Here is a 112,352-nt window from a genome sequence, read left to right as displayed (position 1 = left end):
CGTTGGTCAACAGCTGAATCAGCACGAAGTTGTTAAAGTTAAAGGCGAAGCTGGCAATCATCAGCGGCGTCAGCGGCTTAATAAGCAGCGGCAGCGTAATTTTAAAGAAGTTCTGGAACGGACCCGCGCCGTCCATCGCCGAGGCTTCATACAGATCGTCCGGAATCGCCTTCAGCAGCCCCATGCACAGGATCATCATGTACGGATAGCCCAGCCAGGTGTTGACGATGATAATCATCGAGCGGGCGGTGGTCGGGTCGCTGAACCAGGCCGGTTTGATACCGAACAGCGCGCTCAGCATCATGTTGATTTCACCGAAGCTCTGGTTAAACAGCCCTTTGAAAATCAGAATCGAGATAAACGACGGCACGGCGTAAGGCAGAATCAGCAGCACGCGGTAAATCGCTTTGCCTTTCAGGGACTCCCACTGCACGAGGCAGGCCAGTACCATGCCTACGGCAACGGTCAGGATCACCGTCAGCACCGAGAAGACCACCGTCCAGACGAAGATGGCGAAGAACGGTTTCTGGATACCTTCGTCGGTAAACACGCGGGTAAAGTTGTCCCAGCCGATGGTGACGGTATAGCCAGGGCTGAGCTTGTCATCACCCCATTTGCCATCGGCATTTACAGACTGATAAAAACCAATGTCGTTATTCGGACGGTACTTCACGCCGCTCTGGTTGTTGGTCAGCGTGCCGTCGTCCGCCAGGGTATATAGCGGCTGCGTGCCGGAAAACTGGCGCAGCGAGCTCATGGACACTTTGCTGTCATCGGGCAGCACGGCGGTGAGCTGGGTCAGCGCCTGGCGATTCTGGGTAATGATACGCAGGTTCGCACGTTCACCCTCCGGCAGGGCCGCGGCCTCTTTTAAGACCAGCTTCTGCTCGCCGCCAAATTTGAACGCGTCGGAAAGATAGTTTTTGCCGCTCTCACCGTCAGTGAGCGCTAACTTCCACTCGTTACCTGCAGGATACAGGCCGAAGTTGAAGGTTTTACCCGCCTGATAAGAGCGATCCAGAAGCACCTGAGTGGCGCGTTCCTGCGCGAGCTGGTTGGTGCTGCTGTAGTTGGTGAACGCAATGGCGATGGTGCAGATCAGCGGGAACAGGACAAACAGCCCCATCCCGGCCACGCCCGGGTAGACATAGCGCCAGGCATAGGCTTTACGGTTGGCGAAAATATACAGGCCAGCAGAGCTTAAGATCAGCGTCATGATGGCGAACAGATATTCCCCTTGTACGTACATTAAAACAACAAGGTAACCCACCAGCAGACACAGCAGACCGATCGCTGACCACTTCAGCGCGTCGCTTTGCCACCAGTGCTTCTTTTTAATGACATCCATGGGGTTCTTCCTCTACAACGGTGGAAACTTTTCGTCAGGTGGCGCTGCGCTTACCTGACCTACGGATCGTGCCGTAGTCGTAGGGCGGGTAAGCGCACGCGCCACCCGCCGTTTTTCTTCTTACTTAGTAATACGACCCTGAGCATCCTTCAGCGCGGCATCGACAGTCTGGCGACCGCTTGCAGCGTTGATGACGGCGGTACGGGTGGCGTACCAGAACGCGGCCATCTGTGGGATGTTCGGCATGATTTCGCCTTTCTGAGCGTTATCCATGGTTGCCGCGATGCGTGGATCTTTTGCCAGCTGATCCTGGAAGGATTTCAGCGCCACGGCGCCCAGCGGTTTGTCCTTGTTCACTTCACCCAGACCCTGATCGGTCAGCAGGTAGTTTTCCAGGAACTCTTTCGCCAGCTCTTTGTTCGGGCTGGCGGCGTTGATGCCCGCGCTCAGCACGCCCACGAACGGTTTAGACGGCTTGCCGTTGAAGGTTGGCAGCAGGGTCACGCCGTAGTTGATTTTGCTCTTGTCGATATTGGTCCAGGCCCACGGACCGTTGATGGTCATCGCGGTTTCGCCTTTGTTGAACGCCGCTTCCGCGATGGAGTAGTCGGTATCCGCGTTCATGTGTTTGTTCTTAATCAGGTCAACCAGGAAGGTCAGGCCTTTTTTCGCGCCCGCGTTGTCCACGCCCACGTCTTTCACGTCATATTTGCCGTTTTCAAACTTGAACGCGTAGCCGCCGTCAGCAGCAATCAGCGGCCAGGTGAAGTACGGCTCTTGCAGGTTGAACATCAGGGCGGATTTACCTTTCGCCTTCAGCTCTTTATCCAGTTTCGGGATCTCTTCCCAGGTTTTTGGTGGGTTTGGCACCAGGTCTTTGTTGTAAATCAGTGACAGGGCTTCAACCGCGATTGGGTAGGCGATCAGCTTGCCGTTATAGCGAACGGCGTCCCAGGTGAACGGGAACAGTTTGTCCTGGAAAGCTTTGTCTGGCGTGACTTCAGCCAGCAGGCCAGACTGCGCGTAACCGCCGAAACGGTCGTGTGCCCAGAAGATGATGTCAGGGCCGTCGCCGGTTGCTGCAACCTGCGGGAATTTCTCTTCCAGTTTGTCCGGGTGCTCTACGGTGACTTTGATACCGGTGTCTTTCTCGAATTTTTTGCCCACTTCGGCCAGGCCGTTATAGCCCTTGTCGCCGTTAATCCAGATAACCAGCTTGCCTTCTTCAATTTTGGCGAGCGCTGGGGCGGAAACCATCATTGCTGCAAGGGCGGACAATGCGAAAACGCGTGCGCCAGTCTTGATATTCATATCTGCCATCCTTTTTGGTGATGTGCTCGTGGATACATAAGGTGGTTCAACGTGACTCAGTCTCCTTATTTGACATCCTCTTTCCATCCTCCCAACCCCTACGCCCCACCCCCCGTTTGTGTGATCTCCGTTGCATAAATTTAAGTTATGAGTGCTGGCGCACATAAAAACCCACCGAATTTTGCAGGCGGCTTCACGAATTTCGCCTCAGCCCCCCGGCTGCGGTCGCAGAGCCTGTTCTCTCATCCTCCCGCCTCCTCCCCCATAAAAAAGGCGGGGGGTGGAGGATTCACGAAAGTAATGGATACCCCATAGTGAACTTATCTTGAATGTTTCTGTCGGTGACAGGTTGTAACGAAGGGAGAAGGGCATGGCGAGCGTACAGCTGCGTAATGTAACGAAAGCCTGGGGCGACGTAGTGGTGTCGAAAGACATCAATCTGGACATCACTGAAGGCGAGTTTGTGGTGTTTGTCGGCCCATCAGGCTGTGGTAAATCAACTCTGCTGCGTATGATTGCCGGTCTTGAAACTATCACCAGCGGCGACCTGTTGATCGGTGATACCCGAATGAATGACGTCCCGCCAGCCGAACGCGGCGTAGGCATGGTGTTCCAGTCTTATGCGCTTTATCCCCATCTTTCCGTTGCCGAGAACATGTCCTTTGGCCTGAAGCTGGCCGGGGCGAAAAAAGAGGTCATTAACCAGCGCGTCACGCAGGTGGCTGAAGTGTTGCAGCTGGCGCACCTGCTGGAGCGTAAACCGAAAGCGCTTTCCGGCGGTCAGCGTCAGCGTGTGGCGATTGGCCGTACGCTGGTGGCCGAGCCGCGCGTGTTCCTGCTTGATGAACCTCTCTCTAACCTGGATGCCGCCCTGCGCGTCCAGATGCGTATTGAAATCTCCCGTCTGCATAAGCGCCTTGGCCGCACGATGATTTACGTCACCCACGATCAGGTCGAAGCGATGACCCTCGCCGACAAAATCGTGGTGCTGGACGCCGGTCGCGTGGCGCAGGTGGGCAAACCGCTGGAGCTGTATCACTACCCGGCAGACCGCTTTGTTGCGGGCTTCATTGGCTCGCCAAAGATGAACTTCCTGCCCGTCAAAGTGACGGCGACAGCCATTGAACAGGTACAGGTGGAGCTGCCAAACCGCCAGCAGGTCTGGCTGCCGGTCGACAGCGCCAACGTACAGGTTGGGGCAAATATGTCCCTCGGTATCCGTCCTGAGCATCTACTGCCAAGCCACATTGCGGATGTGACGCTGGAAGGTGAAGTTCAGGTCGTCGAACAGCTTGGTCACGAAACACAGATTCATATCCAGATCCCCGCCATCCGTCAGAACCTGGTCTACCGCCAGAATGACGTGGTGTTGGTAGAAGAGGGTGCCACATTCGCTATCGGCTTGCCGCCAGAGCGTTGCCATCTGTTCCGTGAGGATGGCACCGCATGTCGTCGGCTGCACAAAGAGCCAGGCGTTTAAGCAATCCCAAAAGAAGACACGAAACCGACAGGTGAAGTGTTCAAAGAAAAGCAATGATCTCAGGAGATAGAATGATGATTACTCTGCGCAAACTTCCTCTGGCAGTTGCCGTCGCAGCGGGCGTAATGTCTGCTCAGGCGCTGGCCGTGGATTTCCATGGTTATGCTCGTTCCGGTATCGGCTGGACGGGTAGTGGCGGCGAACAACAGTGCTTCCAGGCAACCGGTGCCCAAAGTAAATACCGTCTTGGTAACGAATGTGAAACCTATGCGGAACTGAAGCTGGGCCAGGAAGTTTGGAAAGAAGGCGACAAGAGCTTCTACTTCGACACCAACGTAGCGTACTCCGTGGCGCAGCAGAATGACTGGGAAGGTACTGACCCGGCGTTCCGCGAAGCTAACGTGCAGGGTAAAAACCTGATTGAATGGCTGCCAGGCTCTACCATCTGGGCCGGTAAGCGCTTCTATCAACGCCATGACGTACACATGATCGACTTCTACTACTGGGATATCTCTGGTCCTGGTGCGGGTCTGGAAAACATCGATGTCGGTTTTGGTAAGCTCTCTCTGGCAGCAACCCGTTCTTCCGAAGCAGGCGGTTCATCCTCTTTCGCCAGCAATAGTATTTATGATTACACCACTCGTACAGCGAACGATGTCTTTGACGTGCGCCTGGCACAGATGGAAATCAACCCAGGTGGCACTCTGGAACTGGGTGTTGATTACGGTCGTGCTAACCCGCGTGATGATTATCGCCTGGTTGATGGTGCTTCAAAAGATGGTTGGATGTTCACCGCTGAGCACACCCAGAGCATGCTGAAGGGCTATAACAAGTTTGTGGTTCAGTATGCCACTGACTCAATGACGTCTCAGGGTAAAGGCTTGTCTCAAGGTTCTGGTGTAGGCATCGATTCTAACTCGGGTTATGCCTACGACATTAACAACAACGGTAGCCTGTTGCGTATTCTCGACCACGGTGCAATCTCTCTGGGCGATCGCTGGGACCTGATGTATGTCGGTATGTACCAGGACATCGACTGGGATAACAACAACGGGACCAAGTGGTGGACCGTGGGTGTACGTCCGATGTTCAAATGGACGCCTATCATGAGCACCTTACTGGAAGTGGGTTACGACAACGTGAAATCACAAAGCGCTGACGAAACCAACAACCAGTACAAAATCACCCTGGCACAACAGTGGCAGGCAGGCGACAGCATTTGGTCTCGCCCGGCAATCCGTGTATTCGCAACCTACGCCAAGTGGGATGAGAAGTGGGGTTATGACTACAACGGTAACCCATCTAACAACGCTAACTACGGTAAAGCGTTCAAAGATGGTTTCAATGGAAGCTCCTTCGGTCGTGGCGACAACGACGAGTGGTCCTTCGGCGCCCAGATGGAAATCTGGTGGTAATCCCGTCTTAATCTGACGTAATGACCAAACTGAGGGGCGCAAGCCCCTCAATCCTTGGGACGGCGCGCTATTGCCTGGCTACCGCTGAACCTGTGCATTTTGAGGTGATAACAATGAAAATGAACAAAACTCTCCTTGCCCTTTGTTTATCCGCAGGGCTGCTGGCAAGCGCGCCTGCCGTGACGCTCGCTAACGTCAATTTCGTTCCGCAAAACACAACATCTGCACCAGCTATTCCGACAGCGGCACTGCAACAGCTTGTCTGGACGCCTGTCGATCAGTCTAAAACCCAGACCACCCAGCTCTCAACGGGCGGCCAGTCGCTTAATGTTCCGGGTATTACCGGCCCGGTCGCTGCGTATAGCGTACCCGCCAATATCGGTGAACTGGCCATTACCCTGACCAGTGAAGTCAACAAGCAGACGAGCGTATTTGCGCCTAACGTGCTGATTCTCGATCAGAACATGACGCCATCAGCCTTTTTCCCAAGCGAATACTTTACCTACCAGGAGCCTGGCGTGATGAGCGCCGATCGTCTGGAAGGCGTCATGCGCCTGACCCCTGCGCTGGGCCAGCAAAAACTCTACGTGCTGGTCTTTACCACCGAGCAGGATCTCCAGAAGACCACCACGCTGCTCGATCCGGCTAAAGCCTACGCAAAAGGCACCGGTAACGCGATTCCTGATATTCCGGACCCTATTGCTCGTCACGTCACCGACGGAACGTTAAAGCTGAAGGTGAAAACGAACAGCGGTTCCAGCGTGCTGGTCGGCCCGCTGTTTGGCTCCTCCGGTAACGGCCCTGTGACCGTGGGCAATACCGCAGCACCTGCTTACACCGCGCCTGCTGCCACGGCAGCCGCACCGGTCGCCGCAGCAGCGCCAGCCCCGGCGAAGAAAGCCGAGCCCGTACTGAACGACACCGAAGAGTACTTCAACAACGCCATTAAGCAGGCGGTGAAGCGCGGCGATGTCGATAAAGCGCTGAAACTGCTTGATGAAGCCGAACGTTTAGGTTCAACCACTGCCCGTTCCACCTTTATCAGCAGTGTAAAAGGCAAGGGGTAACTGTTCCCCACAGTGCTGATTTGTTAGTAGTTTAGTGCGCCTGAGTGGGCGCACTTTTTTTCGTATTCGCCAGGCTGTTGCGCCCATGTTGCGATAGTGATCGTTAAATAACGTTTGGCCCCCCCTCATTGCCCGTTTCTGCGATACAATGCCATTACGTTATGTATCGGAGAGTCTGGCATGTCACACCCCGCGCTAACGCAACTGCGTGCGCTGCGCTATTTCGACCAAATACCTGCGCTTGATCCGCAGCAGCTGGACTGGTTGCTGCTGGAAGATTCCATGACAAAACGTTTTGAGCAACAGGGTAAAACGGTCACGGTAACCCTGATACAGGAAGGGTTTGTCTCCGGCGATGAGATCGCCAGCGAGCTGCCGCTGTTGCCGCAAGAGGAACGCTACTGGCTGCGTGAAATTTTACTCTGTGCCGATGGCGAACCCTGGCTTGCCGGGCGGACGGTGGTGCCCGAATCTACCCTATCCGGGCCTGAGCTGGCGCTGCAGCGGCTGGGGAAAACGCCGCTGGGACGTTATCTTTTCACCTCATCTGAGCTGACCAGGGATTTCATTGAAATTGGGCGTGATGCCGAACTGTGGGGGCGCCGTTCCCGCCTTCGCCTGAGCGGTAAGCCGTTAATCCTGACGGAGCTATTTTTACCGGCATCACCGTTGTACTAAGAGGAAGAAAAAATGGAGTGGACCCTGACGCAGAATAAGCTGTTGGCGTATCACCGCTTAATGCGTACCGATAAACCCATTGGCGCGTTGCTGCTGCTGTGGCCGACCTTATGGGCGCTGTGGGTGGCCACGCCGGGCATGCCGCCACTGTGGATCCTGGGCGTATTCGTTGCCGGCGTCTGGCTGATGCGCGCGGCGGGCTGCGTGGTGAATGACTATGCCGATCGTAAATTTGACGGCCACGTAAAGCGCACTGCCAACCGCCCGCTACCCAGCGGCCAGGTGACCGGGAAAGAAGCGCGCGTACTGTTCATCGTTCTGGTGCTGCTCTCTTTCCTGCTGGTATTAACCCTTAACACCATGACGATTCTGCTGTCCGTCGCGGCGCTCGCACTGGCCTGGGTTTATCCCTTTATGAAGCGCTACACCCATCTGCCTCAGGTGGTGCTGGGGGCGGCGTTTGGCTGGTCGATTCCGATGGCGTTTGCGGCAGTTAGTGAGTCCTTACCGCTTAGCTGCTGGCTGATGTTCCTGGCGAACATTCTCTGGGCCGTGGCGTATGACACGCAATATGCGATGGTTGACCGCGACGATGACCTGAAAATTGGCATTAAATCCACCGCCATTCTCTTTGGACGCCAGGACAAACTTATCATTGGCATTCTGCAGGTTGCGGTACTGGCGCTGATGGTCGCGATTGCGCGCCTGAACGGGCTGAACTGGGAATTTTACTGGTCGATACTGGTGGCAGGGCTGCTGTTTGCCTACCAGCAAAAGCTGATTGCAAAACGCGAACGTGAAGCCTGCTTTAAAGCGTTTATGAACAATAACTATGTCGGTCTGGTGCTGTTTTTAGGTCTGGTCATGAGCTATTTTTCCTGATTGATGCGCGGTCATGCCCCGCCGGGTATGACCGCGTCGTTACCCGGCATTACCGCCCTCACAAATTTAAACCATCGTTTCATAAATTCGCGCTTTTGTGAGGCGCTTCACCTACGCTTCTCCCGGGCTAGTCTATTTTCTAAGCGTAAAAAAATAAAACACTGTTTTAACGCTGACATCGCTACCCTGGAGCTGACTCAATGAAAACGACCCTCAAGCCGTTACTGGCTGCGCTGTGCCTGTCTGCTTTTGCCTGCACCGTTTCTGCCCAAACCATCAAAGCCGCCGATGTGCATCCTGAAGGCTACCCGAACGTGGTCGCGGTTCAGCAGATGGGTGAAAAACTCAAACAACAAACCGACGGCAAGCTGGAGATTAAGGTCTTCCCCGGCGGCGTGCTGGGGGATGAAAAGCAGATGATTGAGCAGGCGCAGATGGGGGCGATTGACATGATCCGCGTCTCCATGGCGCCGGTTGCCGCCATCCTGCCGGATATCGAAGTCTTCACCCTGCCGTACGTTTTCCGCGATGAGGATCATATGCATAAAGTGATCGACGGGGATATCGGCAAGCAGATCGGCGACAAGCTGACCGCGAACCCGAAATCCCGCCTGGTGTTCCTCGGCTGGATGGATTCCGGCACCCGCAACCTGATCACCAAAGAGCCGATCGTCAAACCTGAAGATCTGAAAGGGAAGAAAATCCGCGTGCAGGGCAGCCCGGTGGCACTCGCCACGCTGAAGGACATGGGGGCGAACTCGGTGGCGATGGGCGTAAGCGAGGTATACAGCGGCATGCAGACCGGCGTGATCGACGGCGCGGAGAATAACCCGCCCACCTTTATCGCCCACAACTACATGCCAGTTGCTAAAAACTACACCCTCAGCGGCCACTTTATCACTCCGGAAATGCTGCTCTATTCAAAAGTGAAATGGGACAAGCTGAGCGCTGATGAACAGCAAAAAATCCTGACCCTGGCCCGTGAAGCGCAGTTCGAACAGCGCAAGCTGTGGAATGCGTATAACGACCAGGCGCTGGCGAAAATGAAGGCGGGCGGCGTGCAGTTCCACGATATCGATAAGACGGTATTCATCAAGGCCACAGAGCCGGTGCGCGCCCAGTATGGCGACAAGCATCAGGATCTGATGAAAGCCATCGCTGACGTCCAGTAATACGGAGCACGTATGTCCGAACTCTACCTGAAGTGGATGGACCGTCTGTACCTGCTCGCCATGGCGGTGGCGGGTGTCTCGCTGCTGGTGATGACGATTGTCATCCCCATCGGCATCTTTTCACGCTACGTGCTCAACCGCGGCGAATCCTGGCCGGAGCCCGTCGCCATTATCTGCATGGTGACGTTCACCTTCATCGGCGCGGCGGTGAGCTACCGCGCCGGGTCGCACATTGCGGTCAATATGCTCACCGACCGTCTGCCCGCGTCGCTGCAAAAGCTGTGTGTACGTGTGGTTGATCTGCTGATGCTGCTGATTTCCGGTCTGATGTGCTGGTACAGCTACTGGCTGTGCGTCGAGCTGTGGGAGCAGCCGGTGGCGGAGTTCCCGATCCTGACTTCCGGCGAAAGCTACCTGCCGCTGCCGATCGGGTCGGCGATTTTGATTCTGTTCGTGCTTGAACGCCTGCTGTTTGGCGCGCAGGAAAACCGTCCGGTCGTGCTGATCGGCAATCACAGTTAAGGGGTGAACAATGGATGCTTTTGTTTTGTTATTCACCCTCGCCATTTTGCTGGCGCTGGGGATGCCGGTGGCCTTCGCCGTGGGGCTGAGCGCCGTGGCAGGTGCGCTGTGGATTGATTTACCGCTGGAGGCGCTGATGATCCAGATCACCAGTGGGGTGAACAAATTTACCCTTCTGGCGATCCCGTTCTTCATCCTCGCCGGAGCGATCATGGCGGAAGGGGGCATTGCCCGACGGCTGGTTAACTTCGCGTACGTATTTGTCGGCTTTATCCGCGGCGGGCTGTCGCTGGTGAACATCGTCGCCTCGACGTTCTTCGGCGCGATTTCTGGCTCGTCGGTGGCGGATACAGCGTCCATCGGCAGCGTGATGATCCCGGAGATGGAGAAGAAGGGCTATCCGCGCGAATACGCGGCGGCGGTCACGGCGAGCGGGTCGGTGCAGGCGATTCTGATCCCGCCCAGCCACAACTCGGTGATTTATTCCCTGGCGGCGGGGGGAACGGTCTCCATCGCCACGCTGTTTATCGCGGGCGTATTGCCGGGCCTGCTGCTGGGCGCGAGCCTGATGGTGCTCTGCCTGTGCTTCGCCCGCAAACGCGGCTACCCGAAGGGGGATAAAATCCCGTTCAGACAGGCGCTGAAAATCATGCTCGATGCCCTGTGGGGGCTGATGACGGTGGTGATTATCCTCGGCGGGATCTTGTCCGGGATTTTTACCGCCACCGAATCTGCCGCCGTGGCCTGCCTGTGGGCGTTTTTCGTCACCATGTTTATCTACCGCGACTACAAATGGAGCGAACTGCCGAAGCTGATGTGCCGCACGGTGAAAACCGTCACCATCGTGATGATTTTAATCGGCTTTGCCGCGGCGTTTGGCGCGGTGATGACCTACATGCAGCTGCCGATGCGCATCACCGAGTTCTTCACGTCGCTCTCTGAAAATAAGTACGTGATCCTGATGTATCTCAACATCATGCTGCTGCTGATCGGCACGCTGATGGACATGGCGCCGATCATCCTGATCCTGACGCCGGTGCTGCTGCCGGTGACCAACGCGCTGGGGATCGACCCGGTGCACTTCGGGATGATCATGATGGTTAACCTGGGGATCGGGCTGATCACCCCGCCGGTCGGATCGGTGCTGTTTGTGGCGAGCGCGGTGAGTAAGCAGAAGATTGAAACCGTGGTGCGGGCGATGCTGCCATTTTACGGCATCCTGCTGGTAGTGCTGGGAATGGTGACGTATATCCCGGCGATATCATTGTGGCTGCCGAGGATGTTAGGGATGCAGTAACGCCGTTTTTTGCCGGGTGGCGGCTGCGCCTTACCCGGCCTACGGTTCAGAGTTGTTATCGGCCCGGTAAGGCGCAGCCGCTACCGGGCGTTTTTATTTCCGCCGTAATAATCTCAACGCGTTCGCCGTGACCAGCACTGTCGCCCCGGTGTCCGCCAGCACCGCCAGCCACAGTCCGGTCATGCCGAGCAGCGTGGTGACGAGAAATATCCCCTTCAGCCCCAGCGCAATGCCGATGTTCTGGCGAATATTGGCGCGCGTCGCCCGCGCAAGATCTATCATCTGCGCCAGCCCGGTCAGACGGTTATGCGTCAGCGCCGCATCCGCCGTCTCCAGCGCTACGTCGGTGCCGCTGCCCATCGCAATACCAAGGGTGGCGGCCTTCATCGCCGGGGCATCGTTAATTCCGTCACCGACCATCGCCAGCGGCGCGCGCCTGTTCAGTTCGGTTACCGCGCTGACCTTGTCCGCAGGCAGTAATCCGGCCTTAAACGCCAGCCCAAGCTCGCCTGCAATCGCGGCCGCCGCGCGCGGGTTATCGCCGGTGAGGATCACGCCCTGTACGCCCAACTGATGCAGCGCCGCCACGGCGTCTTTGGCGTCATCGCGCAGAGTGTCGCGTAGTGCCAGCATGCCCTTCGACACGCCGTCCTGCATCACGGCAACGACCGTCTGCCCGGCCTGCTCTAACGCCTCAACCTGTGGATGAGAGAACGCGCCCGCCGCAACAATCAGCACTTTTTTGCCGTCGACGACGGCCTCAATCCCTGACCCGACCAGCGCCCGTTGGGCGGTTGCCGAAGGGATAGCCAGCCCGCGTCTCTGCGCTTCACGCACTATCGCCTGCGCCAGCGGGTGAGTGGAGCCCTGCTCAACGGCGGCGGCTATTATCAGCAGTTCGTCTTCACTGATGCCCTGCGGATAGATGCCGGTGACCTGCGGCTTGCCAACCGTCAGCGTGCCGGTTTTATCGAAGGCGATGTGCTGAACCTGGCTCAGCTGTTCCAGCGCCGCGCCGCCCTTAATCAGCGCCCCGCGGCGTGCCGCCGCCGCCAGCCCCGAGGTAATCGCCGCGGGCGTAGAGATCACCAGCGCGCACGGGCAGCCGATCAGCAGCAGGGTCAGCCCTTTATAAATCCAGCCCTCCCACGGCGCGCCGAAGACCAGCGGTGGAACGACGGTGACTAGCAGCGCCACCAGCATGATGGCGGGTGTGTAAATCCGGCTGAAGCGGTCAATAAAGCGTTCGACCGGCGCGCGGCGCTCCTCGGCCTCTTCAATCAGCTTCAGGATACGGTCGATGGCGCTGTCGCCCGGCTCGGACAGGACTTTGAGCTGCACCAGGCGGTCGACGCTGGTGGCACCGGCAGGGACTTTTTCTCCTGCCGCACGCTCCACCGGAATGGATTCCCCGGTCAGGGCGCTTTCGTCAAAACTCGCGGTGGCGGTAACGAGAGCCCCATCGGCAGGCAGACGCCCACCCGCGGCGACTTCAATCACGTCGCCCGGGCGCAGCGTGTTGATGGCGACCGTTTCACGTTTGCCTTCATTAACCCGCGTGGCGGTTTCTGGCTTCAGCGCCATCAGCGCGCTCACCCCTTTGCGCGCCCGGCTCGCTGCCCAGCCTTCAAGGCGTTCGCCGATCAGGAACAGCAGCAGCACCATCGCCGCTTCCGCCGTCGCGCCAATGAACAGCGCGCCAATGGCCGCCACGCTCATCAACGTTTCAATGGCAAACCAGCTGCCGCTTCTCATCAGGCGCAGTGCCTGACGGGCAATCGGGAACAGCCCGACCAGGGTAGTGGCAATAAACGCCAGATTACCGAACGGGTGGTTAACCTGTTCCAGCCCCCAGCTCAGGGCCATCATGATGATGAGGGTAATGAGCGGCAGGTTTTCTTTTAGCGGAGACGTTTTTTCAGCGGAGACTGCTTCGCTGCGCAGAGCGTAGCCCGCCTTGCTGACGGCGGCTTCAACCTGCTTGCTGACGTCTTTTTCGGCGCTGACCAGCAGCTTTTCGGTGGCGAACAGGACCTGAACGTGGTTCACGCCCGGTACCTGCCTCACCGCGTTTTCCACTTTGCGGGCGCAGGCCGCGCAGTCCATACCGTTGACGACCCAGCTGTAGCGGTTGCCGCTTTCAGGAAGCGTTTGGATTGGTGTTTCGCACGTCCCTTCGCAGCAGCAGTCGTCTTTTGCCGGAACCGGGCTGAGCTTAAGTGCCGAGAACTGTGGAACTTTTTTAGGTGTTTCTGGAGTCGACATGGCAGTCTCCGGTAATGATAATTTTCTCATTAACCGCAGCATACACTCTGGAGTCGACTCCAGAGTCAAGCGTTATTTAGATATACAATGAACGCACGATCAGGAAGTGCCCGGCAAAGTAGCAGGCGGACGAAATCGCGTTATCCGCGCGGAAGCGGCGGCGATAGTGGCTGCCCAGCCAGACGATATTGCCGATTAACAGCAGCGCCGCGCCGAAGAACGCGGACATCGCCTGAGATGTCGGACGGAAGAACCACAGTTCACCGGCCAGCCACACCATCACCAGCGTCATGGCGATAAACGTGCATACCGGCAGACGCATCTCTTCCAGACGCGACCAGATCACCGCAATCAGCAGGGCGCCAATCACCAGCAGCACCAGCGGCAGCGGCCAGAAGAAGGAGAGCGTCATCTGGCTGGCAAAGTAGATGGTATACAGCAGATGGGAGAGGAAAAATGCCCCCACGGCATACAGCAGGCGCTGACGCGGCAGCAGGGTTAAGGCATCACCAATCAGGGAGGCACACAGCCCGGCGAGGACCAGATAGCTGATGGCGTTAAACATCGGAGCCTGCCAGGCGAGCAGCAGAAGCAACAGCAGCGTGACGGGTTTAAACAACCAGCGCTGCCAGGCTGGACCGCGATAGGACGCATCGACATAAAGCCATGCGGAAAAACAGACAGCGATAAATGACCAAAGCATATTAACTCCCTGTAACTGTTGAGGCTGAATAATCAGTTTCTGATCCAGTGTAGTGACGCGAGCGGGCGTTTGGCAATGCCGGGGCAGGCGAGGTATCCTGAATTCCGCATAATCTGATGGGATTTTTCAATGAGCAAGATGCCGCTATTTTTCATCATCGTGGTGGCGATCATCGTCATTGCCGCCTCGTTTCGCTTCGTGCAGCAGCGCCGCGAAAAGGCGGACAACGACGCCGCGCCGCTGATGCAAAAGCGCGTAGTGGTGGCGAACAAACGCGAGAAACCGCTTAACGACCGCCGCTCTCGCCAGCAGCAGGTGACGCCTGCGGGCACCGGCATGCGCTATGAAGCCAGCTTTAAGCCGGAAACCGGCGGTCTGGAGATGACCTTCCGCCTGGAGGCGCAGCAATACCATCAGCTGACGGTGGGAGAGAAAGGCACGCTGAGCTATAAAGGGTCGCGTTTTGTAGGTTTTAGGGCTGAATAATGCGCGATCGGTCCCCTCTCCCGTGGGAGAGGGTTAGGGTGAGGGCATCACACCGCACCTTACTTCTTCACCTGCGCCTTAAACTTCTTCATCCACACCAGCAGTTCAAACACGCCGAAAATAAACACCCGCAGCTGCTGCCAGCCGGTCATCGGCGGGCCATCTTTCGGCAGGCCGTTTTTCAGCATCACCATCTGCAGGGCGTGCATGAACGAGGTGAAAATCAGCGCCACGTTAACAAAGATGTTCAACGGGCGCGGGAACGGGTGCACCAGATTCAAAATCAAAAATGCCCAGACGCCCAGCATCAGCAAGCGTCCCAGGTTAATCAGTACCGGCATCGGATCCTCCTTGTGCCTGACGGTGATACAAACGATAAGCCACCTGGCCTGCGACCTTTTCGCGGTGCAGATCCCAGTGAACGGGAACGGGTGGCAGGCCGTTTTCCACTTCGCTTTCTACATAAATCAGCGCGTCATCCGCCAGCCAGCCATTGTGCTCCAGCAGGGATAACGTCTCTTCCAGCAACCCCTTGCGGAACGGCGGGTCGACAAAGACCACGTTATGCGGCGTACCCTGCTGCGCGAGGAAGCTCAGCGTATTGGTGTTGACCACTTTCGCGTTCGTCGCCTTCAGCGTCGCCAGATTTTGCTGCAGCGTCTGCGCAACGCCGCGCTCCATCTCCAGCAGCGTGGCGCTGGCGGCGTAGCGCGACAGCGCCTCCAGCCCTAAGGCACCGCTTCCGGCGAAGCAGTCCAGGCAGTGGGCGTCTACCATTGATGGGGCAAGCCAGTTAAACAGCGTCTCGCGAACGCGGTCGGTTGTAGGACGTAAACCGGGGCTGTCCGGCACCGGTAATTTCCGGCCTCGCCACTGACCGCCGATAATGCGAATTTGACCGGCCGGGGCGCGGGTGGGTTTCTTCATCTCTGGAAAGCTCTGTTAACCATAGCCCTGCGATTGCGGGCGGTGATGTCAATTAAGTAAAGTGTTAGACTATTTCATCATTTTTTTAGCTTCCCTGTATATAGCGCCGCGAGGAGTGTAGTCGCAGATGGCAAAACAAAAAAAACGTGGCTTCTTTTCCTGGTTGGGTTTCGGTGAAAAAGAGCAAGAAACAGAACAGAAAACCGAAGAGCAACAGGTTGTAGAAGAGCAGTCACAGCCTGAAACGCCTGTCGAAACCGCTGCGGTTGTCGAAGCGGAAGAACCAGCGCACAGCAAAGAAGAGATTGAATCCTTTGCTGAAGAGGTGGTTGAGGTCACTGAGCAGGTTCAGGAGAGCGAGAAGCCAGAGCCGGTTATCGTAGAAACCCTTACCGAAGCGCCGCAGGCCGCTATCGAACACGAAGCGCTGCCGCTGCCCGAAGAGGTTAAAGCTGAAGAGGTTTCTGCCGAAGAGTGGCAGGCTGAAGCGGAAACCGTTGAAATCGTTGAGGCGGTGGAAGAAGAGGCGGCACTTGAGCCAGAGCTGACCGACGAAGAGCTGGAAGCTCAGGCGCTGGCGGCGGAAGCGGCTGAAGAAGCGGTAATCGTCGTGCCGGTGGAAGAGCAGGCCGAAGAAGAGATCGTTCAGGAGCAGGAAAAACCGACCAAAGAAGGTTTCTTCGCGCGCCTGAAGCGCAGCCTGCTCAAAACCAAAGAAAACTTAGGTTCCGGATTTATCAGTCTTTTCCGCGGCAAGAAGATCGACGACGATCTGTTTGAAGAGCTGGAAGAGCAACTGCTGATTGCGGACGTGGGCGTGGAAACTACCCGTAAGATCATCGCCAACCTGACCGAAGGGGCGAGCCGCAAACAGCTGCGCGACGCCGAGGCGCTGTACGGCCTGCTGAAAGACGAGATGGGTGAAATTCTCGCAAAAGTTGACGAACCGCTTAATATTGAAGGCAAAACGCCATTTGTTATTCTGATGGTTGGCGTTAACGGCGTGGGTAAAACCACCACCATCGGCAAGCTGGCGCGCCAGTTTGAGCAGCAGGGCAAATCGGTGATGCTGGCGGCTGGCGATACCTTCCGTGCGGCAGCGGTTGAGCAGCTCCAGGTGTGGGGCCAGCGCAACAACATTCCGGTGATTGCCCAGCACACCGGCGCGGATTCCGCATCCGTGATTTTCGACGCCATCCAGGCGGCGAAGTCGCGCAACGTGGACGTGCTGATTGCCGACACCGCAGGGCGTTTGCAAAACAAATCGCACCTGATGGAAGAGCTGAAGAAAATCGTTCGCGTCATGAAGAAGCTGGACGAAGATGCACCGCATGAAATTATGCTGACTATCGACGCCAGCACCGGGCAGAACGCCATTAGCCAGGCGAAGCTGTTCCATGAAGCGGTAGGGCTGACGGGGATCACGCTGACCAAACTGGACGGCACCGCGAAAGGCGGGGTGATCTTCTCCGTGGCCGACCAGTTCGGCATTCCTATCCGCTACATCGGTGTGGGCGAGCGTATTGAGGATTTGCGTCCGTTTAAGGCGGACGACTTTATTGAGGCATTATTTGCTCGAGAGGACTAACAATGATTCGCTTTGAACACGTCAGCAAGGCCTATCTCGGTGGGAGACAAGCGCTGCAGGGGGTGACGTTCCACCTGCAGCCAGGCGAGATGGCATTCCTGACCGGCCATTCCGGCGCGGGGAAAAGTACCCTGCTCAAGCTTATCTGTGGGATCGAACGGCCAAGCGCCGGGAAAATCTGGTTCAGCGGCCACGAAATTAGCCGTCTGAAAAACCGTGAAGTGCCGTTTCTGCGTCGTCAGATCGGCATGATTTTCCAGGATCACCACCTGCTGATGGATCGCACCGTTTTCGATAACGTGGCGATCCCGCTGATTATTGCCGGCGCCAGCTATGACGATATCCGCCGTCGCGTCTCTGCGGCGCTGGACAAGGTCGGGCTGCTGGACAAAGCGAAGAACTTCCCGATCCAGCTTTCCGGCGGTGAACAGCAGCGCGTGGGCATCGCCCGCGCGGTGGTGAACAAGCCTGCCGTACTGCTGGCGGATGAACCGACCGGTAACCTGGACGATGCCCTGTCCGAAGGGATTTTGCGTCTGTTTGAGGAATTCAACCGCGTAGGGGTAACGGTACTGATGGCGACGCACGACATGGGGCTGATTTCCCGTCGTTCGTACCGCATGCTGACCCTGAGCGACGGGCATTTGCACGGAGGCCACGGTGAACAAGCGTGATGCAATGAACCAGATTCGGCAGTTCGGGAACCGGTTCGACCGTTTCCGTAAGCCGCAGGGCGGCGGTGACGGCAATCGTAATGCGCCTAAGCGCCAGAAAGCGGCGCCGAAACCGGCCTCCCGCAAGACCAACGTGTTTAACGAACAGGTGCGCTACGCCTTCCACGGCGCGCTGCAGGACCTGAAAAGCAAACCGCTGGCGACGTTCCTGACGGTGATGGTGATCGCCATCTCCCTGACGCTGCCAAGCGTCTGCTACATGGTCTATAAGAACGTCAACCAGGCGGCGTCGCAGTATTACCCGTCACCGCAGATCACCGTTTATCTGGATAAAGCGCTCGACGATAACGCGGCGGCGCAGGTGGTCGGGCAAATCCAGGCCGAGCAGGGCGTGGAGAAGGTGAATTATCTCTCCCGTGAAGAAGCGTTGGGCGAGTTCCGTAACTGGTCAGGCTTTGGCGGCGCGCTGGACATGCTGGAAGAGAACCCGCTGCCCGCCGTGGCGGTAGTGATCCCGAAGCTGGATTTCCAGGGTACCGATTCGCTGAATACCCTGCGCGACCGCATCACACGCATCAACGGGATTGATGAAGTGCGCATGGACGACAGCTGGTTTGCCCGTCTTGCGGCGCTGACCGGGCTGGTGGGGCGCGTGTCGGCGATGATCGGCGTGCTGATGGTGGCGGCGGTGTTCCTCGTCATCGGTAACAGCGTGCGTCTGAGCATCTTTGCGCGTCGCGATACCATCAACGTGCAAAAACTGATTGGCGCAACGGATGGTTTCATCCTGCGTCCGTTCCTCTACGGTGGCGCACTGCTCGGTTTCTCCGGCGCATTTCTTTCACTGATATTGTCAGAAATTTTGGTGATGCGGCTTTCGTCTGCCGTCACAGAAGTGGCGCAGGTTTTCGGAACTAAGTTTGATATCAGTGGCTTAGGCTTCGATGAATGCCTTCTGTTGCTGCTGGTGTGCTCCATGATCGGCTGGATTGCCGCATGGCTGGCAACGGTTCAACATTTACGCCACTTTACTCCCGACTAATAAAAGCGTGATATAATCTTTCCCTGCACCGAGATGTTCGCTCTGCAGGGAAAGCGTCCCTGTTGTCTCTTCCCCTGTTATCATCTCCATGTCACATTTTGTGCGTAATTTATTCACTGTTGCACCTGGAACTTGTGGATAAAATCACTGTCTGATAAAAGAGTGAATGCTAATCTCGTTGCTCAAACGCTTTGGCATGGTTGTTGCCTGACGGGGACAGCCTGGACCAGAAGAAACATTGAGAGGAATGAATGACCAAAGAAATGCAAACTTTAGCTTTAGCCCCTGTTGGTAACCTGGAATCTTACATCCGGGCTGCGAACACCTGGCCGATGTTAACGGCCGAGGAAGAAAAGGAGCTTGCTGAAAAGCTGCATTACCAGGGCGATCTGGAAGCAGCGAAAAAGCTGATCCTGTCTCACCTGCGCTTTGTTGTTCACATTGCTCGTAACTATGCGGGCTATGGCCTGCCGCAGGCGGACTTGATTCAGGAAGGTAACATCGGCCTGATGAAGGCTGTACGTCGCTTTAACCCGGAAGTGGGCGTGCGACTGGTCTCCTTCGCCGTACACTGGATCAAAGCAGAAATTCATGAATACGTGCTGCGCAACTGGCGTATCGTGAAAGTCGCCACGACAAAAGCGCAACGTAAGCTGTTCTTCAACCTGCGTAAAACCAAGCAGCGTTTGGGCTGGTTCAATCAGGATGAAGTGGAAATGGTGGCGCGCGAGCTGGGTGTATCCAGCAAAGACGTCCGTGAGATGGAATCCCGTATGGCCGCGCAGGACATGACCTTTGATATGTCCTCCGACGACGACGCATCTGACAGCCAGCCGATGGCACCGGTTCTGTATCTGCAGGATAAAACCTCTAACTTTGCCGACGGCATTGAAGAGGACAACTGGGAAGATCAGGCCGCGAACAAGCTGACCCATGCGATGGAAGGCCTCGACGAGCGTAGCCAGGACATTATCCGCGCCCGCTGGCTGGACGAAGACAACAAGTCCACGCTGCAGGAGCTGGCCGACCGCTACGGCGTTTCTGCTGAACGTGTCCGTCAGCTTGAAAAGAACGCCATGAAAAAACTTCGCGCTGCTATCGAAGCGTAATTACCGCGAAGTACACCTTTAGCCGAAATAGTTCAGGCTGCGGGAAGGCGGCAAACGAGTGAATCCCGATGAGCTTACATCAGTAAGTGATTCGGGTGAACGAGAGCAGCCAACGCACCTGCGGCTTGAAATATGAAGGATAAAAACCCTCGAATGCAAATTCGGGGGTTCTGTTTTTTTAGCGTCCGCTCTGGCGAATTTCTCCCCCCTGGCAAACACTTACTGATGCGCTAAGCAGGCGATTTTCTCAGGGGGTCAGGGTGAAAAATAACGAACTGAACGACCGGCGTTTACAGGCAACGCCGCGCGGCATCAGCGTGATGTGTAACTTCTATGCTGATAAAGCCGAAAACGCCACGGTGTGGGACGTGGAAGGCAATGAGTACATCGATTTCGCCGCCGGGATCGCGGTGCTGAATACTGGCCATCGCCATCCCAAAGTTATCTCCGCTATCGAAAAACAACTCCACGCTTTTACCCACACGGCCTACCAGATTGTGCCGTATGAGGGCTATGTGGCGCTTGCCGAGCGCATCAACCAGCGCGTGCCGATTGACGGCCCGGCCAAAACCGCCTTCTTCTCGACGGGTGCTGAAGCGGTCGAAAACGCGGTCAAAATTGCCCGCGCGTATACCAGACGCCCAGGCCTTATCACCTTCGGCGGCGCGTTCCACGGGCGCACCTTTATGACCATGGCGCTGACCGGTAAGGTCGCGCCGTACAAGCTGGGTTTCGGCCCGTTCCCCGGTTCGGTATACCACGCTCAATTCCCTGACGGTCTGCACGGCATCAGCACGGCGGAAGCATTAAAAAGCCTGGAGCGCATCTTTAAGGCCGATATCGGCCCAGACCAGGTGGCGGCCATTATTCTCGAACCGGTTCAGGGGGAGGGCGGGTTCAACATTGCGCCCGCTGATTTTATGCAGGCGCTGCGCGCCCTGTGCGATACCCACGGGATTTTGCTGATTGCCGACGAGGTGCAAAGCGGCTTCGCCCGCACCGGCAAGCTGTTCTCGATGGAACACCACTGCGTGAAGCCGGACCTGATCACCATGGCAAAAAGCCTCGCGGGCGGGATGCCGCTCTCAGCAGTATCGGGCCGCGCCGAGGTGATGGACGCGCCTGCACCTGGCGGACTGGGCGGTACCTACGCAGGTAACCCGCTGGCGATTGCCGCGGCCCACGCGGTGCTGGACGTGATTGATGAGGAAGATCTCTGCACGCGCTCGGCGCATCTCGGCCATCATCTGGTAGAAGTGCTCAACAAAGCGAAGGAAAACTGCCCGTTCATCGCCGACATCCGTGCCCAGGGCTCGATGGTCGCGGTAGAGTTTAACGATCCGCAATCCGGGCAACCGTCGCCGGAATTTACCCGTCAGGTGCAGGAGCGCGCGTTGAACGAAGGGCTGCTGCTCCTGAGCTGCGGCGTTTACGGCAACGTGATCCGCTTCCTTTATCCGCTTACCATCCCAGAAGCGCAGTTCCGTAAAGCGCTGGACATTATCTTCGCGTCGCTGACACGTTAAAGCCACCAGCCCGGCGGTAAATCCTGTCGGGCTTATCATATATTCATTTCAAATTAGCTATTCCAAAATCATAAAAATGGGGTATGTTTTAGCAGAGTATGCTGAAAAATCGCGAACAGCACACCAATAACTGAAATAAAGCGCTGCACAACAACATCACAACAATCGTAATAACCATAATAATGGGGAATCTCAGGATGAACATGAAGGGTAAAGCGTTACTGGCAGGATGTATCGCGTTGGCATTCAGCACCATGGCGCAGGCAGATATTAAAGTGGCCGTGGTGGGCGCAATGTCCGGTCCGGTAGCACAGTACGGCGACCAGGAATTTACGGGCGCAGAACAGGCAGTTGCAGACATTAATGCTAAGGGCGGCATCAAGGGCGAAAAACTGCAGATCGTAAAATACGACGATGCCTGTGACCCGAAGCAAGCGGTCGCGGTGGCGAACAAAGTGGTCAACGACGGCATCAAATACGTTATCGGTCACCTGTGCTCCTCTTCTACTCAGCCCGCGTCTGACATCTACGAAGACGAAGGTATTCTGATGATCACCCCGGCTGCGACCGCACCGGAGCTGACCGCGCGCGGCTACAAGCTGACCCTGCGTACCACCGGTCTGGACTCCGATCAGGGCCCAACGGCGGCTAAGTACATTCTGGAAAAAGTGAAGCCGCAGCGTATCGCGATTGTTCATGACAAACAGCAGTATGGTGAAGGTCTGGCCCGTGCGGTGCAGGACGGTCTGAAAAAAGGCAATGCCAACGTGGTCTTCTTTGATGGGATCACCGCTGGCGAGAAAGACTTCTCCACCCTGGTGGCGCGTCTGAAGAAAGAGAATATCGACTTCGTTTACTACGGCGGCTACCACCCGGAAATGGGCCAGATCCTGCGCCAGGCGCGCGCGGCGGGTCTGAAAACCCAGTTCATGGGCCCGGAAGGCGTGGCGAACGTTTCCCTGTCTAACATCGCGGGTGAATCTGCCGAAGGTCTGCTGGTGACCAAGCCGAAGAACTACGACCAGGTGCCAGCGAACAAACCTATCGTAGATGCCATCAAGGCGAAGAAGCAGGATCCAAGCGGCGCGTTCGTCTGGACCACCTATGCAGCGCTGCAGTCTCTGCAGGCAGGTCTGAATCAGTCAGCCGATCCGGCTGAGATTGCCACCTGGCTGAAAGCCAACACGGTGGAAACCGTGATGGGGCCGCTCTCCTGGGACGCGAAGGGCGATCTGAAAGGCTTCGAGTTCGGCGTGTTTGACTGGCATGCTAACGGAACGGCGACAGACGCCAAATAAAAGCAAAAAGGCAACTTAAGTTGCCTTTTTTAATGTTTTCTCCCTCTCCCCGTGGGAGAGGGCCGGGGTGAGGGCATCATGCCGCACCGCACAATTCATCCCAAACGCTTCTCCCACCCGCTCTCCTGCGCCGTAAACCCTAACGCCTGCATAAACGCTGCCATCACGCCGCGGTCTTCCACGCCCACGTCGGCCATCCACCATGAGTTTACGTTCGGGTTTTCGCGGATCACTTCTTCAATTAAATACTGTCCCACACCGCGACGACGGGTCACGTCACGCACGCGCAGCGAGTCCAGCGCTCCCTCCGTGCCGCTCAGGGTCACGCGAACCGCGGCCAGCAGGCGCTCGTTGAAGCGCGCGGCATAAATGCGATGGTTCTCGTCGACATGCAGCGACGAAGGGGAATATTCCGGCCAGATCTTGCCCAGGTCGATATGATCCTGGTCGCTAAAGGTCACCAGACGCACGATAGTCAGTTTCATTAGCAGCTTGTCCAAATCAAATTGAGTAGAGGCAGTGTACTCAATTTATTCACTCAGCGGCTTCCTCTTTTTATTCTCATTAACCAGGTGATTAGTTTTTTAGCAATGCAATGGGCAGTGTGAAAACACATGGATCGAAAAATAAGCAGAATTTTAACCTGAATGGCAGTGATTTATTCGGCGCTTTGTACCGTTATTTTATGCTGCAAACTGCACTTTTATTTGTTTATCTCTGCCTGATTTCAGAATATTATCTTTCCTTAATCGCCTGAAAAATAGAGATTTTAGTCTGGTTTTTGACAAAAAACTGCGCTAAACCATTAAAGGCACTGGTAAAAATAGCGTTGTTCATTAAAAGTACAGAATGCTTTTTAACCATAATAAAACAAAATATAAACACGACATCACGAATGGGGATTCTGAGATGAAAAGGAACGCGAAGACATTTATCGCGGGAATGGTTGCACTGGCGATCTCGCATGCGGCCATGGCGGAAGAGATTAAAGTTGCGGTAGTCGGTGCGATGTCCGGCCCTGTTGCCCAGTGGGGTGACATGGAGTTTAACGGCGCGCGTCAGGCCATCAAAGACATCAACGCCAAAGGCGGCATCAAGGGCGACAAGCTGGTAGGCGTGGAGTATGACGACGCCTGCGATCCGAAACAGGCCGTTGCGGTCGCCAACAAAATCGTCAACGACGGGATTCAGTACGTCATCGGCCACCTGTGCTCATCCTCCACCCAGCCCGCGTCCGATATTTACGAAGACGAAGGTATTTTGATGATCACTCCGGGCGCCACCAACCCGGAGCTGACCCAGCGCGGTTACCAGCACATCATGCGTACCGCCGGGCTGGACTCCTCCCAGGGGCCAACCGCGGCCAAATACATCCTCGAGACCGTTAAGCCACAGCGTATCGCCATCATTCATGACAAGCAGCAGTACGGCGAAGGCCTGGCGCGCTCCGTGCAGGACGGCCTGAAAAAAGGCGGCGCGAACATCGTCTTCTTTGACGGCATTACCGCAGGCGAAAAAGACTTCTCCGCGCTGATCGCCCGTCTGCAAAAAGAGAACATCGACTTCGTCTACTACGGCGGCTACTACCCGGAAATGGGCCAGATGCTGCGCCAGGCGCGCGCCACCGGTCTGAAAACCCAGTTTATGGGGCCAGAGGGCGTGGGCAACGCCTCCCTGTCAAACATCGCAGGGGATTCTGCCGAAGGCATGCTGGTGACGATGCCAAAACGCTATGACCAGGATCCGGTCAACAAGGCTATCGTGGATGCGCTCAAGGCGCAGAAGAAAGATCCGAGTGGTCCATACGTCTGGATCACCTACGCTGCCGTGCAGTCTCTGGCAACCGCATTGGAGCGTACCGGCAGCAAAGAGCCGCTGGATCTGGTGAAAGATTTAAAAGCACACGGGGCGAACACCGTGATTGGGCCGCTGAACTGGGATGAGAAAGGCGATCTGAAGGGATTTGAGTTTGGTGTCTTTAAGTGGCACGCCGACGGTTCGTCCTCGGTCGCCAAATAATTATCCCACCGCCCGGCTCACCGGGCGGGTATAAAAAGGTTTGCATATGTCCGAGCAGTTTCTCTACTTTTTGCAGCAGATGTTTAACGGCGTCACGCTGGGAAGCACCTACGCGCTGATCGCCATCGGCTATACGATGGTTTACGGCATTATCGGCATGATCAACTTCGCCCATGGCGAGGTGTACATGATCGGTAGCTACGTCTCCTTTATGATTATCGCCGCGCTGATGATGATGGGCATCGACAGCAGCTGGCTGCTGGTCGCCGCCGGGTTTGTTGGCGCGATCGTGATCGCCAGCGCCTACGGCTGGAGCATCGAACGCGTGGCCTACCGGCCGGTGCGCAGCTCCAAGCGTCTTATTGCGCTGATTTCCGCGATCGGGATGTCGATCTTCCTGCAAAACTACGTCAGCCTGACCGAAGGCTCGCGCGACGTGGCGTTGCCAAGCCTGTTTAACGGCCAGTGGATTGTGGGGGCCAGCGAAAACTTCTCTGCCTCTATTACCACGATGCAGCTGGTGATCTGGGTCGTGACCTTTGTCGCCATGCTCGCCCTGACCCTGTTCATCCGCTACTCCCGCATGGGACGCGCCTGCCGCGCGTGCGCGGAAGACCTGAAGATGGCGAGCCTGCTCGGCATCAACACCGACCGCGTAATCGCCCTGACCTTCGTGATTGGCGCGGCGATGGCGGCGGTAGCTGGCGTGCTGCTCGGCCAGTTCTACGGCGTAATTAACCCGTACATCGGCTTTATGGCCGGGATGAAAGCCTTCACCGCGGCGGTACTGGGCGGCATCGGCAGCATTCCGGGCGCGATGATCGGCGGCCTGATCCTGGGCGTGGCGGAAGCGCTCTCCTCGGCGTACCTGAGCACCGAATATAAAGACGTGGTGTCGTTTGCCCTGCTGATTCTGGTTCTGCTGGTGATGCCTACCGGTATTCTGGGCCGTCCGGAGGTAGAGAAAGTATGAAACCGATGCATTTTGCAATGGCGCTGCTCTCTGCCGCCATGTTCTTCGTGCTGGCCAGCGTCTTTATGGGCGTCCAGCTTGAGCTGAATGGCACCAAACTCGTTGTCGATACTGCAGCTGATATTCGCTGGCAGTGGGTCTTTATCGGCACCGCCGTGGTGTTCCTGTTCCAGCTGCTGCGCCCGCTGTTCCAGAAAACGCTGAAAAATGTCTCTGGACCGAAATTCGTCCTGCCGGCTATCGACGGTACAACGGTCAAACAGAAGCTGTTCCTCGTGGCGCTGCTGGTGGCTGCCGTGGCGTGGCCGTTTATGGTGTCGCGCGGCACGGTGGACATCGCCACCCTGACCATGATTTACGTGATCCTCGGCCTCGGTCTGAACGTGGTGGTCGGTCTCTCTGGCCTGCTGGTGCTGGGCTACGGCGGGTTCTACGCCATCGGCGCGTACACCTTTGCGCTGCTGAACCACTATTACGGCCTGGGCTTCTGGACCTGCCTGCCGCTGGCGGGGCTGGTCTCTGCCGCCGCAGGCTTCCTGCTCGGCTTCCCGGTGCTGCGCCTGCGCGGTGACTACCTGGCGATTGTGACCTTAGGCTTCGGTGAAATCGTCCGTATCCTGCTGCTCAACAACACCGAAGTGACCGGCGGCCCGAACGGCATCAGCCAGATCCCGAAGCCGACCTTCTTCGGCCTGGAGTTCAGCCGTACCGCCCGCGAAGGCGGCTGGGATACCTTCAGCAACTTCTTCGGCATCAAATATGATCCCTCTGACCGTGTGATCTGGCTCTACCTGGTGGCGCTGCTGCTGGTGGTCATCACCCTGTTCGTGATCAACCGCCTGCTGCGCATGCCGCTGGGCCGAGCGTGGGAAGCGCTGCGCGAAGATGAGATCGCCTGCCGCTCCCTGGGCCTGAACCCGACCCGCATCAAGCTGACCGCGTTCACCATCAGCGCCGCGTTTGCCGGTTTCGCCGGCACGCTGTTCGCCGCGCGTCAGGGCTTCGTCAGCCCCGAGTCGTTCACCTTTGCCGAATCGGCCTTTGTGCTGGCGATTGTGGTACTCGGCGGGATGGGCTCGCAGTTCGCCGTTATCCTCGCGGCCATCCTGCTGGTGGTCTCCCGCGAGCTGATGCGCGACTTTAACGAATACAGCATGCTGATGCTGGGTGGTTTGATGGTGCTGATGATGATCTGGCGTCCGCAGGGTCTGCTGCCGATGACGCGTCCACAGCTGAAGCTTAAGAATGTGGAAGCGAAAGGAGAGCAGGCATGAGTCAGCCATTATTATCCGTAAACGGTCTGATGATGCGTTTTGGCGGCCTGCTGGCGGTCAACAACGTGAACCTGGACCTGCATAAAAAAGAGATCGTCTCCCTGATTGGCCCGAACGGCGCGGGGAAAACCACGGTCTTTAACTGCCTGACCGGTTTCTACAAGCCGACGGGCGGCACCATCATGCTGCGCGACCAGCACCTGGAAGGGCTGCCGGGCCAGCAGATTGCCCGCATGGGCGTGGTGCGTACCTTCCAGCACGTGCGCCTGTTCCGCGAGATGACGGTGATTGAGAACCTGCTGGTGGCACAGCATCAGCAGCTGAAAACCGGCCTGTTCTCCGGCCTGCTGAAAACCCCGGCCTTCCGCCGCGCGCAGGAGGAGGCGCTCGATCGTGCCGCCACCTGGCTCGACCGCATCGGCCTGCTCCAGCACGCCAACCGTCAGGCGAGCAACCTTGCCTATGGCGACCAGCGTCGACTGGAGATCGTGCGCTGCATGGTGACGCAGCCGGAGATCCTGATGCTCGACGAACCGGCGGCGGGCCTCAACCCGAAAGAGACCAAAGAGCTGGACGAGCTGATTGCCGAGCTGCGCGATCATCACGACACCACTATCCTGCTGATTGAGCACGACATGAAGCTGGTGATGGGCATTTCGGACCGTATCTACGTGGTAAACCAGGGCACGCCGCTGGCAAACGGCACGCCGGAAGAGATCCGCAACAACCCGGACGTGATCCGCGCATACCTTGGTGAGGCATAAGATGGAAAAAGCGATGTTAACGTTCGACAAGGTCAATGCGCACTACGGCAAGATCCAGGCGCTGCACGACGTCAGCCTGCACATCAATCAGGGTGAAATCGTCACCCTGATTGGCGCCAACGGCGCGGGCAAAACCACGCTGCTCGGCACCCTGTGCGGCGACCCGCGCGCCACCAGCGGGCGGATTGTGTTCGATGGTAAAGACATTACCGACTGGCAGACCGCCAGAATCATGCGTGAGGCGGTGGCTATTGTCCCGGAAGGGCGCCGCGTCTTCTCCCGCATGACGGTGGAAGAGAACCTGGCGATGGGCGGGTTCTTCGCTCACCGCGATGAATACCAGACCCGCATCAAGTGGGTGTACGAACTCTTCCCGCGTCTGTGGGAGCGCCGCATTCAGCGTGCGGGCACCATGTCCGGCGGTGAACAGCAGATGCTGGCGATTGGCCGCGCGCTGATGAGCCAGCCGCGCCTGCTGCTTCTGGACGAGCCGTCGCTCGGTCTGGCACCGATCATCATCCAGCAGATCTTCGACACCATTGAGCAACTGCGTAAAGAGGGGATGACCATCTTCCTCGTCGAGCAGAACGCCAACCAGGCGCTGAAGCTCGCTGACCGTGGCTACGTGCTGGAGAACGGCCGCGTGGTGCTTGAGGATACCGGAGACGCGCTGCTGGCGAACGAAGCGGTGCGGAGCGCGTATCTGGGCGGCTGAGCCGTCTGTATCGCCCGGTGGCGCTGCGCTTACCGGGCCTACAGGGATCGAGTAGGCCGGGTAAGGCGTAGCCGCCACCCGGCTTTTTTAACCACTACACCCCTTCACACAACCATCATCCCCCTGACCCTTTGCTGTCACTTATCTGTAAACAAACAGTTATTTTTCTGTCATTCGAGCATGTCATGTTACCTCGCGAGCATAAAACGCGTGATATCGCGCATCCGGCACAATAAGAGAGATGACAATGACATCGTTACGACACACAGCTTTGGGTCTGGCACTGGGTCTGGCTTTTGCGACGAACGCAATGGCTGTGACCACCATTCCGTTCTGGCATTCCATGGAAGGGGAGTTGGGTAAAGAGGTTGACTCCCTGGCGCAGCGTTTCAACGACACCCACCCGGATTACAAAATTGTGCCGGTGTACAAAGGTAACTACGAGCAGAGCCTGAGCGCGGGCATTGCCGCCTTCCGTACCGGCAACGCGCCTGCACTGTTACAGGTTTATGAAGTGGGCACCGCGACCATGATGGCCTCGAAAGCCATCAAGCCGGTCTACGAAGTGTTCAAAGAGGCGGGTATCAACTTCGATGAATCCCAGTTCGTGCCGACCGTAGCGGGTTACTACACCGATTCTAAAACCGGTCACCTGCTGTCCCAGCCGTTTAACAGCTCCACGCCGGTGCTGTACTACAACAAAGACGCCTTCAAAAAAGCCGTTTTAGATCCGGAGCAGCCGCCAAAAACCTGGCAGGACCTGGCCGAATACACCGCGAAGCTGAAAGCAGCGGGGATGAAGTGCGGCTACGCCAGCGGCTGGCAGGGCTGGATCCAGATTGAAAACTTCAGCGCCTGGCACGGCCTGCCGGTGGCGACCAAAAATAACGGCTTCGACGGCACTGACGCGGTACTCGAGTTCAACAAGCCGGAGCAGGTGAAGCACATTGCGCTGCTTGCCGATCTGAACAAGAAGGGCGACTTCAGCTACTTCGGGCGTAAAGACGAATCCACCGAGAAGTTCTACAACGGCGACTGCGCCATTACCACCGCCTCGTCCGGCTCGCTGGCGGATATTCGTCACTACGCCAAATTTAACTACGGCGTGGGCATGATGCCGTACGACGCTGACGTGAAGGGTGCGCCGCAGAACGCCATCATCGGCGGGGCGAGCCTGTGGGTGATGCAGGGTAAAGATAAGGGCACCTATAAAGGCGTCGCCGAATTCCTCGACTTCCTGGCGAAGCCGGAAAATGCCGCCGAGTGGCACCAGAAGACCGGCTACCTGCCGATCACCAAAGCCGCGTACGATCTGACCCGCGAGCAGGGCTTCTACAGCAAAAACCCGGGCGCGGACATCGCGACGCGCCAGATGCTGAACAAGCCGCCGTTGCCGTTCACCAAAGGCCTGCGTCTGGGCAACATGCCGCAGATCCGCACCATCGTGGATGAAGAGCTGGAAAGCGTGTGGACCGGGAAGAAGACCCCGCAGCAGGCGCTGGATTCCGCAGTAGAGCGCGGGAATCAGCTGCTGCGCCGCTTTGAGCAGTCGACGAAATCGTAATTTGTGATTCGCCCGGTGGCGCTGCGCTTACCGGGCCTACGACGTGCCCCATCCAGGCCGGGTAAGGCGCAGCCGCCACCCGGCATTGTTCAGGAACCCAATCTCCATGTCTTCATCCCGTCCGGTGTTTCGCTCCCGCTGGCTGCCGTACCTGTTGGTCGCGCCTCAGCTGGTCATCACCGTTATCTTCTTTATCTGGCCTGCGGGCGAAGCGCTGTGGTACTCGGTACAAAGCGTCGATCCGTTCGGGCTCTCCAGCCAGTTCGTCGGGCTGGACAACTTTACCGCGCTATTCCATGACAGCTACTACCTGGACTCCTTCTGGACGACGATGAAATTCAGCGCGCTGGTGACCGTGAGCGGTCTTGTTGCCTCGCTGTTTTTCGCCGCGCTGGTGGATTACGTGGTGCGCGGCAGCCGCCTGTATCAGACCCTGATGCTGCTGCCTTACGCCGTGGCCCCCGCCGTTGCCGCTGTGCTGTGGATCTTCCTTTTTAACCCCGGACGCGGGCTGATTACTCACTTCCTGGCAGAGTTCGGCTACGACTGGAACCACGCCCAGAACAGCGGTCAGGCAATGTTCCTGGTGGTGTTCGCCTCGGTGTGGAAGCAGATCAGCTATAACTTCCTGTTTTTCTTTGCCGCGCTGCAGTCCATTCCGCGCTCGCTGGTGGAGGCCGCGGCAATTGACGGCGCAGGCCCGATCCGCCGCTTCTTCAGGCTGTCCCTGCCGCTGATTGCCCCGGTGAGCTTCTTCCTGCTGGTGGTTAACCTCGTGTACGCCTTCTTCGACACCTTCCCGGTGATCGACGCGGCCACCGCAGGCGGCCCGGTGCAGGCGACAACGACGCTTATTTATAAGATCTACCGCGAAGGTTTTGCGGGGCTGGATCTCTCTGCTTCTGCCGCCCAGTCCGTCGTGCTGATGTTCCTCGTCATCATCCTCACGGTGGTGCAGTTCCGCTATGTTGAAAGTAAGGTGCGCTACCAATGATTGAGAACCGTCGCGGGCTGACGATTTTCAGCCATACCATGCTGATTTTAGGGATTATCGTCATCCTGTTCCCGCTGTACGTGGCCTTTGTCGCCGCCACGCTGGACACCAAAGCGGTGTTCGACACGCCGATGACGCTGATCCCGGGCGGGCATCTTTTCGAGAACATGAAAACCATCTGGACCCAGGGCGTGGGCGCCAACAGCGCGCCGTTCTGGCTGATGATGCTCAACAGCTTCATCATGGCGTTCGGCATTACGGTGGGCAAAATCACGGTGTCGATGCTGTCGGCCTTCGCCATCGTCTGGTTTCGCTTTCCGCTGCGTAACCTCTTCTTCTGGATGATTTTCATCACCCTGATGCTGCCGGTGGAGGTGCGTATCTTCCCGACGGTGGAGGTGATCGCCAACCTGAAGATGCTGGACAGCTACGCGGGCTTAACCCTGCCGCTGATGGCCTCGGCGACCGCCACCTTCCTGTTCCGCCAGTTCTTTATGACCCTGCCGGACGAGCTGATTGAGGCCGCGCGCATCGACGGCGCCTCGCCGATGCGCTTCTTCCGCGACATCGTGCTGCCGCTGTCGAAAACCAACCTTGCGGCGCTGTTTGTAATCACCTTTATCTACGGCTGGAACCAGTACCTGTGGCCGCTGCTGATTATTCAGGACGTCAACCTCGGCACCGCCGTGGCGGGCATCAAAGGCATGATTGCCACCGGCGAAGGCACCACCCTCTGGAACCAGGTGATGGCGGCGATGCTGTTCACCCTAATCCCACCCGTAGTCATTGTTTTAGCCATGCAGCGCGCGTTTGTCCGCGGCCTGGTCGATAGCGAGAAATAAGATGGCAGGTTTAAAACTTCAGGCAGTTACCAAAAGCTGGGACGGTAAAACCCAGGTCATTCAGCCGCTGACGCTCGACGTGGCGGACGGCGAATTTATCGTGATGGTCGGCCCGTCCGGCTGCGGGAAGTCCACGCTGCTGCGCATGGTGGCGGGGCTGGAGCGCGTCACGTCCGGGGATATCTGGATTGACCGCCAGCGCGTCACCGAGATGGAGCCGAAAGACAGGGGCATCGCGATGGTGTTCCAGAACTACGCCCTCTATCCGCACATGAGCGTGGAAGAGAACATGGCCTGGGGGCTGAAAATTCGCGGCATGGGCAAAGGCCATATCGAGGAGCGCGTGAAAGAGGCCGCCCGCATTCTTGAGCTGGATGGCCTGCTGAAGCGCCGTCCGCGCGAGCTCTCCGGCGGCCAGCGCCAGCGCGTGGCAATGGGGCGCGCTATCGTGCGTGACCCGGCGGTATTCCTGTTCGACGAGCCGCTGTCTAACCTCGACGCCAAGCTGCGCGTACAGATGCGCCTTGAGCTGCAGCAGCTGCACCGTCGTCTGAAAACCACGTCACTGTACGTGACCCACGATCAGGTCGAAGCGATGACCCTCGCCCAGCGCGTAATGGTGATGAACAAAGGCGTTGCCGAGCAGATTGGCACCCCGGTGGAAGTGTACGAAAAACCGGCCACCCGCTTTGTGGCGAGCTTTATAGGCAGCCCGGCGATGAACCTGCTGGAAGGGCGCATCAGCAGCGCGGGTACCCACTTTGAACTGGAAAGCGGGATGGCGCTGCCGATCAACTGGTACTATCGTGGCTACGCCGGGCGTAAGATGACGCTCGGTATCCGCCCCGAGCATATTGGTTTAACCTCACAGGCGGACGGCGGCGTGCCGCTGGTGATGGACACGCTTGAGATGTTGGGTGCAGATAACCTGGCGCACGGGCGCTGGGGCGAGCAAAAAATGGTGGTGCGCCTGGCGCATCAGGAGCGCCCGAAAGCGGGCAGCACGCTGTGGCTCCACCTGCCGGAAAACCATCTGCACCTTTTTGACGGTGAAACAGGACAACGAGTATGAGCAACTGGCCTTATCCCCACGTCGTCGCCCACCGCGGCGGCGGTAAGCTGGCCCCGGAAAATACGCTGGCGGCGATCGATGTCGGCGCGCGCTACGGCCACACGATGATCGAGTTCGACGCCAAGCTGTCGAAGGACGGCGAAATTTTCCTGCTGCATGACGACAACCTTGAACGCACCAGCAACGGCTGGGGCGTGGCGGGTGAACTGCCGTGGCGCGATCTGCTGAAGGTGGACGCCGGAAGCTGGTATAGCGGCGAATTCAAAGGCGAACCGCTGCCCCTGCTGGCGGAAGTGGCCGATCGCTGTCGGCAGCACGGCATGATGGCGAACATCGAAATCAAACCGACCACCGGCACCGGGCCGCTGACGGGCAAAGTGATTGCCCTTGCCGCGCGCGAGCTGTGGGAAGGCATGACCGCGCCGCTGCTGTCGTCGTTTGACACCGACGCGCTGGAGGCCGCACAGGCAGCTGTACCTGAGCTGCCGCGCGGGCTGCTGATGGACGAGTGGCGTGAGGACTGGCGTGAACTGACGGGCCGCTTAGGCTGCGTCTCTATCCATCTGAACCACAAGCTGCTGGATGAGGCGCGGGTGAAAATGCTGAAAGACGCGGGTCTGCATATTCTGGTCTACACCGTTAACAAACCCCAGCGCGCAGCCGAGCTGCTGCGCTGGGGCGTGGACAGTATCTGTACCGATGCGATTGACCAGATCGGCCCGAAATTTATTTATTGAGCATACTGCCGTTCTGCTGGGTCGGCAGCATATGCTGCTGACCGCTGCTTTGCGACATCCCGCCCCCTAACATCCCGCCGTTTTTATTTGGCAGCGGCTGCTCGCGCACCTGTCCCTGCTGCACGCGCTGGGTGTTGGCGTTCATCTGGTTTTGCAGGCTCTGCTGCTGCATCTGGGTCTGCGTTCTCAGCTGCTGATTGAGCATCCCTTTCTGCTGCTGTTGCTGGCTCATCATCTCGGTCTGCATGCGCTGCTGGCTCGGGATAACGTAACCCTGCTGGTTTGGGTTGTTTAGGGTGTTGAGTGGCTGTGCGAGCGCGGCAAACGGGATCAGCGCCGCAATAATCATCAAGCGTTTCATTGTCATTTCCTCCTCTTGAGGCCTCTCTTAAGTTTACCCTGATTTCACCATGACGATGATTTTTTAGGAGTTGTGAACCAGGCTTAAGCGGGGAATATGGATCCCTTCACCTGGAGAACAATAATGATGAAACCAACCTTCTTGCGCTGGGTCGCCATCGCCGCGCTGATGGCAGGCGGCACATTTACCGTGGCGGCCAACCCGCCCGCCGCTCCTCCCGTCTCTTATGGCGTGGAGGAGGATGTTTTTCACCCCGTGCGGGCCACGCACGGCATGGTGGCCTCGGTTGACGCGCTGGCGACCCAAGTGGGCGTCGATATTCTTAAGCAGGGCGGTAACGCGGTGGATGCGGCGGTCGCGGTCGGGTACGCGCTGGCGGTAACGCATCCGCAGGCGGGGAATCTGGGCGGCGGCGGCTTTATGATGCTGCGCACCAAAGACGGCAAAACCACGGCCATCGACTTCCGCGAAATGGCGCCTTCTCAGGCGTCCCGCGATATGTTCCTCGACGACCAGGGCAACCCGGACAGCAAAAAATCCCTGACCTCGCACCTCGCCTCCGGCACGCCGGGCACCGTTGCGGGCTTCTCGCTGGCGCTGGAAAAATACGGCACGATGCCGCTGAACAAGGTGGTGCAGCCTGCCATCAGGCTGGCGCGGGAGGGTTTTGTGGTCAATGACGCCCTGGCGGACGACCTCAAGACCTACGGCAGTGAAGTCATTCCCAATCACGAAAACAGCAAGGCTATCTTCTGGAAGGACGGCGAGCCGCTGAAGAAGGGCGATAAGCTGGTGCAGAAGAATCTCGCCAAAAGCCTGGAGCTGATTGCGGAGCACGGCCCGGACGCGTTCTACAAAGGGGCGATTGCCGACCAGATTGCGGAAGAGATGCAGAAGAACGGCGGGCTTATCACCAAAGCTGACCTGGCGGAATACAAGGCGGTGGAGCGCGAGCCGATTAGCGGCACCTACCGCGGCTACGAGGTCTTCTCCATGCCGCCGCCGTCCTCCGGGGGCATTCACATCGTGCAGATCCTCAATATTCTTGAAAACTTTGATATGCACAAGTTCGGCTTCGGCAGCGCGGATGCCATGCAGGTGATGGCGGAGGCGGAAAAACGCGCCTACGCCGACCGCTCGGAATATCTCGGCGATCCGGACTTCGTGAAGGTGCCGTGGCAGGCGCTGACCAACAAGGCGTACGCCAAATCCATTGCCGATCAGATCGACATCAACAAGGCTAAGCCATCGAGCGAGATCCGCCCCGGCAAGCTGGCGCCGTATGAAAGCAACCAGACGACGCACTTCTCGGTGGTGGATAAAGATGGCAATGCGGTGGCGGTAACCTATACGCTCAACACCACCTTTGGCACCGGGATCGTAGCGGGCAACAGCGGCATTCTGCTGAACAATGAGATGGATGACTTCTCCGCCAAGCCGGGCGTGCCAAACGTCTACGGGCTGGTCGGCGGCGATGCGAATGCGGTGGGGCCGAAGAAGCGTCCGCTGTCGTCCATGTCGCCAACCATCGTGGTGAAAGACGGGAAAACCTGGCTGGTGACCGGCAGCCCTGGCGGGAGCCGCATCATAACTACCGTGCTACAGATGGTGGTGAACAGCATCGACTTTGGCATGAACGTCGCCGAGGCGACCAATGCGCCGCGTTTCCATCATCAGTGGCTGCCGGATGAACTGCGCGTGGAGAAGGGCTTTAGCCCGGACACCATCAAGCTTCTGGAGCAGCGCGGACAGAAGGTTGCGGTGAAAGAGGCGATGGGCAGCACCCAGAGCATTATGGTGGGGCCAGACGGCGCGCTGTTTGGCGCGTCGGATCCGCGTTCGGTGGATGATTTGACGGCGGGGTATTGATACGTTGCCCGGTGGCGCTGCGCTTACCGGGCCTACAACTGCACGAACGTAGGCCGGGTAAGGCGAAGCCGCCACCCGGCAAATAACTACTTCATCCGCGCCATATAATACGCATCCACATATTCGCCGTTGCGCAGGGCAAATTTCCTGCCGGTCCCTTCGATTTCAAAACCAAATTTCCGGTACAGCGCCAGTGCAGCAGGGTTATCGGCAAACACCGTCAATTCAATCCGTTCAACGCGCATCCAGTTATCGCACAGGTTGATCATCTCGCGCATCAGCGCACTGCCCACACCGCGTCCCTGTGCATGCGCTGCCACGCTAATACCGAACGTTGCCACGTGGCTGCGTCGCGGGCTGGGTTCCACATGGAACGCAAGGTCACCGACAATGTTCTCGTCAATGCAGGCAACCAGCCGTTTTAGGCCGGGTTTAGGCGTAAGCCGTTCCTGCCACATTTCAAGGGATGGATGAGGTAGCTGTAGCGTGTCGTGATACACCCCCGGATGCATATAGTTCTGGCGTAAGGCTTCAGCATCTTTCGGTTCAGCGTGGCGTATCACTATCTCACTCATTCCTTGTTCCTCAGTCGGTTAAAAGACCCCTCCAACATCAATGACTTTAAAATTTGAGTCAACCGCTATTTTTTGCAAAAAGTATTGGACAAGTGCGAATGAGAATGATTATTATTGCTTTGCATTCAGGAGGACCCCTACGGGAACCTGAAAGCACGACATTGCTCACATTGCTTCCAGTATTACTTTAGCCAGCTTCTCGCTGGCTTTTTTTTTGTTATGGTTAGATTCAGTAACCTTCCAAAAGGACTGAGCCATGACACTACATTGCGCATTTATTGGATTTGGCAAAAGCACCACGAGTTACCACCTTCCGTATGTCCTCCACCGTAAAGACACCTGGCATGTGGCCCATATCTACCGCCGCCGCGCGAAGCCGGAAGAGCAATCCCCGCAGTACTCCCACATTCACTTCACCAGAGATCTCGATGAAGTATTGAATGACCCGCAGGTAAAGCTGGTGGTTGTCTGCACCCATGCCGACAGCCATTTTGACTATGCGAAACGCGCGCTCGAAGCGGGCAAGAACGTGCTGGTGGAAAAGCCGTTCACCCCGACCATTGCCGAAGCAAAAGCGCTGTTTACGCTGGCGAAGAGCAAAGGGCTGACCGTCACACCGTATCAGAACCGTCGCTTTGACAGCTGTTTTCTGACGGCGAAAAAGGCGATTGAGAGCGGCAAGCTTGGCGACATTGTGGAAATCGAAAGCCACTTCGATTACTACCGCCCGGTGGCGGAAACCCAGCCCGGCCTGCCGCAGGACGGCTCGTTCTATGGTCTGGGCGTACACACCATGGACCAGATCATCTCCCTGTTTGGCCGCCCGGACCACGTGGCTTACGACATTCGCAGCCTGCGCAATAAAGCCAACCCGGACGATACCTTCGAGGCGCAGCTGTTCTACGGCGACCTTAAGGCTATCGTTAAAACCAGTCACCTGGTGAAAATCGACTACCCGAAATTTATCGTTCACGGTACCAAAGGTTCGTTCATTAAGTACGGCATTGACCAGCAGGAGACCAGCCTGAAGGCCAACATCATGCCAGGCGAACCGGGCTTTGCGGCGGACGATTCCGTGGGCGTGCTGGAGTATGTGAACGATGAGGGCGTAACGGTCAAAGAAGAGCTGAAACCGGAAACCGGCGACTATGGCCGCGTCTACGATGCACTGTATGAAACCCTCACCAGCGGCGCGCCGAATTACGTCAAGGAATCTGACGTTCTGACCAACCTTGAAATCCTTGAACGGGCCTTCGAGCAGGCTTCTCCTGCCACGGTAACCCTCGCGAAATAAGCAAAAATGGCTCCTCTGGGCTTGTTCATAATTTTTGAACAGAGGAGTCAATTTTCACCCTCTATGATCCCCGACCGTTTGAGTCCACACTTACTCCATCGAAACGAACTGAGGGTGAAAACAATGATCTACTTACGCAAAGCAAACGAACGCGGTCACGCAAATCATGGCTGGCTGGACTCATGGCATTCATTCTCGTTTGCCGACTACTACGACCCGAACTTCATGGGCTTCTCCGCGCTGCGCGTGATTAACGACGACGTGATTGATGCAGGCCAGGGCTTCGGTACCCACCCGCACAAAGACATGGAAATCCTGACCTACGTGCTGGAAGGGGCGGTTGAGCACCAGGACAGCATGGGCAACAAAGAGCAGGTGCCGGCGGGCGAGTTTCAGATTATGAGCGCGGGTACCGGGGTGCGTCACTCTGAGTACAACCCGAGCAAAACGGAAAAACTGCACCTGTATCAAATCTGGATCATTCCAGAAGAGACCGGCATCACGCCACGCTACGAGCAGCGCCGCTTCGACGCGAAACAGGGCAAACAGCTGGTGCTGTCCCCGGACGCGCGTGAAGGTTCCCTGAAAGTGCATCAGGATATGGAGTTGTACCGCTGGGCGTTGGCGAAAGACGAACAGTCCGTGCACCAGATTGCCGCCAACCGCCGCGTCTGGATCCAGGTGGTGAAAGGGGAAGTGTCTATCAACGGCACCAAAGCCACCACCGCCGATGGTCTGGCCGTCTGGGATGAGCAGGCGCTCTCCGTGCACGCCGACAGCGAAAGCGAAATCCTGCTGTTTGACCTGCCTCCGGTCTAAATAATTTCTCAACCTTCCCTTTAAACGGGGAAGGTTGAGCTTTGTCCGTGATAAACTGAGCAAATCTCTCACTTCAAGATTTCTCAGGACGATGAAAAAGAAACGCCCCGTACTTCAGGATGTCGCCGATCGCGTCGGTGTGACCAAAATGACGGTCAGCCGTTTTTTACGTAACCCGGAACAGGTTTCCGTGGCGTTGCGTGGCAAGATTGCCGCCGCCCTTGATGAACTGGGTTATATTCCCAACCGCGCACCCGATATTCTCTCCAATGCGACCAGCCGTGCGGTGGGCGTTCTGCTTCCTTCCCTGACCAACCAGGTTTTCGCTGAAGTTCTGCGCGGCATTGAAAGCGTTACCGATGCGTTTGGTTACCAGACCATGCTTGCTCACTATGGGTACAAGCCGGAACTGGAAGAGGAACGTCTTGAATCAATGCTTTCCTGGAACATTGACGGCCTGATTTTAACCGAACGTACCCACACGCCGCGCACGCTCAAAATGATTGAAGTCGCCGGTATTCCGGTGGTGGAGCTCATGGACAGCCAGTCGCCATGCCTCGACATCGCCGTTGGGTTCGATAACTTTGAAGCGGCTCGTCAGATGACAGCGGCGATCATCGCCCGCGGTCATCGTCATATTGCCTATCTGGGTGCGCGTCTTGATGAACGTACTATCATCAAACAGAAGGGATACGAGCAGGCGATGCTCGACGCAAATTTAACCCCGTACAGCATGATGGTGGAGCAGTCCTCATCTTACACCTCGGGTATTGAGCTGATGCGTCAGGCACGACGCGAGTATCCGCAACTGGACGGTATTTTCTGTACCAACGATGACCTTGCGGTCGGTGCAGCGTTCGAATGCCAGCGTCTGGGGTTGAAGATCCCTGAGGATATGGCGATTGCCGGCTTCCACGGCCACGATATTGGTCAGGTGATGGAGCCGCGTCTGGCGAGCGTTCTGACACCGCGTGAACGCATGGGTCGCATTGGTGCAGAACGCCTGCTGGCGCGCATTCGTGGAGAGACGGTTACCCCTAAAATGTTAGATTTAGGTTTCACCTTGTCACCGGGTGGATCTATTTGAACTGACAAATTTGAAGTAGCTCACACTTATTCACTTCGCGCACGTTTGGATATTGCTTCTCTTTTGCCCCAGCAGGACAATGTTACCGATAACTGTTACCCGTAACAATTGACTGAGGGACACCCTTTGAGCACGACTAATCACGATCACCACGTTTACGTCCTGATGGGCGTGTCCGGTAGCGGTAAATCTGCCGTGGCGAGCGAAGTGGCGCATCAACTTCAGGCTGCGTTTCTTGATGGTGACTTCCTCCATCCGCGCAGCAACATCATGAAAATGGCCTCCGGCGAACCGCTGAACGATGACGACCGCAAACCGTGGTTGCAGGCGCTGAATGACGCCGCGTTCGCGATGCAGCGCACCAACAAAGTTTCCCTGATCGTCTGCTCCGCGCTGAAAAAAACCTACCGCGACCTGCTGCGCGACGGCAATCCGAACCTCTCGTTCATCTACCTCAAAGGCGATTTCGGGGTGATTGAAAGCCGTCTGAAAGCGCGTAAAGGCCACTTCTTTAAAACCCAGATGCTGGTGACGCAGTTCGAAGCGCTTCAGGAGCCGGGTGAAGATGAAAAAGACGTCTTAGTGGTTGATATCGATCAGCCGCTGGAAGGTGTTGTAGCCAGCACCATCGAGGTCATTAACAAAAGGCAGTAAGTTTTGAGTACATTAACGCTAGTTTTGACAGCAGTGGGTTCGGTATTGCTGCTGCTGTTTTTAGTGATGAAGGCGCGTATGCACGCCTTCGTTGCTTTGATGGTGGTTTCTATTGGTGCAGGTCTCTTTTCCGGTATGCCGCTCGACAAGATCGCCGCGACGATGGAAAAAGGGATGGGAGGCACGCTGGGCTTCCTGGCGATTGTGGTCGCGCTGGGCGCGATGTTTGGCAAGATTCTGCATGAGACGGGCGCGGTCGACCAGATTGCCGTCAAAATGCTCAAATCCTTCGGGCACAGCCGCGCGCACTACGCGATTGGCCTGGCCGGTCTGATTTGCGCACTGCCGCTGTTCTTCGAAGTGGCGGTGGTGCTGCTCATCAGCGTCGCCTTCTCCATGGCGCGCCATACCGGCACTAACCTCGTGAAGCTGGTCATTCCGCTGTTTGCGGGCGTGGCGGCGGCTGCGGCGTTTCTGCTGCCAGGGCCGGCGCCGATGCTGCTGGCCTCCCAGATGCACGCCGATTTTGGCTGGATGATCCTGATTGGCCTGTGTGCGGCCATCCCGGGGATGATTATTGCCGGGCCGCTGTGGGGCAACTTCATCAGCCGCTACGTCGAGTTGCACATCCCGGACGACATCTCCGAGCCGCACCTGGGCGAAGGCAAAATGCCGTCCTTCGGCTTTAGTCTTTCTTTGATCCTGCTCCCGCTGGTGCTGGTGGGCCTGAAAACCATCGCCGCGCGCTTTGTGCCGGTCGGTTCTACCGCGTACGAATGGTTTGAGTTCATCGGTCACCCGTTCACGGCGATTCTGGTGGCGTGTCTGGTGGCGATTTACGGCCTGGCGATGCGCCAGGGAATGCCTAAAGACCGCGTGATGGAGATCTGCGGTGCGGCGCTGCAGCCTGCGGGGATTATCCTGCTGGTTATCGGTGCAGGCGGCGTGTTCAAGCAGGTGCTGGTGGATTCCGGCGTGGGCCCGGCTCTGGGTGAAGCCCTGACCGGGATGGGTCTGCCGATTGCGGTCACCTGCTTTGTGCTGGCTGCGGCGGTACGTATCATCCAGGGTTCCGCTACCGTGGCGTGTTTAACCACCGTGGGTCTGGTGATGCCGGTGATTGAACAGCTGAACTACTCCGGTGCGCAGATGGCCGCGCTGTCTATCTGCATCGCGGGCGGGTCAATTGTGGTCTCGCACGTTAACGACGCTGGCTTCTGGCTGTTCGGCAAGTTTACTGGCGCCACCGAAGCGCAAACGCTGAAAACCTGGACGCTGATGGAAACCATCCTCGGCACCACCGGGGCCATTGTCGGGATGATTGCCTTTACGCTGCTGAGCTGAATGCGGTGATTTAACAAGGCTCAAAACTAAGGCCCGGTAGCGTTAGCGCTTACCGGGCCTTTTTTATTATCCAGGGCGTCAGGCCGGGCCATAACCCGGCATTGTGTTACTCGCCCTGCGTCGCGCTCTCAATCGTCAAGCGCACATCCGACGTAATCAGTTCAGCCAGCATCTGGTAAACCTTCAGCGTCTCTTCCGGCTCGGCATCGCCCGTATCGCTGATGAAGCCTTCGTCACGCAGCGTCAGCACCAGCGAGCTGAATACCGCCTTGTCGAAGAATTCCGGGGCGTTAATGCCGTGCAGAACGGACAGGCGCTGCGCCAGCGTCCGGCTCTCTTTCTCCAGCGTGCCGCGGTTGATCGACGGGTTCGCGCTCAGCAGCCAGAACGTAATGGCGTAGCGCTGCAGCGTTTCGCGCGCACCGGCCGCCAGCAGTTGCAGGGTACGGGAGCGTGACGGATTGATGTGCAGCTCGTCGTTCGCAACGGTGATCAGCCCCTGACGGCGCAGCTCTTCCGTCAGTTTATCCAGCTCAACGGCCAGCTCTTCCTTGCTCCAGCGCAGGAATAGCTCCGCTTTAAGCATCGGGTAGAGCGTCTCAACGTGGCGCAACAGCTCCTGACGTGAAATACGGCGATGCTGGGTGATAATGGCCGCCATGAGCGACGGCAGCATTAGCATATGAGCGATGTTGTTGCGGTAGTACGTCATCAGTACGGCCTGCTCGCGCGGCAGAATGATGATATCGCCGATCGTATCTTTCTCGACTTCGAACTTATTCATCTGCAGCGCGTGATCGATAAGCTCGCTGGCGGTAGCAGAAGGAGCTGTCGAATCAACCGAGTATGGCACGTTGCGCATCATGTCCAGATAGCAGTCCAGCTGCTCCGTGAGCTGTTCACGGGTCAGGGAACGCTGACGTGAAGCAAGCAGCGCCGTACAGCACAGGTTCATCGCATTGGCCGCACCGGCGTTGTTAATGCGCACCATCAGCTCGGACGCGATACCGTTCACCGTTGGCGTCAGCCAGGCCGGACGCACCGCTTCGATAGGATCGATAGACTCGCGCCAATCCGGAACATGATGGTTCAGATACGTCATCAGCGGCATCGGCTCGCCAAAGTTTACGTAGCCCTGACCCAGGTTGCGTAACTTGCTCAGGCCGCGCAGCATCTGCGGCAGGCTCTCTTTCTCTTTGGTCGCACCGCGCAGTTCTTTGGCGTACGTGCCCACTTCCATCACGTGCTCATAGCCAATGTAAATTGGCACAAGCGTGATTGGACGCGTACCGCCGCGCAGCATCGCCTGAATGGTCATCGACAGCGTGCCGGTCTTCGGATCGAGCAGACGACCGGTACGGGAGCGCCCGCCCTCCACGAAGTACTCTACGGAGTAGCCGCGGCTGAACAGCTCGCCGAGATACTCGCGGAACACGGTGGAGTAGAGCTTGTTGCCCTTGAAGGTACGACGAATAAAGAACGCACCCAGGCGGCGGAAAATCGGGCCTGCTGGCCAGAAGTTCAGGTTAATACCGGCGGCAATGTGCGGCGGTACCAGTCCCTGGTGATAGAGCACGTAGGAGAGAAGCAGGTAGTCCATGTGGCTGCGGTGGCAGGGGACATAGACAATCTCATGACCATCGTGCGCCAGCTGACGTACACGCTCAGCGTTATGCACGTTGATGCCCTGATACAGGCGGTTCCAGGTAAAGCCGAGAATACGATCGGACAGGCGAATCATCTCGTAGGAGAAGTTCGCGGCAATCTCTTCCATCAGCGCAATGGCATTCTGCTGGGCTTTCTCATGGGAAATTTTCTTGCTGCGCGCTTCGTCTTCAACGGCGCGGGCGATCGCTTTGGAGGCCAGCAGCTTGTTGAACAGGTCCTGACGCGCCGGAAGACGTGGCCCTACGGCCGCCAGGCGCTGACGGGCGAAGTGCATACGCGCCACGCGCGCCAGCTTTTGCGCAATGATTTTGTCAGTGCCGTGTTCATCCGCCATGCGGCGCAGAGAAACGGAAGGTGAGAAGCGGACAAAGCTGTCGCGTCCCAGCCAGGAGACGGCGAAGAACTTCTGAATGCCGTTGAGCATACGCAGCGGCGGGTTCTCTTCCCCTTTTTCGCGCCCCGGACGGCGACCAAACATCACCGATACCGGCACCATCTGCACATCCAGGTCAGGATTGCTGCGGTGCAGGTCGAGGTAATCATGGAACAGCTTAATGGACTCTTCTTTCGGCGTGTAATAGGTGAACACGCGCGGCCCGCCATGGATGAACACGTAGCGCGGCAGCAGCGTACCGTCGACTTCAAGCGGTTCAAGCGGGTCAGGTAAATCGTGCGCCAGGCATTGAGCGCGAAGCGTCAGCAGGTCTGCCTTCGAGTTATAAGGCAAAACGTACATAATAGGGCGCGACGTATCGAGCCCTAATTCCAGCGCAGGTTCTGCTGGGATAGACTTACTTTTTACCAGTACGCTTAATGGTAAATTAAGTAATTTGTAGTAAATTCGTGGCCAGCCGGACATAAACGATGTAAAGCCTCTGGTTAATAATGCAATTGCGGCGCAAGGATAACAGAAAGCGCGCAAAATTTCTGTTGTTACCCGTCATACTTCAGGCGGCAGCGAAACGCGCTGCAGCTCCTGTTACTGACGCTCTTTTTTAAAAAAGGTTCTTTTAATGGCCAATAATACCACTGGGTTGACGCGTATCATCAAAGCCGCCGGCTATTCATGGAAAGGTTTCCGTGCCGCGTGGGTTAATGAAGCTGCTTTTCGCCAGGAAGGTGTCGCCGCTATCGTCGCGGTTATCATCGCCTGTTTCCTTGATGTAGATGCCATTACCCGCGTGCTTCTCATCGGTTCCGTACTTCTGGTGATGATAGTGGAAATTCTCAATAGCGCTATTGAGGCCGTGGTCGACAGGATCGGCTCTGATTTTCACGAGCTCTCTGGCCGCGCGAAAGATATGGGCTCCGCCGCTGTCCTGCTGGCGATTATCACCGCAGCCATTACCTGGGTCACGCTGCTTTGGTCACATTTCCGATGATGCTCGAGGAATAATTAAGTCCCTGGTTTTTTGTGCAGTTTTTGGTTCCAAAATCGCCTTTGACTGTATATACTCACAGCATAACTGTATATACACCCAGGGGGCGGAATGAAAGCATTAACGACCAGGCAGCAAGAGGTGTTTGATCTCATTCGGGATCATATCGGCCAGACGGGTATGCCACCCACGCGTGCGGAAATCGCGCAGCGTCTGGGTTTCCGTTCTCCGAATGCTGCCGAGGAACACCTGAAAGCGCTGGCGCGTAAGGGTGTGATTGAGATTGTGTCAGGCGCGTCGCGTGGTATCCGCCTGCTGGTGGAAGAAGAGACGGGCATTCCGCTGATAGGCCGCGTTGCTGCAGGCGAACCGCTGCTGGCACAACAGCATATTGAAGGTCACTACCAGGTCGATCCTGGTATGTTCAAGCCGAGCGCTGATTTTCTGCTGCGCGTTAGCGGGATGTCGATGAAAGACATCGGCATTCTTGATGGCGACCTTCTGGCCGTTCACAAAACGCAGGATGTGCGAAACGGCCAGGTGGTGGTTGCGCGCATTGATGACGAAGTGACCGTTAAGCGCCTGAAAAAACAGGGTAACACCGTTCAGCTGTTGCCCGAAAACAACGAGTTCACCCCGATTGTGGTCGACCTCCGCGAACAGAGCTTCTCTATTGAAGGTCTGGCTGTTGGCGTGATTCGTAACGGCGAATGGCTGTAATCTCTTCCTGACAGGCTACGCTTCCGCTGTAGCCTGCTTCATTTACCCTTCCCGGTATCTCTCATGTCACTGCTGACGGCATCTGATAAGGCATTGTGGCGTCTTGCCCTGCCGATGATTTTCTCCAATATCACCGTGCCCTTGCTGGGTCTGGTCGATACGGCCGTTATTGGTCATCTCGATTCCCCTGTTTATCTTGGCGGCGTGGCGATTGGCGCGACGGCAACCAGCTTCCTGTTTATGCTGCTGCTCTTTTTGCGTATGAGTACTACCGGGCTCACGGCACAGGCGTATGGTGCGAAAGATCCGTTACGTCTGGCGCGTGCGCTGGTGCAGCCGCTGATCCTGGCGCTTGGCGCGGGGGTGCTCATTGTTTTACTGCGCACGCCCCTGATAGACCTTGCGCTCCATGTTGTTGGCGGCAGCGAGGCGGTACTGGAGCAGGCGCGTCGCTTCCTGGAAATCCGCTGGCTCAGCGCGCCCGCTTCGCTGGCAAACCTGGTTCTGCTGGGTTGGTTACTAGGTGTGCAATACGCCCGTGCGCCAGTGATTTTGCTGGTTGTGGGAAACCTTCTCAACATTGTGCTCGATCTCTGGCTGGTGATGGGCCTGCATATGGACGTGCGCGGGGCGGCACTGGCAACGGCGATTGCCGAATACGGAACCTTACTCATTGGGCTGTGGATGGTCTGGCGCGTGCTGGCCCTGCGCGGGATATCCCTTGTAATGCTGAAAACCGCATGGCGCGGCAATATCCGTAAACTGCTGGCGCTCAACCGTGACATCATGCTGCGCTCGCTTCTGCTACAACTCTGTTTTGGCGCATTGACGGTTTTTGGTGCCCGTCTTGGGCCTGAGATCGTCGCGGTGAATGCGGTCCTGATGACATTGCTGACGTTTACCGCCTACGCGCTGGACGGCTTCGCCTACGCCGTTGAGGCGTATTCCGGGCAGGCGTACGGCGCGCGGGAAAGTGGCCAGCTTAGGGATGTCTGGCGGGCAGCCTGTCGACAAGCGGGACTGGTCGCGCTGACGTTTGCACTGATCTATGCCTGTTTTGGCCGTAACATTTTTGCATTACTCACTTCGATCCCGGCTTTACGCGAACTGGCGGACCACTACATCGTCTGGCAGGTGATCTTGCCGGTGGTGGGAGTGTGGTGTTATCTGCTGGACGGCATGTTTATCGGTGCGACGCGCGGAGCGGAAATGCGCAACAGTATGGCGGTTGCGGCGGCGGGGTTTGGTTTGACGCTGCTGACGCTTCCGTGGCTGGGTAATCACGGTTTGTGGCTGGCGCTTGCGGTCTTTCTCTCCCTGCGCGGCCTCTCGCTTGCCTTTATCTGGCATCGCCACTGGCAAAATAATACCTGGCTTCCTTCCCGTCACGATATATCGTGACGGTTAAAGATTCCGAATATGAAATCAACCGCCGAATCCTTAGCTACAATTATTATCACGTCCAGCAGAAAAGAACGTAACGGACGTTACGACCCGACGCTTAACTAAGAGGACACGATGATGAATAAAGACGAAATCGGCGGCAACTGGAAGCAGTTCAAAGGTAAAGCGAAAGAACAGTGGGGTAAGCTGACTGATGACGATATGACCGTCATTGAAGGCAAGCGCGATCAGCTTGTCGGTAAAATTCAGGAACGTTACGGCTACGCGAAAGACCAGGCGGAAAATGAAGTCAAAGACTGGGAAACGCGTAACGATTACCGCTGGTAACGCTGAATAACCCACAGAGGCGGCTTAAGAGCCGCCTTTATTTTGCTGCTAACGCGGCTTTTTCTTTATCAGAATTGAGTGGTCGTGCTGACACGCATCCTGATGCCGACAGGCTTCCACCTCAACGCATGCAGAACACAGCCCGTGCGCTTCAATCACGTTATGACGCAGGGCAAAACCCATTTTTGCCGCCAGCGTGTGCATAATGTCCTCTACGCCTTCCGCTCCCTCTTCTTTCACTACGCCGCAACGATCGCAGATAAACATGGCCGATGTATGCGTTGGCTGATCGAAAAGATGGCACAGGACATAGCTGTTTGTGGATTCGACTTTATGCACAAACCCTTGTTCCAGCAGGAAATCCAGCGCGCGATATACCGTGGGCGGTTTAGCCTGCGGCTCGCTTTCGCGGAGCAGGTCGAGCAGATCGTAGGCGCTGATCGCCCCCTGTTGCAGGCTCATCAGGCGCAAGACTTCAAGGCGCTGCGGGGTCAGGCGCACATTGCGTTGCGCGCACAGCTTTTCGGCCTGCGCTAACAGCTCTTTTGTGGACTTATCCATTTAGCACCTCGGATGTTCTGGGAGATAAAACCCTCACTTTATCATGTTCTGGCAAAAACACCGATATCCGCCAGGCTGTGCTATACCTGACGCATCGCAAACCGGGAATGTAACAATGAAAAAACCAGACTGTATCAAGCACTGGCGCGACGTAGAAGGGCCAGATGACGCCACCTACCCCGACAGTAACGAGCTTTTTTCCATCGGATCGCCGCTGGCGCGCAGCCTGGGCCTCAGGCGTATAGGCATTCATCATGAACGTTTACCACCGGGACGTCGGACGTCCTATCCCCATGCGGAAAGTGACGAAGAAGAGTTTATCTACGTGCTTGAGGGCTATCCTGAAGCCTGGATTAATGGCTATTTGTGGAAACTCGAACCCGGAGACAGCGTGGGCTTTCCTGCCGGAACGGGGGTGTGCCACACCTTTATCAACAACACGGAAGAAGAGGTGCGGTTGCTGGTGGTGGGAGAGGCCAACAAGAAGCACAACCGCATCTACTATCCGCTTAATCCGGTTTATGCCGCCACGCGGGAAGATCGCTGGGTAGACCATCCTCCACAGTTTTTTGGGCCGCACGATGGAAAACCTGGGAAAAAATAATTTCCTCTTCTATAAATATTGAGGGCCGTCACAAATTACAACAGGCCGTAAGGAAGTTTTACTTAGGGAATGAATTAGTGGGTCTTTTTATCTTTATTCACAGCAATAGTTCGCGCCTGTTTGGGGGATAACAGACAGGGGTTATTTCATAACAGACTATAAGACGGGCATACTGTGAAAAAACATTTTAAATTTTCGGTGGTTAGCATCGCTGTCTCCTTGTTTATGGCAAATCAGGCGGGAGCAGCCAATACCTGGACAGAATCACGTAGCGACGCGATGGGGGGCACCGGCGTTGCTTCGGGCAACTATGGTAGCGGGGCGTTAATTAACCCCGCATTGCTGGCAAAGGCAAAACCTGACGATGACGTGACGGTCATTTTGCCGTCCGTTGGGGTGCAGGTAACGGATGAGGACAATCTTCAAGATGAGATTGATACCATCAACGACAAAATCAATCACTATAAGGATGTGGTTGATAACCTTACTCCAATCGAGGTTATTACTAATCCGTTAGGCTCCATCAACCAGTTCCAGGGCGCGGCCAAAGATCTGGCCGATGAGCTGGACTATCTCAAGGGCAAAACCGCTCGCGCGACGGCAGGAGCAGGCCTTGCCGTGAGTATCCCTAACGATGTGCTTTCCGTGGCCTTTATGGCGAAAGGGTACGCCCATGGCCGGGTAAGCTCGTCTATCGACCAGCAGGATATTGATTATCTGCGCGGTATTCAAAGAAGCAATCTGGTGGCTGCCGGCGTTGCCCTGGACGCTGCGCTGAACGGCACGGACCAGATCACTAAAAACCTCAACTCAACGGCGTCCGGTCGGGCGGCGATTATCTCCGACTACGGTATTGCCGTTGCCCGCCAGTTTGACCTTGGCGGCGTTCCGGTTTCCGTGGGCGTGACGCCAAAACTGCAAAAAAGCTGGATCTATAACTACACCACCTCGATCTACGATTACGACAGTAATAAGTGGAACGATAGCCGCTACCGTACAGACGATACCGGCTTTAACGTCGATGCTGGTATTGCCGCTGATTTTGGCGAAAACTGGACGGTCGGCGTGAGCGGGCAAAACCTGATGTCGCGCGATATCGACACCAAAGATATCCGCATCCGCAACGGGCGTACGGGGGAAGTGGTGAGCTATAAAGACACCTACCAGATCCGTCCGCTGGTGACCGCGGGCGCTGCCTGGCACAACGATCTAGTGACCCTGACCGCCGATGGCGATCTGACCGAAACCAAAGGCTTTAAGAGCGAAGATACGTCGCAGTATGTTGGGGTCGGTGCTGAAGTGACTCCGCTGAGCTGGCTGGCGGTGCGTGCCGGTTATCGTGCGGATATGAAAGGGAACGACAGCAATGTCTTTACCGGCGGTGTCGGTTTCGCGCCGTTCAATACCGTTCATGTTGACCTGATGGGCCTGTATGGCGAGGACGAAACCTGGGGCGCAGGGGCTCAGCTGAGCATGACGTTCTAAAGTACACCGGAGGCGCTGCGCCTCCGGCTTTTCTTTGTGCTATAGTAGCGCCCCTTTTCCACCAGATGCTTAAAACTTCGCCATGTCGTCAGAACACCAGACCGCTTTTCCTGCACACCGTTTCTCTATTGCGCCGATGCTCGACTGGACGGACAGACACTGCCGCTATTTCCTGCGCCAGCTCTCCCGCCATACGCTGCTGTACACCGAAATGGTGACCACGGGCGCAATTATTCACGGTAAGGGCGACTACCTGGCATACAGTGAAGAAGAGCATCCGGTTGCGCTGCAGTTGGGGGGCAGCGATCCGGTCGCGCTGGCCCAGTGTGCAAAGCTGGCGGAAGAACGCGGCTACGACGAGATCAACCTGAACGTCGGCTGCCCTTCCGACCGCGTGCAAAACGGCATGTTCGGCGCCTGTCTGATGGGCAACGCACAGCTGGTGGCGGACTGCATCAAAGCGATGCGCGATGTGGTCTCCATTCCGGTGACGGTCAAAACCCGTATCGGCATCGACGACCAGGACAGCTACGAATTCCTGTGTGATTTCATCAATACGGTGTCAGGGAAAGGCGAGTGTGAGATGTTTATCATTCACGCCCGCAAAGCCTGGCTTTCAGGCCTTAGCCCGAAAGAGAACCGTGAGATCCCGCCGCTGGACTACCCGCGCGTGTACCAGCTGAAACGTGATTTCCCGCACCTGACGATGTCAATCAACGGCGGTATTACGTCGCTGGAAGAGGCGAAAGCGCACCTTGAGCATATGGATGGCGTGATGGTCGGGCGCGAGGCGTATCAAAATCCGGGCATTCTGGCGACCGTCGACCGCGAAATCTTTGACGTTGCAGGCGCAGACACCGATCCGGTTACCGTCGTGCGTGCCATGTACCCTTACATTGAGCGCGAGTTGAGCAATGGCACCTATCTTGGCCACATCACCCGCCATATGCTTGGCCTGTTCCAGGGTATTCCGGGCGCGCGCCAGTGGCGTCGCTACCTCAGTGAGAACGCGCATAAAGCCGGTGCCAATATTGAGGTGCTGGAACATGCGCTGCGGCTGGTGGCGGATAAGCGATAATTTCGCTAAAAGATCGTCAAATTCACCACGCCCTGCGGATCCTCGCGGGGCGTTTTGCTTTAAGAACAATAGGTTAGCTTTGGCATGATTCTTGTAATGATTGCAGCATCATTCGGGAACTCGTGGGAGAGCACCATGCTTGAACTACTTTTTGTGATTGGCTTTTTTGTCATGCTGATGGTCACGGGCGTGTCGCTGCTCGGCATTCTGGCCGCGCTCGTTGTGGCTACGGTAGTTATGTTTATCGGCGGATTATTTGCCCTGACGATCAAACTGCTGCCGTGGCTGCTGCTGGCTATCGCCGTGGTGTGGGTAATACGGGCGATTAAAGCGCCAAAACTGCCGACTTATCAGCGCAATAACCGCTTCCGTTACTAAGGTATTGAGGGGTTCGTCACATACTTGTAACTTTTCCGGCAGCATGGCTTAGAACAGAATAGGATTTACTTATCGAATCTGTCACTATGACTGCCGTTAAAGAATTCATCGCGCTGTACCCTACATACAGCCGAACTAAAAAAAGAAAGGGCTTCCCACGGGAAGCCCAATTTCTTTTTGGGGCTCATGGAATCAACAAACTCGACCCCTGCGTTGCCCGGCTCTCCAGCACCTCATGCGCACGCTGCGCATCGGCTAGCGGGTATTTCTGCGCTTCTGCCACATCCACCTTAATGACGCCGCTGGCGATCAGCGAGAACAGCTCGTTGCTGGCTTCCTCAAGTTCTTCCCGGTTGGTGATGTAACCCTGCAGGGAAGGGCGCGTGACGTACAGCGAGCCTTTCTGGTTCAGGATGCCGAGATTCACGCCGGTGACAGCACCTGAGGCGTTTCCGAAGCTCACCATCAGCCCACGACGCTGCAGGCAGTCCAGCGATGCCTCCCAGGTGTCTTTCCCAACCGAGTCATACACGACACGCACTTTTTTGCCGCCGGTAATCTCTTTTAGCCGCTCGACGATGCTCTCTTCCCGGTAGTTGATCACCTGCCACGCGCCCGCGTCCAGCGCACGCTGGGCTTTTTGCGCACTGCCTGTGGTGCCGATCAGCTTCGCGCCTAAGGCTTTCGCCCACTGGCAGGCAATCAGCCCCACGCCACCGGCGGCAGCATGGAACAGGAACTGCTCATCGGGCTTAATTTCGTAGGTTTTACGCAGCAGGTAGTAAACGGTTAAGCCTTTCAGGAAGGAGGCCGCCGCCTGCTCAAAGGAGATGGCATTAGGCAGCAGGGCGGCTTTATCCGCCGGGACGTTGTGGACGGAGCTGTAAGCGCCCAGCGCAGATTGCGCATACACCACGCGGTCGCCCTCTTTAAGATGCTTAACCGCGCTGCCCACTTTGATGACGACACCGGCTGCCTCGGTGCCCAGTCCGCTTGGCATCGACGGAGGCGGGTAGAGACCGCCGCGAATATAGGTATCAATGTAGTTAATGCCGATAGCTCTGTTTTCCACCTGAATTTCGTTCTCGCCAGGCGCAGCGGGGGTAAACTCCACTGCTTTCAGCACTTCAGGACCGCCGTGTTTCTGGAACTCAATGCGCGTTGCCATGCTCCCTCCGTAAGAAAAATATGGTAATCTTTCGACCCACTCTTTATCTCGGTAACTCCATTCACTATGGCAGGAAACAAACCCTTCAACAAACAGACTGAACCTCGCGAGCGTGATTTCCAGGTCGCAGGGTTAAAAGTCCCGCCGCACTCGATTGAAGCGGAACAGTCGGTGTTGGGCGGTTTAATGCTGGATAACGAACGCTGGGACGACGTCGCCGAGCGCGTAGTGTCTGAAGATTTCTACACCCGTCCGCACCGCCATATCTTTACCGAAATGGCGCGCCTGCAGGAGTCCGGCAGCCCGATTGACCTGATCACGCTCGCGGAATCGCTGGAGCGTCAGGGGCAGCTGGACAGCGTCGGCGGCTTTGCCTACCTGGCAGAACTGTCAAAAAACACGCCAAGTGCGGCTAACATCAGCGCTTACGCCGACATCGTGCGCGAACGTGCCGTCGTCCGCGAGATGATCTCGGTAGCGAACGAGATCGCCGAAGCCGGTTTTGATCCGCAGGGTCGCACCAGTGAAGACCTGCTCGACCTTGCCGAGTCCCGCGTCTTCAAAATCGCCGAAAGCCGCGCCAACAAAGACGAAGGCCCGAAAAACATCGCCGACGTGCTCGACGCCACCGTTGCGCGTATAGAGCAGCTTTTCCAGCAGCCGCACGACGGTGTGACCGGGGTGAACACAGGCTATGACGATCTGAACAAAAAAACTGCCGGTTTACAGCCGTCGGATTTAATTATCGTCGCGGCGCGTCCGTCGATGGGTAAAACGACATTTGCGATGAACCTCGTCGAAAACGCGGCGATGTTGCAGGATAAGCCGGTGCTTATTTTCAGTCTCGAGATGCCCTCCGAGCAGATCATGATGCGTTCTCTGGCATCCCTGTCGCGCGTGGATCAGACCCGCATCCGTACCGGCCAGCTCGACGACGAGGACTGGGCGCGCATCTCCGGCACCATGGGCATTCTGCTGGAAAAACGGAACATCTACATCGATGACTCCTCCGGCCTGACGCCGACGGAAGTGCGCTCCCGCGCGCGCCGCATCGCCCGTGAACACGGCGGCATCGGCCTTATCATGATCGACTACCTTCAGCTGATGCGCGTCCCGTCGCTCTCCGACAACCGTACGCTGGAAATTGCAGAGATTTCCCGCTCGCTCAAGGCGTTAGCCAAAGAGCTGCACGTGCCGGTGGTGGCGCTGTCGCAGCTTAACCGCTCTCTGGAACAGCGTGCAGACAAACGCCCGGTCAACTCCGACCTGCGTGAATCCGGCTCCATTGAGCAGGATGCCGACTTAATCATGTTCATCTACCGTGATGAGGTCTATCACGAGAACAGCGACCTGAAAGGGATCGCCGAAATTATTATTGGTAAGCAACGTAACGGCCCCATCGGTACGGTACGTCTGACCTTTAACGGCCAGTGGTCGCGTTTCGACAACTATGCCGGTCCTCAATATGATGATGAGTAATTTCTAAGGAATTCAAATGCAAGCGGCAACTGTTGTTATTAACCGCCGCGCTCTGCGACACAACCTGCAACGTCTGCGTGAACTGGCGCCTGCCAGCAGGCTCGTTGCAGTCGTGAAAGCGAACGCTTACGGACACGGTCTTCTTGAGACCGCGCGAACGCTCCCCGATGCCGACGCCTTTGGCGTCGCCCGTCTCGAAGAAGCTCTCCGCCTGCGCGCAGGCGGCATTACGCAACCGATTCTGCTCCTTGAAGGCTTTTTTGAAGCCTCGGATCTGCCGACCATTGCAGAGCAGCAGCTGCACACGGCGGTACACAACGAAGAACAACTGGCCGCGCTGGAAACGGCTGAACTGAGCGAGCCGGTCACCGTCTGGATGAAGCTCGATACGGGCATGCACAGGCTGGGCGTGCGTCCGGAAAACGCGGAGGCGTTTTATCAGCGTTTGTGCCAGTGCAAAAATGTGCGTCAGCCGGTCAATATCGTCAGCCACTTTGCCCGTGCCGATGAGCCCGAATGCGGCGCAACCGAGCAGCAGCTTGATATCTTCAACACCTTCTGCGAAGGCAAGCCGGGAATGCGCTCCATTGCGGCATCCGGCGGCATTCTGCTGTGGCCGCAGTCCCACTTCGACTGGGCGCGTCCGGGGATTATCCTGTATGGTGTTTCCCCGCTTGAGAATAAACCCTGGGGGCCGGACTTAGGCTTTAAGCCGGTGATGTCGCTGGTATCAAAGCTGATTGCCGTGCGGGAGCACAAAGCGGGCGAGCCGGTGGGTTACGGCGGTACCTGGACCAGCGAGCGCGACACGCGGCTTGGCGTGGTGGCTATGGGCTACGGCGACGGCTATCCGCGCGCGGCACCAACGGGCACGCCGGTGCTGGTCAATGGTCGTGAAGTGAACATTGTCGGCCGCGTGGCGATGGACATGATTTGCGTGGATCTTGGGCCCGGCGCGCAGGATAAAGCGGGCGACGATGCGGTGATGTGGGGTGAAGGTATGCCCGTTGAACGCATTGCTGAGATTACAAAAGTGAGTGCTTACGAACTTATTACGCGTCTGACGTCGCGGGTGGCGATGAAATACATCGACTGAGCTTTAACGGGATGCGATGCATCCCGCTTCTGTTAACATCCCCTCGATCTTATTCCGCTTCCGGTTTATTGTTGAAAACCCTGCCTCATAATAATCCGGAGAACATCGCGTGTTTCAGAAAGTAGACGCCTACGCCGGCGACCCTATTCTCTCCTTGATGGAGCGTTTCAAAGAAGATCCTCGCAGCGATAAAGTGAACCTCAGCATTGGTCTTTATTACAACGAGGACGGCATCATTCCTCAACTGAAAGCCGTTGCCGAAGCCGAAGCGCGTCTTAACGCAACCCCGCACGGTGCTTCGCTTTATTTGCCGATGGAAGGGTTAAACACCTACCGTAATACGATTGCGCCGCTGCTGTTTGGTGCGGACCACGCGGTGCTCGCGCAAAAGCGCGTGGCGACTATCCAGACGCTGGGCGGCTCGGGTGCGCTGAAGGTAGGCGCAGATTTCCTGAAAAAATATTTCCCGGATTCCGGCGTGTGGGTCAGCGACCCGACGTGGGAAAACCACGTGGCCATCTTTGAAGGCGCGGGCTTTAAGGTCGAGACCTATCCGTGGTTCGACAGCGAAACCAACGGCGTGCGCGTCGAAGCGCTGCTGGAAAAACTGAACACCCTGCCGGCGCGCAGCATCGTGCTGCTGCACCCATGCTGCCATAACCCGACCGGGGCGGACCTCACCAATGCCCAGTGGGATGCGGTGATCGAGGTGCTGAAGGCACGTAACCTGATCCCGTTCCTCGACATCGCCTATCAGGGCTTTGGCGCGGGCATGGAAGAAGATGCTTACGCCATCCGCGCCGTTGCCAGCGCCGGGCTGCCAGCGCTGGTCAGCAACTCCTTCTCAAAAATCTTCTCTCTCTACGGCGAGCGCGTTGGCGGTCTGTCCGTGGTGTGTGAAGACGCCGAAGCCGCGGGGCGCGTTCTCGGCCAACTGAAAGCGACGGTCCGCCGTATTTACTCCAGCCCGCCGAACTTTGGTGCGCAGGTGGTGGCGACCGTTCTGGGAGACGAACAGCTGAAAGCCACCTGGCTTGCGGAAGTGGAAGCGATGCGCAAGCGCATTCTGTCGATGCGTCAGGAACTTGTTAACGTGCTGAAAGAGGCGGTGCCGGGGCATAACTTCGACTATCTGCTCAAGCAGCGCGGGATGTTCAGCTATACCGGACTGAGCGCGGCACAGGTCGATCGCCTGCGTGACGAGTTCGGCGTCTACCTGATCGCCAGCGGCCGTATGTGCGTGGCGGGCCTGAATGCCGGCAACGTCCAGCGCGTGGCGCAGGCGTTTGCTGCTGTAATGTAAATGCTCACTAACCCAGCCCTCTCCCCGTGGGAGAGGGCTGGGGTGAGGGCATCAGACCGCATAAACACGTCCCCCGGCACTTTGTGATCGTCTTCTTTTTATTCATCTTTATAAGTAAAAACTCCTTTCCTTCCCCTCCCGCCGGGGTTATGGTCGGATAGATTTTTGACCATCCACTCAAAATATAAAGATAACAAACTGAATATTCAGGGGAAAATATGCGCAAGATCACACTGGCGCTCAGCGCCGCCTGCTTATTGTTCTCGCTTAATAGCGCCGTCGTCGCGCGAGCTTCCGCACCGACGCCGCTTTACACCGGCACCACCGCCGCCATCCTTGCCGAGCAGGCACCCATTCACTGGGTTTCCGTGGCCCAAATCGAAAACAGCCTGATGGGCCGCCCGCCAATGGCCGTGGGCTTCGACATTGACGATACTGTGCTGTTCTCAAGCCCTGGCTTCTGGCGTGGCAAGAAAACATATTCTCCGGACAGCGAAGCGTATCTGAAGAACCCGGAGTTCTGGGAAAAAATGAATAACGGCTGGGATGAGTTCAGCATTCCGAAAGAGGTGGCCCGCGCGCTGATCGCCATGCACGTTAAGCGCGGCGACAGCATTTACTTTGTCACCGGCCGTAGCCAGACCAAAACGGAGACCGTCTCCAAAACCCTGCAGGACGATTTTCAGATCCCGGCAGCCAGCATGAATCCGGTCATTTTTGCCGGTGATAAAGAGGGACAAAACACCAAAACCCAGTGGCTGGAGCAGAAAAACATCAAAGTGTTCTACGGTGATTCGGATAACGACATTACCGCGGCGCAGGATGTGGGGGCCAGAGCGATCCGGGTGCTGCGTGCCTCTAACTCGACCTATCGACCGCTGCCGATGGCAGGCAAGTTTGGCGAGGAGGTGATTGTTAACTCCGAGTATTAGTTCTTGAGCGGCGGGTTTGATTCTTTTTTGAACAAATCCGCCGCTGCGGGTTTTACCTTTCGCCTTCTTGCTGCACACTTAGAAAGATTCATCTTTCAGAACGGAGCAGCTCATGTGGTATCAACAGACCCTGACCTTAAGCGCTAAACCCCGCGGGTTTCACCTTGTGACGGACGAAGTCATCGGGCAACTCCGCGACCTGTCGCGCGTCAAAACGGGTTTACTGCATCTGCTGCTTCAGCACACGTCAGCCTCCCTCACGCTTAATGAAAATTGCGACCCTACCGTCCGGTCTGATATGGAACACCATTTCCTGAAGACGGTTCCGGACAACGCCCCCTACGAGCACGATTATGAAGGCGCAGATGACATGCCTTCGCATATCAAATCTTCTCTGCTGGGCGTATCGCTGATGCTGCCGGTTCATAACGGGCGGCTAATGCTGGGCACGTGGCAAGGGATCTGGCTGGGAGAACATCGCATTCACGGTGGTTCGCGTAAAATTATCGCAACGCTACAAGGGGAATAAAGATGACAATTTCGGAGATACTTCAGTATTGCATGAACAAGCCTGGCGCGGAACAAAGCGTTCACAGCGACTGGAAAGCCACGCAGATCAAAGTGGGAGACGTGCTGTTTGCGATGGTGAAAGAGGTTGAAGGGCGCCCGGCGGCGTCGCTGAAAACCAGCCCGGAACTGGCGGATCTATTACGTCAGCAGCATGATGATGTGAGGCCGAGCCAGCACCTCAATAAGGCGCACTGGAGTACCGTTTATCTGGACGGCTCGCTGCCCGGCTCGCAAATTTACTATCTGGTGGATGCGTCCTATAAGCAGGCGGTTGAACTGCTGCCGGAAGCGACCCGACAGCAGCTCTCCGTGTAACAATTACAGCAACGGTTTAAGGAAGCGCGCGGTGTGCGAGGCTTCGCACTCTGCAACGGTCTCTGGCGTACCGGAGACGAGGATTTCACCCCCGCCGCTGCCGCCTTCCGGGCCGAGATCGACAATCCAGTCCGCAGTTTTAATCACGTCCAGATTATGTTCGATGACCACAATCGTGTTGCCCTGATCGCGCAGCTGATGCAGCACCTCAAGCAACTGCTGGATATCCGCAAAGTGCAGGCCGGTGGTCGGTTCATCCAGAATGTAGAGCGTCTGGCCGGTACCACGCTTGGACAGCTCGCGCGCCAGCTTCACGCGCTGCGCCTCACCGCCGGACAGGGTTGTTGCTGACTGCCCCAGGCGAATGTAGGTCAGACCTACGTCCATCAGCGTCTGCAGCTTACGCGCCAGCGCAGGGACGGCGTCAAAGAACTCGCGCGCCTCTTCGATGGTCATGTCCAGCACTTCGTGGATGGTCTTGCCTTTGTATTTAATCTCCAGCGTTTCGCGGTTATAGCGCTTGCCTTTGCACTGGTCGCACGGCACGTAGATATCCGGCAGGAAGTGCATCTCAACCTTGATCACGCCGTCGCCCTGACACGCTTCACAGCGGCCGCCGCGCACGTTAAAGCTGAAACGTCCTGGCGTATACCCGCGCGAACGCGCTTCCGGTACACCGGCGAAGAGTTCACGTACGGGCGTGAAGACGCCGGTATAGGTCGCCGGGTTGGAACGCGGCGTACGGCCAATCGGGCTCTGGTCGATGTCGATAACCTTGTCGAAATGCTCCAGCCCCTGAATATCGCGGTACGGTGCAGGCTCGGCCAGCGTCGCGCCGTTCAGCGCCGTCTGCGCAATCGGGAACAGCGTATCGTTGATCAGCGTCGATTTACCGGAACCGGACACGCCGGTAATGCAGGTAAACAGGCCAACCGGCAGCGTCAGGGTGACGTCCTTCAGGTTGTTGCCGCGCGCTCCTGTGAGCTTCAGCACTTTTTCCGGGTTCGCCGCGACGCGCTGTTTTGGCACTTCAATTTTGCGCTTGCCGCTCATGTACTGGCCGGTCAGCGACTCGGGCACCGCCATAATGTCCTTCAGCGTACCTTCCGCCACCACCTGGCCGCCGTGCACGCCCGCGCCCGGGCCGATGTCGATCACGTGGTCTGCGGCGCGAATTGCGTCTTCGTCGTGCTCCACCACGATTACCGTGTTGCCGAGATTGCGCAGGTGGATCAGTGTGCCGAGCAGACGCTCGTTGTCGCGCTGGTGCAGGCCGATGGACGGTTCATCCAGCACGTACATCACGCCGACTAAGCCCGCGCCAATCTGGCTCGCCAGACGGATACGCTGGGCTTCACCGCCGGAGAGCGTTTCTGCCGAGCGGGAAAGCGTCAGGTAGTTCAGGCCAACGTTCACGAGGAACTTGAGGCGATCGCCGATCTCTTTCAGCACTTTTTCGGCGATTTTCGCACGCTGGCCGGAAAGCTTCAGGTTATTGAAGAAGTCCATTGCGTGGCCGATGCTCATGTCTGAGATGGTCGGCAGCGCCGTGTTTTCCACAAACACGTGGCGCGCTTCGCGACGCAGACGCGTGCCCTCGCAGGTGGCGCAGGAGCGGTTGCTGATGAACTTCGCCAGCTCCTCGCGCACCGCGCTGGATTCGGTCTCTTTGTAGCGGCGCTCCATATTGTGCAGCACCCCTTCGAACGGGTGGCGACGCACGGAGGTATCGCCGCGATCGTTCATGTATTTGAACTCGATGTTCTCTTTGCCGGAACCGAACAGGATCACTTTGTGCACGTTCGGGCTCAGGCTCGCCCACGGCGCTTCAACGTCGAATTTGTAGTGCTCCGCCAGCGACTTCAGCATCTGGAAGTAGTAGAAGTTACGCTTATCCCAGCCGCGAATCGCACCGCCCGCGAGCGACAGCTCGGGGTTCTGGATCACGCGATCCGGATCGAAATACTGCTGCACGCCCAGACCGTCACAGGTCGGGCACGCGCCCGCCGGGTTGTTGAACGAGAACAGGCGCGGTTCCAGCTCGCGCATGCTGTAGCCGCAAATCGGGCAGGCGAAGTTGGCGGAGAAGAGCAGCTCTTCCGCTTTCGGGTCGTCCATGTCGGAGACCACGGCCGTGCCGCCAGAAAGTTCCAGCGCGGTTTCAAAGGATTCAGCCAGACGCGTGGCGAGATCGTCACGCACCTTAAAGCGGTCAATCACCACTTCGATGGTGTGCTTCTTTTGCAGCTCAAGCTTTGGCGGATCGGACAGGTCACACACTTCGCCGTCGATACGGGCGCGGATATAGCCCTGGCTTGCCAGGTTCTCCAGCGTTTTGGTGTGCTCGCCTTTACGCTCTTTGATGATCGGTGCCAGCAGCATCAGGCGTTTGCCTTCCGGCTGCGACAGCACGTTATCCACCATCTGGCTCACGGTCTGTGCCGCCAGCGGAACATCGTGGTCTGGGCAGCGCGGCTCACCCACGCGGGCATACAGCAGACGCAGGTAGTCATGGATTTCGGTAATGGTACCGACCGTTGAACGCGGGTTATGCGAGGTAGACTTCTGCTCAATAGAGATAGCAGGCGATAACCCTTCAATATGGTCGACATCCGGTTTTTCCATCAGCGACAGGAACTGACGCGCGTACGCCGAGAGCGATTCAACGTAACGACGCTGTCCTTCGGCATACAAGGTGTCGAAAGCCAGTGAGGATTTGCCTGACCCCGAAAGCCCGGTCACGACGATGAGTTTGTCGCGAGGGATTATGAGGTTGATATTCTTGAGATTATGGGTGCGGGCGCCCCGAACTTCGATCTTATCCATTCACCTTTCCCGGTTGGAACACGGATTGCCTGGTTTGTTTGAAGGACAAACGGCTGTCAGAAACGGCTAATTATGACACAATTTGACCTGTTTGAATATACAGTATTGGAATGCATTTTCTGATTCGCTGTGTAACAATGTCGAGTTCGCGGGATATTTCTGAACCGACCACGCAACTATGCAAATTGCCGCGTGGAAATGGTACACTCGCGCGTTTACACTATTAAGAAACGTATTCAGGAGACACGAACATGGCCAGCAGAGGCGTAAACAAGGTGATTCTCGTCGGTAATCTGGGCCAGGACCCGGAAGTACGCTACATGCCGAGTGGTGGCGCAGTTGCCAACATTACGCTGGCTACTTCCGAATCCTGGCGTGATAAAGCGACCGGTGAAATGAAAGAGCAGACCGAATGGCACCGCGTTGTGCTGTTTGGCAAACTGGCCGAAGTGGCCGGTGAGTATCTGCGTAAAGGTTCTCAGGTTTATATCGAAGGCCAGCTGCGTACCCGCAAATGGACCGACCAATCCGGTCAGGAAAAATACACCACGGAAGTGGTGGTGAACGTGGGCGGCACCATGCAAATGCTGGGTGGCCGTCAGGGCGGTGGCGCACCGGCAGGTGGCGGTCAGAACCAGCAGCAGGGCGGTTGGGGTCAGCCTCAGCAGCCGCAGGGCGGCAACCAGTTCAGCGGCGGCGCGCAGTCTCGTCCGCAGCAGCAGTCTGCTCCGGCACCGTCTAACGAACCGCCAATGGACTTCGACGACGATATCCCGTTCTGATCAACGGATGCTAAAACAAAAAACCCAGACATCGTCTGGGTTTTTTTATTGCTGAAGGGATCAGGTAATGACCATCGGCCAGTCTGGTGGGGTGTGGTTCATCGCCTCAACCATCACTACTTTAATATTTTCCCAGACGGCGGCCATATCCAGCAGGGTGATGCCCAGCAGGCCCGTTGCGAACCAGCAAGCCGCGCCAAGCCCTAGCAGGGTACTGATGACGGCAAGACCCGCGTAGTCGGATTTACGAAACTGAATGTTCAGCGTGCTGGCTAAAAACATCAAAACCGCGCTCAACAAGGGCCAGCGCAGGAGAACCATGCTGGTAGTAATGGTTGCCATAAAACCCATCCTCTACAAAACAGACGAACTGAATGAAACAGTGTTTCTCGTTACACAATATGTGTGAACTATATCACATTTGTTGATTTATTCGCCAGTGTCTGCGTAGCCAAAAAGGGGATTTTATTAGCCGGAAAAAGAGTGTGCGGTACGGGACTGCCTTCGTACAAAGGGATGCGGACCCACAACGTGCGGGGTAATGCCCGCCGGGCAAGCGGGGAAGAGCATCTGGAGGCAAAGAGACGTCCAGCCGTGCCGTTTTTAGGAGAAGCATTATTTTCTGATAATATTGTGATGATGTCTGATTATTTATAAATCAACGAACAAAATACACCCGCATAAATAGGATAAAACGTCACGTTGGCGTTGTGCTTTTTTCATGCCGCCAGAAGTTTGGCTTAATCAGCGATCCTCTGTGGTGTTCTCTCAAAACCACCCAGGCGTGGTGGATAATTATTTTCCTTAATTGAAACGGAACGAATACTTACAGTTTAGCTTACGGGAAAATATTATCGTCATAACGAAATTTAAGATTTTTAATACTAAAAGTCAGTTGCTAACTTCGCATGATTCATGCAACGTAATCACCTGTTTAACAAAGCATCCGGCCTTCATTACTACAGGCGTACAACATGCAGGGATATAGGGCGGGAAATGAATCGTAGCGCGCGGCGCAAAATACTCAGGGTGGTAGGAATCATCATGGTAGTTATGCTGCCGGTGATGCTTGCTCTATGGTTTGCCCAGCTGAGAGCCGAGTCGGAAACGAGCGCTCAGCTACGTACATTTGCTGAACTGGCTTTAGACAAAACAGAACTGGTAATTCAACAAGTTGACCTGGCCAGGGACGAGGCAGAAAAATATCAGGGTGAACGTTGTACGCCGGAACATCGTCAATATATGTTGAACGTTGTTCGTGGCCGCCTGTTTGTCGCCGATTTAATTTATGCTGAAGGTCAGAATTTTCTTTGTTCGACCGTTTTTACACCGGATCAACCCTACGTCATTCCGGTTGCTAATTACACGCGTAAACCTGACGTTGCGATCTATTATTTTCGCGATACGCCATTTTATACTGGCTATAAAATGACATATATGCAGCGCGGAAATTATGTCGTGGTTGTCAATCCGCTTTCTTACAGTGAAGTGATGTCTACCGATCATTCCCTCGCATGGGGGGTATACGACACGGTAACTAATGCCTTCTTTTCCGTCAGCCAGAAAGCCAATGCGACTTTATTAAATTCGATGATTCGGGATAAGGAATCGGTATTTCAAAAAGATAACCGTTTCTATACCGTCGTGAAATCGACAAATCGGCCTATTGCCGCCATCGTGTCGACGTCAGATAAACGTTTTTATGAAACGCTCTATCACCAGGCGACGTTGACGCTACCGCTGGGAATGATCTGCAGCATTATTATTTTGCTGGTGTGGTCCCGCACCCATCGTGAGCTTAATTCGCCGGGGCGCTTACTGCACCGGGCGCTGAACAAGCGCCAGCTTTGTGTGCACTATCAGCCGATTATTGATATCAAGAACAACCAGTGTGTGGGGGCAGAGGCGCTGTTGCGCTGGCCTGGTTTCAATGGGCAGGTAATGAGCCCGGCTGACTTTATTCCGCTTGCGGAAAAAGAGGGAATGAGCGAGCGGATCACGGATTATGTCGTTGAGGAGGTGTTCAGCGATCTGGGCCATTTCCTGGCGGCGCATCCGCATCTCTATATTTCGATCAACCTGTCGGCCACGGACTTCCACTCCTCGCGGCTGATCGCCATGATTTCTGACAAGGCCCGGCACTACGCCGTACGCGCCCAGCAAATTAAAATTGAAGTGACGGAACGCGGCTTTATCGATGTGCCAAAAACCACGCCGGTGATTCAGGCCTTCCGTCAGGCGGGCTATGAAGTGGCGATCGATGATTTCGGGACCGGTTATTCCAACCTGCACAACCTCTACTCGTTGAACGTGGATATTCTGAAAATCGATAAATCGTTTATCGACACCTTAACCACCAACAGTACCAGCCACCTGATCGCCGAGCATATTATCGAGATGGCGCAAAGCCTGCGGCTAAAAACCATTGCGGAAGGGGTTGAGACGGCTGAGCAGGTGAGCTGGCTGTTGAAGCGCGGCGTTGAGTTCTGTCAGGGATGGCACTTCGCGAAAGCGATGCCGCCCCAGGAGTTTATGACCTGGCAGCAGCAACCTTTGCACTGATATGCATTAATTCAACTGGTGGCGATAATCGCTCGGCGTACGGTCAAACTCGCGGCGAAACACGCGGGAAAAGGTTTGTTGCGAGACATAGCCAAGATCCATCGCGATATCAAAAATCGGCCGCTGCGTTGAGCGTAACGCCTGCGCCGCCAGCAGGAGCCTGCGCTGGCGAATGTACTCACCCAGCGTCTGGTGCATGACCGTGCGGAACATTCTCTGTAAATACCATTTCGAATAGCCCGATTTTTTTGCGACCACATCAATGTTCAACGGTTGGTCGATATGATCGTCAATCCATTCAATAAGTGTCTGAATAATTTGCTGATGCGACATAAGGTTGCCCCTCTGTAGATACAACTTTCTCGGTTGATTCGTCGTTTTCTCTGCGGGGGAGTATAATTCCTCAAGTTAACTTGAGGTAAAGAGGTTTTATGGAAAAGAGATTGCCGCGCATTAAAGCGCTTTTAACCCCCGGCGAAGTGGCAAAGCGAAGCGGCGTTGCGGTATCGGCGCTCCACTTCTATGAAAGCAAAGGGTTAATTAAAAGCATCCGTAACGGCGGAAACCAGCGCCGCTACACCCGTGACGTGCTCCGCTACGTGGCGATTATCAAAATTGCGCAACGCATCGGCATTCCCCTGGCGACGATCGGTGAGGCATTCGGCGTGTTGCCGGAAGGGCATACGCTTAGCCCGAAAGAGTGGAAAGAGCTTTCATCCCAGTGGCGTGAAGAGCTGGACAGGCGTATCCACACGCTGGTGGCGCTGCGTGACGAGCTGGACGGCTGTATCGGCTGCGGCTGCCTGTCCCGTAGCGACTGCCCGCTACGTAACCCTGGCGACAGGCTGGGCGAGCAGGGGACCGGGGCGCGGCTGCTGGAGGAGGATTAAGTTCTTGCGGCAAAAAGCATAATAAAGAACTAAAGCGCCACTAAGGGCGCTTTAGTTTTTCCCGGTCTTTGTCTTTCTCTCTATCCCGCTGGTTCACGGGAGGGTTTCCCCCGACATCAGCACCCCTCGTGTCGAGCTGGTTGGGGAGGTTCCGGATTGTGCTGACACTTTAATTCTATGCAAGACCCGTATTTTCGCCAGCCGCGCTAGCCGTTTTTTAGACGAAATATTTTCGCGGTGTTGTTCGATTTTCTATAGTTAAAAAGTATGAATAACAGGAGAAAATCATGCTCACGGTACATCACCTTAACCAGTCGCGCTCGCACCGCGTGATCTGGGCGCTGGAAGAGCTCGCCCTGCCTTATGAGATTGTTCACTACCAGCGCGAAAAGAACATGCTGGCACCCGAGTCCCTCAAAAAGGTGCATCCGTTGGGCAAATCGCCGGTCATTGAAGATAACGGGCTGATCCTTGCGGAGTCAGGCGCCATTCTGGAGTATCTGCAGGAAACCTATGATGCCGAATCGCGGCTGAAGCCTTTAGACCCCGCGCATAAGGTGCAATACCGCTTCTGGCTGCATTACGCAGAAGGGTCGCTGATGCCGCTGCTGCTCATGAAGCTGGTCTTCAGCAGCCTGGGAAAGCCGCCCGTGCCGTTTGGCATCCGAACGCTGGGCAAGGCGCTGGGGCAGGGGGTACAGAAAGCGTATCTCAACCCCCAGCTGGAGACCCATGCGCGCTTTATTGACTCACATCTTGCTAAAAACAGCTGGTTTGCCGGAGAGACGTTAAGCATGGCCGACATTCAGATGAGCTTCCCCCTCTTTGCCCTGCTGGCGCGCGGCGGCATTGCTAATCTGCCGCATATTCAGGCATGGAAGCAAAAAGTGGAAACTAGTCCTGGCTGGCAAAGAACCCTGCAACAAGGTGGCCCGTTAACGATCCCGGGCGAGGATTGAAATGTAAACAAATTGCGCATAGACGATAACGTTTGCGCATCCTCTGTTTATTTCTTCATCGTCATAAGTGAATTTTAGCGAAAAACGACAAAGTTCAGTTGAAAAGGGCGGGTATTAGGCTGGATAATCGTTTGCCTTAATTTGACCACCCGTTTTATAAGCGCGGAGCTAAACGTTTGCTTTTTTTGTGACGCCCTTTCGTCGCAAACGCAACACACGGATTTGACGTTTTAGCTGGCAGCGGTGTCTCCACCACGCTTATGGACGTTCTATAAAAACTCTCAGGGGATGTTTTCTATGTCTACGCCATCTGCGCGTACCGGCGGTTCACTTGACGCCATGTTTAAAATTTCGGCTCGTGGCAGCACCGTGCGCCAGGAAGTCGTTGCTGGTCTGACGACGTTTCTGGCGATGGTGTACTCCGTCATCGTGGTGCCGGGCATGCTGGGCAAGGCGGGCTTCCCGCCTGCGGCTGTCTTTGTCGCCACCTGCCTGGTGGCCGGCGTGGGCTCCATCGTAATGGGCCTGTGGGCGAACCTGCCGCTGGCGATTGGTTGCGCCATCTCTTTGACCGCCTTTACCGCGTTCAGTCTGGTGCTGGGCCAGCAGATCAGCGTACCGGTTGCCCTCGGCGCCGTGTTCCTGATGGGCGTACTGTTTACCGTTATTTCTGCCACCGGCATCCGTAGCTGGATTTTGCGCAACCTGCCGCAGGGCGTGGCGCACGGCACCGGTATCGGTATCGGCCTGTTCCTGCTGCTGATCGCTGCCAACGGCGTGGGTCTGGTCATCAAGAACCCGCTGGACGGCCTGCCGGTAGCGCTCGGTCATTTCGCGAGCTTCCCGGTCATTATGTCGCTCATCGGTCTGGCGGTGATTATCGGCCTGGAAAAACTGAAGGTGCCGGGCGGCATTTTGCTGACCATTATTGGCATTTCCATCGTCGGCCTGATTTTCGATCCGACCGTTCACTTCTCCGGTATTTTCGCCATGCCGTCGCTGAGCGATGACAAAGGCAACTCCCTGATCGGCAGCCTGGATATCGTCGGCGCGCTGAACCCGGTGATCCTGCCAAGCGTGCTGGCGCTGGTGATGACCGCGGTATTTGACGCCACCGGTACCATTCGCGCGGTGGCCGGTCAGGCCAACCTGCTGGATAAAGACGGTCAGATTATTGATGGCGGCAAAGCGCTGACCACCGACTCCCTGAGCAGCGTCTTCTCTGGTCTGGTGGGTGCGGCGCCTGCGGCGGTGTACATCGAATCTGCAGCGGGTACGGCGGCAGGCGGTAAAACCGGCCTGACGGCCATCACCGTTGGCGTGCTGTTCCTGCTGATCCTGTTCCTCTCTCCGCTCTCTTACCTGGTGCCTGCGTATGCGACCGCGCCAGCGCTGATGTACGTCGGCCTGCTGATGCTGAGCAACGTGGCGAAAATCGATTTTGCGGACTTCGTGGATGCGATGTCCGGCCTGATTACCGCAGTGTTTATCGTCCTGACCTGTAACATCGTGACCGGCATTATGATCGGCTTTGCCTCGCTGGTGATTGGCCGCCTGGTCTCCGGTGAGTGGCGCAAGCTGAACATCGGCACCGTGGTGATCGCCGTTGCGTTGGTCGCCTTCTACGCGGGTGGCTGGGCAATCTAAATTATCCATTGATGCGAAAACGGGTGGCTCAGGCCGCCCGTTTTTATTTTCAGGACTCATCCCGTTGCCTTTTGCGTTACTCTGGAGAGGATAGAATAAGAGGCACGACGCCTCAGGTTTGGCTTAAAAAGAAACACAGCAAACAGGGAACGCATGGAAATCTTCTTCACAATACTCATCATGACCCTTGTGGTCTCATTATCCGGGGTGGTTACACGCGTACTGCCCTTCCAGGTCCCCCTGCCTTTAATGCAAATAGCCATCGGCGCGCTGCTGGCGTGGCCGACGTTCGGTCTGCACGTGGAGTTCGATCCGGAACTGTTCCTCGTGCTGTTTATCCCGCCGCTGCTGTTTGCTGATGGGTGGAAAACGCCGACGCGCGAATTTCTTGAGCACGGGCGAGAGATCTTCGGCCTGGCGCTGGCGCTGGTGGTCGTTACCGTGGTCGGGATTGGTTTCCTGATCTACTGGGCCGTACCGGGTATCCCGTTAATTCCCGCCTTTGCGCTGGCCGCCGTGCTGTCGCCGACCGACGCCGTGGCCCTTTCCGGCATTGTGGGTGAAGGGCGCATTCCGAAGAAAATAATGGGCATTTTGCAGGGCGAGGCGTTGATGAACGACGCTTCCGGCCTGGTGGCCCTGAAGTTTGCCGTGGCGGTAGCCATGGGCACCATGGTCTTTACCATTGGTGGCGCGACCCTGGAATTCTTCAAGGTGGCGATTGGCGGTATTCTCGCGGGTTTCGTGGTGAGCTGGCTATACGGTCGTTCGCTGCGCTTCCTCAGCCGCTGGGGCGGCGATGAACCGGCGACGCAAATCGTTCTGCTGTTCCTGCTGCCGTTTGCCTCTTACCTTATCGCTGAACATATCGGCGTCTCGGGCATTCTGGCGGCGGTAGCGGCGGGGATGACCATCACCCGTTCCGGCGTGATGCGCCGCGCGCCGCTGGCGATGCGCCTGCGCGCCAACAGCACCTGGGCGATGCTGGAGTTTGTCTTTAACGGCATGGTCTTCCTGCTGCTGGGCCTGCAGCTGCCGGGCATTATGGAATCCTCGCTGATCGCGGCGGAGGCGGATCCAAACGTTGAAGTCTGGATGCTGTTTACCGATATCGTGCTGATCTACATGGCATTAATGCTGGTGCGTTTCGGCTGGCTGTGGACGATGAAAAAATTCAGCATGCGCTTCCTGACCAAAAAACCGATGGAGTTCGGCTCCTGGACCACGCGCGAGCTGCTGATTGCCTCTTTCGCCGGCGTACGCGGGGCGATAACCCTCGCCGGTGTGCTCTCTATTCCGCTGCTGCTACCGACGGGCGACGTCTTCCCGGCGCGCTACGAGCTGGTGTTCCTGGCGGCGGGCGTGATTCTCTTCTCGCTGTTTGTCGGCGTGATTATGCTGCCGATTTTACTCCAGCACATTGATGCCGGTGACTCGACCCAACAGCACAAAGAGGAGCGGATAGCCCGTGCGGCGACGGCGGAAGTCGCGATTGTCGCCATTGAGAAGATGGAGGAGCGTCTGGCTGCCGATGCCGAAGAGAACATTGATAACCAGCTGCTGAAGGAAGTCAGTTCACGCGTGATTGGTAATTTGCGACGTCGTGCTGACGGACGTAACGACGTGGAAAGCTCGCTGCAGGAAGAGAACCTGGAGCGTCGTTTCCGCCTGGCGGCGCTGCGCTCCGAGCGTGCCGAGCTGTATCACCTGCGCGCGACGCGTCAGATCAGCAACGAGACGCTGCAAAAGCTGCTGCACGATCTGGACCTGTTAGAAGCGCTGCTGATAGAGAATCAGTAGCGCGCTTTTGCCCGGTGGCGCTGCGCTTACCGGGCCTACGTTTGAACCGTAGGCCGGGTAAGGCGAAGCCGCCACCCGGCACTATTCAGACCGCACCCAAAACCCCTCACAACATTGCAGCCACGCCTGTGCGCTGTGCGAAAGATACACCCCTTCACGCCAAATCATCCCCAACTGCCAGTGCAGGTCACTCTCCAGCGGGATCCAGCGCAGCGTGTTTTTATCCAGCCGCTCGCAGATCGGCTGCGGCAGAATGGCAATTCCCACGCCCGCCTGCACCATTGCCGCGAGGAAATCCCACTGGCCGCTGCGCACCGCAATGCGCGGCTTCACGTTATGGTGGTTAAACAGGGTCATCAGCTGGCGGCTTAAGGCGAAGTCTTCGTTGTAGATCAGCAGCGGGTGTTCGCCGAGCAGATCGGGCTTCACTGAGTCTATCTTCAGCCAGTCGCCGGAGCGGGGCACCAGCACGCACAGTGGATGGCTGAACAGCGGCAGCGTTGCCAGCCCGCTCTCTTCCTCCACGGGAAGGGCCGTCATCGCCACGTCCAGCTCGCCGTTGATCACCGCCTGCTGCACGGTCAGGCCGCCAAACTCAGATATTTTAAGCTCAACGCCGGGGTAGCGCTGGCGGAACAGGCTTATCGGCCCGGCCATCATCATGCCAACCATCGGCGGAATGCCGAGCCGCAGCAGACCTTTCGTCAGGTGGTTGATGTCCGCAAGCTCGGCCTCAAGCTGGCGAAACTCCGCCAGGATCGCCAGCCCGCGCTCGAACACCACGCGTCCGGTATCGGTCAGCAGCAGCTTGCGTCCGTCGCGGATCAGCAGGGTGCAGTTCAGCTCGTCTTCGAGGTTTTTCAGCATTTTGCTGATGGTTGGCTGGGTAACGAACAACTTCTCCGCTGCGCGGGTAAAACTTTGCTGGCGAACCACCTCGACAAAATAGCGCAGCGTTCTTATGTCCATGATTATTCCTCGAAACTATACCTTCGATGATTTTAATTCATTTCAGTCGATGACGTACGCTCACTATACTGGCGCCTCGTCTCATTTCTGAGGAAAACCCCCATGGCCGTGGCGTTAAGCCGTGTTACGCCTGCCGTTGTGCAACGACTCCAGGTCCCGGTTCAGGTACTGCTCTACGCGGGACTGTTTATTTTTGCGGAATACCTTGTCGACTGGCTGCACCTGCCTTTACCCGCCAACCTGGTGGGAATGGTGCTGATGCTGGTGCTGATCCTCTGCCGCGCGTTGCCCCTCAGCTGGGTGCGCGCCGGCGCGCGCTGGCTGCTGGCGGAGATGCTGCTGTTCTTCGTTCCGGCCGTGGTGGCGGTGGTGAACTATGCGCAGCTGCTGATGGTCGACGGCTGGCGCATCTTCGCGGTTATTGCCCTGAGCACGCTGATGGTGCTGGGTGCCACCGCCTGGGTGGTGGATAAGGTGTACCGGTTCGAAATCAGCAGGCAAAAGCATGACTAACTTTCAGATAAGCGTGCTGTGCCTGATCGTGACGGTCGCCATCTACTTTGCCAACAAGCGCCTGTATCGCCGCTTTCGCACGCTGCCGCTGATGCCGCTGGTCTTCACGCCGATCCTGCTGGTGCTGATGCTGGTCTTCGGCCATATCTCCTGGCAGAACTACATTGGTGAATCCCACTGGCTGCTGTGGCTGCTCGGCCCGGCGACTATCGCCTTTGCGGTGCCGGTGTATGACAACCTCGCCATTATCAAACGCCACTGGATGTCGCTCAGCGCGGGCGTCGTCACCGCGACGGTGGTGGCGGTCTGTAGCTCCGTCTGGCTGGCGCGGCTGTTTACCCTCTCCGATGAAATTCAGCGCAGCCTGGCCGTGCGCTCGGTGACCACGCCGTTTGCGCTGGCAGCGGCTAAACCGCTCGGCGGGCAGCCGGATCTGGTGGCGCTGTTTGTGGTCGTCACCGGCGTATTCGGCATGGCGGTGGGGGATGTGCTGTTTCTGCGGCTGTCCATTCGGGAAGGGATGGCGAAAGGAGCAGGGTTTGGCGCGGCATCTCACGGGGCAGGCACGGCGCGTTCGTATGAGCTGGGTCAGCAGGAAGGGGTCGTTGCAAGCCTGGTGATGATGCTCTCGGGCGTAACGATGGTGCTGATTGCGCCGCTGGTGGCGTGGGTGATGTTTTAAGCTCCCCGGCCAGAGTAACCGGGGAGAAAGGCTTAGTGCGCGCGGCCCTGCTCAACGCCGAGGCCGGTCTGCGAGCGGATAAACTGGGCGCGGAATTTCTCACGCTCCAGGTTACCCTCCGGCGAGTTGTCGGTAGCCGAGAAGACCCAGATACCGATAAACGCCACGGCAATGGAGAACAGCGCCGGGTACTCGTACGGGAAGATAGCGCTTTCGTGACCGAGGATCTGCACCCAGATGGTCGGGCCGAGGATCATCAGAATTACCGCTGTCAGCAGGCCGAGCCAGCCGCCTATCATCGCCCCACGGGTGGTCAGTTTGGACCAGTACATGGAGAGCAGAATGATTGGGAAGTTACAGCTTGCCGCAATCGAGAAGGCCAGCCCCACCATGAAGGCGATGTTCTGCTTCTCAAACAGGATCCCCAGCAGAATAGCGACCACGCCCAGCACCAGCACGGTGATTTTGGAAACCTTCAGCTCGTCGCGCTCGCTCGCGCCTTTACGGAAGACGTTGGCGTAGAGGTCGTGCGATACCGCAGACGCGCCCGCCAGCGTCAGCCCGGCGACCACCGCAAGGATGGTGGCGAAGGCCACGGCGGAGATAAAGCCGAGGAACAGGTTGCCGCCCACCGCGTCGGCCAGGTGCACCGCCGCCATGTTGTTACCGCCAATCAGCGCACCCGCCGCGTCTTTAAACGCCGGGTTCGCGCCCACCAGCATGATCGCGCCGAAGCCGATGATAAAGGTCAGGATGTAGAAGTAACCCATAAAGCCGGTGGCGTAGAAGACGCTCTTACGCGCTTCACGCGCGTCTGACACCGTGAAGAAACGCATCAGAATGTGCGGCAGGCCAGCGGTACCAAACATCAGGCCGAGACCGAGAGAGAGCGCGGAGATCGGATCTTTCACCAGCCCGCCAGGGCTCATGATCGCTTCTCCTTTCGGGTGGACAGCCATCGCTTCGGTGAACAGGTTATTGAAGCTGAAGCCGACGTGTTTCATCACCATAAAGGCCATAAAGCTCGCGCCGAACAGCAGCAGTACGGCTTTGATGATCTGCACCCAGGTGGTGGCCAGCATGCCGCCGAACAGAACGTACATCACCATCAGCACGCCCACCAGCACCACCGCGACGTGGTAGTTCAGGCCAAACAGCAGTTCGATAAGCTTGCCCGCGCCCACCATCTGGGCGATCAGATACAGCGCCACCACCACCAGCGAGCCGCAGGCGGAGAGGGTACGAATCGGCCCCTGCTTCAGGCGATAGGATGCCACGTCAGCGAAGGTGTAACGTCCCAGGTTGCGCAAGCGTTCGGCAATCAGGAACAGAATGATCGGCCAGCCGACGAGGAAGCCGAGGGAGTAGATCAGGCCGTCATAGCCGGAGGTGTACACCAGCGCGGATATCCCGAGGAACGAGGCGGCGGACATAAAGTCACCCGCAATCGCCAGGCCGTTCTGGAAGCCGGTAATGTTGCCGCCCGCAGTGTAGTAATCGTTACGGGAGCGAACGCGTTTCGACGCCCAGTACGTAATGTACAGCGTCAGCACCACGAAAATCAGGAACATGATAATCGCCTGCCAGTTGGTTGGCTGGCGCTGTACCTCGCCGGTAATGGCATCCGCCGCGTGGGCGGCAAAGGGAAGTGTGGCGGCTAGCGCCGTCAGGACTCGCTTCATGATGCTTTTACCTCTTGCAGTACCGCTTTATTAAGACGATCGAACTCACCGTTCGCGCGCCAGACGTAGACGCCGGTCAGCACAAACGAAATCACGATCACGCCAATGCCAATGGGGATACCGCGCGTCACGCTGGTGCCCTCATGTAACGGGGTGCCCAGCCAGTGCGGCGCAAAGGCGATCAGCAGAATAAAGCCGACGTAGATAATCAGCATGATGATGGAAAGGGTGAAGGCAAACCGTTGCCGCTTATCGACGAGCTCCCTGTAGTGCGCACTATTCTCTATCTGCTGACAAATATCGTTATTCATCACAGAAATCTCCAGAGGTAAGGTTGGTTTGTTTTATCCCCTCTCCCCTATGGGGAGAGGGTTAGGGTGAGGGGAGGAAGGTGCGGTCTGATGCCCTCACCCCGGCCCTCTCCCACGGGGAGAGGGAGAAAACACTACGATGGCATTGCGATGGCCTGCTTCTCTTCGAGCAGTTTGTCCACCACGCCAGGATCGGCAAGCGTTGAGGTATCGCCGAGGTTGCTGGTATCGCCTGCCGCGATTTTGCGCAGGATACGGCGCATAATCTTGCCGGAACGGGTTTTCGGCAGCGAGTCTGTCCAGTGCAGTACGTCCGGCGTGGCAAGCGGGCCAATCTCTTTACGTACCCAGTTGCGCACCTCGGTATACAGCTCCGGCGACGGCTCTTCACCGTGGTTCAGGGTGACGTAGGCGTAGATCGCCTGGCCCTTGATGTTGTGAGGAATGCCGACCACCGCCGCTTCGGCAATCTTCGGATGCGACACCAGCGCGGACTCAATCTCTGCCGTACCCAGACGGTGGCCGGAAACGTTCAGCACGTCGTCCACGCGTCCGGTGATCCAGTAATAACCATCTTCATCCCGGCGCGCGCCGTCGCCGCTGAAGTACATGTTTTTAAAGGTCGAGAAGTAGGTCTGCTCGAAGCGCTCGTGATCGCCAAACAGCGTGCGCGCCTGGCCCGGCCAGGAGTCTGTGATCACCAGGTTACCCTCGGTAGCGCCTTCCTGCGGATTACCTTCGTTATCCACCAGCGCAGGCTGCACGCCGAAGAACGGACGGGTTGCCGAGCCGGCCTTCAGCTGCGTGGCGCCCGGCATTGGGGTGATCATGAAGCCGCCGGTTTCGGTCTGCCACCAGGTGTCCATCACCGGGCACTTCTCGTTACCGATTTTCTTCCAGTACCACTCCCAGGCTTCCGGGTTGATGGGCTCGCCCACGGAGCCGAGGATGCGCAATGAGGAGCGGTCGGTGCCCTCGATGGCCTTATCACCTTCCGCCATTAACGCGCGGATCGCCGTTGGCGCGGTGTAAAGAATGTTGACCTGGTGCTTATCGACCACCTGACACATGCGCGCCGGGGTCGGCCAGTTCGGTACGCCCTCAAACATCAGCGTCGTTGCGCCGCAGGCCAGCGGGCCGTACAGCAGGTAGCTGTGTCCGGTGACCCAGCCCACGTCGGCGGTACACCAGTAGATGTCGCCCGGATGGTAGTCGAAGACGTATTTGAAGGTGGTGGCCGCATAGACCAGATAGCCGCCGGTGGTGTGCAGTACGCCTTTCGGTTTACCGGTTGAGCCGGAGGTGTAAAGAATAAACAGCGGATCTTCCGCGTTCATCTCTTCCGGCTGATGCTGGTCGCTCGCTTTTTCAATCAGGTCGCTCCACCACAGGTCACGCCCCTCGTGCCAGTCGATCTTGCCGCCGGTACGCTTGAGGACAATGACGTTATTGATGGATTTGACGTTCGGGTTTTTCAGCGCTTCATCGACGTTTTTCTTCAGCGGAATACCGCGCCCGGCGCGTACGCCCTCGTCGGCGGTGATCACCAGCTTCGAGTTCGAGTCAACGATGCGCCCGGCAACCGCTTCAGGGGAGAAGCCGCCGAAGATGACGGAGTGGATCGCGCCAATACGCGCGCAGGCGAGCATAGCTACTGCCGCTTCCGGCACCATCGGCATGTAGATCGCCACCACGTCGCCTTTTTTAATCCCCTGGTCCAGCAGCACGTTAGCGAAGCGGCAGACGTCGCGGTGCAGCTCTTTATAAGAGATGTGCTTGCTCTGAGAGGCATCGTCGCCTTCCCAGATAATGGCCGTTTCGTTGCCGCGTTCGGCAAGATGGCGGTCAAGGCAGTTCGCCGCCAGGTTCAGCGTGCCGTCTTCATACCATTTAATGGAGACGTTGCCTGGCGCGAAAGAGGTATTCTTCACCTTCTGATAAGGTTTGATCCAGTCAAGGATGTGACCCTGCTCGCCCCAGAAGGCGTCCGGGTTGGTAACAGATTGCTGATATTTCTCGTGGTACTGCTCCGGGGTGATCAGGCAACGGTCCGCAATGTTTGCGGGAATGTCGTGTTTGTGTATTTGGCTCATGGCTTTTTTTCTCCTTGTAAGATGTTAATAATATGTCGCAAAAACGTTAATAGTAGGGGCTTTGCAAGCTTTGTTTAGTATTTGGGCGACAGATCACGCATTGTTTGAACAGGTTGAAAATTGAGCGAATGAAACTTTGAAGGGAAATAATTCACGATGCCGATTATTCACAATTCTTTATAAAAAAGCGTTTTTATAACAAAAGGTTATTTATCAGAATTATGACAAACTCGCGTCATAACCGCTTTTGATAGTGAAATGCGTCGTTCTTTAAGGCTTGCGCAACAGGCCGCGCAAATGATACTCATACGCCGCGTTAAAAAATCCCATAAACCAACGCAACACAATTCATACCCTTTCAGTATGTCTCCATATTCATGCAGTTTTGCTGGTGCGGAGATTTCATTGAGGAAGTCAGTTTCTATGAAAAATTTGAAAGTCAGCCTGGCCTGGCAGATCCTGCTGGCCCTTGTGCTGGGCATCTTGCTGGGCAGTTATCTTCATTATCATAGCGACAGCCGCGAGTGGCTGATTGCGAACCTGCTCTCTCCGGCAGGCGATATTTTTATTCATCTGATTAAGATGATTGTGGTGCCCATTGTGATCTCGACGCTGGTGGTCGGTATCGCGGGCGTCGGCGATGCGAAGCAGTTAGGTCGCATTGGCGCGAAAACTATTCTCTATTTCGAAGTGATCACCACGGTTGCGATTATCCTCGGCATAACGCTGGCGAACGTCTTCCAGCCGGGTTCCGGGATCGATATGTCGCAGCTGGCGACGGTGGATATTTCGAAATACCAAAGCACCACCGCTGATGTGCAGAGCCATTCCCATGGTCTGATGGGGACTATTCTGTCGCTGGTGCCGACCAACATCATTGCTTCCATGGCGAAAGGCGAGATGCTGCCGATCATCTTCTTCTCGGTGCTGTTTGGTCTGGGGCTCTCCTCCCTGCCAGCGACGCACCGCGAGCCGCTGGTGACCGTGTTCCGCTCTATCTCCGAAACCATGTTCAAAGTGACCCACATGGTGATGCGCTACGCGCCGGTTGGGGTGTTCGCGCTGATTGCGGTGACCGTAGCGAACTTCGGCTTTGCCTCCCTGTGGCCGCTGGCGAAGCTGGTGATTCTGGTGCACTTCGCGATTCTGTTCTTCGCGCTGGTGGTGCTGGGCATTGTGGCGCGCTTGTGCGGGCTCAGCATCTGGATCCTGATCCGCATCCTGAAGGATGAGCTGATTCTGGCCTACTCCACGGCAAGCTCCGAGAGCGTACTGCCGCGTATCATTGAGAAGATGGAGGCGTACGGCGCGCCAGCGTCGATAACGAGCTTCGTGGTGCCGACCGGCTACTCCTTTAACCTGGATGGCTCGACGTTGTACCAGAGTATTGCGGCGATCTTTATCGCGCAGCTATACGGCATTGACCTGTCACTGTGGCAGGAGATCGTACTGGTTATGACGCTGATGGTGACCTCAAAGGGCATCGCAGGCGTGCCGGGCGTCTCCTTCGTGGTGCTGCTGGCGACGCTGGGCAGCGTGGGCATTCCGCTGGAAGGCCTGGCGTTTATTGCCGGTGTGGACCGTATCCTCGACATGGCGCGTACCGCGCTGAACGTGGTGGGTAATGCGCTGGCGGTGCTGGTGATCGCCAAGTGGGAACACAAATTCGACCGTAAAAAAGCGCTGGCGTATGAACGCGAAGTGCTGGGTCGTTTTGATAAGACGGCTGACCAGTAACATCCTAAGCCCGGTGGCGCTGCGCTTACCGGGCCTACGGGTTTTGTAGGCCGGGTAAGGCGAAGCCGCCACCCGGCACGTTATTCTCCGCTCAACGCATCAAACTCCTCACACCCCGTATCAAACCCTTCGGTACAGCTCAGGTTTAGCCAGTAGAGCGCTTTCTGCTTATTCGGCGTGATAAAGCCTTTCTCACCCTGCTGGAACAGCATCCCTGCCCAGTACTCCGCATAGCCCGTACGTGACAGGGACGAGCTGCGCTTAAACCATGATGCCGCCTGTACGTCATCCTGCGGCACCTCTACACCGTTGGCATAAATCAGCCCCAGCAGCAGTTGCGCATCGACCGCCGAGTCGTTGTCGATATCTTCGGCCGCCGTTTGCAGGAGCTTGATGGCCTGAGGATAGTCGGTTTTACCCGCCTGCGTGTTCACCATAATACGCGCCAGCATAATCGTGCCGCGCTTGCTGCCGGCGATGGTGGCCTGCTGCGCCAGCGCTTTAGCCTGAGCGTAATCCCCCTGCGTAAAGAGGATCTGCGAGAGTAACCCCATGGCGTCGACATCACCGCCTTTCGCGGCTTTCTCGGCCCACAACGCTGCCTGCTTTCTGTCACCGGAGCTGAACCAGGTATCGGCGAGATAATACTGGGCGCGGGCATCGCCGGCTTCCGCCTGCTTCTGATACTGGCTGCCTATCTCATCCGCGCGGGCGAACGACGTAAAAAATAACAACAACAGAAAAATGGCTTTCATGGATTCTTATCATCTGGGTACACGCCGCGCAGTATAATCGCGGTAGCAAAAGAAAAAAATGGGTGCATTAAGACCTCAGCATCCTACAAGCCGGGCGAAACCGTGGTTTCGCCCGTAGAGGTTAGCCTGCCACGCAGGCTAATTTCGCCGCCACCTCCTGATGTTCACTCTTTATTGAAAACTCGCACAGTCTACCGCGAGTAATAAAGGTAAATATCACTATCGTCAGGCAGATAATAAAGACGATGCCTAACGCAGTTTTTAATGGCGTCATGCCTTTTACTCCTTGTCAAAAAAAGAATAAGAGGCTACTCTCAACCTGTTGGTAGTTGAGGGGTAGCCTCGGGTGAATGAAAATTTCCCGGGGCTTTCCACTTTCTGTCCCTCAACAATGCTCAAGACAGAAAGTCTTAAGCACCCGCCACACATCTTATCCTTCTGAATTAAAATGCAAAGATGTAATTCTGTTCTGCGCGAATTACATTATTTTGCGAGCCGCTTTCCAGAATAATAATTTATATTTTTAATGTTTTAAGCGGAAATAAAAAGGGAGTGAATAACTCACTCCCTTTATTCAACGATTAATTAACGGCTTCAACCCATTGCGCTTTCACGCAGCCGTGCTTTCAGCTTGTTATATTCGTCGATCACATACTGTTCCGCAGCGTGTTGATCCGCTATTGGCTCCACGTTTACGGCGCAGTATTTATACTCCGGCGTTTTGGTTATCGGGCTGAGGTTCTCCGTCACCAGCTCGTTACAGGCGCCAATCCACCACTGGTAGGTCATATAGACCGCCCCTTTGTTTGGACGGTCGCTGACCTGCGCGCGGGTAATGATGCGGCCTTTGCGCGAATTCACCCACACCAGCGCTTCATCTTCAATACCGAGCCGTTCGGCGTCGGCGGTGTTGATCTGCGCGTAGCCCGGTTCGTCCGCCAGCGCCGCCAGCGCGGCGCAGTTGCCGGTCATTGAACGACAGGAGTAGTGGCCTACTTCACGCACGGTAGAGAGCACCATCGGGTATTCGTCGGTGAGTTTATCGATCGGCGCAACCCAGTCGCAGGTGAAGAACTGCGCCAGCCCGTTCGGCGTGTCAAATTTCTCTTTAAAGAGATACGACGTCCCCTGGTCAGCCTCCGACTCGTCCCGGCACGGCCACTGGATGTAGCCCAGCTCACCCATTTTTTCATAGGTTGCCCCATAAAAGTCCGGGCACAGATGCCGCAGCTCGTCCCAGATCTCCTGGGTGTTGTTGTAGTGCATCGGGTAGCCCATGCGGGTGGCGATTTCGCTGATGATCTGCCAGTCCGTTTTCAAATCCCACTTCGGCTCGACCGCCTTAAAGAAGCGCTGGAAGCCGCGGTCCGCCGCCGTGTAGACGCCTTCATGCTCGCCCCAGGAGGTCGACGGGAGAATCACATCCGCCGCCGCCGCGGTTTTGGTCATGAAGATATCCTGGACAATCACCAGCTCCAGATCCTCAAAGCCTTTGCGCACCGCAGACAGCTCGGCGTCGGTCTGGAGCGGATCTTCACCCATGATGTAGGCCGCCCGCACTTCACCGTGCGCCGCGCGGTGCGGCAGCTCGCTGATGCGATAGCCGGTGTGTGCCGGCAGGCTCTCTACGCCCCAGGCCTTCGCGAACTTCTCGCGGTTTTCCGGGTACTTCACGTACTGGTAGCCCGGATACGTGTCCGGCAGCGCGCCCATGTCGCAGGCACCCTGGACGTTATTCTGGCCGCGAACCGGGTTAACGCCGACGTGCGCTTTGCCCAGATTCCCGGTCAGCATCGCGAGACTCGTCAGAGAACGTACCGTTTCCACGCCCTGGTAGAACTGGGTCACGCCCATGCCCCAGAGAATGGCGGCGGTTTTTGCCCCGGCATACATTCTGGCCGCCTGACGAATCTCCTGCGCGCTGACGCCGGTTATCGCTTCGACGGATTCAGGCGTATAGCCCTCGACTATTTTCTTATACTCTTCAAAGCCTTCTGTACGGGTCGCGACAAACGCCTGGTCGTACAGGTTCTCCTCAATAATGACGTGTCCCATTGCGTTCAACAGCGCGATGTTTGAGCCGTTTTTCAATGCAATGTGCATATCCGCAATGCGCGCGGTTTCGATTTTGCGCGGATCGCAGACGATGATTTTCGCCCCGTTCTGTTTAGCGCGAATCACGTGGTTCGCGACGATAGGGTGAGAATCCGCTGGGTTATAACCGAAGATAAACACCAGATCGGTGTTATCTATCTCGTTGATGGCATTACTCATTGCGCCGTTACCGACCGACTGGTGCAGACCTGCAACCGATGGGCCGTGTCAGACGCGAGCGCAGCAGTCGACGTTATTGGTACCAATAACGGCGCGCGCGAATTTTTGCATCACGTAGTTGGTTTCATTCCCGGTCCCGCGTGAGGAGCCGGTGGTCTGAATGGCATCCGGGCCATACTTGGCCTTAATGGCACTCAGGCGCGTGGCGACGTAATCCAGCGCCTCGTTCCAGGAGACGGCTTCCAGCTTGCCGCCGCGCTCGCGGCGGATCATAGGGTTTTTCAGGCGTGGGGTGAGGATTTGTGTATCGTTAATAAAATCCCAGCCGTAATACCCCTTCAGGCACAGCGTGCCCTGGTTGGTTTTCCCCTGAGCGGCCTCCGCCCGGACGATTTTGCCGTTATCGACCACCAGGTGGATCTTGCAACCTGAGGCACAATAAGGGCAAACCGTGACGACTTTTTTCATCAGTCTGCTCCAGTTAATCAAATCTTTCGCACCGACTAATGCAGCTTCTATGCCATGTTTTTAGTGGGGTTACTCACCGGCTTTACGGTGCATTCCCGGCGAAATCCCTGACGAAAAGCAGACAATCGTCAAAATTGACGTGTCGAATGAGCGGCGGATGTGACATGGGTTGAATTTCCGTCACGGAAAAATTCATTTCACTGGAGCCGACGGCAGAATGGTTCAGACTTAACATAATCCCCTGACGGAAGCATATGATGAAACCGGCGATTCTGGTGGTTGATGACGATATGGCAGTGTGTGAACTGCTGCAGGATGTGCTGAGCGAGCATGTCTTTAGCGTACTTGTCTGCCACAACGGCCAGGATGCGCTGCGGCAGGTCCAACAGGAGCCGGCTATCGCCCTTGTTCTGCTGGATATGATGCTGCCGGACATCAACGGCCTGCAGGTTTTGCTGCAACTGCAAAAGCAGCGCCCGGCGCTACCGGTGATCATGTTAACCGGGCTGGGCAGTGAATCAGACGTGGTGGTGGGGCTGGAGATGGGGGCTGACGATTATATTGGCAAACCGTTTAATCCACGCGTGGTGGTGGCTCGCGTTAAGGCCGTGCTGCGTCGTACCGGAGCGCTGGCAGCCGAAGCGCCGATGCCACGTGCAGCGGGGATAACCTTCAACGACTGGACGCTGGACACCGCCCGCTGTGAGCTGATTGATCCGCAGCGTAATACCGTGCCCTTAACCCAGGGCGAGTACGGCCTGCTGCTGGCGCTCACGCAAAATGCCCGCCGGGTGCTGAGCCGCGATCGGCTGCTTGAGCTGACCCACAGCGAAAGCGCCGACGTGTTCGACCGCACGATTGACGTGCTGATCATGCGCCTGCGCCGGAAAATAGAGGCTAACCCGCATCAGCCTGCGCTCATCAAAACCATCCGCGGGTTGGGTTACGTGTTTGCCACTGACGTGAGCCGGCCCGAACAAGCGGCATAAGGCTTACGTTATTGCCGGAACAATGATGGCGGCAAAAATCGCGATGATGCACAAATACTTGAGGGCGTAATAGGCCTTACGGTTCCTTTTTTTCAGACGCTGCCCCCGTTCGCGGCCCGCATGAACGTATTTAAAAATGCGGTTAATGCCGCCGGTGCTGTCATTCTCGTCATTCGGTGACCTGGCCGCAGACATCAGCGTGGTTCCCACCCAATGGTTAACCGCCTGCGCCCAGCGCCATTTCATCGGACGCTCGATATCGCAGAAGAGAATAATGCGCGTTTGATCCGATTTATTTTCTGCCCAGTGGACGTAGGTCTCATCAAAAATAACGGCTTCACCATCCCGCCAGCTGTGGCGCTGCCCGTCGACTTCAATAAAGCAGCGATCGTCATTCGGGGTGAATAAGCCCAGATGGTAACGAACCGAGCCCGCATACGGATCCCGGTGCTTGCCAAGCTTTGCACCCGCCGGCAGCTCGGCAAACATGGCCGCCTTCACCGAAGGGATTTCACTCACCAGCCGGGTCGTCACCGGGCATAAAGACTGCGCGGAGGGATGGGCATCGGCATACCACTTCAGATAAAAACGTTTCCAGCCGCGTTTAAAAAAGGTGTTAAAGCCGGCGTCGTTATTATTTTCCGCTGCCTTAATATGATGCTGCAAACGCAGCGCCTCTTCGCGAATAACCAGCCAGTTTTCCGTCAGCTTATTTAATTCCGGGAAGCGCTCTGTTTCAAAGAAAGGCTGCCTGGCGGGCAGGGAAGAAAACGCCGTCATAAACATATTGATGGGCGCCATAAACGTCGAATGGTCGAAGAGCTGACGGGAAAGCGTCTGTTTTTCTTTGCCGCGGGAATGCGCATAAATAACGCTGATAATGAAAATACCGATGATGATGACTGCGAACATTTTTCCCTTGTCCTCTTTCTATCTCATTTCGGAAAAGCGTGCGGACAGAGTGCTGCCCACGCCGAATATGCCAGATGGAGAGAGTGTAGTTCGGGAATATAAAATTCATAGAACTGTAATGAAAAATCGCAATTATTGTTAAATTAAATACTCTCGCGAATAAACGCCTGCAGCTCGGCCAGCGTTTTTGCGCCGTCAATCGCATTGGCGGCCAGCAGGCTTGCCCGCGCGCAGGCGTGCGCCAGATAAATACTTTCTGTCAGCGGCAGCGATTCATGGCAGCCGTATAAAAAGCCCGCGCAAAAGGCATCGCCCGCGCCGACGCTGCCGATAATCTCTTCCTGCTCCAGCATCCATGACGGGATCCAGCGACCCGCTTCACCGCAAGCTTCTCCCCATGCGCCTTCCGGACAGTGGATCACCACCCGCTGGCGTACGCCGGCCGCCAGCAGCTGCGCCGCGGCGTCCGCGATATGGGCAATGTGCGGGGCATCGTTTTCGTCACGCATTGTCAGGCCGCTAAACTCACCGGCCTCCAGCTCGTTAATTACCAGATAGTCGAGATGGCGAAGGGCAGGGAGCACCAGCGGCTGATAGCGCGGGTCGCCCTTGCGGGAAACCAGATCGAGCGAGGTTTCATACCCCTGGTCACGCATCTGCGCCAGCAGTCGCGCGCTGCGGGTGCCAAATTCGTCATCGGGCATATCTAGGCTGTCGAGCAGCAGGAGATAGCCGAGATGGAAGATCTTCATCGATCCGTCTAAGCGATCGAAGGCGGGAAGATCCAGCAGGCGGTTGGCTCCGGGCGAGTGGAAAAAGGTGCGCTGTCCGCTGGGATCGGTCATCACCTGCGACATGGAGGTTGGCGCAAAGGTGGTGCGCTGTACGCGCTGGCGGTTGACGTGGTACTGGTCGAGCATTGCCAGAATGTAGTCCCCGTCGCCGTCTTCGCCAATCAGCCCCACCGCCTGCAGCGGCAGGCCAACGTGCATTTTTGCCAGCGTCAGCAGGACGTTGAGCGGCGCGCCGCCGGTTGAGCGTTCGCTGTGGGTGATTTCCGCCAGCCAGCCGCGCTCCGGCCACTGCACGATCTGGTGGACGTGGTCCACCAGCATATTGCCTGCGGCGATGATACCTTTGCGTTCCATCATGCCTGCCCCGCGCTGCCGAAGATGCGCATCTGTTCGGCGACCGTATCGGTAATCGCTTCTTCAATGCCGAGCAGCAGTTCGGCAAACTCGTCGTACAGCGGCTGGCTGTTCGCCATGCGCTGCTCCACGGCGGCGAGCGCGGCCTGCGACATGCCGGTATAGAAATTGATTTTATGAATGCCCAGCTCGATGGCGCGGCGGAAGTCGGCATCGCTAATCCCGGAGCCGCCGTGTAAAACCAGCGGCAGTCCCGTCTGCTGACGAATGGCCTCCAGGCGCGGGAAATCGAGCTTCGGCTCGCCTTTATACTTGCCGTGTGCGTTGCCGATGGCGACGGCCAGCGCGTCGATGCCGGTTGAATCAACAAATTCGCGCGCCAGCTGCGGATCGGTGAAGAACGCTTCATCCGCATGTCCGTACAGCGCGCCGCCTTCATCCCCGCCGACCGCGCCCAGTTCCGCCTCCACCGAGACGCCCACCGCGTGGCACATCTTCACCACTTCCCGGGTCTGACGAATGTTCTCCTCGTAGCTCAGCGTCGAGCCGTCGAACATCACCGAGCTAAACCCCAGGCGCAGGGCGCGCACGACGGCCTCGAAATGCAGGCCGTGGTCGAGATTCAGCACCACCGGAATATCGTGACGGGCGGCTTCGAACTTGACCGCTTCGACCAGCGAATCCAGGGAAACATACTTAAAGTGCACTTCGGCGATGTTGATGATAAACGGCGAGCGTTCCTGCTTTGCGGCGGCAAACAGCGCGCGCAGGAAATGGGAGTCGAGCACGTTGAACGCGCCCAGCGCGTAGCGGTGTTTCCTGGCGTGCTCAAGACCGTCGGCAAGAGAAATCAGTGGCATCATTCACTCCTTATCTCCGAAACAGGTTGTACTCGTTGCACAGCACCAGCACCGCCGGTTCGTCTTCTTCGATGTTGTTATAGCGGGCAACGGGCTGCAAAAAGTGGTTGTCGTGCTCGTCGTCATTCACCGACGACACTTCGCCCACAAGCACGTCGCCAAAGCCGCGTTCGCCCCAGAAGCTGTGATACAGGCCGGGCGTGAGACAGATGCTTTCCCCTGGTGTGAGGCGCAGCTGGCTGCCGGGGGCGTGGGTCTGGCGGCAGCCGTCGACGGTGACGGTCACGTCGGTGTTTTCGGTCTCTTCATGCGCTCCCGCATTCCATAACTCAATAATCAGGTTCCCGCCGCCCCGGTTAATGATGTCCTCCCGCTTGCGCCAGTGAAAATGCATCGGCGTCACCTGGCCGTCGCGCACGTGCATGATTTTTTCGGCGTAGCACTTCTCATAGGGCACGCCGTTGGGGGAGCCGTTGCGCAGGGTAAACAGGGTCAGACCCTGCGCGGCAAAGCTGTTGCCGCCGAAAGCGGTCACGTCCCAGCCGAGCTTGAGGTCAAACACTTCCTGCCACGCGGCCCGATCAAGCTGCTGCCATTTTGTGGGGGGAAAGCTGGCAAACGGCGGGAGATGCACGTCGTGCATGGAAAAAAATTGCCGCGTGTGGCCGAGGATTTCGTTAATGTCGGAGCGTTTCATGGGGACTCCTTGAAAACAGCTCCCTCTCCCTGTGGGAGAGGGAAAAGGATCATTTAACCGTCCACCCCTTATACGTGCCGACGTTCTTTTTATCGATCATCGTCACCGGGATCAGCACAGGCTCTTTCGGCGCAGGTTTGCCCTGCAGAATGTCATAGCCGATCTCCACCGCCTTCGCCGCCATCACCTGCGGATCCTGCGCCGGGGTCGCCACAAACAGGGAGTTTTCGCGCTTCAGCGCCTCTTCACCGTCCGGGGAACCGTCCACGCCGACGATAAAGAACTCGTTGCGCTGGGCCTGTTTCGCCGCCAGATCGGCGCCGATCGCGGTCGGATCGTTAATCGCGAATACGCCGTCGATCTTCGGATTGGCCGCCAGCAGAGAGGTCATCACTTCCAGCCCGCCTTCACGACTGCCTTTGGCATTCTGGTTGTCCGAGAGCACCTTGATGTCAGGATGTTTTTTGAATTCCGTCTGGCAGCCTTCCACGCGGTTCTGCACCGCGGAGACCGGCGGTCCATTGATGATCACCACGTTGCCTTTGCCTTTCAGGCGGTCGGTAATGTACTTACAGGCCATTTCCCCCGCCTGGGTATTATCGGAGGTGATGGTCGCATCGGCCCCTTCCGCCGCCACGTCCACCGCCACGACCACGATCCCCGCTTCTTTGGCTCGCTTCACCGCCGGGCCGATCCCTTTGGAATCCGCAGCGTTGAGGATGATCATGTCCACCTTCGCGGCGATGAAGTTATCGATCTGCGACACCTGCTGGCCCAGATCGTACCCGCTGGAAACCAGCGTCACCTTGACGTTATCGCCAGCCAGCTTGCGTGCTTCCAGCTCGGCACCTTTGGTGATCTGCACGAAGAACGGGTTAGCCAGGTCGCCCACCGTCACGCCGATGGACTTCAGATCTTTTGCCTGCGCAAACGGCGTTGCGGCCAGCAGGGCGCCAGCACAGAGCGCGGTCACTAAGGGTTTCAAACGCATCTTGTCTTCCTCGCTTGTAGGGTATTGTTGTTATGCACTTTGATGATGTCGGGTACGGTATTTGTCGATCAGCACCGCTATGATGATCACCGCCCCTTTGATCACCAGCTGCCAGAAGTAGGAGACGCCCATCAGCGTCATGCCGTTGTTGAGGGTGGCGATGATCAGCGCCCCCACCAGCGTGCCGGTGATCGTGCCGATCCCGCCGACGAAGCTGGTGCCGCCGAGGATCACCGCCGCAATCGCATCCAACTCGTAACCCGTGCCGAGGTTGCCGTTGGCGCTGTAGAGGCGCGAGGCGCTCATCACCCCGCCGAGGCCGGAGAGCAGGCCGCTCATGCCGTAGACAAAAAGCAGCACCAGCCAGACTTTGATGCCGGTTAAGCGCGCCGCCTGCATGTTGCCGCCGACCGCGTAGATATGAACGCCGAGCGTGGTGCGGCGCAGGATGAACCAGCAGATAGCGATGACCGCCAGGGCAATGACTACGAGCCACGGAATCGGGCCGAGGTAGTTATTGCCGATCCACTCGAAGCTGATGTTGGAGTTAATCACCGTGGTGCCGTCCGCCAGCAGATACGCCGCGCCTCGCAGCGCCGTATAGGTGCCGAGCGTGACGATAAACGGCGGCAGCCCGGCGAAGGCCACCAGCGCGCCGTTGAACAGCCCCAGCACCATGCCGAGCATCAGCGCCGCCGGAATGGAGAGCATCGCGAATTCAGGAATAAGCGAGACCACCATCGCCGCCACCGCCGTGGTGCCGAGAATCGAGCCCACGGAGAGGTCAATCCCGCCGGTCAGAATGATGAAGGTCATTCCCGCCGCCAGCACGATGTTGATCGACGCCTGACGGGTAATGTTGAGCAGGTTACTTTCGGTAAAGAAGTTCGGGGCGATAAAGCCAAACACCGCCACAATCAGGATTAAAATCGGCAAAATGCCGACCGTTTGCATCAGATCGCTCATCAGCATTTTTTTGGCGGAGGCGGATTTCGCCACCTGCTGCGGATGGGTTGGAGTTGTCATGATTGCACCGCCTGATGATGTGTGTCGTTCACGCCGGTTGCCAGCGTCATAATATTTTCCTGAGAGATGTCGCGCCCGTGCAGTTCACCCGCAATGCTGCCTTCCCGCATTACGTACACCCGGTCGCTCATGCCTACCACTTCCGGCAGCTCGCTGGAGATCATCAGAATCGCCACCCCCTTGCGCGCCATCTGGTTCATGATGCGGTAGATCTCGCTTTTGGCACCGACGTCCACCCCGCGCGTGGGTTCGTCGAGAATCAGAATGCGCGGGCCAATCGCCACCCAGCGGGAGATCAGCAGCTTTTGCTGGTTGCCGCCGGAGAGCCCGCCCGCGCGCACCTGAGAATGGGGCACGCGGATGTTAAGCAGGGCGATAGCATCATCGGAAATGGACTGGGCTTTTTTGCGGTTAAGCATGCCGAAGGTGGCGTCGCGCTCCAGCGTCGCCATGGTGATGTTCTCCTGCGCCGCCAGCTCCAGAAACAGCCCCTGCTCCTTGCGGTTCTCGGTGAGAAAACCAATCCCGTTTTCAATGGCCGCGCGCGGGGAGTGGATCACCACCGGCTCGCCGTCCACCTCAATCATCCCGCCGGTGGCCTTGCGCACGCCGAAAATCAACTGCGCCAGCTCGGAGCGTCCGGCCCCGACCAGCCCCGCCAGCCCGACGATTTCACCGGAGCGCACCTGCAGGCTGCATGGCTGCACTTTTTTACCGTCGGTGAGGTGGTGCACGTTGAGACGCGGGCTGCCGAGAGGGATATCGCGCTCTTTGTTGAACAGATCGCTGAGCGGGCGGCCCACCATCATCTTCACCAGTTCAGACGCGTTCAGCTTGTCGCGCGTCAGGCTGCCGACGTACTGCCCGTCGCGCAGAACGCTCACGCGGTCAGAGAGTTCATACACTTCCGCCATGCGGTGGCTGATATAGATGATCGCCATCCCTTCATCGCGCAGGCGCAAAATCAGTTCGAACAGGCGGTGGGTTTCGCGGGAGGAGAGGGCGGCGGTGGGTTCGTCCATCACCAGGATGCGGCTGTTGCGGTGCAGCGCGCGGGCGATTTCCACCTGCTGCTGCTCGGCGATGGTCAGCTTCATCACCAGGTCGGTGGCGCTGAACTGCGCGCCGAGACGGTCAATCACCGCCTGCGCCTGGGCGGCCATCTCCTTGCGCTGCACCAGCCCGCCGCGCGACAACTCGCTGCCGAGGAAGATATTTTCCGCGACGGTCAGATTGGGGGCGAGCTGCATCTCCTGGTAAATCAGGGTAATGCCTGCGGCCAGCGCGTCCTTCGGCCCTTTGATGTGAAACGGCTGGCCGTCGATCAGGATCTCGCCGCCGGTGGCGGTATAGGCCCCCGCGAGGATCTTCATCAGCGTGCTTTTTCCCGCGCCGTTTTCCCCCATCAGCGCGTGGATCTCACCGGGGAAGACCGTCAAATCCACGCCCTTGAGCGCGTGGAAATTGCCAAAGGTTTTGGCAATGTGGCGCATCTCTAAAACCGGGGTTCTGCTCATGGCGGATCTCCTGTGAATGTCGATATCTGCACTTCATCACAGGTGCGTAAATGCAAAATGTCAGAAGCTGTTCATATTTGTCATAGTTATGAATAGCGAATGTGGATCACAGTTACGGAGTCAACATGTCTTCACGCCCCCCGTTCTTCTCCAGCGCCCGCGGTCGCCTGCTGATATTTAACCTGCTGGTGGTCGCCGTCACGCTGATGGTGAGCGGCGTGGCGGTGCTCGGCTTTCGTCATGCCAGCCAGATCCAGGAGCAGGTCCAACAGCAAACGCTGGACGACATGACCGGGAGCATGAACCTCGCGCGCGACACGGCCAACGTGGCAACGGCGGCGGTGCGGCTTTCGCAGGTGGTAGGGGCGCTGGAGTACAAAGGCGAGGCCGAGCGGCTGAAGCAGATGCAAACGGCGCTGCGCCGCTCGCTGGAACAGCTGGCGGATGCCCCGCTGGCGCAGCAGGAGCCGGCGCTGGTGGCGCGGATTATTCGCAGAAGCAATGAATTACAGCAAAGCGTAACGGGGATGCTGGAGCGCGGGCAAAAGCGGCATCTTGAGCGTAACGCGCTGCTGAGCTCGCTCTATCAAAGCCAGAGCTATTTACGCCATCTTCAGGACATCAACCGCCGCTTCGGCAGCAACGTGCCGGACGCGCGGCAGCTGATGGAGATGGATCGGCTGATCGCGGCCGCGATTGATACACCTTCGCCGCGTGCTACCGTTCAGCAGCTGGACGCCGTGACCGCCACGCTGCCCCGAAGCGCCATACAGCCGGTCGTGGAGGGCGTTCTGCCCGATTTTAACGCCGAGCTGCGCAAGCTTGCCCCGCTGTCGAAGCAGCTGGAGGAGAGCGATCTGTCCATCAGCTGGTATATGTTCCACATTAAGGCGCTGGTGGCGATCCTTAATAGCGATATTAATCAGTACGTTGAACAGGTGGCGCAGGCTTCCCGGCTTCGCACGGCCCAGAGCCATCACGAGTTGCAATCCATCAGCGTGTTTATCAGCATCTTCGCCGTGCTGGCGCTGATCATCACCGGCTGCGCCTGCTGGTATATCTACCGCAATCTGGGCTCCAACCTGACGGCCATCTCCCGGGCGATGTCGCGACTTGCCCACGGTGAACAGGATGTTTCTGTTCCTGCGCTGCAGCGGCGCGACGAGCTGGGCGAGCTGGCGCGCGCGTTTAACGTTTTTGCCCGCAACACCGCCTCGCTTGAGCACACCACGCGTCTGCTGAAAGAGAAAACCACGCAGATGGAGATCGACCGCATCGAGCGTCAGGGGCTGGAAGAGGCGCTGCTGCACAGCCAGAAGATGAAGGCCGTCGGACAGCTGACCGGCGGGCTGGCGCATGATTTTAACAACCTGCTGGCGGTAATTATCGGCAGCCTTGAGTTGACCGATCCCGAATCAAACGACGCGCCGCGCATTACCCGTGCGCTGAAGGCTGCCGAACGCGGCGCGCTGCTGACCCAGCGGCTGCTGGCGTTTTCCCGCAAACAGTCCCTGACGCCGCATGCAGTAGAAATGCTGCCCCTGCTGGAAAACCTTCGGGAACTGATGCGCCACTCGCTGCCCGCCACGCTTACCCTGGAGATTGAAGCGCAAACCCCGGCATGGCCTGCGTGGATTGACGTCAGCCAGCTGGAAAACGCCATTATCAACCTGGTGATGAACGCCCGGGATGCGATGGAAGGCCAGAGCGGGGCGATCAAAATTCGCACCTGGAACCAGCGCGTGACCCGCAGCGACGGACGCAGGCAGGATATGGTAGCGCTGGAGGTCATCGATCGCGGCAGCGGGATGTCGCAGGAGGTGAAATCCCGGGTTTTTGAACCGTTCTTCACCACCAAGCAGACCGGAAGCGGAAGCGGGCTGGGCCTGTCGATGGTGTACGGTTTTGTGCGTCAGTCCGGGGGGCGGGTAGAGATCGAAAGCGCGCCGGGACAAGGAACGACCGTGCGGCTCCACCTCCCGCGCTCGACGCTGCCCGCCGTTTCGGAGGATGAAGCGCTGGCTGCCACAACGTCCGTGGATAACGAGCGGCTTGTACTGGTGCTGGAAGATGAGGCGGACGTTCGCCAGACCCTGTGCGAACAGCTGCATCAGCTTGGCTACCTGACGCTCGAAGCGGACAGCGGCGAACAGGCCCTGAACATGCTGGCGGCGTCGCCGGATATTGGCATGTTTATCAGCGATCTGATGCTGCCCGGAAGCCTGAGCGGAGCCGAGGTGATTAACCATGTGCGCAGCCATTATCCGCAGCTTCCGGTGCTGCTGATCAGCGGGCAGGATTTGCGCCCGGCGCATAACCCGCAACTGCCGGACGTTCCGTTACTGCGTAAGCCGTTTACCCGCCAGCAGCTGGCGCAGGCGCTGCGGAAGGTGATGGTAATTTGAGAATCCTCCGCTACCCCGGTTCCCAGCCATTCATTACCGTAAGGCCAGTTCACCTGCGAGTCTGGCCTTATGAAACGTTACTCTACCGCTCTGTTATTTGGTCTGCTGTCACTCACAAGCCAACTGGCGCATGCCGATGTGATTGATGACGCCATTGGCAACATTCAGCAGGCGATCAACGATGCCTACAACCCCAGCAGCAGCCGTAATGACGATGACGACGATCGTTACGACCGCAGCCGTCAAATCGACAGCCGACAGTACGACGATCGTCGTCGGCAGCTCGAAGACAGACGCCGCCGCTTAGACGAGCGTCAGCGTCAGCTGGACGACGACAGGCGTCGGTTAGAAGAGGACGAGCGCAGGTTGGAAGACGATTACGATCGCGGCTAAGTGCGGCCTGTTGCCCTCACCCCAACCCTCTCCCACGGGAGAGGGAGAAAACCTAATCCAGCACAAGTACCATCCCGTCATATCCCGCTTCAATGCCGTCCGGCAGCGGGTTATCCATCATCCATGCGTCAAACTGATGGCTAATGTGCGTCAGGATCACCTGCGGACAGCCAATCACCTCGTTCAGGGCCATCACCGTATTTAAATCACTGTGGTTGCGCGGTGTCTCCGGACGCGGTTCATGGCTGCAGTCGATGATTATCGCCTGTGGCTGATTGTTGAGCAGAAACCTCACCGTTTTATCCGGCAGCCCGGCGGTATCAGAAAGCCACGCCACGCGGCTATGGGCCGATTCCAGCAGATACCCGAAGGTCAGTTTTGAATGGTTGAGCGGCAGCGGCGTGACCCGCAGTCCCTGCAGCTCAAACATCACGAACGGCTCGACCGTGTGGCTGAAATCCAGAATGCCGGGATGTTTAAACAGGTCGTCACAGCCCGCTTCATCCGGCGGGCCGTAGACCGGGATGGTTGCGCCCACGCCCCAGCGCAGGGGGAACAGCCCCTGGACGTGATCCATATGATAGTGCGTGAGCAAAAACTGCTGGAAGCTTCCCGCCGGCCAGTCGTCCATCAGGTGCGGAATGCCCGCATCCAGCAGGGTGACTGCATCGTTGAATTTGACCACCGCGCTACAGGGGCGACGGCGATAGTTGTCCTGCAAACGCGCCCTGCGACACGCCGCGCAGTCGCAGCCAAAGACCGGGACCAGCTGGGCGCTTCCGGTTCCCGTTAACGTGATGGTCAGACTCATAACGCACCTCTACAGCGGTTTGGTGAAGCGAAAATGGCTCTGCGTATATCCCTCACGAACGTAAAAGCGGTGGGCGTCCGTGCGCTTCACGCTGGTGGAGAGCTCTGTTAGCTCGGCACCGGCCTGCCTCGCAACGTCTTCTGCCCATGCCAGTAACTGGCTGCCAATCTTTAACCCGCGCGCCTGCGGCATCACCACAAGTTCATGGATCTCGCCGATCCAGCGGGCGTGATGGAGGTGAAACTGCATGTGCAGGCCGATCATGCCGACAGCTTTTCCGTCCAGCTCGGCAAGCTGGTAGCGCATGTTGTGATCCTGCAGATTGGCCAGAAATCCGGCGTGAAACGCCTGATGGTCAAATTCACACTGCTTAAGCTCGCAGATCAGAGCGTAAACGATTTGCGCGTCGTCGGCGGTGGCGGGGCGAAGCTGGCAGTCAGGCATGCTGTCTCTCCTTCTGGCGAATAAGCGATAAAAAGGTCTCGACTGACTGTAGCAAACTTCCGTCGTTATTGAGGACGTGACAGCCCGACGGAGTGTAGCGCGCCGCACGTTCCAGCCGCTGGTCGATCTCACGCGCATTTTCGCGCCCCCGGCTTTGCAGGCGGCTGCGCAGAATATCCGGAGAAACCTGCAAACAGACCGGCAGCAGCGCCGCTTCGTACCGGGCTTTGGCCTGCGGCAGATGCGCGCGCGAGCCGTTAACCAGCACGTCGAAGCCCGCGTGCAGCCAGAGGTCGATCTCGATGCCGACGCCGTAATAAAAGCCGTTCGCGTGCCAGCTCAGCGCCAGCAGATTTTGCCCGGCGCGGGTAAAAAACTCCTGCTCGCTCAGGGCGATATGGTTTTCACTGCCAGCGTTCGCCGCGCGGGTAATGTAGCGGTGCGCCACCAGCAGCTGTGAATGTTCCCGCTGCCGTAACGCCGACAGCAGGCTGTCTTTTCCCGAGCCGGACGGGCCCATTAACCAGATGAGTCTTCCCATCAGAACACCCTTTTTCCCTGACGCCAGACGTGGTCGATATGAACGTGCTCGCCCTTGCGGTGCGCCAGCACCAGGTCTGCCCGTTTGCCTTCGGCAATCTCACCGCGGTCGTGAAGGTTGAGCGCGCTGGCCGGGTTTTTCGTCACCAGTCGAATCGCCTGCGGCAGCGTAAAGCGGTTGTCCTCGTCGTCTGCAACGCGGAAGGCCGCGTCCAGCAGGCTGGCGGGGTAGTAGTCAGACGAGAGGATATCCAGCAGGCCGAGGGAAGCGAGTTTGCTTGCCGCCACGTTGCCGGAGTGCGATCCGCCGCGCACGATGTTCGGCGCGCCCATCAGCACGTTCATGCCGTATTTGCGGGAGGCTTCAGCCGCTTCGAACGTGGTGGGAAATTCGGCGATCACGCTGCCAAGCTGGTGGGATTCGCGCACGTGATCGTGCGTGGCATCGTCATGGCTGGCCAGCGCGATGTTGCGGTCGCGGCACATCGCGGCAATGGAGAGGCGGTTCGACTGCGACCATTGTGCCGCAAGCGCCAGCTGTTCTTCTTCGTAGCGCGCCATCTCCGCATCGCTGAGTGAATACTTGCCCTGATAGTATTCGCGATATTTTTCAATGTTGGCGAACTGGCGCTGCCCCGGGGAGTGATCCATCAGGGAGACCAGCGAGACCGGCTCGCGCCCGACCAGCTTTTCAAACAGCGGCAGGGTGGTGTGGTGCGGCAGCTCGCAGCGCAGGTGCAGGCGGTGCTCGGCGCGGTTGAGGCCGCGCTTTTGCGTCTCCTCCACGGCGTTGATCATCTTTTCCAGATTTTCCAGACGATCGCCGCCGTCGCGCACGTCGCCGATCGCCACCGCGTCCAGCACCGTGGTGATGCCGCTGGCGACCATCAGCGCGTCGTGGCTGCTCATCGCCGAATGGGCGGGCCAGTCCACCTTCGGGCGCGGGGTGAAGAATTTATCCAGATTATCGGTATGCAGCTCAATCAGCCCCGGCAGCAGCCAACCGCCGTCGCCGTCCATCGCTTCAGGAGAACGGCTTTGGGTTTCGGCAAAGGCGCGGATGACGCCGTCCTGGATTTCAACCGTACCCTTCACGACCTCATTTTCCAGCACCAGCCTGACATTATTGATAATCATGCGTTTGTCCCCATCGGGTGCAGCCTGTCCGCCACGCGGGTGCGGACGGCGTCGTCGTGGAAGATCCCGACGATCGCCGCCCCGCGCGCTTTGGCCTGTTCGATCAGCGCTATCACCGCTGCGCTGTTTTTAGCGTCGAGCGAGGCGGTGGGTTCATCCAGCAGTAAAATCGGATAGTCGACGATAAACCCGCGCGCGATATTCACGCGCTGCTGCTCGCCGCCGGAAAAGGTCGACGGGGCGAGGTGCCACAGGCGCTCCGGCACGTTGAGGCGCGTCAGCAGGCTGGCGGCCCTGGCGGCGCAGGTTTCGCGCGGCACGCCGAGATCCAGCAGGGGCTGCATCACCACGTCCAGGGCGGAGATCCGCGGGATCACCCGCAGGAACTGGCTGACCCAGCCGATCGTTGAGCGGCGCACTTCCAGCACCTTGCGCGCCGGGGCCTGAACCAGATCGACCCACTCTTCGTTATGGCGAATATGGATGTGGCCTTCGTCCGGTAAATAGTTGGCGTACAGGGAGCGCAGCAGGGTCGATTTACCGCTGCCGGAGTGGCCGTGCAGCACCACGCATTCACCCTGACTCACCTCTAGCGAGGCGTTTTGCAGCACCGGCAGGCGCACGCCATTTTGCTGGTGGAGCACAAAGGTCTTACTGACACTTTCAACGTGGATCATGTTGGCCTCTTAATTCTGTAATACCGACGACACCAGCAGCTGGGTGTACGGATGATGTGGATCGTCAAGCACGCGGTCGGTCAGCCCACTTTCCACCACCTGACCCTGCTTCATCACCAGCAGGCGGTCCGCCAGCAGGCGCGCAACGCCCAGATCGTGGGTGACAATTACCACCGCCAGGTTCAGCTCCACCACCAGGCCGCGCAGCAGGTCGAGCAGGCGGGCCTGCACGGAGACGTCCAGCCCGCCGGTGGGTTCATCCATAAACACCAGCTTTGGATGGGTGACCAGATTGCGGGCAATTTGCAAACGCTGCTGCATACCGCCGGAAAAGGTGGTTGGCAGGTCGTCAATGCGCGAGGCGGGGATCTCCACCTCCTCCAGCCAGTGCTGTGCGGTGGCGCGGATGTTGCCGTAGTGGCGCGCGCCGGTGGCCATCAGCCGTTCGCCGATATTGCCTCCCGCCGACACCTGACGGTGCAGGCCGTCCATCGGGTGCTGATGCACCACGCCCCACTCGGTGCGCAGCAGGCGACGGCGCTCGGCCTCGCTTATGTCGTAGAGGGAGCGTCCCTGATACAGGATCTCGCCGTGTTGCGGCGTCAGACGCGCGGAGATGGACTTCAGCAGGGTGGTTTTGCCGGAGCCGGACTCGCCGACAATGCCCAGCACTTCGCCCGGCCACAGCTCGAACGACACGTCGCTGAAGCCTTTTCCCGGCGCATATAGGTGGGTCAGGTTATTAACCGAAAGCAGCGGTTTCATTGGCCGTTCGCCTCGCTCTGTTGGCGGCAGTAATCGGTGTCGGAGCAGACAAACATCCGTTTGCCCGTATCGTCCAGCACCACTTCATCGAGATAGCTGTGTTTGGATCCGCAGATGGCGCACGGCTCGTCCCACTCCTGCACCGTAAACGGGTGATCGTCAAAATCCAGGCTTTCGACACGCGTATACGGCGGTACCGCGTAGATGCGTTTTTCACGTCCGGCACCAAAGAGCTGCAGGGCAGGCATCATGTCCATCTTCGGGTTATCGAATTTTGGGATCGGCGACGGGTCCATGACGTAGCGCCCGTTGACCTTCACCGGGTAGGCGTAGGTGGTGGCGATATGGCCGAAGCGGGCGATGTCTTCATACAGTTTGACCTGCATGATCCCGTACTCTTCCAGCGCGTGCATGGTGCGGGTCTCGGTTTCGCGCGGCTCGATAAAGCGCAGCGGCTCCGGGATCGGCACCTGGAAAATCAGAATCTGATCTTCCGTCAGCGGAGTCTCCGGAATGCGGTGGCGGGTCTGGATCAGCGTCGCGTCTTCGGTTTTTTCGGTGGTGTTGACGCCCGTCACGCGCTTAAAGAAGTTGCGGATCGACACGGCGTTGGTGGTATCGTCCGCGCCCTGGTCGATAACCTTCAGCACGTCCGCTTCGCCAATCACGCTGGCGGTGATCTGAATGCCGCCCGTGCCCCAGCCGTACGGCATCGGCATTTCACGGCCACCAAACGGCACCTGATAGCCCGGAATAGCCACCGCTTTTAAAATGGCGCGGCGGATCATGCGTTTAGTTTGCTCATCCAGATAGGCAAAGTTGTAGCCGCTTAAGTTAGCCATTGGCGCGCTCCCGTTGCAGGCGTTTCAGCAGTTCCAGTTCGGCCTGGAAATCGACGTAGTGCGGCAGCTTGAGGTGCGAGACAAAACCTGCGGCCTCGACGTTGTCCGCGTGGGCCAGCACGAACTCTTCGTCCTGCGCCGGGCCGGCAATGTGCTCGCCGTAGTCCGGCGCCTGCAGGGCGCGGTCAACCAGCGCCATCGCCATCGCTTTCCGCTCGCCGAGGCCAAACACCAGCCCGTAGCCGCGGGTAAAATGCGGGTCTTCATTCTCTGGCGCGACGAAACCGTTGACCATTTCGCACTCGGTCATCAGCAGTTCGCCGACGTTCACCGCAAAACCCAGCTCTTCCGGCACGATTTCGACGTCGAGATAGCCGCTGCGGATCTCTGCCGCGAACGGGTGGTTGCGCCCGTAGCCGCGCTGTGTGGAGTAGGCCAGCGCCAGCAGATACCCTTCGTCGCCGCGCATCAGCTGTTGCAGGCGGGACGAGCGTGAGCACGGGTAGACCGGCGGCGTGCGGGTGACGTCGTCCGGCGTGGCGCCAGTGTCTTCTTCCGCTTTCGCCAGCCCCTGGTTTGCCAGCAGGCTGAAGACGTGCGGAGACGTTTCCTGTTCGACGTCTGAAGTGCTGAGTGTTGGGGCTTCGCCGTTCGCCAGCAGCGTGAAGTCCAGCAGACGATGGGTGTAGTCGTAAGTCGGGCCAAGCAGCTGGCCGCCGGGAATGTCTTTGTACACCGCTGAAATACGGCGCTCTAAACGCATTTCCGCCGTGTTCACCGGCTCGCTGACTGCCAGACGGGGAACGGTGGTGCGCCAGGCGCGCAGCAGGAAGATGGCTTCCACGTTATCGCCGCTGGCCTGCTTCAGCGCCAGCGCTGCAAGCTCGCGGTCAGCAACGCCGCCCTCGGTCATCACGCGGTCAACCGCGAGGTTAAGCTGTTGCTCAATCTGGGCGACGCTCAGCTCGGGAAGCTGTTCATCGCCCCGGCGTCTGTGCTCCTGTAAGGCATGAGCGGCGGCGATCGCCTTTTCGCCTCCTTTGACGGCAACGTACATCAGCACACCTCCACGTGGGTAGTCCGCGGGATTGCCAGCAGGCGCTCGCCGCAGGTCAGGATCAGGTCAATGCCGAGCGGGAACGGGTGCGGGCGCTCGGTCAGCTCATGGATGATGCACTCCGGTAGCTGGGGCGCGACCATCCGCTCGTCGGCGATGCCTGCGCCCGTCAGGCGAAGCATGCGGCCACCGCTCAGGCTGGAGACCTGCAAAATCAGCGTGGCGCTGGTTTCCGGTGCGACGGCGCTGCCTTCGCTCAGGGCGTTAAGCTGTTCATGGCTGATCTGTTCGTCGGCCACGGCAAAGACCGCCTGCTGGGGCTGATCGACCAGCGGCGCGCTGGTGTGAAAGCGCAGGTTCTGGCTGGCGATATCGTTCAGCAATGCGCCTGACAGCCATACCGGGGTGTCGTTGTCCGCCAGCGTCAGCAGCACGCTGGTGGAGGCGAGGTTCAGCGGCAGCCAGCCCTGCGAGAGCTGGTGCAAGGAGACAATCACCCCCGGCTCGCTCATGGCCTTCAGCAGGCGACGGAAACTCTGTTGGGCATCCTGGACGGCCAGGGTAAAAGCAGGTTGAAGCGTCATGCGTTGTCTCCGCGAACGAGCGTAAAGAAGTCGACCCGGCTGGTGTTCACTTCGGCCTGACGCGCGGCAAGGCGTGCGGCGCGGTCGGCTTCCAGCGGGGCAATAAGGGTTTCCATTAACGTCTGGAAATGCGGGTGTTCCTGTAAAAGCGCGTCGATCACCGCGCAGCGCTCGGCGTGCGTTTTGTCTCGCCCAAGTACGTAGCTATAACCCAGCGTGCCGCTGTTAAGGCGGATAGCCGCGCGGGTGAGGGTGGCATCGCCGGCGAAGAAGCGCTCGCCGGTGCCGCCCATGCGTGCCTGGATCTGCACCAGGCCGATCTCCGGCGCGCGGATCGTGTCGTAGTCCGGCGTCAGGCCGAGTGCGTTCATGCGGGCGGCCAGCGCAGCAGGCTGGCTATGGGCCAGCACGCGCATCCAGCGCTGTCGGGTGGAGGTGTCGAAGTGCATTCAGTGCTCCATGGTGAATTCAATCATGTCGGCGCGGGTCAGGCTGACGGAGTATTCCGTCGCGTTGATCTCGCCGTCACGGTGGTTGAGGGTGCGCACGCAGAGCAGCGGGGCCATGTTGGGGCTCTCCAGCACCTTGCTCTCTTTCGCCTGCGCGCGGCGGGCGCTGATGCGCGTCTGGGTGCGTTTGAGCGCGATACCCGTCGCGTCCTGAAGGAAATCATGCAGGGAACCGCTGGCGAAATTTTGCAGCACTGGCCAGAGGGTGAGGTCCGCGAAGTAGTGGTCGATCTGGCAGACCGCCACGCCGTTGACCCGGCGCAACGTACGCAGGTGTACGACGTTGTCACCCTCCTGAATCCCGAGCGCATCCGCCACGTGGCGGGAGGCCGGGCGCAGTACCGAGAGCAGCTTTTCGCTGGTTGGATGGCTACCCTGATCAAGCAGATTCTGGCTAAAACGCGCCTGGGCGTTGAGCGGGTAGTCAAACGGGCGCATCAGCACCAGCACGCCGACGCCCTGACGGCGCTGCACCCAGCCGCGCTCCACCAGCTGGTCAATGGCGCGGCGCAGGGTGTGGCGGTTCACCTCGTAGCGGTCGGCAAGCTGCTGCTCGGCGGGCAGGTAGTCACCGCAGCGGTAATGCGTGCGCAGCTCCACTTCGAGCCTGGCCGCAATCTCTTGCCAGCGGGTAGGGTAACTGGTCGGATGTCTGGATAAGTGCATACCAATCAAAGCCTCGCTAATCAGATGAAGTGCTTACGCAAGCGTTGAGAGAGGAAATCCAGCAGGCTGACGGTGACGATGATGAGCACCATCAGAGCGCAGGTTTGCTGGAACTGGAAACCGCGAATCGCTTCCCACAGGGTGACGCCAATCCCGCCTGCGCCCACCATACCGACCACGGTGGCGGAGCGAACGTTGGACTCGAAGCGGTACAGGGAGTAGGAGATCAGCAGCGGCATCACCTGCGGCAGGACGCCGTAGAGGATCTCTTCGATTTTGTTGGCGCCGGTTGCGCGAATACCTTCCACCGGGCCGGGCTCGATGGCTTCGACCGCTTCCGAGAGCAGCTTGGAGAGCACGCCGGTGGTGTGGATGAACAGCGCCATCACGCCGGCGAACGGACCCAGGCCAACGGCGACCACGAACAGCATCGCAAAGACCATTTCGTTGATGGCGCGACAGGCGTCCATCAGGCGACGCATCGGCTGGTAAACCCACCACGGTACGATGTTTTCGGCGCTCATCAGGCCGAACGGAATGGAGAGAACGACGGCGAGGGCGGTGCCCCAGACGGCGATTTGCAGGGTGATGGCCATTTCGCTGAGGTAGTCCTGCCACTGGCTGAAATCCGGCGGGAAGAAGTCGGCGGCGAAGGTCGCCATGTTGCCGGAATCTTTGAAGAGCAGCAGCGGATCCATCTCCGCGCCCTTCCAGGAGATAACGAGTACCGCCAGCAGGATGGCCCAGCTTATGAGCGAGAACCAGCTGCGCTTCGGCGGCGGGAGGGTGATGGTTTGCATGTTTGACTCCGTGGGTTTAGTCCCCTCTCCCTTGAGGGAGAGGGTTAGGGTGAGGGGGAAATGTGCGCGCTGATGCCCTCACCCCGGCCCTCTCCCACAGGGAGAGGGAGAAAAGATCTACTGCACCGCTTTATTCACGCTCGTCATCGCACCCAGCGCGGCGGTCAGGCGGTCGAGGTCTTCCAGCTGGGCCTGGATTTCAGAGACTTTGCTGGTCTTCTCCTCTTCCTTCAGCCCTTTGTTGTCCTTCACGGCCTGCATCTGCTTAAACAGCGCCAGCTGGCGAATCGGGACCAGCTGCAGATCGCTGGACGCGCGGAACGGTGCCCAGCCCAGACGTTCCAGAACCGCTTTCTCTTCCGGCGTTTTGCCATAGGTCATAAAGAAGTCGTAGACCTTGTCCTTGGTGCTTTCGGAGAGGTTTTTGCGCCAGACGATCGGGTCGCCGGGGATCAGCGGGGATTTCCAGATGACCTTCAGCTCTTTCAGCTTGTCCGGCGCGGAGGTTTTCAGCTTGTCGAGGTTTTCGGTGTTATTGGTGGCAACGTCCACCTGCTTGTTCGCCACGGCCAGCGCGTTGGTTTCGTGGCTGGCGTTGACGGTGCGCTTAAAGTCGCTGGCGGAGATGTTGTTTTTCGCGAAGACGTAGTAGCCAGGGACGAGGAAGCCGGAAGTGGAGTTCGGATCGCCGTTACCAAAGGTCAGATCTTTGCGTTTGGCGATCATGTCGTTGAGGTTGTTGATCGGGCTGTCTTTGTTGACGATCAGCACGCTCCAGTATCCTGGAGAACCATCTGCCGCAACGGTCTGGGCAAAGACCTGACCGTTGGCGCGGTCCACCGCTTCCATGGCGGAAAGGTTGCCGTACCAGGCGATGTCCACTTTGTTAAAGCGCATCCCCTGGATGATGCCCGCGTAGTCCGGGGCGAAGAAGGCGTTCACTTTGATCCCCAGTTTGGTTTCCATATCTTTCAGGAACGGTTCCCACTGCGGCTTCAGGTTTTGCTGTGATTCCGTTGAAATGATGCCAAAGTTCAACGCTTTTTCCTGCTCTTCGGCGTACGCCGGGCTTAACAGGGTGCTGATGCTGAACATGCTGGTGAAGGCCAGCGCGGCAACGGCTTTGTAGTTCATTTCCATTCCTCGTTATCGGGACGTTAAGCAGCCTGCGCGCGTTCTTCGACGCGGTTTACGCTGCGGTAGAGATGGTCAAAACGTTCGTTATCAAACTGATGGCTGGCGCCATCGAAGAACACGTGGCCCTGACGCAGGGCGACGATGCGCTCGCAGTAGCGCAGGGCGTAATCCACCTGATGCAGCGTCACCACCACGGTGATGCCGTCGTTCTGGTTGATGTCGCGCAGGGTTTCCATCACGATGCGGGCCGACTCCGGATCCAACGAGGCGATGGGCTCATCGGCGAGAATGATTTTGGCTTTCTGCATCAGGGCGCGGGCGATAGCGACGCGCTGCTGCTGCCCGCCGGACAGCGTGGACACGCGCTGGTGGGCGAAGTGCGCCATGCCGACGCGGGTCAGCGCCTGTAAGGCTTCCTGCTTCTGTGATGGGGAGAACCAGCGCAGGCAGGTGCGCCAGAACGGGGTGCTGCCGAGCGCGCCAATCAGCACGTTCTCCAGCACCGTCAGGCGGTTCACCAGGTTGAACTGCTGAAAGATGTAGCCCGTCCGGGCGCGGCTTTTGCGAATATCGCTCGCCAGACGGCCCGCATGCTGCACGGTGTTACCCAGCAGCTCGACGCGGCTTTCCGGCGTTTTATCGCAGGTAATAAGGCCGCTTAAGTGACGCAGAAGGGTGGATTTTCCTGAACCGGACGGCCCCAGCAGCGCCACCATTTCGCCCTGCTGGACGGTCAGATCAACGGCATGCAGCGCCTTGTTGTGATTGAAGGTCTTGCTCAGTTTCTCGACGCGGATGACAGTGTGCATGTGCTGGGCCTCACGATAAATGTGGCCTCATGCTGGCGCATCAATATGACATTTGGGTTAAGTGCAGGTTGCGGGAGTTTGAAGAGTTGAGGGGAGTTTGATGACAGGCGGAGGCAGACCGCCCACCGCCCGAAAAATTAGTGCTGCTGCTTAACGACGTTAATCATCCACGGCACGCCGTACTTGTCGGTGACCTTACCGAAGCCGTGCGCCCAGAAGGTTTCCTGCCAGGCCATGTCGATATTCCCGCCATCGGCAAGGTTGTCGAACCAGCGCTTGCCTTCTGACACATCCTGCGTGTCGAGCACCAGCGTGAAGCCCGCGTACTGTGCGCTGCTGCCCGGCGGCAGCCCGTCGCTCATCATGATATCGCTGCCCGCAATGCGAACGTTGGAGTGAGCGATAGCCGAATCCGGAAACTGCATGCCGGACGGACAGCCTTCTTCGCTGTTATCGCTTTTTGGCATTTCGCCGAAGGTGATTTTATAGAGGAGTTCTGCGCCGACGGCCTGCTGATAGAAGGCGGTAGCCTCTGCACAGTTGCCGGCAAAAGAGATGTAGGGACTTAACGGCATAATCTTTACCTCACGTAAGAAAAGCCCGTTAAGTGTAGTTCCCGAAAGCCCGGTAAGCGAAGCGCTACCGGGCGGGTTAAATCAGTTCTTTTTCACGAACTCAGATTTCAGTTTCATCGGACCGAAGCCGTCAATTTTGCAATCGATATTATGATCGCCTTCCACCAGACGGATATTCTTCACTTTGGTGCCGATCTTCAGCATGGAAGAGCTGCCTTTCACCTTAAGATCTTTCACCACGGTGACGCTGTCGCCATCCGCCAGCAGATTACCGTTGGCATCTTTGACGACCAGCGCATCAGCGTCCTGCGCTGGCTCGGCATCATTCCATTCGTGTGCACATTCCGGGCAGATGAACATGCCATTATCTTCGTATGTGTATTCAGAATTGCATTTTGGGCAGTGTGGGAGTTGCATGTCGGTATCCTCAAAAGTGTTAACGCGCTGGAAAGTGCCAGCTAAATGACGGCAGAGTGCCGAAAAAGGCGGCAAGTATAACGCAAATCCACACTTTTGTCGGTGCTATTGTGAATTTAAAAAACGCAGAAAATGTGTTGCGAGTGACACTTACTGTCAGTCAGCTAAGCGATGCTAACGTCATTAACACGGTGGAAAGAGAAGTCGCTAAATATATCGAATATTTTATTGCGGCAAATTGCTACGCACCTTCATTTCGGATAAGGTGAAGCAACGCATTGTTATTTATCTTCGAACTTTACTGCCATGCATTTCTTATGTTGGCGGCCTATCCCTCTCTTTTTAGGTGGGTAAATAATGATGATATATCCTGAAGCTTCTTAAAATGGGCCAGGCTTTTTATCTTTTGGCTTTCAGGCCTTGAGGAGAGCTTTACACGCCATGCAGGGATAGCCATTTATTTCTGATTATCTTCAATTAGTTATATTTTGGTGAACATGTTTTCCACACGTGATCATATAAGCCTGAACATCATAATTAATACAAGTGGCTTAATAAAAGTAATAAATTTGCGTTAAGGAAAGGCTTTTATCATGCACACACAGACCATTTTTGAATTAAGTCAGGAAGCTGAGCGTTTGTTACAGCTTGCCCTGCAAAATCTCGATACCCTGAAATCAATGCCGACAGCGAAGCTGGAGAGCACGACGGCTGCTATTACAGGTGAAAAGAACAACGTGCTGCCATTGCATTTTAGTGCGCGAGGCGTCGAAGCGCAGCAGGCAACGCTGAATAATGAATTACGCAAAATAACACGTCTGGAAATGGTTCTGGCTATCGTTGGCACGATGAAAGCGGGGAAATCGACCACCATTAATGCCATTGTGGGTACCGAAGTGTTGCCGAACCGCAACCGCCCAATGACGGCGCTGCCTACGCTGATCCGTCATACGCCAGGCCAAAAAGAGCCGGTGCTCCACTTCTCACATGTCTCTCCTATTGATGATTTGATTCACCTGCTGCAGAAAAAGCTTGGCGATTACGATCGCGGCAAGCTGGCTCTGCAACTGGAAATTGATAAGGACATGAATACGCTGCTGGAGCGTATTGAGAAAGGCGAGGCCTTTGAAAAGCATCATCTCGGGGCGCAGCCAATATTTCATTGCCTGAAAAGTCTCAATGACCTGGTGAGGCTCTCCCAGGCGCTGGGCGTGGCGTTTCCGTTCTCCGAATACGCGGCCATCGAACATATTCCGGTGATTGAAGTGGAGTTCGTGCATCTTGCGGGTTTGGATGCGCACCTCGGGCAACTGACGCTGCTCGATACCCCCGGCCCCAATGAGGCCGGACAACCGCATCTGCAAAAAATGCTTAGCGAACAGCTAGCCCGCGCGTCGGCGGTGCTGGCGGTGATGGATTATACCCAGCTTAAATCTATTTCTGATGAAGAGGTCCGTCAGGCTATTTCGGCTGCGGGGAAATCAGTGCCTCTGTATGCGCTGGTGAATAAATTCGACCAGAAGGATCGCAATAGCGACGATGAAGAGCAGGTCAGGGCGATGATCTCCGGTACCTTAATGAAAGGCACTATTTCGCCTGGCCAGATCTACCCTGTTTCCTCTATGTGGGCGTATCTGGCAAACCGCGCCCGCAACGAGATGAATGCCCGTGGACGCCTGCCGGATCATCAGGAGCAGCCCTGGGTGCAGGATTTTGCCGAAGCCGCACTCGGACGCCGCTGGCGTTCGGCGGACCTGGACGATATAAACCATATCCGTCACGCAGCCGATTTGCTCTGGGAAGATTCGCTGTTTGAACAGCCGATACGCAAACTGATTTACGCCGCCTATGCCAATGCCTCGTTATTCGCGCTGCGCTCGGCCTCGCATAAGCTGCTCAACTACGCGCAAAATGCCCGGGAGTATCTCGACTTCCGCTATCAGGGGCTGACGGTGGCCTTTGAGGGGCTGGAACTGAACATCGCGCGTCTTGAAGAGGATATGGCGCTGCTGCAGACGCGCCAGAGCGCGGTGAGCGATGAGGTGAAACATGAAGTTGACCAGGCGCTGAACGCGACTGCGGACTTTATGGAGGCCGAAAAATCGGCGCTTCACCAGGCAGTGGGCCATGTTTTCAGCCGTCAAAATATTCTTGCTTTGGCAGGCATTGAGCGACTGAATCGCCGCAGTGACGAACTGCAAGAGCGGGAACCGCTGGTTCTGGATGATGAAGGTCAGGCGCAGATCGTCCTGAGTAAAATTCGCTCCTCCTGTGAACTCATCATGCTGGATGCGCAGGCAAAAATTGCCCGGGAGCTGGCGTTACGCTTCGATCAGCTGGAATCTACGCTGGCGCGCTCGCTGAATGACGCTATCCGCCCCATTGAAACGCGTATAAAAGAGCATCTGAGCCATGCTGGCTTCCGGGCGCGGATCAGCTTCCCGGCTTTTCAGGCAAACCAGCTTGACTTCAATACGCGGGCACTGTTTAACGATGCCATTGCACAGGATAACCGCCCGGCAGGTCAACTTTCCGCCGGGAGCAGTATGCGTGAAACCGTTTCGCGTTGGCTCAATAATCCGGGCTGGGGCTGGGATGAGTATGTGGTCACGCGCACGCACTATGTTATCGACATTGCGCAACTGCATGACAAATTTAAGCAACATATTGATCAGTTTTGTGAACAAATACGTAAAGCTTTGTCCGCGCAGGTCGATGTCTCTGTTACGGCCGGAATGGCGACGTTCTTTGCAGAATTTTCGTTATGCCTGACCGGGTTACAGGAAAGCTTGCGTGATAGCCTCGCAGTGCGTCAACAAAATGAGCATTCAACCCGAGCGCTCAGCCAGCTGTTGAAGCAAAGCATTACGACTGCGACGTGGATTCAGGAAGACACCCGACTGTTACGCGATGACATTCAAACTCTATTCGCAGCAGAGCAACCATGACAACACAGCTACTGGACGGTCCCGGGCGGACGCTGGAGTGTATTCATCCCAGGTTTATGGTCGATCTTGTGCAGGGCGTGGACGCGGCGCGCCATCCCCATCTGGGGCCGCAGCAGCTGCAGTTTCGTGAACGTTTGACTCAGGAGATCATGACGCATACCCGGCTACGGCCCTGGGCGATGGCGGGAATGCTTAACGAGAACGCGGCCCTGCGCCTGGGGCTGGCGGAAAAACTCGCCGGCATGTTGGATCCAGGCCATCTTGCGTTGACGCTGATGGCCGATAAACTGACTGCACTGTGCCAGCAGGCTCACCTGCGCGCTCAGCCATCTCCCGGCCTGCTTGAACAGTATGCGGAGCTCTCCTCTCATTTTACCCAACGTGCCGCCTATAAAGAAAAGGCGCTGACCCAGCGTGGACTGACGGTACAGGCGGGCGAGCACAGTGAACAAATTTTCACCCGCTGGCGAGCCGGTCACTATGATGGCTGGTCTTTGGCCGGGCGCTGCTTCATTGTTCTGGAAGAGCTGCGCTGGGGAGCATTTGGCGATGCCTGCCGTCTGGCGAACAACGATGTGTTGGCCATGCTCAAGGATAATTTACGCAGCATGGCCGCCAACTACCTCGCGCAGGGCATCAATGCGTCTCCCACAACGCGCCATTTCTATCATCAATGGCTGACCACACCTGCTTCGGCGGGTTTAATCGATCACAAAGACATGCTGGGCTGGCTGGGCGACTGGTGTCAGGCGGATATACACCCGGTGAGTTGGTCAGTGACGCAAAACTGGCAGACCGTCGCGCTGGGTATGCCGAGGCTGTGTTCGGCAAAACGGCTGATGGATGCAATGGTGGAAGAGATTTTTGGTTGAACCCCTCATCCTGACCCTCTCCCCCCAGGGGAGAGGGGATGGCTGGCGCGGTGTGTTAGTGATTCATTTCTATCGGTTTCGGTTCAGGCGGGATCTCTTGCACATTTCCGTAGCGTTTCGCGTATAGCGCCGTGATGATGGGCACCAGGATTGCGGTGACAATCACGCTGGCGGCAACCAGTGCCGTCGCGGACGCGGCCACCGGTTCGAAGGCCGGGTTAATCTGGGCGATAATCACCGGGTTTGCAACGGCAGCGCCTGCGGCTGAAGAGGCGGCGACGCCCGCCGTGCCGTTTCCTCCCCCGATTACGCGGTCAGCAATGATCAGCGGAATACCGGTGATGATGATAACCGCGACACCCAGCACAATCCCCAGCAGTCCCGTATCCAGAATCACGTTCAGGTTGATGGTGTTACCCAGCGCAAAGCCAAAGAATGGGATCAGCACCGGCGTGGCTTTGCTGAAGAAATCACGCAGATCGTGATCCAGATTGCCCAGCGCGAAGCCGATCAGGAATGGCAGGATCGCGCCGACAAAATGATGGGGCTCAAAAGAAGCCAGGCCAGCGGACCCCAGGATCAGCATCGTCATGAGCGGGCCGGACTCCAGAGACATCAAAACAAACGCGCCGGACTCCTCTTTCGTTCCGTACTGGTTCATCAGGCTGGCATACAGCCCGCCGTTGGTCATGTCCATCGCCGAGACAATCGCCAGGACGGATAACCCGGCGAAGAAACCGGTCTGAATTCCATTTTCAGGAATGAACATCGCGCATATCATTGCGACCACCCAGGCAACCGCTATTTTGGTTATCACCAGCGTTCCGGATTTGCGTAATACGGTACCGGTTGCCCGCAAATTAATGGATGCGCCGATACAAAAGAACCAGACCGCCAGGATGGGAACGGTACCCGTAATCATCCCCTTTGTGAAACCACCAAAATAAGCCCCGGTTTCAGGTGCTAATGTATTCAGAATAGCACCGAGTACCAGCGGCACCAGCATCATACCACCCGGTATGCGTTCTATCGTGGCTTTAATCTTCATCTCTAACCCTCACAATTTCGCCTCTCATGGTGAGCGGCAGGTGCGAATAAAAAAATCAATAAATTCAATTTGATGAAGGGTGCTCTTGATGATTGGTTTGTGATAACCCTGCACCGAAATTCAGTTAGCGCTCTCGTTTCCTCTCGTCAGAAAACATGCGTCGCTATGTTTCAGGAATTATCATGCGATCGATGGAATATTGATTCAATGAAAATAAAACGGTGTTTTAGTTATCTTCATCACATATTGAATGTAAACTTTACGGCGCGTAGTGAGAGCTGAAAATTTATGTAAATCTCTTGTAAAAAATATGGCTTTTTATTCTGTTGGGAAAAGAAAAAAGATGAGGGCGAAAATGGGGGCTCTGGAAGGTTGAGAAAGTACTTATTTGCGGAAGTTGACAAAAACTGTCTTCACCTGACGCAGTATAAATATATGTGTGAAGTTGATCACAAATATAAACGCTGGTAGGGTAAAAAGGTCATTAACTGCCCAGGCAGGCGTCAACAGGTTCGGTTGTATCGACGGAAAACGTCAATGTAAGTAAACCTGCTACGCTTGAAGATGGAGGTTCGCACGGAGCGGATCTCGGGTTCACAGAGTGCGAGTTGGCTGTGGAACGGACAGGGCTAAGTCTACGAGGAAAGCTATGCTAAGAAGGAAAAAGGTTAAACCCATTACGCTTCGCGACGTCACCATTATTGATGACGCTAAACTGCGTAAAGCGATCACCGCCGCCTCGCTCGGTAATGCGATGGAATGGTTCGATTTCGGTGTTTACGGCTTTGTTGCCTATGCATTAGGTAAAGTGTTCTTCCCCGGTGCTGACCCAAGCCTGCAGATGATTGCCGCGCTGGGTACATTCTCCGTTCCTTTCCTGATCCGCCCGCTGGGTGGTCTGTTCTTCGGTATGCTCGGTGACAAATACGGTCGCCAGAAAATACTCGCTATCACCATTGTCATTATGTCGATCAGTACGTTCTGTATCGGCCTAATACCGTCCTATGCCACGATCGGCATCTGGGCACCTATTCTGCTGTTGCTCTGTAAGATGGCGCAGGGCTTCTCCGTCGGGGGCGAGTATACCGGGGCGTCGATCTTCGTCGCGGAGTATTCCCCTGACCGTAAGCGCGGCTTCATGGGCAGCTGGCTGGACTTCGGTTCGATTGCCGGGTTTGTGATGGGTGCGGGCGTCGTGGTTCTGATTTCAACCGTGGTCGGTGAGGAGAACTTCCTCGACTGGGGCTGGCGTATCCCGTTCTTTATCGCGCTCCCGCTGGGTATTATCGGTCTTTACCTGCGACATGCGCTGGAAGAGACACCTGCGTTCCAGCAGCACGTTGAGAAACTGGAGCAGGGCGACCGCGAAGGGTTGCAGGACGGCCCGAAAGTGTCCTTTAAAGAGATTGCGACAAAGCACTGGCGCAGCCTGCTGACCTGTATTGGTCTGGTGATTTCCACCAACGTCACTTACTACATGCTGCTGACCTACATGCCGAGCTATCTGTCGCATAACCTGCACTACTCGGAAGATCACGGCGTACTGATTATTATCGCCATCATGGTGGGTATGCTGTTTGTACAGCCGATTATGGGTCTGCTGAGCGACCGCTTTGGCCGTCGACCGTTTATCATCTTGGGTAGCGTAGCGCTGTTCGCGCTGGCGATCCCGGCGTTTATTCTGATCAACAGTAACGTGCTGGGTCTGATTTTCGCGGGTCTGCTGATGCTGGCGGTGATCCTGAACTGCTTTATCGGGGTGATGGCATCCACATTACCTGCGATGTTCCCGACGCACATTCGTTATAGTGCGCTGGCGGCGGCGTTCAACATCTCCGTCCTGATTGCCGGCCTGACGCCTACGCTTGCCGCCTCTCTGGTGGAAAGCACGCAGAACCTGATGATGCCTGCCTACTACCTGATGGTTATTGCGGTAGTCGGCCTGGCGACCGGCCTGACCATGAAGGAGACGGCGAACCGTCCTCTGAAAGGGGCGACGCCTGCGGCATCTGATATTCAGGAAGCGAAAGAAATCCTGCGCGAGCATTACGATAACGTTGAGCAGAAAATTGAGGATATCGACGCAGAGATTGAAGAGCTGCAGAAGAAACGCTCCCGTCTTGTTGATCAACATCCACGCATTAACGAGTAATAAAAAACCCGCCGTTGGCGGGTTTTCTTTTATTAGCATCCGGCGGCGATGTAGTCGCCGTTGGCGCTAATGGGGATGACGGTCAGGAACAGGACGGTCGCGAACAGGATCAGGATGATACCTCCGACAATTTTAACTGCCGGCACCAGCCATCTGAACGCGCTATCTCCCCCGAACCATGCCACCGTGCGTTCACGGGCATAACGAACCGCCAGTGATAGCCCCATAATAGCGAGTGCCGTACCTAAAGACATGGTCATAACGGCCGCCATTCCCCAGGTGACAATGCCCAGCGCGTTCGAAAACATCAGAATCATGATCGCACCGCTGCACGGACGTGCACCAATCGCCAGAATGACGCCCAGACGCGTTTTCCAGTCACCTTGTGTCAGATCTGCGCCCACGCCGTGATGGCCACAGCCACAGTGTTCATCGTGCTGATGAAGGGGAGTGATGGCTGAGATCCTCATTCTTTGAGGCCGCAGGCTTTTCAGCGCCTGGTAAATGATGAAAGCACCAAATGCGCCAATCAGCACGGCGCTTATCTTCTCGACATACCAGCGGCTGGTGCTGATATCCCCTGACGCGAGGTTAAATCCTACTGCCAGAATAAAGACAAACAGAATGGCGCTGACGCCCTGCATCAGGCTGCCAAGAAAGGGAACGGTGCGTGCGGCCAGTTCGCTCTCCTTATTTGTGCTCAGGTAGGTTGTCACGATGAACTTCCCGTGCCCCGGCCCGATGGCGTGAAGGACGCCATAAAAGAAAGCGCCTGTTAAGAGCCATAATCCACCGCTGTACTGGTTGTTATTAAGCTGCAGTAGATACATCACCAGATAACGGTGCAGCGTAATCTGCGTGGCAAGGCACCACTGGATAAAGGCGTTCCAGTGCATATGCAGCGTAAAAGCGGCGAAGAGGATGGTCAGCAGCATCAATCCGGCCTTAGGGAGGCGCCAGTCGCGAGGCAGGCGTTGTGTATTCATCAGGGGGAGCTCTGCGGAGAAGAATATTTGCCGCTAGTATAGTTGATCTTCTCTTTCAGTTCGCAGGATCGCATCAGGATCTTGCTGTAATTGTGGATAAGTCTGTGTGTAAAAGGGTATAAGGCGGGGTTTTGCTGGGGAATACAGCAGTCAGTCATTTTTTTGCAACTTTTCTGTTGCGGGCTGCGGAGAACTCCCTATAATGCGCCTCCATCGACACGGCGGATGTGAATCACTTCACAGTTAACCCGGTCGGTTGAAGAGAAAAAATCCTGAAATAACGGGTTGACTCTGAAAGAGGAAAGCGTAATATACGCCACCTCGCAACGGTGAGCGAAAGCCGCGTTGCACTGCTCTTTAACAATTTATCAGACAATCTGTGTGGGCACTCAAAGTGACATGGATTCTTAATGTCTTCGGACAATAAATGAATACCAAGTCTCTGAGTGAACATACGTAATTCATTACGAAGTT

108 protein-coding genes and 1 pseudogene (1 of these 109 running past the window's edge) are annotated in these 112,352 nt (G+C 57.2%); 62 read left to right on the top strand and 47 right to left on the bottom strand.

The features are described from left to right. On the bottom strand, positions 1 to 1,348 hold the 5' portion of the coding sequence (gene malF, locus APT89_RS17415; protein WP_041911570.1) for a maltose ABC transporter permease MalF. 197 nt of this gene lie to the left of the window's left edge; the window shows 1,348 of its 1,545 coding nt (coding positions 1–1,348); its start codon is at positions 1,346 to 1,348; its stop codon lies off the left edge, out of view. Positions 1,349 to 1,468: 120 nt separating this feature from the next. Next, the gene (gene malE, locus APT89_RS17410; protein ID WP_032644952.1) at positions 1,469 to 2,659 is read right to left on the bottom strand and encodes a maltose/maltodextrin ABC transporter substrate-binding protein MalE; all 1,191 of its coding nucleotides are present in this window, start codon (positions 2,657 to 2,659) and stop codon (positions 1,469 to 1,471) included. A gap of 370 nt (positions 2,660 to 3,029) precedes the next feature. Between malE and malK the strand changes: the two genes are divergently transcribed. From malK to APT89_RS17370, 8 genes are all read left to right on the top strand, one after another. After that, a complete protein-coding gene (malK, locus tag APT89_RS17405) occupies positions 3,030 to 4,139 on the top strand; it encodes a maltose/maltodextrin ABC transporter ATP-binding protein MalK (protein ID WP_060573131.1) in 1,110 nt (369 codons plus the stop codon). A gap of 71 nt (positions 4,140 to 4,210) precedes the next feature. After that, a complete protein-coding gene (locus tag APT89_RS17400) occupies positions 4,211 to 5,554 on the top strand; it encodes a maltoporin (protein ID WP_048957455.1) in 1,344 nt (447 codons plus the stop codon). A gap of 113 nt (positions 5,555 to 5,667) precedes the next feature. Next, complete coding sequence (malM, locus tag APT89_RS17395) at positions 5,668 to 6,621, top strand: maltose operon protein MalM (protein ID WP_045631390.1); 954 nt, start codon at positions 5,668 to 5,670, stop codon at positions 6,619 to 6,621. A 180-nt stretch (positions 6,622 to 6,801) separates the two neighbouring features. Then, the gene (gene ubiC, locus APT89_RS17390; protein ID WP_014882105.1) at positions 6,802 to 7,299 is read left to right on the top strand and encodes a chorismate lyase; all 498 of its coding nucleotides are present in this window, start codon (positions 6,802 to 6,804) and stop codon (positions 7,297 to 7,299) included. A 12-nt stretch (positions 7,300 to 7,311) separates the two neighbouring features. Beyond that, positions 7,312 to 8,181, top strand: coding sequence for a 4-hydroxybenzoate octaprenyltransferase (ubiA, locus tag APT89_RS17385; RefSeq protein WP_028015133.1), 870 nt, complete (start codon positions 7,312 to 7,314; stop codon positions 8,179 to 8,181). Between the two features lie 200 nt (positions 8,182 to 8,381). Next, positions 8,382 to 9,353, top strand: coding sequence for a TRAP transporter substrate-binding protein (locus tag APT89_RS17380; RefSeq protein WP_060573129.1), 972 nt, complete (start codon positions 8,382 to 8,384; stop codon positions 9,351 to 9,353). Positions 9,354 to 9,365: 12 nt separating this feature from the next. Further along, a complete protein-coding gene (locus APT89_RS17375; protein ID WP_045260961.1) occupies positions 9,366 to 9,875 on the top strand; it encodes a TRAP transporter small permease in 510 nt (169 codons plus the stop codon). 10 nt (positions 9,876 to 9,885) lie between these two features. Beyond that, positions 9,886 to 11,172, top strand: coding sequence for a TRAP transporter large permease (locus APT89_RS17370; RefSeq protein WP_060573127.1), 1,287 nt, complete (start codon positions 9,886 to 9,888; stop codon positions 11,170 to 11,172). 93 nt (positions 11,173 to 11,265) lie between these two features. Here the strand turns inward: APT89_RS17370 and zntA are convergent, their stop codons facing one another. Together zntA and APT89_RS17360 are read right to left on the bottom strand one after the other, a co-directional pair. Beyond that, positions 11,266 to 13,437 (bottom strand): Zn(II)/Cd(II)/Pb(II) translocating P-type ATPase ZntA, encoded by a 2,172-nt coding sequence (gene zntA / locus APT89_RS17365; protein ID WP_060573124.1) that lies wholly within the window; start codon positions 13,435 to 13,437, stop codon positions 11,266 to 11,268. 76 nt (positions 13,438 to 13,513) lie between these two features. Continuing rightward, positions 13,514 to 14,140 (bottom strand): lysoplasmalogenase, encoded by a 627-nt coding sequence (locus APT89_RS17360; protein WP_028015138.1) that lies wholly within the window; start codon positions 14,138 to 14,140, stop codon positions 13,514 to 13,516. Positions 14,141 to 14,269: 129 nt separating this feature from the next. Here APT89_RS17360 and APT89_RS17355 point away from each other — a divergent pair, with 129 nt between their 5' ends. Beyond that, on the top strand, positions 14,270 to 14,626 hold the full coding sequence (locus APT89_RS17355) for a DUF2500 domain-containing protein (RefSeq protein ID WP_028015139.1): 357 nt from the start codon (positions 14,270 to 14,272) through the stop codon (positions 14,624 to 14,626). Positions 14,627 to 14,685: 59 nt separating this feature from the next. Here APT89_RS17355 and APT89_RS17350 read toward each other — a convergent pair whose 3' ends face one another. After that, a complete protein-coding gene (locus APT89_RS17350; RefSeq protein ID WP_014882110.1) occupies positions 14,686 to 14,967 on the bottom strand; it encodes a DUF1145 family protein in 282 nt (93 codons plus the stop codon). Continuing rightward, complete coding sequence (gene rsmD / locus APT89_RS17345; RefSeq protein ID WP_028015140.1) at positions 14,951 to 15,553, bottom strand: 16S rRNA (guanine(966)-N(2))-methyltransferase; 603 nt, start codon at positions 15,551 to 15,553, stop codon at positions 14,951 to 14,953. The genes APT89_RS17350 and rsmD overlap by 17 nt, the downstream gene beginning before the upstream one ends. Before the next feature lie 127 nt (positions 15,554 to 15,680). Between rsmD and ftsY the strand changes: the two genes are divergently transcribed. From ftsY to livJ, 6 genes are all read left to right on the top strand, one after another. Beyond that, complete coding sequence (gene ftsY, locus APT89_RS17340; protein ID WP_045631387.1) at positions 15,681 to 17,141, top strand: signal recognition particle-docking protein FtsY; 1,461 nt, start codon at positions 15,681 to 15,683, stop codon at positions 17,139 to 17,141. 2 nt (positions 17,142 to 17,143) lie between these two features. Continuing rightward, the gene (ftsE, locus tag APT89_RS17335; RefSeq protein ID WP_003861525.1) at positions 17,144 to 17,815 is read left to right on the top strand and encodes a cell division ATP-binding protein FtsE; all 672 of its coding nucleotides are present in this window, start codon (positions 17,144 to 17,146) and stop codon (positions 17,813 to 17,815) included. Continuing rightward, the gene (ftsX, locus tag APT89_RS17330) at positions 17,802 to 18,857 is read left to right on the top strand and encodes a permease-like cell division protein FtsX (RefSeq protein ID WP_028015142.1); all 1,056 of its coding nucleotides are present in this window, start codon (positions 17,802 to 17,804) and stop codon (positions 18,855 to 18,857) included. Before ftsE ends, ftsX begins: the two co-directional genes overlap by 14 nt. A gap of 251 nt (positions 18,858 to 19,108) precedes the next feature. After that, positions 19,109 to 19,966, top strand: coding sequence for an RNA polymerase sigma factor RpoH (gene rpoH / locus APT89_RS17320; RefSeq protein WP_028015143.1), 858 nt, complete (start codon positions 19,109 to 19,111; stop codon positions 19,964 to 19,966). Between the two features lie 260 nt (positions 19,967 to 20,226). Beyond that, positions 20,227 to 21,492, top strand: coding sequence for a 4-aminobutyrate--2-oxoglutarate transaminase (locus APT89_RS17315; RefSeq protein WP_060573122.1), 1,266 nt, complete (start codon positions 20,227 to 20,229; stop codon positions 21,490 to 21,492). 197 nt (positions 21,493 to 21,689) lie between these two features. Next, complete coding sequence (gene livJ / locus APT89_RS17310; protein ID WP_072201786.1) at positions 21,690 to 22,790, top strand: branched chain amino acid ABC transporter substrate-binding protein LivJ; 1,101 nt, start codon at positions 21,690 to 21,692, stop codon at positions 22,788 to 22,790. Between the two features lie 95 nt (positions 22,791 to 22,885). Here the strand turns inward: livJ and panM are convergent, their stop codons facing one another. Continuing rightward, positions 22,886 to 23,275 carry an aspartate 1-decarboxylase autocleavage activator PanM gene (gene panM / locus APT89_RS17305; RefSeq protein ID WP_028015145.1) on the bottom strand — a complete coding sequence of 130 codons (390 nt, stop codon included), beginning with the start codon at positions 23,273 to 23,275 and terminating at the stop codon, positions 22,886 to 22,888. Positions 23,276 to 23,699: 424 nt separating this feature from the next. On the opposite strand from panM, the gene livK reads away from it, so the two are divergent. The 10 genes from livK (at position 23,700) to ugpQ (ending at position 33,744) form a co-directional block, all read left to right on the top strand. Continuing rightward, a complete protein-coding gene (gene livK, locus APT89_RS17290) occupies positions 23,700 to 24,809 on the top strand; it encodes a high-affinity branched-chain amino acid ABC transporter substrate-binding protein LivK (protein ID WP_060573120.1) in 1,110 nt (369 codons plus the stop codon). 46 nt (positions 24,810 to 24,855) lie between these two features. Continuing rightward, on the top strand, positions 24,856 to 25,782 hold the full coding sequence (gene livH, locus APT89_RS17285; RefSeq protein WP_028015147.1) for a high-affinity branched-chain amino acid ABC transporter permease LivH: 927 nt from the start codon (positions 24,856 to 24,858) through the stop codon (positions 25,780 to 25,782). Then, positions 25,779 to 27,056 carry a high-affinity branched-chain amino acid ABC transporter permease LivM gene (locus tag APT89_RS17280; protein WP_045631383.1) on the top strand — a complete coding sequence of 426 codons (1,278 nt, stop codon included), beginning with the start codon at positions 25,779 to 25,781 and terminating at the stop codon, positions 27,054 to 27,056. The genes livH and APT89_RS17280 overlap by 4 nt, the downstream gene beginning before the upstream one ends. Next, on the top strand, positions 27,053 to 27,820 hold the full coding sequence (gene livG / locus APT89_RS17275) for a high-affinity branched-chain amino acid ABC transporter ATP-binding protein LivG (RefSeq protein ID WP_028015149.1): 768 nt from the start codon (positions 27,053 to 27,055) through the stop codon (positions 27,818 to 27,820). The genes APT89_RS17280 and livG overlap by 4 nt, the downstream gene beginning before the upstream one ends. A 1-nt stretch (position 27,821) precedes the next feature. Continuing rightward, positions 27,822 to 28,535 carry a high-affinity branched-chain amino acid ABC transporter ATP-binding protein LivF gene (gene livF / locus APT89_RS17270; protein WP_008500102.1) on the top strand — a complete coding sequence of 238 codons (714 nt, stop codon included), beginning with the start codon at positions 27,822 to 27,824 and terminating at the stop codon, positions 28,533 to 28,535. A 247-nt stretch (positions 28,536 to 28,782) separates the two neighbouring features. Then, positions 28,783 to 30,099, top strand: a complete 1,317-nt coding sequence (ugpB, locus tag APT89_RS17265) for a sn-glycerol-3-phosphate ABC transporter substrate-binding protein UgpB (RefSeq protein ID WP_060573118.1) — start codon at positions 28,783 to 28,785, stop codon at positions 30,097 to 30,099. A gap of 106 nt (positions 30,100 to 30,205) precedes the next feature. Next, positions 30,206 to 31,093 (top strand): sn-glycerol-3-phosphate ABC transporter permease UgpA, encoded by an 888-nt coding sequence (gene ugpA, locus APT89_RS17260; RefSeq protein ID WP_023618241.1) that lies wholly within the window; start codon positions 30,206 to 30,208, stop codon positions 31,091 to 31,093. Further along, positions 31,090 to 31,935: a sn-glycerol-3-phosphate ABC transporter permease UgpE gene (gene ugpE / locus APT89_RS17255; RefSeq protein ID WP_060573116.1), complete on the top strand. Its 846-nt coding sequence runs from the start codon at positions 31,090 to 31,092 to the stop codon at positions 31,933 to 31,935. Before ugpA ends, ugpE begins: the two co-directional genes overlap by 4 nt. 1 nt (position 31,936) lies before the next feature. Next, complete coding sequence (locus tag APT89_RS17250) at positions 31,937 to 33,007, top strand: sn-glycerol-3-phosphate import ATP-binding protein UgpC (protein ID WP_028015154.1); 1,071 nt, start codon at positions 31,937 to 31,939, stop codon at positions 33,005 to 33,007. After that, positions 33,004 to 33,744: a glycerophosphodiester phosphodiesterase gene (gene ugpQ / locus APT89_RS17245; RefSeq protein WP_047362621.1), complete on the top strand. Its 741-nt coding sequence runs from the start codon at positions 33,004 to 33,006 to the stop codon at positions 33,742 to 33,744. The genes APT89_RS17250 and ugpQ overlap by 4 nt, the downstream gene beginning before the upstream one ends. On the opposite strand, the gene APT89_RS17240 is transcribed toward ugpQ, so the two are convergent. After that, the gene (locus APT89_RS17240) at positions 33,734 to 34,105 is read right to left on the bottom strand and encodes a DUF2756 family protein (RefSeq protein ID WP_041911550.1); all 372 of its coding nucleotides are present in this window, start codon (positions 34,103 to 34,105) and stop codon (positions 33,734 to 33,736) included. The two genes, ugpQ and APT89_RS17240, sit on opposite strands and share 11 nt — an antisense overlap. 123 nt (positions 34,106 to 34,228) lie before the next feature. Here APT89_RS17240 and ggt point away from each other — a divergent pair, with 123 nt between their 5' ends. After that, positions 34,229 to 35,974, top strand: coding sequence for a gamma-glutamyltransferase (ggt, locus tag APT89_RS17235; RefSeq protein WP_072201784.1), 1,746 nt, complete (start codon positions 34,229 to 34,231; stop codon positions 35,972 to 35,974). Between the two features lie 86 nt (positions 35,975 to 36,060). On the opposite strand, the gene yhhY is transcribed toward ggt, so the two are convergent. After that, positions 36,061 to 36,549 (bottom strand): N-acetyltransferase, encoded by a 489-nt coding sequence (gene yhhY, locus APT89_RS17230; RefSeq protein ID WP_041911548.1) that lies wholly within the window; start codon positions 36,547 to 36,549, stop codon positions 36,061 to 36,063. A gap of 256 nt (positions 36,550 to 36,805) precedes the next feature. Here yhhY and APT89_RS17225 point away from each other — a divergent pair, with 256 nt between their 5' ends. The 5 genes from APT89_RS17225 (at position 36,806) to gntU (ending at position 41,747) form a co-directional block, all read left to right on the top strand. Further along, positions 36,806 to 37,843: an oxidoreductase gene (locus APT89_RS17225; protein ID WP_060573114.1), complete on the top strand. Its 1,038-nt coding sequence runs from the start codon at positions 36,806 to 36,808 to the stop codon at positions 37,841 to 37,843. 123 nt (positions 37,844 to 37,966) lie between these two features. Then, positions 37,967 to 38,662 carry a pirin family protein gene (locus APT89_RS17220; protein WP_003861565.1) on the top strand — a complete coding sequence of 232 codons (696 nt, stop codon included), beginning with the start codon at positions 37,967 to 37,969 and terminating at the stop codon, positions 38,660 to 38,662. Positions 38,663 to 38,753: 91 nt separating this feature from the next. Further along, positions 38,754 to 39,749 carry a gluconate operon transcriptional repressor GntR gene (gene gntR / locus APT89_RS17215; protein ID WP_060573112.1) on the top strand — a complete coding sequence of 332 codons (996 nt, stop codon included), beginning with the start codon at positions 38,754 to 38,756 and terminating at the stop codon, positions 39,747 to 39,749. A 126-nt stretch (positions 39,750 to 39,875) separates the two neighbouring features. Then, positions 39,876 to 40,403, top strand: a complete 528-nt coding sequence (gene gntK / locus APT89_RS17210; protein WP_045260947.1) for a gluconokinase — start codon at positions 39,876 to 39,878, stop codon at positions 40,401 to 40,403. Positions 40,404 to 40,406: 3 nt separating this feature from the next. Continuing rightward, the gene (gntU, locus tag APT89_RS17205; protein ID WP_060573110.1) at positions 40,407 to 41,747 is read left to right on the top strand and encodes a gluconate transporter; all 1,341 of its coding nucleotides are present in this window, start codon (positions 40,407 to 40,409) and stop codon (positions 41,745 to 41,747) included. 106 nt (positions 41,748 to 41,853) lie between these two features. Here gntU and plsB read toward each other — a convergent pair whose 3' ends face one another. Next, entirely contained in the window at positions 41,854 to 44,274 is a 2,421-nt protein-coding gene (gene plsB, locus APT89_RS17200) for a glycerol-3-phosphate 1-O-acyltransferase PlsB (RefSeq protein WP_060573107.1), read from the bottom strand. Between the two features lie 154 nt (positions 44,275 to 44,428). On the opposite strand from plsB, the gene APT89_RS17195 reads away from it, so the two are divergent. The 5 genes and pseudogenes from APT89_RS17195 (at position 44,429) to APT89_RS17180 (ending at position 47,245) form a co-directional block, all read left to right on the top strand. After that, positions 44,429 to 44,797, top strand: a complete 369-nt coding sequence (locus APT89_RS17195) for a diacylglycerol kinase (protein ID WP_014830281.1) — start codon at positions 44,429 to 44,431, stop codon at positions 44,795 to 44,797. A 108-nt stretch (positions 44,798 to 44,905) separates the two neighbouring features. Beyond that, positions 44,906 to 45,514 (top strand): transcriptional repressor LexA, encoded by a 609-nt coding sequence (lexA, locus tag APT89_RS17190; RefSeq protein WP_028015162.1) that lies wholly within the window; start codon positions 44,906 to 44,908, stop codon positions 45,512 to 45,514. A 63-nt stretch (positions 45,515 to 45,577) separates the two neighbouring features. Continuing rightward, positions 45,578 to 46,915, top strand: coding sequence for an MATE family efflux transporter DinF (gene dinF, locus APT89_RS17185; protein ID WP_060573105.1), 1,338 nt, complete (start codon positions 45,578 to 45,580; stop codon positions 46,913 to 46,915). Next, a pseudogene (locus tag APT89_RS24745) lies at positions 46,912 to 46,986 on the top strand (hypothetical protein); the annotation flags it as partial. The gene dinF and the pseudogene APT89_RS24745, both read left to right, overlap by 4 nt. 49 nt (positions 46,987 to 47,035) lie before the next feature. Beyond that, complete coding sequence (locus tag APT89_RS17180; protein WP_014882139.1) at positions 47,036 to 47,245, top strand: CsbD family protein; 210 nt, start codon at positions 47,036 to 47,038, stop codon at positions 47,243 to 47,245. Positions 47,246 to 47,293: 48 nt separating this feature from the next. Here the strand turns inward: APT89_RS17180 and zur are convergent, their stop codons facing one another. Further along, positions 47,294 to 47,806, bottom strand: a complete 513-nt coding sequence (gene zur / locus APT89_RS17175) for a zinc uptake transcriptional repressor Zur (RefSeq protein WP_028015164.1) — start codon at positions 47,804 to 47,806, stop codon at positions 47,294 to 47,296. Between the two features lie 115 nt (positions 47,807 to 47,921). On the opposite strand from zur, the gene APT89_RS17170 reads away from it, so the two are divergent. The 4 genes from APT89_RS17170 to pspG all read left to right on the top strand — a co-directional run bounded on the left by APT89_RS17170 (position 47,922) and on the right by pspG (position 51,351). Continuing rightward, on the top strand, positions 47,922 to 48,410 hold the full coding sequence (locus tag APT89_RS17170) for a cupin domain-containing protein (RefSeq protein WP_045260944.1): 489 nt from the start codon (positions 47,922 to 47,924) through the stop codon (positions 48,408 to 48,410). 225 nt (positions 48,411 to 48,635) lie between these two features. Continuing rightward, positions 48,636 to 49,895, top strand: a complete 1,260-nt coding sequence (gene traF, locus APT89_RS17165) for a conjugal transfer protein TraF (protein WP_153657273.1) — start codon at positions 48,636 to 48,638, stop codon at positions 49,893 to 49,895. Between the two features lie 82 nt (positions 49,896 to 49,977). Continuing rightward, positions 49,978 to 50,973: a tRNA dihydrouridine(20/20a) synthase DusA gene (gene dusA, locus APT89_RS17160; RefSeq protein WP_060573103.1), complete on the top strand. Its 996-nt coding sequence runs from the start codon at positions 49,978 to 49,980 to the stop codon at positions 50,971 to 50,973. Positions 50,974 to 51,108: 135 nt separating this feature from the next. Further along, the gene (gene pspG / locus APT89_RS17155) at positions 51,109 to 51,351 is read left to right on the top strand and encodes an envelope stress response protein PspG (protein ID WP_028015168.1); all 243 of its coding nucleotides are present in this window, start codon (positions 51,109 to 51,111) and stop codon (positions 51,349 to 51,351) included. 184 nt (positions 51,352 to 51,535) lie between these two features. On the opposite strand, the gene APT89_RS17150 is transcribed toward pspG, so the two are convergent. Next, the gene (locus tag APT89_RS17150) at positions 51,536 to 52,519 is read right to left on the bottom strand and encodes a quinone oxidoreductase (protein WP_060573101.1); all 984 of its coding nucleotides are present in this window, start codon (positions 52,517 to 52,519) and stop codon (positions 51,536 to 51,538) included. Between the two features lie 66 nt (positions 52,520 to 52,585). On the opposite strand from APT89_RS17150, the gene dnaB reads away from it, so the two are divergent. The 6 genes from dnaB (at position 52,586) to APT89_RS17120 (ending at position 58,214) form a co-directional block, all read left to right on the top strand. Further along, entirely contained in the window at positions 52,586 to 53,998 is a 1,413-nt protein-coding gene (gene dnaB / locus APT89_RS17145) for a replicative DNA helicase (protein WP_008503375.1), read from the top strand. A gap of 16 nt (positions 53,999 to 54,014) precedes the next feature. Beyond that, positions 54,015 to 55,094, top strand: a complete 1,080-nt coding sequence (gene alr, locus APT89_RS17140) for an alanine racemase (protein ID WP_060573099.1) — start codon at positions 54,015 to 54,017, stop codon at positions 55,092 to 55,094. Positions 55,095 to 55,203: 109 nt separating this feature from the next. After that, positions 55,204 to 56,397, top strand: coding sequence for an aromatic amino acid transaminase (gene tyrB, locus APT89_RS17135; RefSeq protein WP_045260940.1), 1,194 nt, complete (start codon positions 55,204 to 55,206; stop codon positions 56,395 to 56,397). A 218-nt stretch (positions 56,398 to 56,615) separates the two neighbouring features. After that, a complete protein-coding gene (aphA, locus tag APT89_RS17130) occupies positions 56,616 to 57,329 on the top strand; it encodes an acid phosphatase AphA (protein WP_041911537.1) in 714 nt (237 codons plus the stop codon). 112 nt (positions 57,330 to 57,441) lie between these two features. Further along, entirely contained in the window at positions 57,442 to 57,858 is a 417-nt protein-coding gene (locus APT89_RS17125; RefSeq protein ID WP_041911536.1) for a secondary thiamine-phosphate synthase enzyme YjbQ, read from the top strand. 2 nt (positions 57,859 to 57,860) lie between these two features. Beyond that, on the top strand, positions 57,861 to 58,214 hold the full coding sequence (locus tag APT89_RS17120) for an MmcQ/YjbR family DNA-binding protein (RefSeq protein WP_048957471.1): 354 nt from the start codon (positions 57,861 to 57,863) through the stop codon (positions 58,212 to 58,214). Between the two features lie 3 nt (positions 58,215 to 58,217). On the opposite strand, the gene uvrA is transcribed toward APT89_RS17120, so the two are convergent. Then, positions 58,218 to 61,040, bottom strand: a complete 2,823-nt coding sequence (gene uvrA, locus APT89_RS17115) for an excinuclease ABC subunit UvrA (protein WP_041911534.1) — start codon at positions 61,038 to 61,040, stop codon at positions 58,218 to 58,220. A 251-nt stretch (positions 61,041 to 61,291) separates the two neighbouring features. Here uvrA and ssb1 point away from each other — a divergent pair, with 251 nt between their 5' ends. Further along, positions 61,292 to 61,822, top strand: coding sequence for a single-stranded DNA-binding protein SSB1 (gene ssb1 / locus APT89_RS17110; protein ID WP_006810470.1), 531 nt, complete (start codon positions 61,292 to 61,294; stop codon positions 61,820 to 61,822). A 60-nt stretch (positions 61,823 to 61,882) separates the two neighbouring features. On the opposite strand, the gene APT89_RS17105 is transcribed toward ssb1, so the two are convergent. Then, on the bottom strand, positions 61,883 to 62,164 hold the full coding sequence (locus APT89_RS17105; RefSeq protein ID WP_028015176.1) for a YjcB family protein: 282 nt from the start codon (positions 62,162 to 62,164) through the stop codon (positions 61,883 to 61,885). A gap of 63 nt (positions 62,165 to 62,227) precedes the next feature. On the opposite strand from APT89_RS17105, the gene APT89_RS24370 reads away from it, so the two are divergent. Continuing rightward, entirely contained in the window at positions 62,228 to 62,479 is a 252-nt protein-coding gene (locus APT89_RS24370; protein ID WP_131728597.1) for a hypothetical protein, read from the top strand. Positions 62,480 to 62,818: 339 nt separating this feature from the next. After that, entirely contained in the window at positions 62,819 to 64,384 is a 1,566-nt protein-coding gene (locus tag APT89_RS17100) for an EAL domain-containing protein (protein ID WP_060573097.1), read from the top strand. A gap of 6 nt (positions 64,385 to 64,390) precedes the next feature. Here APT89_RS17100 and soxS read toward each other — a convergent pair whose 3' ends face one another. Further along, complete coding sequence (gene soxS / locus APT89_RS17095) at positions 64,391 to 64,717, bottom strand: superoxide response transcriptional regulator SoxS (RefSeq protein ID WP_008503387.1); 327 nt, start codon at positions 64,715 to 64,717, stop codon at positions 64,391 to 64,393. Between the two features lie 98 nt (positions 64,718 to 64,815). Between soxS and soxR the strand changes: the two genes are divergently transcribed. The 4 genes from soxR to APT89_RS17075 all read left to right on the top strand — a co-directional run bounded on the left by soxR (position 64,816) and on the right by APT89_RS17075 (position 69,680). Then, on the top strand, positions 64,816 to 65,274 hold the full coding sequence (soxR, locus tag APT89_RS17090; protein ID WP_023331806.1) for a redox-sensitive transcriptional activator SoxR: 459 nt from the start codon (positions 64,816 to 64,818) through the stop codon (positions 65,272 to 65,274). Positions 65,275 to 65,561: 287 nt separating this feature from the next. Next, positions 65,562 to 66,233, top strand: coding sequence for a glutathione S-transferase family protein (locus tag APT89_RS17085; protein ID WP_028015178.1), 672 nt, complete (start codon positions 65,562 to 65,564; stop codon positions 66,231 to 66,233). A 297-nt stretch (positions 66,234 to 66,530) separates the two neighbouring features. Further along, entirely contained in the window at positions 66,531 to 67,880 is a 1,350-nt protein-coding gene (gene ghxP / locus APT89_RS17080) for a guanine/hypoxanthine transporter GhxP (protein WP_028015179.1), read from the top strand. 153 nt (positions 67,881 to 68,033) lie between these two features. Continuing rightward, entirely contained in the window at positions 68,034 to 69,680 is a 1,647-nt protein-coding gene (locus tag APT89_RS17075; RefSeq protein WP_041911530.1) for a Na+/H+ antiporter, read from the top strand. A gap of 81 nt (positions 69,681 to 69,761) precedes the next feature. On the opposite strand, the gene APT89_RS17070 is transcribed toward APT89_RS17075, so the two are convergent. Beyond that, positions 69,762 to 70,649: a LysR family transcriptional regulator gene (locus APT89_RS17070; protein WP_041911529.1), complete on the bottom strand. Its 888-nt coding sequence runs from the start codon at positions 70,647 to 70,649 to the stop codon at positions 69,762 to 69,764. Positions 70,650 to 70,751: 102 nt separating this feature from the next. Between APT89_RS17070 and APT89_RS17065 the strand changes: the two genes are divergently transcribed. Next, positions 70,752 to 71,162, top strand: a complete 411-nt coding sequence (locus APT89_RS17065) for a CidA/LrgA family protein (RefSeq protein ID WP_028015182.1) — start codon at positions 70,752 to 70,754, stop codon at positions 71,160 to 71,162. Next, complete coding sequence (locus APT89_RS17060) at positions 71,155 to 71,844, top strand: LrgB family protein (protein WP_045630755.1); 690 nt, start codon at positions 71,155 to 71,157, stop codon at positions 71,842 to 71,844. The genes APT89_RS17065 and APT89_RS17060 overlap by 8 nt, the downstream gene beginning before the upstream one ends. A 32-nt stretch (positions 71,845 to 71,876) precedes the next feature. Here APT89_RS17060 and actP read toward each other — a convergent pair whose 3' ends face one another. The 3 genes from actP to acs form a co-directional block, all read right to left on the bottom strand. After that, positions 71,877 to 73,526 (bottom strand): cation/acetate symporter ActP, encoded by a 1,650-nt coding sequence (actP, locus tag APT89_RS17055; RefSeq protein WP_045261053.1) that lies wholly within the window; start codon positions 73,524 to 73,526, stop codon positions 71,877 to 71,879. Further along, entirely contained in the window at positions 73,523 to 73,837 is a 315-nt protein-coding gene (locus tag APT89_RS17050; protein ID WP_028015185.1) for a DUF485 domain-containing protein, read from the bottom strand. Before APT89_RS17050 ends, actP begins: the two co-directional genes overlap by 4 nt. A gap of 134 nt (positions 73,838 to 73,971) precedes the next feature. After that, the gene (gene acs, locus APT89_RS17045) at positions 73,972 to 75,930 is read right to left on the bottom strand and encodes an acetate--CoA ligase (RefSeq protein ID WP_041911526.1); all 1,959 of its coding nucleotides are present in this window, start codon (positions 75,928 to 75,930) and stop codon (positions 73,972 to 73,974) included. Between the two features lie 423 nt (positions 75,931 to 76,353). Between acs and gltP the strand changes: the two genes are divergently transcribed. Beyond that, positions 76,354 to 77,667, top strand: coding sequence for a glutamate/aspartate:proton symporter GltP (gltP, locus tag APT89_RS17040; RefSeq protein ID WP_060573095.1), 1,314 nt, complete (start codon positions 76,354 to 76,356; stop codon positions 77,665 to 77,667). A gap of 80 nt (positions 77,668 to 77,747) precedes the next feature. Here gltP and APT89_RS17035 read toward each other — a convergent pair whose 3' ends face one another. From APT89_RS17035 to fdhF, 3 genes are all read right to left on the bottom strand, one after another. Continuing rightward, positions 77,748 to 78,422 (bottom strand): tetratricopeptide repeat protein, encoded by a 675-nt coding sequence (locus APT89_RS17035; RefSeq protein WP_028015188.1) that lies wholly within the window; start codon positions 78,420 to 78,422, stop codon positions 77,748 to 77,750. 121 nt (positions 78,423 to 78,543) lie between these two features. Further along, a complete protein-coding gene (locus APT89_RS17030; RefSeq protein WP_028015189.1) occupies positions 78,544 to 78,696 on the bottom strand; it encodes a Hok/Gef family protein in 153 nt (50 codons plus the stop codon). Between the two features lie 320 nt (positions 78,697 to 79,016). Continuing rightward, a complete protein-coding gene (fdhF, locus tag APT89_RS17025) occupies positions 79,017 to 81,164 on the bottom strand; it encodes a formate dehydrogenase subunit alpha (protein ID WP_082632954.1) in 2,148 nt (715 codons plus the stop codon). Positions 81,165 to 81,421: 257 nt separating this feature from the next. Between fdhF and APT89_RS17015 the strand changes: the two genes are divergently transcribed. Beyond that, positions 81,422 to 82,153 (top strand): response regulator, encoded by a 732-nt coding sequence (locus APT89_RS17015; RefSeq protein WP_041911524.1) that lies wholly within the window; start codon positions 81,422 to 81,424, stop codon positions 82,151 to 82,153. A gap of 3 nt (positions 82,154 to 82,156) precedes the next feature. Here the strand turns inward: APT89_RS17015 and lpxO are convergent, their stop codons facing one another. From lpxO to APT89_RS16980, 7 genes are all read right to left on the bottom strand, one after another. Next, positions 82,157 to 83,065, bottom strand: a complete 909-nt coding sequence (gene lpxO, locus APT89_RS17010) for a lipid A hydroxylase LpxO (protein WP_021242939.1) — start codon at positions 83,063 to 83,065, stop codon at positions 82,157 to 82,159. A gap of 143 nt (positions 83,066 to 83,208) precedes the next feature. Continuing rightward, on the bottom strand, positions 83,209 to 84,213 hold the full coding sequence (locus APT89_RS17005) for a carbohydrate kinase family protein (RefSeq protein WP_060573092.1): 1,005 nt from the start codon (positions 84,211 to 84,213) through the stop codon (positions 83,209 to 83,211). Then, positions 84,213 to 85,073 carry a ketose 1,6-bisphosphate aldolase gene (locus APT89_RS17000; protein ID WP_060573090.1) on the bottom strand — a complete coding sequence of 287 codons (861 nt, stop codon included), beginning with the start codon at positions 85,071 to 85,073 and terminating at the stop codon, positions 84,213 to 84,215. The genes APT89_RS17005 and APT89_RS17000 overlap by 1 nt, the downstream gene beginning before the upstream one ends. A 10-nt stretch (positions 85,074 to 85,083) precedes the next feature. After that, entirely contained in the window at positions 85,084 to 85,770 is a 687-nt protein-coding gene (locus APT89_RS16995) for a D-lyxose/D-mannose isomerase (protein ID WP_060573087.1), read from the bottom strand. A 49-nt stretch (positions 85,771 to 85,819) separates the two neighbouring features. Then, positions 85,820 to 86,761 carry an ABC transporter substrate-binding protein gene (locus APT89_RS16990; RefSeq protein WP_028015197.1) on the bottom strand — a complete coding sequence of 314 codons (942 nt, stop codon included), beginning with the start codon at positions 86,759 to 86,761 and terminating at the stop codon, positions 85,820 to 85,822. Between the two features lie 30 nt (positions 86,762 to 86,791). Beyond that, on the bottom strand, positions 86,792 to 87,787 hold the full coding sequence (locus APT89_RS16985; protein ID WP_032662554.1) for an ABC transporter permease subunit: 996 nt from the start codon (positions 87,785 to 87,787) through the stop codon (positions 86,792 to 86,794). Then, a complete protein-coding gene (locus APT89_RS16980; RefSeq protein ID WP_028015199.1) occupies positions 87,784 to 89,304 on the bottom strand; it encodes a sugar ABC transporter ATP-binding protein in 1,521 nt (506 codons plus the stop codon). Before APT89_RS16980 ends, APT89_RS16985 begins: the two co-directional genes overlap by 4 nt. Positions 89,305 to 89,429: 125 nt before the next feature. Here APT89_RS16980 and APT89_RS16975 point away from each other — a divergent pair, with 125 nt between their 5' ends. Continuing rightward, the gene (locus tag APT89_RS16975; protein ID WP_041911518.1) at positions 89,430 to 91,709 is read left to right on the top strand and encodes an ATP-binding protein; all 2,280 of its coding nucleotides are present in this window, start codon (positions 89,430 to 89,432) and stop codon (positions 91,707 to 91,709) included. Positions 91,710 to 91,778: 69 nt separating this feature from the next. After that, on the top strand, positions 91,779 to 92,102 hold the full coding sequence (gene yjdP / locus APT89_RS16970) for a DDRRRQL repeat protein YjdP (protein WP_047362632.1): 324 nt from the start codon (positions 91,779 to 91,781) through the stop codon (positions 92,100 to 92,102). A 52-nt stretch (positions 92,103 to 92,154) separates the two neighbouring features. Here the strand turns inward: yjdP and phnP are convergent, their stop codons facing one another. From phnP to APT89_RS16890, 16 genes are all read right to left on the bottom strand, one after another. Then, positions 92,155 to 92,913 carry a phosphonate metabolism protein PhnP gene (gene phnP, locus APT89_RS16965; protein ID WP_047362633.1) on the bottom strand — a complete coding sequence of 253 codons (759 nt, stop codon included), beginning with the start codon at positions 92,911 to 92,913 and terminating at the stop codon, positions 92,155 to 92,157. A gap of 9 nt (positions 92,914 to 92,922) precedes the next feature. Then, positions 92,923 to 93,357 (bottom strand): aminoalkylphosphonate N-acetyltransferase, encoded by a 435-nt coding sequence (phnO, locus tag APT89_RS16960; RefSeq protein WP_060573084.1) that lies wholly within the window; start codon positions 93,355 to 93,357, stop codon positions 92,923 to 92,925. After that, a complete protein-coding gene (gene phnN, locus APT89_RS16955) occupies positions 93,350 to 93,901 on the bottom strand; it encodes a ribose 1,5-bisphosphokinase (protein ID WP_028015204.1) in 552 nt (183 codons plus the stop codon). The genes phnO and phnN overlap by 8 nt, the downstream gene beginning before the upstream one ends. Beyond that, positions 93,898 to 95,034, bottom strand: a complete 1,137-nt coding sequence (gene phnM, locus APT89_RS16950; protein WP_060573082.1) for an alpha-D-ribose 1-methylphosphonate 5-triphosphate diphosphatase — start codon at positions 95,032 to 95,034, stop codon at positions 93,898 to 93,900. The genes phnN and phnM overlap by 4 nt, the downstream gene beginning before the upstream one ends. Then, a complete protein-coding gene (gene phnL, locus APT89_RS16945; protein ID WP_060573080.1) occupies positions 95,031 to 95,711 on the bottom strand; it encodes a phosphonate C-P lyase system protein PhnL in 681 nt (226 codons plus the stop codon). Before phnL ends, phnM begins: the two co-directional genes overlap by 4 nt. Before the next feature lie 9 nt (positions 95,712 to 95,720). Beyond that, positions 95,721 to 96,476 carry a phosphonate C-P lyase system protein PhnK gene (gene phnK / locus APT89_RS16940; RefSeq protein ID WP_060573077.1) on the bottom strand — a complete coding sequence of 252 codons (756 nt, stop codon included), beginning with the start codon at positions 96,474 to 96,476 and terminating at the stop codon, positions 95,721 to 95,723. After that, on the bottom strand, positions 96,473 to 97,318 hold the full coding sequence (gene phnJ, locus APT89_RS16935) for an alpha-D-ribose 1-methylphosphonate 5-phosphate C-P-lyase PhnJ (RefSeq protein WP_041911512.1): 846 nt from the start codon (positions 97,316 to 97,318) through the stop codon (positions 96,473 to 96,475). The genes phnK and phnJ overlap by 4 nt, the downstream gene beginning before the upstream one ends. Continuing rightward, positions 97,311 to 98,375: a carbon-phosphorus lyase complex subunit PhnI gene (locus tag APT89_RS16930; RefSeq protein WP_060573075.1), complete on the bottom strand. Its 1,065-nt coding sequence runs from the start codon at positions 98,373 to 98,375 to the stop codon at positions 97,311 to 97,313. Before APT89_RS16930 ends, phnJ begins: the two co-directional genes overlap by 8 nt. Next, the gene (phnH, locus tag APT89_RS16925; protein ID WP_045630769.1) at positions 98,375 to 98,959 is read right to left on the bottom strand and encodes a phosphonate C-P lyase system protein PhnH; all 585 of its coding nucleotides are present in this window, start codon (positions 98,957 to 98,959) and stop codon (positions 98,375 to 98,377) included. Before phnH ends, APT89_RS16930 begins: the two co-directional genes overlap by 1 nt. Next, on the bottom strand, positions 98,956 to 99,408 hold the full coding sequence (gene phnG / locus APT89_RS16920; protein ID WP_028015211.1) for a phosphonate C-P lyase system protein PhnG: 453 nt from the start codon (positions 99,406 to 99,408) through the stop codon (positions 98,956 to 98,958). The genes phnH and phnG overlap by 4 nt, the downstream gene beginning before the upstream one ends. Further along, positions 99,409 to 100,134: a phosphonate metabolism transcriptional regulator PhnF gene (phnF, locus tag APT89_RS16915; protein WP_060573074.1), complete on the bottom strand. Its 726-nt coding sequence runs from the start codon at positions 100,132 to 100,134 to the stop codon at positions 99,409 to 99,411. A gap of 20 nt (positions 100,135 to 100,154) precedes the next feature. Next, positions 100,155 to 100,934: a phosphonate ABC transporter, permease protein PhnE gene (gene phnE / locus APT89_RS16910; RefSeq protein WP_028015213.1), complete on the bottom strand. Its 780-nt coding sequence runs from the start codon at positions 100,932 to 100,934 to the stop codon at positions 100,155 to 100,157. A 117-nt stretch (positions 100,935 to 101,051) separates the two neighbouring features. Continuing rightward, entirely contained in the window at positions 101,052 to 102,068 is a 1,017-nt protein-coding gene (phnD, locus tag APT89_RS16905; protein ID WP_048957486.1) for a phosphonate ABC transporter substrate-binding protein, read from the bottom strand. A gap of 23 nt (positions 102,069 to 102,091) precedes the next feature. Next, positions 102,092 to 102,880: a phosphonate ABC transporter ATP-binding protein gene (phnC, locus tag APT89_RS16900; RefSeq protein ID WP_041911507.1), complete on the bottom strand. Its 789-nt coding sequence runs from the start codon at positions 102,878 to 102,880 to the stop codon at positions 102,092 to 102,094. Positions 102,881 to 103,017: 137 nt separating this feature from the next. Then, positions 103,018 to 103,455 carry a VOC family metalloprotein YjdN gene (gene yjdN / locus APT89_RS16895; RefSeq protein ID WP_028015216.1) on the bottom strand — a complete coding sequence of 146 codons (438 nt, stop codon included), beginning with the start codon at positions 103,453 to 103,455 and terminating at the stop codon, positions 103,018 to 103,020. Positions 103,456 to 103,536: 81 nt separating this feature from the next. Beyond that, positions 103,537 to 103,872, bottom strand: coding sequence for a zinc ribbon domain-containing protein YjdM (locus tag APT89_RS16890; RefSeq protein ID WP_028015217.1), 336 nt, complete (start codon positions 103,870 to 103,872; stop codon positions 103,537 to 103,539). A 593-nt stretch (positions 103,873 to 104,465) separates the two neighbouring features. On the opposite strand from APT89_RS16890, the gene crfC reads away from it, so the two are divergent. Both crfC and APT89_RS16880 read left to right on the top strand, forming a co-directional pair. Next, on the top strand, positions 104,466 to 106,820 hold the full coding sequence (gene crfC / locus APT89_RS16885) for a clamp-binding protein CrfC (protein ID WP_060573072.1): 2,355 nt from the start codon (positions 104,466 to 104,468) through the stop codon (positions 106,818 to 106,820). Beyond that, the gene (locus APT89_RS16880) at positions 106,817 to 107,692 is read left to right on the top strand and encodes a diguanylate cyclase regulator RdcB family protein (RefSeq protein ID WP_060573070.1); all 876 of its coding nucleotides are present in this window, start codon (positions 106,817 to 106,819) and stop codon (positions 107,690 to 107,692) included. Before crfC ends, APT89_RS16880 begins: the two co-directional genes overlap by 4 nt. 55 nt (positions 107,693 to 107,747) lie before the next feature. Here APT89_RS16880 and kdgT read toward each other — a convergent pair whose 3' ends face one another. Continuing rightward, on the bottom strand, positions 107,748 to 108,740 hold the full coding sequence (kdgT, locus tag APT89_RS16875; RefSeq protein WP_028015220.1) for a 2-keto-3-deoxygluconate transporter: 993 nt from the start codon (positions 108,738 to 108,740) through the stop codon (positions 107,748 to 107,750). Positions 108,741 to 109,389: 649 nt separating this feature from the next. Between kdgT and proP the strand changes: the two genes are divergently transcribed. After that, the gene (proP, locus tag APT89_RS16870) at positions 109,390 to 110,892 is read left to right on the top strand and encodes a glycine betaine/L-proline transporter ProP (RefSeq protein ID WP_041911505.1); all 1,503 of its coding nucleotides are present in this window, start codon (positions 109,390 to 109,392) and stop codon (positions 110,890 to 110,892) included. A 32-nt stretch (positions 110,893 to 110,924) separates the two neighbouring features. Here the strand turns inward: proP and APT89_RS16865 are convergent, their stop codons facing one another. Continuing rightward, complete coding sequence (locus APT89_RS16865; RefSeq protein ID WP_060573068.1) at positions 110,925 to 111,878, bottom strand: nickel/cobalt transporter; 954 nt, start codon at positions 111,876 to 111,878, stop codon at positions 110,925 to 110,927. Between the last annotated feature and the right edge of the window lie 474 nt (positions 111,879 to 112,352).

Origin of the sequence: Enterobacter sp. 50588862, from assembly GCF_001462935.1 — a bacterium.
Classification (GTDB): domain Bacteria; phylum Pseudomonadota; class Gammaproteobacteria; order Enterobacterales; family Enterobacteriaceae; genus Enterobacter; species Enterobacter bugandensis.
Note: the sequence above shows the minus strand (reverse complement) of the source record. Positions and strands in the feature narration are given on the sequence as shown.

Excerpts from the sequence above, each read along its gene's own strand:
- malE (WP_032644952.1), bottom strand. The coding sequence starts at position 2,659 with ATGAATATCAAGACTGGCGCACGCGTTTTCGCATTGTCCGCCCTTGCA.
- malK (WP_060573131.1), top strand. The coding sequence starts at position 3,030 with ATGGCGAGCGTACAGCTGCGTAATGTAACGAAAGCCTGGGGCGACGTA.
- APT89_RS17400 (WP_048957455.1), top strand. The coding sequence starts at position 4,211 with ATGATGATTACTCTGCGCAAACTTCCTCTGGCAGTTGCCGTCGCAGCG.
- malM (WP_045631390.1), top strand. The coding sequence starts at position 5,668 with ATGAAAATGAACAAAACTCTCCTTGCCCTTTGTTTATCCGCAGGGCTG.
- ubiC (WP_014882105.1), top strand. The coding sequence starts at position 6,802 with ATGTCACACCCCGCGCTAACGCAACTGCGTGCGCTGCGCTATTTCGAC.
- ubiA (WP_028015133.1), top strand. The coding sequence starts at position 7,312 with ATGGAGTGGACCCTGACGCAGAATAAGCTGTTGGCGTATCACCGCTTA.
- APT89_RS17380 (WP_060573129.1), top strand. The coding sequence starts at position 8,382 with ATGAAAACGACCCTCAAGCCGTTACTGGCTGCGCTGTGCCTGTCTGCT.
- APT89_RS17375 (WP_045260961.1), top strand. The coding sequence starts at position 9,366 with ATGTCCGAACTCTACCTGAAGTGGATGGACCGTCTGTACCTGCTCGCC.
- APT89_RS17370 (WP_060573127.1), top strand. The coding sequence starts at position 9,886 with ATGGATGCTTTTGTTTTGTTATTCACCCTCGCCATTTTGCTGGCGCTG.
- zntA (WP_060573124.1), bottom strand. The coding sequence starts at position 13,437 with ATGTCGACTCCAGAAACACCTAAAAAAGTTCCACAGTTCTCGGCACTT.
- APT89_RS17360 (WP_028015138.1), bottom strand. The coding sequence starts at position 14,140 with ATGCTTTGGTCATTTATCGCTGTCTGTTTTTCCGCATGGCTTTATGTC.
- APT89_RS17355 (WP_028015139.1), top strand. The coding sequence starts at position 14,270 with ATGAGCAAGATGCCGCTATTTTTCATCATCGTGGTGGCGATCATCGTC.
- APT89_RS17350 (WP_014882110.1), bottom strand. The coding sequence starts at position 14,967 with ATGCCGGTACTGATTAACCTGGGACGCTTGCTGATGCTGGGCGTCTGG.
- rsmD (WP_028015140.1), bottom strand. The coding sequence starts at position 15,553 with ATGAAGAAACCCACCCGCGCCCCGGCCGGTCAAATTCGCATTATCGGC.
- ftsY (WP_045631387.1), top strand. The coding sequence starts at position 15,681 with ATGGCAAAACAAAAAAAACGTGGCTTCTTTTCCTGGTTGGGTTTCGGT.
- ftsE (WP_003861525.1), top strand. The coding sequence starts at position 17,144 with ATGATTCGCTTTGAACACGTCAGCAAGGCCTATCTCGGTGGGAGACAA.
- rpoH (WP_028015143.1), top strand. The coding sequence starts at position 19,109 with ATGACCAAAGAAATGCAAACTTTAGCTTTAGCCCCTGTTGGTAACCTG.
- livJ (WP_072201786.1), top strand. The coding sequence starts at position 21,690 with ATGAACATGAAGGGTAAAGCGTTACTGGCAGGATGTATCGCGTTGGCA.
- panM (WP_028015145.1), bottom strand. The coding sequence starts at position 23,275 with ATGAAACTGACTATCGTGCGTCTGGTGACCTTTAGCGACCAGGATCAT.
- livK (WP_060573120.1), top strand. The coding sequence starts at position 23,700 with ATGAAAAGGAACGCGAAGACATTTATCGCGGGAATGGTTGCACTGGCG.
- livH (WP_028015147.1), top strand. The coding sequence starts at position 24,856 with ATGTCCGAGCAGTTTCTCTACTTTTTGCAGCAGATGTTTAACGGCGTC.
- APT89_RS17280 (WP_045631383.1), top strand. The coding sequence starts at position 25,779 with ATGAAACCGATGCATTTTGCAATGGCGCTGCTCTCTGCCGCCATGTTC.
- livG (WP_028015149.1), top strand. The coding sequence starts at position 27,053 with ATGAGTCAGCCATTATTATCCGTAAACGGTCTGATGATGCGTTTTGGC.
- livF (WP_008500102.1), top strand. The coding sequence starts at position 27,822 with ATGGAAAAAGCGATGTTAACGTTCGACAAGGTCAATGCGCACTACGGC.
- ugpB (WP_060573118.1), top strand. The coding sequence starts at position 28,783 with ATGACATCGTTACGACACACAGCTTTGGGTCTGGCACTGGGTCTGGCT.
- ugpA (WP_023618241.1), top strand. The coding sequence starts at position 30,206 with ATGTCTTCATCCCGTCCGGTGTTTCGCTCCCGCTGGCTGCCGTACCTG.
- ugpE (WP_060573116.1), top strand. The coding sequence starts at position 31,090 with ATGATTGAGAACCGTCGCGGGCTGACGATTTTCAGCCATACCATGCTG.
- APT89_RS17250 (WP_028015154.1), top strand. The coding sequence starts at position 31,937 with ATGGCAGGTTTAAAACTTCAGGCAGTTACCAAAAGCTGGGACGGTAAA.
- ugpQ (WP_047362621.1), top strand. The coding sequence starts at position 33,004 with ATGAGCAACTGGCCTTATCCCCACGTCGTCGCCCACCGCGGCGGCGGT.
- APT89_RS17240 (WP_041911550.1), bottom strand. The coding sequence starts at position 34,105 with ATGAAACGCTTGATGATTATTGCGGCGCTGATCCCGTTTGCCGCGCTC.
- ggt (WP_072201784.1), top strand. The coding sequence starts at position 34,229 with ATGATGAAACCAACCTTCTTGCGCTGGGTCGCCATCGCCGCGCTGATG.
- yhhY (WP_041911548.1), bottom strand. The coding sequence starts at position 36,549 with ATGAGTGAGATAGTGATACGCCACGCTGAACCGAAAGATGCTGAAGCC.
- APT89_RS17225 (WP_060573114.1), top strand. The coding sequence starts at position 36,806 with ATGACACTACATTGCGCATTTATTGGATTTGGCAAAAGCACCACGAGT.
- APT89_RS17220 (WP_003861565.1), top strand. The coding sequence starts at position 37,967 with ATGATCTACTTACGCAAAGCAAACGAACGCGGTCACGCAAATCATGGC.
- gntR (WP_060573112.1), top strand. The coding sequence starts at position 38,754 with ATGAAAAAGAAACGCCCCGTACTTCAGGATGTCGCCGATCGCGTCGGT.
- plsB (WP_060573107.1), bottom strand. The coding sequence starts at position 44,274 with ATGTCCGGCTGGCCACGAATTTACTACAAATTACTTAATTTACCATTA.
- APT89_RS17195 (WP_014830281.1), top strand. The coding sequence starts at position 44,429 with ATGGCCAATAATACCACTGGGTTGACGCGTATCATCAAAGCCGCCGGC.
- lexA (WP_028015162.1), top strand. The coding sequence starts at position 44,906 with ATGAAAGCATTAACGACCAGGCAGCAAGAGGTGTTTGATCTCATTCGG.
- dinF (WP_060573105.1), top strand. The coding sequence starts at position 45,578 with ATGTCACTGCTGACGGCATCTGATAAGGCATTGTGGCGTCTTGCCCTG.
- APT89_RS17180 (WP_014882139.1), top strand. The coding sequence starts at position 47,036 with ATGAATAAAGACGAAATCGGCGGCAACTGGAAGCAGTTCAAAGGTAAA.
- zur (WP_028015164.1), bottom strand. The coding sequence starts at position 47,806 with ATGGATAAGTCCACAAAAGAGCTGTTAGCGCAGGCCGAAAAGCTGTGC.
- APT89_RS17170 (WP_045260944.1), top strand. The coding sequence starts at position 47,922 with ATGAAAAAACCAGACTGTATCAAGCACTGGCGCGACGTAGAAGGGCCA.
- traF (WP_153657273.1), top strand. The coding sequence starts at position 48,636 with ATGGCAAATCAGGCGGGAGCAGCCAATACCTGGACAGAATCACGTAGC.
- dusA (WP_060573103.1), top strand. The coding sequence starts at position 49,978 with ATGTCGTCAGAACACCAGACCGCTTTTCCTGCACACCGTTTCTCTATT.
- pspG (WP_028015168.1), top strand. The coding sequence starts at position 51,109 with ATGCTTGAACTACTTTTTGTGATTGGCTTTTTTGTCATGCTGATGGTC.
- APT89_RS17150 (WP_060573101.1), bottom strand. The coding sequence starts at position 52,519 with ATGGCAACGCGCATTGAGTTCCAGAAACACGGCGGTCCTGAAGTGCTG.
- dnaB (WP_008503375.1), top strand. The coding sequence starts at position 52,586 with ATGGCAGGAAACAAACCCTTCAACAAACAGACTGAACCTCGCGAGCGT.
- alr (WP_060573099.1), top strand. The coding sequence starts at position 54,015 with ATGCAAGCGGCAACTGTTGTTATTAACCGCCGCGCTCTGCGACACAAC.
- aphA (WP_041911537.1), top strand. The coding sequence starts at position 56,616 with ATGCGCAAGATCACACTGGCGCTCAGCGCCGCCTGCTTATTGTTCTCG.
- APT89_RS17125 (WP_041911536.1), top strand. The coding sequence starts at position 57,442 with ATGTGGTATCAACAGACCCTGACCTTAAGCGCTAAACCCCGCGGGTTT.
- APT89_RS17120 (WP_048957471.1), top strand. The coding sequence starts at position 57,861 with ATGACAATTTCGGAGATACTTCAGTATTGCATGAACAAGCCTGGCGCG.
- uvrA (WP_041911534.1), bottom strand. The coding sequence starts at position 61,040 with ATGGATAAGATCGAAGTTCGGGGCGCCCGCACCCATAATCTCAAGAAT.
- ssb1 (WP_006810470.1), top strand. The coding sequence starts at position 61,292 with ATGGCCAGCAGAGGCGTAAACAAGGTGATTCTCGTCGGTAATCTGGGC.
- APT89_RS17105 (WP_028015176.1), bottom strand. The coding sequence starts at position 62,164 with ATGGCAACCATTACTACCAGCATGGTTCTCCTGCGCTGGCCCTTGTTG.
- APT89_RS17100 (WP_060573097.1), top strand. The coding sequence starts at position 62,819 with ATGAATCGTAGCGCGCGGCGCAAAATACTCAGGGTGGTAGGAATCATC.
- soxS (WP_008503387.1), bottom strand. The coding sequence starts at position 64,717 with ATGTCGCATCAGCAAATTATTCAGACACTTATTGAATGGATTGACGAT.
- soxR (WP_023331806.1), top strand. The coding sequence starts at position 64,816 with ATGGAAAAGAGATTGCCGCGCATTAAAGCGCTTTTAACCCCCGGCGAA.
- APT89_RS17085 (WP_028015178.1), top strand. The coding sequence starts at position 65,562 with ATGCTCACGGTACATCACCTTAACCAGTCGCGCTCGCACCGCGTGATC.
- ghxP (WP_028015179.1), top strand. The coding sequence starts at position 66,531 with ATGTCTACGCCATCTGCGCGTACCGGCGGTTCACTTGACGCCATGTTT.
- APT89_RS17075 (WP_041911530.1), top strand. The coding sequence starts at position 68,034 with ATGGAAATCTTCTTCACAATACTCATCATGACCCTTGTGGTCTCATTA.
- APT89_RS17070 (WP_041911529.1), bottom strand. The coding sequence starts at position 70,649 with ATGGACATAAGAACGCTGCGCTATTTTGTCGAGGTGGTTCGCCAGCAA.
- APT89_RS17065 (WP_028015182.1), top strand. The coding sequence starts at position 70,752 with ATGGCCGTGGCGTTAAGCCGTGTTACGCCTGCCGTTGTGCAACGACTC.
- APT89_RS17060 (WP_045630755.1), top strand. The coding sequence starts at position 71,155 with ATGACTAACTTTCAGATAAGCGTGCTGTGCCTGATCGTGACGGTCGCC.
- actP (WP_045261053.1), bottom strand. The coding sequence starts at position 73,526 with ATGAAGCGAGTCCTGACGGCGCTAGCCGCCACACTTCCCTTTGCCGCC.
- APT89_RS17050 (WP_028015185.1), bottom strand. The coding sequence starts at position 73,837 with ATGAATAACGATATTTGTCAGCAGATAGAGAATAGTGCGCACTACAGG.
- acs (WP_041911526.1), bottom strand. The coding sequence starts at position 75,930 with ATGAGCCAAATACACAAACACGACATTCCCGCAAACATTGCGGACCGT.
- gltP (WP_060573095.1), top strand. The coding sequence starts at position 76,354 with ATGAAAAATTTGAAAGTCAGCCTGGCCTGGCAGATCCTGCTGGCCCTT.
- APT89_RS17035 (WP_028015188.1), bottom strand. The coding sequence starts at position 78,422 with ATGAAAGCCATTTTTCTGTTGTTGTTATTTTTTACGTCGTTCGCCCGC.
- APT89_RS17030 (WP_028015189.1), bottom strand. The coding sequence starts at position 78,696 with ATGACGCCATTAAAAACTGCGTTAGGCATCGTCTTTATTATCTGCCTG.
- APT89_RS17015 (WP_041911524.1), top strand. The coding sequence starts at position 81,422 with ATGAAACCGGCGATTCTGGTGGTTGATGACGATATGGCAGTGTGTGAA.
- lpxO (WP_021242939.1), bottom strand. The coding sequence starts at position 83,065 with ATGTTCGCAGTCATCATCATCGGTATTTTCATTATCAGCGTTATTTAT.
- APT89_RS17005 (WP_060573092.1), bottom strand. The coding sequence starts at position 84,213 with ATGGAACGCAAAGGTATCATCGCCGCAGGCAATATGCTGGTGGACCAC.
- APT89_RS17000 (WP_060573090.1), bottom strand. The coding sequence starts at position 85,073 with ATGCCACTGATTTCTCTTGCCGACGGTCTTGAGCACGCCAGGAAACAC.
- APT89_RS16995 (WP_060573087.1), bottom strand. The coding sequence starts at position 85,770 with ATGAAACGCTCCGACATTAACGAAATCCTCGGCCACACGCGGCAATTT.
- APT89_RS16990 (WP_028015197.1), bottom strand. The coding sequence starts at position 86,761 with ATGCGTTTGAAACCCTTAGTGACCGCGCTCTGTGCTGGCGCCCTGCTG.
- APT89_RS16985 (WP_032662554.1), bottom strand. The coding sequence starts at position 87,787 with ATGACAACTCCAACCCATCCGCAGCAGGTGGCGAAATCCGCCTCCGCC.
- APT89_RS16980 (WP_028015199.1), bottom strand. The coding sequence starts at position 89,304 with ATGAGCAGAACCCCGGTTTTAGAGATGCGCCACATTGCCAAAACCTTT.
- APT89_RS16975 (WP_041911518.1), top strand. The coding sequence starts at position 89,430 with ATGTCTTCACGCCCCCCGTTCTTCTCCAGCGCCCGCGGTCGCCTGCTG.
- yjdP (WP_047362632.1), top strand. The coding sequence starts at position 91,779 with ATGAAACGTTACTCTACCGCTCTGTTATTTGGTCTGCTGTCACTCACA.
- phnP (WP_047362633.1), bottom strand. The coding sequence starts at position 92,913 with ATGAGTCTGACCATCACGTTAACGGGAACCGGAAGCGCCCAGCTGGTC.
- phnO (WP_060573084.1), bottom strand. The coding sequence starts at position 93,357 with ATGCCTGACTGCCAGCTTCGCCCCGCCACCGCCGACGACGCGCAAATC.
- phnM (WP_060573082.1), bottom strand. The coding sequence starts at position 95,034 with ATGATTATCAATAATGTCAGGCTGGTGCTGGAAAATGAGGTCGTGAAG.
- phnL (WP_060573080.1), bottom strand. The coding sequence starts at position 95,711 with ATGATCCACGTTGAAAGTGTCAGTAAGACCTTTGTGCTCCACCAGCAA.
- phnK (WP_060573077.1), bottom strand. The coding sequence starts at position 96,476 with ATGAAACCGCTGCTTTCGGTTAATAACCTGACCCACCTATATGCGCCG.
- phnJ (WP_041911512.1), bottom strand. The coding sequence starts at position 97,318 with ATGGCTAACTTAAGCGGCTACAACTTTGCCTATCTGGATGAGCAAACT.
- APT89_RS16930 (WP_060573075.1), bottom strand. The coding sequence starts at position 98,375 with ATGTACGTTGCCGTCAAAGGAGGCGAAAAGGCGATCGCCGCCGCTCAT.
- phnH (WP_045630769.1), bottom strand. The coding sequence starts at position 98,959 with ATGACGCTTCAACCTGCTTTTACCCTGGCCGTCCAGGATGCCCAACAG.
- phnG (WP_028015211.1), bottom strand. The coding sequence starts at position 99,408 with ATGCACTTCGACACCTCCACCCGACAGCGCTGGATGCGCGTGCTGGCC.
- phnF (WP_060573074.1), bottom strand. The coding sequence starts at position 100,134 with ATGCACTTATCCAGACATCCGACCAGTTACCCTACCCGCTGGCAAGAG.
- phnE (WP_028015213.1), bottom strand. The coding sequence starts at position 100,934 with ATGCAAACCATCACCCTCCCGCCGCCGAAGCGCAGCTGGTTCTCGCTC.
- phnD (WP_048957486.1), bottom strand. The coding sequence starts at position 102,068 with ATGAACTACAAAGCCGTTGCCGCGCTGGCCTTCACCAGCATGTTCAGC.
- phnC (WP_041911507.1), bottom strand. The coding sequence starts at position 102,880 with ATGCACACTGTCATCCGCGTCGAGAAACTGAGCAAGACCTTCAATCAC.
- yjdN (WP_028015216.1), bottom strand. The coding sequence starts at position 103,455 with ATGCCGTTAAGTCCCTACATCTCTTTTGCCGGCAACTGTGCAGAGGCT.
- APT89_RS16890 (WP_028015217.1), bottom strand. The coding sequence starts at position 103,872 with ATGCAACTCCCACACTGCCCAAAATGCAATTCTGAATACACATACGAA.
- crfC (WP_060573072.1), top strand. The coding sequence starts at position 104,466 with ATGCACACACAGACCATTTTTGAATTAAGTCAGGAAGCTGAGCGTTTG.
- APT89_RS16880 (WP_060573070.1), top strand. The coding sequence starts at position 106,817 with ATGACAACACAGCTACTGGACGGTCCCGGGCGGACGCTGGAGTGTATT.
- kdgT (WP_028015220.1), bottom strand. The coding sequence starts at position 108,740 with ATGAAGATTAAAGCCACGATAGAACGCATACCGGGTGGTATGATGCTG.
- proP (WP_041911505.1), top strand. The coding sequence starts at position 109,390 with ATGCTAAGAAGGAAAAAGGTTAAACCCATTACGCTTCGCGACGTCACC.
- APT89_RS16865 (WP_060573068.1), bottom strand. The coding sequence starts at position 111,878 with ATGAATACACAACGCCTGCCTCGCGACTGGCGCCTCCCTAAGGCCGGA.